Source organism: Pseudomonas sp. HMSC067G02 (assembly GCF_001813485.1).
GTDB classification, from domain to species: domain Bacteria; phylum Pseudomonadota; class Gammaproteobacteria; order Pseudomonadales; family Pseudomonadaceae; genus Pseudomonas; species Pseudomonas aeruginosa.
This window is the reverse complement of the sequence record NZ_KV812681.1, coordinates 117,013-219,485: the sequence shown is the minus strand read 5'-3', so window position 1 is coordinate 219,485 and position 102,473 is coordinate 117,013. Positions and strand designations below refer to the sequence as shown.

Sequence of the window (102,473 nt, the reverse complement as noted above, 5' to 3'; positions counted from 1 at the left end):
TCAATGCCGCCATCGAGGCCGCCCGCGCCGGCGATCAGGGTCGCGGCTTCGCCGTGGTGGCCGACGAGGTGCGGCAACTGGCGGAGCGCACCAGCAAGTCGACCAAGGAGATCGCCGACATGATCGGTCGCATCCAGACCGGCACCCGCAGCGTCATCGACGACATGCAGCACAGCCAGGAACAGGCGCGGCGCGGCGTGGAGCTGGCCAACGAGGCCGGCACGGCGATCCTCGGCATCCGCGAGAGCACGCACAAGGTGGTGGAGGCGGTGCAGCAGTTCTCGCGCACCCTCAACGCCGATCTCTAGGGCTCAGGCCAGGCTCATCTGCGTCCGCAACTGGTCGCGGAAGGCCTGGATCAGCGGCTCGCGCGAGCGGCCGCGGCGGAGGATCAGGGAGAATGGCGCCTGGTAGCCGAAGGTCGCCGGCAGCAGGGCGCGCAGACGGCCCTGCTCGACCCACGGGTGGGCGTAGTGCTCCGGCAGGTAGCCGATGTAGCCGCCGGACAGGATCAGGATCAGTTGCGCCTCCATGCTCTCCACCGTCCCCGCGCTGTGCTTGAAGCCGTGCCGGGCCAGCTCGGCCTGGCTCCAGTAGCCGCGGCCGACCATGCGTTGCTGGGTGATCAGGTCGGCGGGAATCCTCCGCCCGTCGAACAGCGGATGCCGGTCGCTGCAGTACAGCCAGTGCTGTTCGCGGTACAGCGGCTGGTAGACCAGTCCGTTCATGCGACTGGAAAAGGCGCCGATGGCCAGGTCCTGGCGGTTCTCCAGCACGCTCAGTTGCAGTTCGTAGGGGCTCTGCACCAGCAGGTGCAGGTGCACCGCCGGGTGTTCGCGGCTGAAGGCGCCGATCACCTCGGCCAGCGGCAGCGCCGGGTCGCTCACCGTAGAATCGAGCACACCGAGGTTCAGGGTGCCGCGCAGCTCGCCCTTCAACGCCAGCGCGTAGCGTCCGAAGCCTTCCAGTTCGCCGAGGATGCGCAGGGTCTCCTGGTGGAACAGCTCGCCCTTGCTGGTCAGGCTGAAGCCGCCGCGGCCACGGTGGCAGAGCACGATGCCGAGCTGGTTCTCCAGTTGGCTCATGTAGGTGCTGATCGCCGAGGTCGACAGGTTCAACTCCTGCTGGGCGGCGGCGAAGCCCTGGTGGCGCACCACCGCGGCGAAGATGCGCAACAGGCGCAGGTCGGGCAAGGCGTTGGACACGGCGACTCCGGTTTGCGGGGCGAGGATTTCGAACTGCGGGCCGAGGCAAAGGCCGCCGTCCGGGCTCGGCGGCGAAGTCTAGCCGCTTCGCCATTAGTTTAGAAATCTCTGAACTGATTATTTGTAGCCAGCGATTTGACTCGCTACCGGCTGTGAAGAGAATCCGTCCGACCCCTAAAACAACCACAACGACCGTGAGGCCACCCCGTGGACAAGAATCTCCACCAGCCCCTGGGCGGCAATGAAATGCCCCGCTTCGGCGGCATCGCCACCATGATGCGCCTGCCCCATGTCCAGTCCCCCGCCGAACTCGACGCCCTCGATGCCGCCTTCGTCGGCGTGCCCCTCGACATCGGCACCTCGCTGCGCTCCGGTACCCGCTTCGGCCCCCGCGAGATCCGCGCCGAATCGGTGATGATCCGTCCCTACAACATGGCCACCGGCGCCGCCCCCTTCGACTCGCTGAACGTGGCGGACATCGGCGACGTCGCGATCAACACCTTCAACCTGCTGGAAGCCGTGCGCATCATCGAGCAGGAATACGACCGCATCCTCGGTCACGGCATCCTCCCGCTGACCCTCGGCGGCGACCACACCATCACCCTGCCGATCCTCCGCGCGATCAAGAAGAAGCACGGCAAGGTCGGCCTGGTCCACATCGACGCCCACGCCGACGTCAACGACCACATGTTCGGCGAGAAGATCGCCCACGGCACCACCTTCCGCCGCGCGGTGGAAGAAGACCTGCTGGATTGCGACCGCGTGGTGCAGATCGGCCTGCGCGCCCAGGGCTACACCGCCGAGGACTTCAACTGGAGCCGCAAGCAGGGCTTCCGCGTGGTGCAGGCCGAGGAGTGCTGGCACAAGTCGCTGGAGCCGCTGATGGCCGAGGTCCGCGAGAAGGTCGGCGGCGGCCCCGTCTACCTGAGCTTCGACATCGACGGCATCGACCCGGCCTGGGCGCCCGGCACCGGCACCCCGGAAATCGGCGGCCTGACCACCATCCAGGCGATGGAAATCATCCGCGGCTGCCAGGGCCTGGACCTGGTCGGCTGCGACCTGGTCGAAGTCTCACCGCCCTACGACACCACCGGCAACACTTCGTTGCTGGGCGCCAACCTGCTCTATGAAATGCTCTGCGTCCTCCCGGGCGTGGTGCGTCGCTGAGCCGTAGCGCGACCATGACCGACGACCGCGTCGAACAGGTGCTGGAGGCCGCCCGCCGACTGGTGGCGGCCTTCGCCCGCAACGATGCCGAGGCCTATTTCGCCGCCTTCAGCGAGGACGCCAGCTTCATCTTCCACAACTGGCCTCAGCCGCTGCGCTCGCGCGCGGCCTACCGCGAGTTGTGGGAGCGCTGGCGACGCGAGGACGGCTTCGAAGTGCTGGCGTGCGAATCCAGCAATACCTGCGTCAGCCTGCAAGGCGACCTGGCGATCTTCAGCCACGACGTCGCCACCCGGCTGCGCCTCCAGGGAACGGAAAGCCTGAACCGGGAACGGGAAACCATCCTGTTCCGCCTAGAACAACAAGAAGGCCGTTGGCTGGCCTGCCATGAGCACTTGTCGGCGATGCCGGAGTACCTGCCATCGACTAGCTAGCTCTCCCGGGAGAACGTCATGGATAACAACAATAACCAACACGCAATCACACGCATCGAAACCTTCGGGGTCGAACAGATTCCCGACCACGAACGCAACGCCACGCCGGTCGATCTGTTCCGCATGATCTTCGGCGGCGCCAATACCTTCGCCACCGCCGTGCTCGGCAGCTTTCCGGTGCTCTTCGGGCTGTCCTTCCAGGCCGGGCTGTGGGCGATCCTGCTGGGCGTCACGCTGGGCGCGCTGATCCTCGCCCCGATGGGCCTGTTCGGCCCGCTCAACGGCACCAACAACGCGGTCTCCTCCGGCGCGCACTTCGGCGTGCACGGGCGCATCGTCGGCTCCTTCCTCTCGCTGCTGACCGCCATCGCCTTCTTCTCGCTCTCGGTATGGAGTTCCGGCGACGCCCTGGTCGGCGGCGCCCGGCGCCTGGTCGGCCTGGAAGAGAGCGAACTGAACCTGGGCCTGGCCTACGGCCTGTTCGCCGTGCTGGTGCTGACCGTATGCATCTACGGCTTCCGCTTCATGCTGCTGGTCAACAGGATCGCCGTGTGGGCCGCCAGCCTGCTGTTCCTGCTCGGCCTGTTCGCCTTCGCCGGCCCCTTCGACGCCGCCTACGCCGGCAGCGTGCAGCTCGGCCAGCCGGGCTTCTGGGCCGCCTTCATCGGCGCCACCCTGCTGGCCATGAGCAACCCGATCTCCTTCGGCGCCTTCCTGGGCGACTGGGCCCGCTACATCCCCCGCCAGACCTCGCAGGCACGGATCATGCTGGCGGTGATCGGCGCGCAGCTGGCGACCCTGGTTCCCTTCCTGTTCGGCCTCGCCACCGCGACCATCGTCGCCGTCCGCGCGCCGGACTACATCGCCGCCAACAACTACGTCGGCGGCCTGCTGGCCATCGCTCCCGGCTGGTTCTTCCTGCCGGTATGCCTGATCGCGGTGATCGGCGGCATGTCCACCGGCACCACTTCGCTGTACGGCACCGGGCTGGACATGTCCAGCGTGTTCCCGCGCCTGCTCTCGCGGGTGCAGGCCACGGTGCTGATCGGAGTCGCCTCGATCGGCTTCATCTTCGTCGGCCGCTTCGCCTTCAACCTGGTGCAGAGCGTCTCCACCTTCGCCGTGCTGATCGTCACCTGCACCACCCCGTGGATGGTGATCATGCTGATCGGCCTGCTGACCCGTCGCGGCTTCTACCGCCCGGACGACCTGCAGGTGTTCACCCGCGGCCAGCGCGGCGGCGCCTACTGGTTCGAGCACGGCTGGAACTGGCGCGGAATGGGCGCCTGGATTCCCAGCGCGGCAGCCGGCCTGGCCTTCGTCAACCTGCCGGGGCAATTCGTCGGTCCGCTCGGCGAACTGGCCGGCGGCATCGACCTCAGCCTGCCGGTCGCCCTCGGCCTGGCCGCCCTGCTCTACCTGGCACTGCTGCGCCTGTTCCCGGAACCGCCTTGCGTCTACGGCCCGCGAGGACCGCGCTGGGTACGCGCGCACGGCACGCGGAGGGCCCCTGCGATAGCCACCGCCTGAGGCGGGGTACACACACGGCGGGACGCCAGCGTCCCGCGCTTCCGGCGCCTCGCCGGATACAACAATGACAATGAGAAACTTGGGAGACCTGATATGGCCCTCGACATATTCGTCGTTCTGATCTACGCCGCGGGCATGATCGCGCTGGGCTGGTACGGCATGCGCCGCGCCAAGACCCGCGACGACTACCTGGTGGCCGGCCGCAACCTCGGCCCCGGCTTCTACCTGGGAACCATGGCCGCCACCGTCCTCGGCGGCGCCTCCACCATCGGCACCGTGCGCCTGGGCTACGTCCATGGCATCTCCGGCTTCTGGCTGTGCGGCGCGATCGGCCTCGGCATCGTCGGCCTCAGCCTGTTCCTGGCCAAGCCGCTGCTGAAGCTGAAGATCTACACCGTCACCCAGGTCCTGGAGCGTCGCTACAACCCCGCCGCGCGCCACGCCAGCGCCCTGATCATGCTGGTCTACGCACTGATGATCGGCGCCACCTCGACCATCGCCATCGGCACCGTCATGCAGGTCCTGTTCGGCCTGCCGTTCTGGGTCTCGATCCTGATCGGCGGCGGCGTCGTGGTGCTCTACTCCACCATCGGCGGCATGTGGTCGCTGACCCTGACCGACATCGTGCAGTTCCTGATCATGACCGTTGGCCTGGTGTTCCTGCTGATGCCGCTGTCGATCAACGACGCCGGCGGCTGGGACGCCCTGGTGGCCAAGCTGCCGGCCAGCTACTTCGACTTCACCGCGATCGGCTGGGACACCATCGTCACCTACTTCCTGATCTACTTCTTCGGCATCTTCATCGGCCAGGACATCTGGCAGCGGGTGTTCACCGCCCGCAGCGAGACCGTGGCCAAGGTCGCCGGCTCCGCCGCCGGTATCTACTGCGTGCTCTACGGCATGGCCGGAGCGCTGATCGGGATGGCCGCCAAGGTCCTGCTGCCGGACCTGGAGAACGTCAACAACGCCTTCGCCAGCGTGGTCGAGCACAGCCTGCCGAACGGCATCCGCGGCCTGGTCATCGCCGCCGCCCTGGCGGCGCTGATGTCCACCGCCAGCGCCGGCCTGCTGGCGGCGTCCACCACCGTCACCCAGGACCTGCTGCCGCGCCTGCGCCGCGGCCGCGGCCAGTCCGACAACGGCGACGTGCACGAGAACCGCATCGCCACCCTGCTGCTGGGCCTGGTAGTGCTCGGCATCGCCCTGGTGGTCAGCGACGTGATCAGCGCCCTGACCGTGGCCTACAACCTGCTGGTAGGTGGCATGCTGATCCCGCTGATCGGCGCGATCTACTGGAAGCGCGCCAGCACCGCCGGCGCCATCACCAGCATGACCCTGGGCTTCCTTACCGTGCTGGTGTTCATGATCAAGGACGGCCTCGACGCGAATACGCCGATCTACTACAGCCTGGCGGTCGGCCTGCTCAGCTTCGTCCTGGTCAGCCTGTTCTCGCGGCGCCCGACGGGTGTCGCCAGCGCCGCCTGAACCAGGCACAACCCCGACAGGCGAGGGACTTTCCCTCGCCTTTTCCATTCCCGAGAACATGAAAAAGGAACGGCCATGACCACCTGCGGCGAATTCCTCGTCAAGCAACTCGAAGCCTGGGGCGTCGAGACCGTCTTCGGCATCCCCGGCGTACATACCGTAGAACTCTACCGCGGCCTGCCCGGCAGCCGTATCCGCCATGTCACCCCGCGCCACGAGCAGGGCGCCGGCTTCATGGCGGACGGCTACGCACGGGTCACCGGCAAGCCCGGCGTGTGCTTCATCATCACCGGCCCGGGGATGACCAACATCCTCACCGCCATGGCCCAGGCCTACGCCGACTCGATTCCGATGCTGGTGATCTCCAGCGTCAACGAACGCGCGCGCCTGGCCCACGGCAACGGCTACCTGCACGAGCTGCCGAACCAGCGCAACCTGGTAGGCAACGTCTGCGCCTTCAGCCATACCCTGATGAGCGCCGAGGAGCTGCCGGCGGTGCTCGCCCGCGCCTTCGCCGTGTTCGACAGCGAGCGGCCGCGGCCGGTGCACATCGAGCTGCCGCTCGACGTCATCACCGCTCCCGCCGAACACCTGGCCCTGCGCCCGCGCACCGTCGCCAGCCGCCCGGCGCCGGCCCTCGCGCCCTTGCGCGAGGCCGCGGCGCGCCTGCGCAACGCGAAGAAGCCACTGCTGCTGCTCGGCGGCGGCTGCGTCGAGGCCGCCGCCGAAGCGCGTGCCCTGGCCGCCGCGCTGGACGCGCCGACTGCCCTGACGATCAACGCCAAGGGCCTGCTACCGGCCGACCACCCGCTGCTGCTGGGCAGCAACCAGTCCTGCGTGCCGGTACGCGAGCTGGCCGCCGAGGCCGACGTGGTGCTGGCCATCGGCACCGAGCTGGGCGAAACCGACTACGACGTGGTGTTCGACGGCGGCTTCGCCCTCGATGGCGAGTTGATCCGCATCGATATCGACCCACAGCAACTGATGCGCAACTACACGCCTAGCCTGGCCATCCACAGCGACGCCCGGCTGGCCATGCGCGTGCTGCTGGCCGAACTGCCGGGCGGAGAGGCCTCGCCGGACAGCCCCGGGGCCCGGCGCGCCGCCGCCGTGCGCCAGCGTCTGGCCGAAGACTTCGCCGGCTGGTCGCACTATCGCCAGCTGTTCGCCGCGATCCTCGCCGAGTGGCCGGACGCCCGCTTCGTCGGCGACTCGACCCAGACCGTCTACAGCGGCAACCACCTGGTCGATCTCGACGAGCCGCGCCGCTGGTTCAACGCCTCCACCGGCTACGGCACCCTCGGCTATGGCCTGCCCGCGGCCATCGGCGCCAAGCTCGGCGAGCCGGGACGCCCGGTGGTCAGCCTGATGGGCGACGGCGGCCTGCAGTTCACCCTGCCGGAACTGGCCAGCGCGGTGGAAGCCAAGGTCGGCATCGTCGTGCTGCTGTGGAACAACCACGGCTATGGCGAGATCAAGCGCTACATGGAGCGGCGCGAGATCACTCCGCTCGGGGTCGATATCTACACTCCGGACTTCCTCGCCATCGCCCGCGGCTTCGGCTGCGCCGCCGAACGCGCGCGCGATCTCGAGCACCTGCGCGAACTGCTGCGCGGCGCCCCGGCGGACCGTCCGCTGATCGTCGAGGTGCTGCAAGCCGCGCCCTTCCATCCCTGACCCGGAGCCCGCCATGGACGATTCCGAACTCTACCGCTCCCTCTGCGAGATCCTCGGCGCCCGTGGCGTGCGCGACAGTGCCGCGCTCGCCGGGCAGGACCCCGGCTACCATCCGCAGAACCTCGCCGGAAGCTTCCTGGTCCTGCCGGAAAGCACCGACCAGGTCGCTGCCGTGGTGCGTCTGTGCCGCCAGGCGGGACGCGCCCTGGTGCCCCAGGGCGGACTCACCGGTCTGGTCGGCGGCGGCGCCGCGCAAGCCGGCGACGTGCTGCTCTCGCTGCGCAGGCTGAACCGCATACACCGGCTGGATGCGGCCAGCCAGACCCTCGACCTCGACGCCGGCGTCACCCTCGAACAGGCCCAGGCGCTGGCCGCCGAGGCCGGACTCGACCCCGGCATCGATCTCGCCGCGCGCGGCAGCGCCAGCGTCGGCGGGCTGGTAGCGACCAACGCCGGCGGCATCCGCGCCTTCCGCTTCGGCACCATGCGCCAGCGCGTGCTCGGCCTGGAAGCGGTACTCGCCGACGGCAGCGTCTACAGCGACCTGCGCGGGCTGCTGAAGAACACCACCGGCTACGACCTCAAGCAGTTGTTCGTCGGCGCCGAAGGCACCCTCGGCATCGTCACCCGTGCGGTACTGCGCCTGGAGCCGTTGCAGCGTCCCGGCGCCACCGCCCTGCTCGGCCTGCCCGACGTCGACGCGGCGATCGCCATCGCCGCGCGCCTGCGCCGCGAGCACGCCGAACGCCTGTTCGCCTGCGAGATCCTCTGGCACGACTACCTGCAATGCACCGCCGCGCCCATGGGCGACAGCGCGCCGAGCCTGGCGCCCTGCCCTCTCTACCTGCTGGTGGAACTGGCCGAGGACCGCCACCTGGATGCCGGCGAGGCGCTCACCACCCTGCTGGAAGGCTGCTTCGAGGATGGTCTGGTGGAAGACGCCCTGCTCGCCGCCAACGAAACCCAGCGCCAGGCCATCTGGCGCCTGCGCGAAGACTCCGACGCGGCCATCCACGCCGGCGTCGACAGCCTGTCCTTCGACGTATCGCTGCCGGTGCCAGCCCTAGCCGGCTACGTCGAGCGCATCCGGCGGCGCCTGGACGACCTGGTGGAGGGCATGCGGGTCTTCCTCTTCGGCCATTTCCTCGACGGCAACCTGCACGTCATGCTCGCCGCCGACGTCCCGCTGCTGCCGCTGCACCAGGCGGTGGAGGAAATCCTCTACGGCGAGTTGGGCGAATGCGCTGGCGTGATCTCCGCCGAGCACGGCATCGGCCTGGAGAAGAAGGAAGCCCTGGGTCGCTACGCCGATCCGCTGAAGCTCGCGCTGATGGCGCAGATCAAGGAACTGCTCGACCCCAGCGGACTGTTCAACCCGGGCAAGGTCATACCCTGAACGCCTATCCTCCTGGGATAGCCTTTCCACCGACAGAGACCGCGATGAGAATCGTCAGCCGCGACCGCTGGTTCGAAACCCGGCACTTCTACAACGGTATCAGCCTGATCCACGAGCCCTACGTGCGCCCCTTCTATCGCTGCAACATGTGGCATGTCCAGGGCCGCGAGCGCGACGTGCTAGTGGACAGCGGCTCCGGTCTGGTCAGCCTGCGCGAGCAACTGCCCTGGCTCACCGCACGACCGCTGCTGGCGGTGGCCAGCCACACCCACTTCGACCATATCGCCGGCCACCACGAATTCGCCGAGCGCCTGGCGCATCCGGCCGAGGCGGAGATCCTCGCCGCGCCGGACGGCGACAACACCCTGGCGCGCGCCTATGTCGGCGACGAGATGTTCGAGGCGCATCCGGAGTGCCCGCTGTGCTACGCCGAATACCGGGTGCGAGCAGCGCCGGCGACCCGCCTGATCGACGAAGGCGACGTGCTCGATCTCGGCGACCGCGTGCTGCAGGTGCTGCACACGCCCGGGCACTCGCCGGGCGGCATCAGCCTGTGGGAAGCGGCGACACAGACGCTGTTTTCTGGCGACATCGTCTACGACGGTCCGCTGGTCGAGGACGCCTATCATTCCAACCTCGACGACTATGCCGCCAGCCTCGCGCGCCTGCTCGAGCTACCGGTGCGCACCGTGCATGGTGGGCATTTCGCGAGCTTTTCCGGGGAGCGTTTGCGGGAAATGATCGTCGCCTGGTTCAGAAACCACGATCGATAGGCCAAAACCGGGACTCTGGCCAGCGCCGCAGGCGGAGGCCAGAGCGTCGGGGAACCGGCTCAGCGACGTTGCCGCGCGGCGAGGCGCCGGCGTTGCTCGTCGTTTTCCACCGGGATGGGTTGCATGCGCGGGGGCTCGATCAGGCCAAGGGCGACACCGAGTTGCCACGCCAGGTTTTGCAGCCAGAGTTTCATGACAGGCCCCTTGTCCAAGGGAAGGAGAATCGGGCGACCTGACAAGTCAGGTCGCCCTAGGAAAGAGTAGACCGGCGTCCCACTCTCCGCACGTTCCACTCCGTCCTTGGAAACAACTTTACTGCGGGAAACCGGCCCCGGACCCTGACCTGAATCAAGCCAACGCCGATTCCCGCCCTTGCAGGAGACCGATCCAGGCCTTCAGGTTGGCGCCGACCATGCCCTTGCGCCAGACCAGCCAGGTACTCGCCCGGGCGAACGGTTCGGCCAGCGCATGCACCGCCACCGACTCCCGCCCCGGCAGGCTTTGCAGCATCGACACCGGCATCAGCGCCACCCCGCCGCCGGCCACCACGCAGGCCAGCATGCTGTGGTAGGACTCGATCTCCATCACCCGGCCCATGCTCACCCGCGCGCTGGCGAACCAGGACTCCAGCAGCAGGCGATAGGAGCAGCGCGGGCGGAAGGCGATCACCGCGCTGCCGGCCACGTCCTCGGGACCGCGCACCGGCGGGTGGCCATTCTCGGTGACCAGCACCATGCGCTCCTCGAACATCGGCAGGCCCTCCAGGCCGTCGAAGTCCAGCGGGCCGTCCACCAGCACGGCATCCAGGCGCCCGCCCAGCAGCGACTCGACCAGCTCGCCGCTGGGCGCGGTCTGCAATTGCAGGTTCACCGCCGGATAGCGCCGGTGGTATTCCGCCAGGCGCGGCGGCAGATGGATCGCCGCGGTGCTGTACATCGAGCCGAGGGCGAAATCGCCCACCGGTTCGCCCCCCTGCACCGCCGCGCGCGCCTCCTCCTGCAGGGCGAACAGCCGCGCGGCGTAGTCCAGCAGGACCTTGCCGGCCGGCGACAGTTGCAGGCGCTGGCGTTCGCGGAGGAACAGGTCGACGCCAAGCTGTTCCTCCAGTTGCCGCAGGCGCGTCGACAGGTTCGACGGCACCCGGTGCAGGCGCTCGGCGGCGCGGGCGATGGAGCCTTCCTCGGCGACCGCCTGGAAGATCCTCAACTGGCCGAACTCCACGATTAATTCTCCAAAACAGAACAAGTAATTCACGATTATTCATTTTTACAGAATTGCCGCAAGGCCTAACCTGCTGCCATTCATCCCCCGGCAGGAATCCGCACATGTCCCGTGATTTTCTTCGTTCGCCGCTGGTCGGCCTGCTCGCCTGCCTGCTGGCGCTGGTGGTCGCCATGGGGGTCGGGCGCTTCTCCCTGACCCCGCAACTGCCGCACCTGATCCGCGAAGGCCAGCTCGACCTGACCGGCGCCGGCCTGCTGGCCGCCGCCAACTACCTCGGCTACCTGGTCGGCGCGCTGGACGCGCTGTTCGCCCGCGAAGCGCGGCAGGCGCGCTTGCGCCTGCTGGTCGGGCTATGGGCCTGCTTCGGCCTGACCCTGGCCTCGGTCTGGGCCGAGGGCTTCTGGCCGCACGCGCTGCTGCGCTTCGGTCTTGGCGTGGCCAGCGCCTGGGTCCTGATCATGGTCACCGCCCTCAGCCAGCGCCTCGCCGCGGAAAGCGGTCGGGCCCGGCTGGGCGCGCTGGTGTTCGCCGGCCCCGGCATCGGGGTGATGGTCACCGGCCTGCTGGCGGCATTGGGCAACGCCCTGGGCCAGGACTCGGTGTTCATCTGGAAGCTCTTCGCCGACCTCGCGCTGGTCCTGATCCTCATGCTCCTGCCGCTGCTGCCGCGCCCGGCCGCACGCAGCGCCGGCCACGACGCGCCTGCAACGGCAAGCGAGAACGCCGGCCTCGGCCGCCTGACCTGGGCCTACGGACTGGTCGGCCTCGGCTACATCATCCCGGCCACCTTTCTCTCGCAGATGGCCGCGGCGCGTTTCCACGGGCAATGGCAGGCCGATCTGTTCTGGCCCTGCTTCGGCCTGGCCTCGGCCACCGGGGTAGTGCTGATCAGCCTGCGCCGGCAGCGCCCGGACGGGACCCGCCGCTGGCTGGTCGGCGCGCTCTGGCTACAGGCCCTCGGCGTGCTCGCCTGCCTGCTGCCGGGGATCGGCGGACTGGCCCTGGGGGTAGTGCTGACCGGCCTGCCGTTCCTCGCCGGCATGCAACTGGTGATGCAATACGCCCGCGAACTGGCGCCGCATACGCCGCAGCGCAACGCCGGCCAACTGACCACCGGTTTCGCCCTCGGCCAGTTGCTCGGCCCGCTGCTGGCGGCGCTCAGCACGCATTTCGCCGGCGGCCTGCAACCGGCGCTGGCGCTCGCCGGGCTCGGCCTGGTCTTCGCCGGCCTGCTGTTGCGCCGGCCGCACTCGCTCAGCGGCGCAGCAGGCGTCGCAGCCACTGCTCGCCGCTGACCAGGGTGATGCCGGCGAGGACCAGCGCCGCGCCGGCGACGAAGTTCAGGCTGAGCGGCTCGCCCAGCAGCAATACGCCGAAGGTGACGCCGAACAGGGGGGTCATGAAGGAGAAGATCGCCAGGTTGTTCGCCAGGTAGCGACGCAGCAGCCAGAACCAGCAGAAGTAGCTGGCGAACGACACCACCACGCCCTGGAACAGCACGCTGGCGGTGCTCACCGGGGTCCAGCGGACCTCGCCGAACTGGCCGCTGAAAAGAGCGATCAGCAATAGCCCGGCGCATGCCACGAACAATTGGTAGAACAGCGTCAGGCTTGGCGGTGCCTCGGACAGCCGGGTGCCGCGCACTGCCACCGTGGTCGCGCCCCAGGACATCCCGGCGAGCAGGCCGAAAGCGTCGCCGAGCAGCATCCGCCCATCCATTTCCGCCCACGACAGGCCTCCGCCGAAGGCCACCGCTATGCCGCCGAAGCACACCGCCACGCCCAGCCACTGCAAGGGCCGCAGGCGTTCGCTGGGAAGCAGGAAGTGCAGCCCGAGGGCAGAGAAGATCGGCGCGGTATAGAGGAACACCGACATGTGCGAAGCCGTGGTGTATTGCAGGCCGAGGGCGATGAACAGGAACTCCAGGGCGAACAGCGTGCCGGTCAGCAGGCCGGCGCCCAGGGTGCCCTGGCGCAAGCCCTCCCAGCCGCCGCGCCAGCACATCAGCAGGCCGACCAGGGTGGCGGCGATGCCGGAACGGATGGCCGCCTGCATCACCGGCGCGATGTCCGTCGCCGCCCACTTGATGGTCACCTGCTGGATGCCCCAGATCACGCAGAGCAACAGCATCGTCTGGAAGGCGAAGGCATCGGCGGACTTACGCATGGCGGACTCACAGGCAGGCATGGAAGGAAGCGGCCGCCAGCGGCGACCGTCGGGCAGCGCCATTATGGACAAGCCGGCGCGCCCGGTCGAAGCCTGGAAGCGACCTCCAGCGGGTCGTGGGCGGCGGTTCCGGCCTGCTTGCCTGGCCTGGGGGACGCTATCCGTCCTGCGAACCCGCCATCTGGCCGCGGCCGCTCACTTGCCGGTCTTGATCCTGCTCCAGGTCAGCGTGCGCAGCCGCTCCAGCTTCGGCGGCAGCATCTCCACCGAATACAGCCTGGCCTGCACTTCTTCCGGCGGGTAGACGTTCGGGTTGTCGCGCAACTCCGCCGAGATCAGGCCATCCGCCGCCTTGTTCGGGTTGGCGTAGGCCACGTAGTCGGAGATCGGCGCCACCACCTCCGGGCGCAGCAGGTAGTCGAGGAAGGCGTGCGCCTGCTCGACGTTCTTCGCGTCGCGCGGAATCGCCAGCACGTCGAACCAGGCCGCGGCGCCCTCCTTCGGAATGCGGTACTCGATGCGTATGCCGTTCTTCGCTTCCCTGGCCCGGTTGGCCGCCTGCATCGCTCCGCCGGACCAGGCGATGGCCACGCAGACGTTGCCGTTGGCCAGGTCGCTGACGAACTTCGAGGAACTGAAGTAGGTGATGTACGGGCGCAGCTTCGCCAGGTGCTCCTCGGCTCGGCGGTAGTCTTCCGGTTGGTGGCTGTTGGGCGACAGGCCGAGATAGTGCAGCACCTCGGGGATCACCTCGGTGGGCGAGTCGAGGAAGGCCACGCCGCACTGTTGCAGCTTCGCCAGGTTCTCCGGCTTGAACACCAGGTCCCAGGAGTCCAGCGGCGCATCGTCGCCGAGCACCGCGCGGACCTTGTCGAGGTTGTAGGCGATGCCGTTGGTGCCCCACATGTAGGGCATCACGTAGCGGTTGCCGGGGTCCTTGCCGGCAAGCACCTTGAGCAGGGCCGGGTTGAGGTTCTTCCAGTTCGGCAGCTTGCTCTTGTCCAGCGGCTGGAACACTTCGGCCTTCAGGTAGTTGGGCAGGAAGCTGTCGCTGGGCACCACCAGGTCGTAGCCGGAATGCCCGGACAGCAGCTTGGCCTCGAGCACCTCGTTGCTGTCGTAGACGTCGTACTTCGGCGCGATGCCGGTCTGCGCCTGGAAGTTCTTCAGGGTGTCCGGGGCGATGTAGTCGAACCAGTTGTAGATCCGTACTTCCGGCGCGGCCTGGACCAGCCCGGCGGAAACGGCCAGCGCGAGGCCGGCCAGCAGCTTGCGAGTCGATTGCATGCTTCGCTCCTCAGCGGGCCGCGCCTTCGTAGCCCTGCAGCACGTTGACCGCGTTGATGCCGATGGCTTCCACCGCATAGCCGCCTTCCATGATGAACAGGGTCGGCAGGCCCAGCCGGGCGATGCGCTCGCCCATCCGCAGGTAGTCCGGCGAATCCAGCCTGAACTGGGAGATCGGGTCTTCCTTGTAGGTGTCCACGCCGAGGGAAATCACCAGGGCATCCGGGGCGTAGCCGGCGATCCGCACGCAGGCGTCGTCGAGCGCCGCCGACCAGAGGTCCCAGCCGCTGCCATGGGCCAGCGGATAGTTGTGGTTGCAGCCCTCGCCGGCGCCTTCACCGCGCTCGTCGGCGTAGCCGAGGAAGTACGGGTATTCGACCCGCGGATCGCCATGGATCGAGGCGAACAGCACGTCGTCGCGGCGGTAGAAGATATCCTGCGTGCCGTTGCCATGGTGATAGTCGACATCAAGGATCGCCACGCGCCGGGCGCCCTGGTCGAGGAACGCCTGGGTGGCGATGGCGGCATTGTTGAGGAAGCAGTAGCCGCCCATGAAGTCGCCACCGGCGTGATGGCCCGGCGGACGGCAGAGAGCGAAGGCGCTGCGGGCGCCCTGGCGCATATGCTCCTGGGCGGTCAGCGCGACCTGGGCGGAGCTGTAGATGGCCTGCCAGGTGCCGGCGGTGATCGGCGCCTCGGTGTCGAAGCTGTAGTAGCCCAGCTCGCCCATCAGCGCCGTGGGGATCGGCCCGTCGCGGCGCAGGCGGCGGCCGGGGAAGGTGGTGGACACCAGGTCGCCGCTGTGGCCTTCGGCGGTCCAGCGGGCCCAGGCGCCCTGGAGGAAGTCCAGGTAGGCGGCGTCGTGGATGCGCAGCAGCGGCTCGCGGCCGAAATCCTTCGGCGCGATCACCTCGCCAAGGTTCTGCGACTTCACCCGGGCCAGCACGGTGTCGGCCCGGCTGGGCATTTCGAAACAGGGTTGCAGCTTGCCGTCGACCAGTTCCGACTGGCCGAAGTGCAGACGATGATCGTCGCTGTAGACGCTCAGCATGGAGAGACCTCGCAGGTTTCTTGTTCTTGGTGGAGGGATTCTGCCCAGCGCGCGGTCGCGGCAAAACGGCGGCGGCGGCCAAAAAGGGATCGATATGGCCAGAATCCATGTCCCTTTAGCGCCGCCTGGCGATTATCGACGCGGGGAATTACTCGGCGCCCGCACCGGTCCATACTGCTTGAGCCAGTCAGGATCGAAAGGGGGATTCGATGAGGCGCGCCAGCCTGCATATGTTGCTCTGCCAGTTCGCCATGGCCCTGGGCCTGCTCCTGAGCCTGGGCAGCGAGGCCTGGGCCGCCAGGCCGGCTCCGCAGGCGGCCGTCGACCTGGAAGCGCCGGCCGCCCTGGCCGAGGACGCCAGCCTCGACCAGCTCAACGCGCAACTCGACCTGATCCGCCAGCGCGTCACCGCCGACGCCAGCGACGACCTCCTCGCCGAGTTGCGCCAGAGCGCGCTGCAAGTCCAGCGCCAGGCCGACGCCCTGCTCGCGCTGCGGGTGGCCGACATCGAGCGGCTCGACGATCAGTTGAAAGTGATCGGCCCGCCGCAGCCCGACGAGGCGGAAAGCCTCGCCGCCCAGCGCCAGGCCCTGACCCGGCAGAAGAACGCCCTGCTCGATGACGAACGCCAGGCCACCCAGCTCGGCCAGTCGTCCCGCGACCTGGCGGCACAGATCGTCAACCTGCGCCGCAGCCTGTTCAACTCGCAGATCAGCAGCCGCGCGGCGACACCGTTCAGCCCGAGCTTCTGGTCGACCCTGATCCGTCCCACCGACGACGACCTGCGCCGGCTGGACAAGCTGAAGGCGGAGGCCCTGGTCGCCTTCGACAGCGCCATCGCGCCCGGACACCGCTGGGCCTTCGCCGGAACCCTGCTGGCCACCGTGCTGGTCTGGAGCTTCGGCCGCCGCCTGCTGGAGCGCATGCTTACCTGGGCGATGATCCGCTGGCTGCCGGAAGGCCGCCTGCGGCGCAGCGCCCTGGCCCTGGCGGTCGGGCTGGCGACCATCCTGACCATCGTCGGCGCGGTGTCGCTGATGCGCTGGGGCCTGGAAAGCAACGCCAGCCTGAGCCCCGACATGGCCAGCCTGACCGATCAACTGGTGAGCCTGGCGACCTTCTGCGCCTTCATCGCCGGCCTCGGCCGCGCTCTGCTGATGCTGCCGCGACCATCCTGGCGGCTGCCGGCGATCCCGGACAGGATCGCCAGCGCCCTCGGCCCGTTCCCGGCGATCCTCGCAGTGGCGCTGATGCTGGTGGCCACCGAGGAACGGATCAACAGCGTCACCGGCACCAGCCTGGCCCTGACCGTCGCCCTCAACGGCCTGACCGCGCTGGTCACCGCGCTGATCTTCGCCGCCGCCCTGCTGCGCTACCACCATGTGCGGCGCAAGCACGACCTGGAGCGGCCAGGCGGGATCGCCGGGCTGATCCCCTTCGTCGCCTCGGTATGGATCGCGGCGATCCTCCTCGCCCTGTTCACCGGCTACCTGTCGCTGGCCTACTTCCTCACCGGCAAGCTGCTGTGGATCAGCGTGATCGCGGCCACCACCTACCTGCTGATCGCTTTCTTCGGCGACATCTGCGAAACCCTGCTCTCGCCCAAGCACCCCAGCGGCCTGGCGCTGGCCAATGCGCTCGGCCTGTCGCCGCGCCACCAGGCCCAGGCCAGCACGGTGCTGGCCGGGGTCGGCCGCACCCTGCTGCTGCTCACCGCGCTGCTGCTGGCCTTCCTTCCGGTCGGCTCGAGCCCCAGCGAACTGCTGCAGGGCTTCGCCCAACTGGGCGAAAGCAGCAAGACCCTGGGCAACCTGAACATCGTCCCGCAGGACATCCTGGTCGCCCTGCTGCTGTTCGTCGGCGGCCTGTTCGCCCTGCGCATCGTCAAGCGCTGGCTGAGCGAGCGGTTGCTGCCGGAAACCAACATGGACGCCGGCATGCGCGCCTCGCTGGTGACCCTGGTCGGCTACCTCGGCTTCGTGCTCCTGGCGATGCTGGTGATGTCCACCCTGCGCATCAACCTGACCAGCCTGACCTGGGTGGTCAGCGCCCTCTCGGTAGGCATCGGCTTCGGCCTGCAGGCCATCGTGCAGAACTTCATTTCCGGCCTGATCCTGCTGACCGAGCGGCCGGTGAAAGTCGGCGACTGGGTCAGCCTGGGCGGGGTCGAGGGCGATATCCGGCGGATCAACGTGCGCGCCACCGAGATCCAGATGGGCGACCGCTCCACGGTGATCGTGCCGAACTCGCAGTTCATCTCCCAGACCGTGCGCAACGTGACCATGGGCAATGCCCTCGGGGTGGTCGGGGTGAACCTGACCCTGCCGCTGGACACCGACGCGATGAAGGTCCGCGAACTGCTCTTGCAGGCCTTCGCCGAACACCCGGCGATCCTCGACGCACCGGCGCCCTCGGTGACGTTCAAGGATCTCGCCAGCAACGGCCTGGTGCTCAACGCCAGCGGCTTCGTCAACAGCCCGCGTTCGGTGGCCGGCGCGCGCAGCGACCTGCTCTTCACCATCCTCGACCGCTTGCGCAGCGAAGGCATCGCGCTGTCCTCGCCACAGAGCCTGCTGATGATCCAGGATGGCGGCCCGGCCAGCGCCGCGCCTGCGCCCGCGACGCCCGATTGAAGCGAAGGGGCGGACTGTCCGTCACGCAACGGGTAGAATCCGCCCCTTTTTCAACGCCGAACCGTCATGAATCGCGAAGCCCTCGATACCCTCCTCCAGCACCTGCTCGCCGCGCTGTCCCCGGCGCCGGCGGAGACCCGCCGTCTGTTCCATGGTCGCGGCCGCTGCTGGCCGGGCCTGGAACAATTGACCGCGGACTGGCTGCAGGGCGTCCTGCTGGTGACTCTGTTCAAGGAGCCGCAGCCGGAGGAACTGGAGGCCTTGCGTCGGACCCTGGGGCAACTGACCACGGCGCCGGCCTGGGCTGCGAGCCAGGGCCGGCACCTGGTCCTGCAGCACCGCTACCGCCCAGACAGCGCCTGCGAATGGCTGTCGGGCGAGCCGCTGGAAACCTGGGACATCGTGGAAAACGGACTGCGCTTCCGCCTCGACCTGGGACGCAACCAGAACACCGGGCTATTCCTCGACATGCGCCTGGGCCGCCGCTGGGTGCAGGAGCAGGCCGCCGGCCGCCGCGTGCTCAACCTGTTCGCCTACACCTGCGGCTTCTCGGTGGCAGCCATTGCCGGCGGCGCCAGCCAGGTGGTCAACCTGGACATGGCCCGCGGCCCGCTCAACCGCGGCCGCGACAATCACCGTCTGAACGGCCACGACCTCGGCCGGGTGAGCTTCCTCGGCCACGAACTGTTCAAGTCCTGGGGCAAGCTGCGCAAGCTCGGCCCGTACGACCTGGTGATCGTCGATCCGCCGAGCTTCCAGAAGGGCAGCTTCGTCCTGACCCAGGACTACCGCAGGATCCTCCGCCGCCTGCCGGAACTGCTGGTGCCCGGCGGCACCCTGCTGGCCTGTATCAACGACCCGGCCATCGGCCCCGACTTCCTCCTCGAGGAAACCGCCCGCGAGGCGCCGTCGCTGCACTTCGTCGAACGCCTGGAGAATCCGCCGGAGTTCCCCGATGTCGACCCCGCGGCGGGCCTCAAGGCGCTGCTGTTCCGCAACGCAGGCTGATCGACGCGCGGGCGGCGTGTCGCTAGGCTGTCGGCATGGACATGCCCGATGGCTTCATTCCCCTGCCGCCACGCGTCGAACCGCAGGCGGCCTTTCGCCCCCTGCTCGACGACCTGCGCCGAACCCTGGCCCGGCCTCCGTTCGAGCGGGCCGTGCACAGCGTCTACCTGTACGGCAGCGTCGCCCGCGGCGAGGCCATCACGGGGCGCTCCGACCTCGACCTGACCCTGGTCCTGCGCGACCCGCCCAGCCCCGAACTGGCCGCGCAACTGGAAACCGCGCGCCTGGCATTGCAGGCGCGCCACCCGGAAGTCAGCAAGATCGATTTCGATATCGGCCACCTGGACCAGGCCCGCGATCCGACCAACCGCGATAGCTGGGGCTATTGGCTCAAGCACCGCTGCCGCTGCCTGTGGGGCGAAGACCTGGCCAGCGCCCTGCCGCCCTTGCGTCCGGCGAAAGCCATCGCCCTGGCCCTCAACGGCGACTATGCGCAGGTGCTGGAAGACTATGCGCGACGCCTGGACAGCGCGTCCTCGGAGGAGAAGCGCCGCCGCCTGCAACGGGAAGCGGCGAAGAAGCTGATCCGCTCCAGCGACATCCTTCGCGGGGAGACGGAAAGCGTCTGGCCGGAGACCCTGGAGCATTACCTGGCGCTGTTTCGCGCGCGGCACCCCGGACAGGCGCCGGCCCTGGAATATTTCAAGGCCGTGCTGGACGGCCAGGTCACCGACCCGGCGGTGTTCATCGAGCGCCTGCGCGCATTCAGCGCCTGGATGCAGCGCCAGGCGTAGCCCGCCGAGACGGTCGTCCTCAGCGTCGGGCCAACAGGGCCGTGGCGCCCTGGGCCTTGCGCGTGTACCAGAGCACCCGGCTGACGCCACGGGTGATCGCCACGTAGGCCAGGCGCAGGCTTTCGTCCTCCATGGCCTGGTCGTAACTGTTGCGGAAGAAGCCCGATGCCGCGTACAGCGCGTTGCGCAACGGATGCTTCTCGCCCGGCAGGCAGTCGTCGACGACGATCGCCACTTCGGCCTGGAGGCCCTTGGCGCGATGGATGGTCATGCCCTTCACCGGCAGCGCGCGATCCAACTCCGCCTGGATCGCCTGCAACGGCTCGTTGCGCCGGCTCAGCAACAGCACCGCGGTGCGCTCGCTGCTTTCGCGAGCGGCGGCGTGCTCGCACTGGGCGCGGATTTCCGCCAGCAGCTTCGGCAGTTGCGCACGCAGGTCGAAACGCTGCACCAGCTTCACGCCATGGTCGCCCGGCTGGATCGGGCGGAACGCGCGGCAGGTCTTGTCCTGCTTGAAACGCACCCCGGCCAGCACCTTCTCGCCGTCGCGAATGATCGGTTCGACGGAGCGGTAGTTGGTTTCCAGCACCAGCAGCGCGCTCTTGCGTCCCCGCCCACGCGAGGGGAAGTGCCGGTCGAAGTCGATGAACAGCTCCGGCGAACTGCCGCGCCAGCCGTAGATCGACTGCCAGTCGTCGCCGATGGCCATCAGGCTCGGCGCGGTGCCCTGGGTTGCCAGGCGACGGTGCAACGCCTGTAGCCAGAGGACGATCTGCGGCGAGACATCCTGGAACTCGTCGATCAGCAGATGGGTGAACGGCGCCAATGCCGTTTCCGCCAGAGCCCCGCCGGCCATCCGCTCGCCGAGCTGCTGGAACGCGGCGTCGAAGGTCATCAGGCCCTCCTCGCGCAACAGTGCCTGGAACCTCGCCCAGAACAGTGCCATGGCTTCGACGAAGATCTTCTCGCGCAACCCGCATTCCAGCTTGCCGCTGTCCAGGCGTTCGACGCGCAGGCCCAGGCTCTCGGCGAACCCGGCCTGGGCATGGAAGGCTTCGTACAGCGGCAGCGCCTGGAACTCGCCGGCCAGCTTGAACGGCTCCAGCGGCGCCTTCGGCTGCCGCCGCGCGCCCTCTTCCGGCTCCGCCGGCGGCGGCAGTTCCAGCAGTTTGTGGGTCTTGGCGCGGAACGCCGGGCTTGCCGCGTAGCACTGCTGGTAGGCCTGCTTCAGCAGGCGCTGCTGGGCCGGACGCAGGCGTCCGGCGGCAAGGGGGTTGTCCGGCTCGGCGGCGGGGTCGCGGTCGTCCAGTTGTTCGAACCAGCGCGGATTGCCGAGCACCTCGCGGGCCAGGCTGCCGAGCGCCGAATGGAAAGTGCGCACGCACTGCCGCGCCTGGGCCGCGTCGAACGGGTATTGCCAATGGGCGAGCACGCGCAGCAATTGTTCGCGCAACTGCGCGCAGGAGGCGTTGGTGAAGGAAATCACCGTCAGCCGCTGCGGCTCGACGCCCAGGTGGCAGAGCATGAACACCACCCGCAGGACCAGGGTGGTCGACTTGCCCGAGCCGGCACCGGCAAAGATCCGCGCCAGCGGCTGGCGGCAGAGGATCATCGCCCACTGTTCCTCGGACGGCGGGCTGACCACGCCGAGCGTCGCGGCCTGCGCCACCTGCTCGCGCATGGCGCGCTCCTGGGATTCGTCGACCTTCAGTGCGGCAGCCGGATAGATTCCCTGCGGCGCGCGCCGCGAGGCGGCAGCGGGCTTGCGCGGAGTCCCCCGAACGGCGCCCTTCGCAGGCTTGCCGGCGGCCTTGCCCGGGACCTTCGCGGCGTTCTTCCGGGAGCGGGCCTTGGCCGGCTGCAACAAGGCTTCGCGGGCCTCGCGCTCGGCCTGCAGGTAGGCGGTGGTACGCGGGAAACAACGCGCCAGGGCGCTGGAAAGCATCGACTTGTAGCGCCGTACGGCAGACAGCATCGGGGACCGGTCCAGACAAAGCATGTGGCTGAATCATAAGTGTTTTCCGCCCTCGGCCGACAGTCGGACGCGGACCGCCCATCGCGCCAGGGCAACCCTTGCGCGACCGCGCCGGTCTACCCTTCGGGCCGTGCCGGCCTGCCAACTCAGCGAAAACAAGGAGCCTACCCATGAGCGATTGGGCAATCACCTACAGCAAGGACGAAGCCACCGAGCGTCAAGTCCTGCCGTTCCCCCACAAGCCGAGCCCCGAAGAGGTCGCCGAGCACCTGCTGGAATGGGCCGAGGCCAACCTCAAGCCGGGCCACTACAGCACCGGCAAGCTGGAAAGCGACGAGCCGGCGGAACTGCTGCTGCGCCGCTTCGGCATCGTCGTCACCGGCATCGCCGAAGCCTGATCCCTCCCGCGACCGGCAGGCGCCGGTCGCTTCCGCCGATACACGCCTGCTCCGCCAAGCCTACGCACGCGCCAGCCGCGTACCTGGGGCCGCTGGACCAAGCGACGGTTTTGCTCCGGCCACACGGCACCTCAGCGCTCGCCAAGGGCGGCGAGATAGGCGCAGAGCATATCGGCCAGGGCCTCGGCGTAACGCTCGATCTCCGCCTCGCTGCGTGGCTGTTCGGAGAACTGCTTGCCGACCGCGCCGAGGGTGGTGGTGAGCAATTCGCCGGCCAGGCCGCGCTCGGCCTCGGCGACCTCCGGCAAGGCCTCCCGGAGAAACGCCTGGAACACCCGCGCGCCCTCCGCCTTCACCTCCCGCGCCTCGTCGGCGTCGCGATACAGCGGCGCCGCGTCGCTCAGCGCCACGCGTATCGCCGCCTCTTCGCACTCCGAGCGCACGAATGCCAGCACCAGCCGGCGCAAGCGCTCCAGCGGCGGCCGGGCGGTGTCCTCGAGGATCTCGCCGAGCAGACGCGTGGTGCGCCGCCACTCGTCGCTTTGCAGGCGGAAGAGGATCGCCGCCTTGTTCGGGAAATACTGGTACAGCGAACCGATGCTCACCCCGGCGCGCTCCGCCACCCGCGCGGTGGTGAAACGTTGCGCGCCTTCGCTGGCCAGAACCTGAACAGCCGCCTCCAGGATGCTCGCCACCAACTCGCTGGAACGGGCCTGCTGCGGCTGCTTGCGCGAGGAAATACGCGGGTTTCGCTTGTCGCTCATGGAAGGCTCCGGAATGCGAATGGCGGAATGCGATGAATCCGTCGCATTCTAGGTCCACGCACTTACGCGCTCAAACATTCCCGGAGCCATCCATGAATACCCTCACCAACGCCCCGCTCGCCGATCTCCTGCAACGCCTGTTCGCCGAAGCCGAAGCCAGCGCACCGGGCGACAGTCCCGCCCTCGCCGACCTCTCGGAGGCCGAGCTGAAGCGCCTCATGGGCAGCAAGACCGAATACCGCGAGTTCTACGGTCGCCTGAAGGACCTGGCGCTGCCCGTCTCCCGCGAAACCGGCAGCCTGCTCTACATGCTGGCGCGCAGCAGCTCGGCGCGCAGCATCGTCGAGTTCGGCACGTCCTTCGGTCTGTCCACCCTGCACCTCGCCGCAGCGCTGCGGGACAACGGCGGTGGCCGCATGATCGGCAGCGAGTTCGAACCCTCCAAGGCCGAGCGGGCACGGCGCAACCTGGCCGCCGGGGGGCTGCTCGACCTGGTGGAACTGCGCGAGGGCGATGCCCTGCAAACCCTCGCCAAGGACCTGCCGGACAGCATCGACCTGGTCCTGCTGGACGGCGCCAAGGCGCTCTACCCGGAGGTCCTCGCCCTGCTGGAAAGCCGCCTGCGCCCCGGCGCGCTGGTGATCGCCGACAACGCCGAGCATAGTCCCGAGTACCTGGCCCATGTCCGCTCGCCGGCCAACGGCTACCTGTCGACGCCCTTCGCCGAGGATGTCGAGCTGTCCATGCGCCTGGGCTGAAGCCTAGCGACTGACGGCGTCTCGCGGGTTTGCTAGGGTCTGGCCCATGTCCCCCGGACAGCTCGAAGGAAACCCGCATGACCCGTGACCGACTCACCGAGCGCTACCGCGCCTACATCGACTGCCTGAACCGCCAGGACTGGACGCGCCTGGGCGATTTCGTCCATGACCGGGTGCGCTACAACGACGTGCAGATCGGACTCGACGGCTACCTGCGGATGCTCGAAGGCGATTTCCTGGCAATCCCCGACCTGCGCTTCGAGATCGAACGCCTGCTCGTCGATCCGCCGGGCGTCGCCTGCCGTCTGCACTTCGACTGCACGCCCGGCGGCCGGCTGTTCGGCATCCCGGTCAACGGCCAGCGGGTACGCTTCGCCGAGAACGTCTTCTACGAATTCGAAGACGAGCGCATCGCCGGCGTCTGGTCGGTGATCGACAAGGCGGCGGTCGCCGCGCAGGTACAGGTGGCGTCGCCGTCGTCCTGAGGCGCCAGGGCACTGCGGGCCGACCATCTACCAGGTATCCACGAACGGCCGCTTGCGCCCCGTCCTCGGCGCCGGTTCTCCGGCGACGGCCAGGCCGCGCAGGAGCCAGTCGCGGGTCTCCGCCGGGTCGATCACCGCGTCGATCTCCAGGTAGCTGGCCATGTTCAGCGCCTTGCCGTTGCGGTAGGCCTTGTCCACCATGCCGCGGAACAGCGCCTCGCGCCGCTGGGGGTCTTCCTCGGCCGCCAGCTCCTTGGCGAAGCCCAGCCGCACCGCGCCTTCCAGGCCCATGGCGCCGAACTCGCCGCTGGGCCAGGCGACGGTGAACAGCGGCGAATGGAAGCTGCCCGCCGCCATGGCCTGGGCTCCCAGTCCGTAGCCCTTGCGCAGGACCACGGTGAAGAACGGCACCGTCAGGCTGGCGGCGCTGACGAACATCCGCGAGACGTGGCGCACCGTGGCCTGTTTTTCCGCCTCCGGGCCGACCATGAAGCCAGGGGTGTCGCAGAGCGAGACGATCGGGATGTCGAAGGCGTCGCACAACTGCATGAAGCGCGCGGCCTTGTCGCCGGCCGCGGCATCGATGGCGCCGCCGAGATGGCCAGGGTTGTTGGCGATCAGGCCGAACGCCCGGCCCTCGATGCGCAGCAGCGCGGTGACCAGGCCGGGAGCGAACTGGCGCCGCAGTTCCAGCACGCTGTCCCGGTCGGCCAGGACCTCGATCGCCTGGCGGATGTCGTAGGCACGCAGGCGGTTCTCCGGCACCAGGTGGCGCAACTCGCGCTGGTCGGCGCAACTCCAGTCGGGCAACAGGCCCTGGAAATAGCCGAGGTAGCGCCTGGCCACCGCGACCGCTTCGGCCTCGTCCTCCACCAGTACGTCGATCACTCCGTTGGGCCCCTGCACGCCCGTCGGACCGACCTCCTCGGCGGCGAAACGGCCCAGGCCGCCGCCCTCGATCATCGCCGGGCCGGCCATGCCGATGGTGGCGTCGCGGGTGGCGATGATCACATCGCAGCAGCCCAGCAACGCGGCATTGCCGGCGAAGCAGCGACCGGAGACCACTCCCACCAGCGGCACCAGCCCAGAGAGCCGGGCCATGCCGACGAAGGTATGGCAATCGAGACCGGCGACGCCGACGAAATCGGTATCGCCCGGGCGCCCGCCGCCACCCTCGGCGAACAGCACCAGCGGCAAGCGCCACTGTTCGGCCAGGCCGAGCAGGCGGTCGGTCTTCTTGTGGTTCATCACCCCCTGGGTGCCGGCGAACACCGTGTAGTCGTAGGCCAGCACCAGGCAACGTGCGGCCTGCGCGCCGAAGCTGGCGGCCCCCACCGTACCGGTGCCGGCGACCAGGCCATCGGCGGGGCTCAGCTCCAGCAACTCCTCGGCGGAGCGCCGGCGACGCTGGGCGGCCAGGGCGAAACCGCCATATTCGCTGAAGCTGCCCTCGTCCAGCAGGTCGAGCACGTTCTCCCGCGCGGTACGCTGTCCGGTCTTGCGCCGCCTGGCCAGCGCCTGCGGACGACGCTCGTCGCCCAGCGCTGCCTGGCGCTCGAGTACCTCGGCGAGATCGGCGCGGATATGCGCCAGGTCCAGCGCCTGTTCGGTCGGTGCCTGCTCGTCGTCATCCTCCGTCGGTTCGAGGAACAGCAGCGTCGCGCCCTCCTCCAGAGGCTCCCCGAGGCTCGCCGCGAGCCGCCGGACGATACCGCCGCCGGGTGCCTTGACCTCGAACTCCATCTTCATCGCTTCCAGGATCGCGACCCGCTGGCCGGCACGCACCCGTTCGCCCTCGGCCACTTCCAGGGCCACCAGCACCCCGCTGCTCGGCGCAGGCAGCGGCAGGCTGCCGAGTGGCGCCTCGACCCGCGCAGGCGCTGCGTCCTCGGCGAGCGGGCACTCGGCGCGGAGCCGCGGATGGCTCGCCGGGATAGGCGCCAGCAGTGTCTCCAGGTGGCTTTCGACGAAGCGGGTGTCGACCCGGTTGGCCTGTACCGCCGGATGCAGCAGAAGGTTGCGCAGCAGATCCAGGTTGCTCGCCACGCCCTCCAGGCAGAATTCGCAGAGCGCCCGGTAGGCCCGGCGCAACGCGGCGGGATAATCCGCACCGCGCACGACGAGCTTGGCCAGCAGCGAATCGTAGCTGGGGCTGACCCGATAGCCGGCATAGCCGTAGCCGTCCACCCGCAGGCCGGGACCGCTGGGCGGTTCGTAGGCGCCGATAGTGCCCACCGCCGGACGGGCGCTGCCGTCGGCCGCCAGGGTCTCCAGGTTGATCCGCAGTTGCACCGCGCAGCCGCCGATCGCCGGCGGTCGCTCCAGGCCGAGGGCGGCAAGCTCCATACCGGCGGCGAGACGCAACTGGGCGTGCAGCAGGTCGACCCCGGTGACTTCCTCGGTGACGGTATGCTCCACCTGGATGCGCGGATTGGCTTCCATGAAATAGAAGCGCCCGGGGCGCTCCTCGTCGACCAGGAACTCGAAGGTACCGATCCCCCGATAGCGCACCGCGCCGGCCATGCGCAGGGCGCAATCGATCAGCGCCTCGCGGGTGGCCTCCGGCAGGTCCGGGCTGGGGGCGATCTCCAGCAGTTTCTGCTGGCGCCGTTGCAGGCTGCAATCGCGCTCCCAGAGGTGGCTGACCGCACCGCTGCCGTCGCCGAGCACCTGTACCTCGATGTGCCGGGCCCGCGCCACCCGTTGCTCGACGTATAACTCGTCCCGGCCGAACGCCGCCTGCGCCTCGGCACGGCAGCGGCGGTAGGCATCGGCCAGTTGCGCGACCTCCTCCACTGCACGCATGCCACGTCCGCCGCCGCCGGCAAGAGCCTTGAGCATCACCGCGGCGCCATCGCCCAGCCCTTCCAGGAACGCTTCGGCCTCTTCGACGCTGACCGCGCGGTTGATCCCGGCCACCAGCGGCACCTCCAGGCGCTCGGCCAGGGCACGCGCGGCAGCCTTGTCGCCGAACAGGTCGAGCACTTCCGCTTGCGGCCCGACGAAGTGGATGCCCGCGCGCTGGCAGCGCCGGGCGAATTCGCCGTTCTCGGCGAGGAAACCGTAGCCCGGATGGATCGCCTCGCAGCCCTGCTCCAGGGCCAGCGCGACCAGCCGATCCATGTCGAGATAGGCCGCCACGCCACGGCCGGCCAGCGGCAGCGCGACATCGGCCTTGCGCACGTGCAGGGAAGCGGCATCGTCCTCGGCGAACACCGCCACCGAGCGGATACCCAGGTCGGCGCAGGCGCGAGCGATGCGAATGGCGATCTCGCCGCGGTTGGCGATCAGCAAGGCGTTGAAGGGAGCGGTCACGGCAGGTTCTCCGGGGAGCGGGTCAGGCGGCCGGCGAAAGGAGCTGGCCCGGCGGCGCGTTGGTCATCGTCGCAGGCATCTTAGGCAGCCGAAGGAAGCGGCAGAACTGAGGCTTATTCATCGCCATCCATGAAGCCTATGCATGGTTCTATCGGCGAGCATGCCTGCTAGGCTGGCGCCTTCCCCAGACAGGCGCGCGCAAACATGAATCAGCCACATGAATGGTCGCCCCTCAGCCGTTTCGATCTGAACCTGTTCCGGGTCTTCGAAGTGGTCTATCGAGAACGCAACCTGACCCGCGCGGCGGGCCTCCTGCATCTCAGCCAGTCGGCCGTCAGCCACGCCCTGGCGCGCCTGCGCGACCAGCTCGGCGACCCGCTGTTCGTCCGCCAGGGGCGCGGGGTTGCGCCGACGCCGCTGGCCGATCGACTGGCGCCGGGCATCCATGACGCCCTCGCCGGCCTGCACCGCAGCATGAATCGCTGCCAGACATTCGACCCTCGGCGCGACGCGCGGACCTTCCAGTTGAACATGCCGGAGCAACTGGAGCCGCTGGTGCTTCCGGCGATCCTCGACCACCTGCGCCAGGCCGCGCCGCGCATCGAGATACGCTGCAACAGCCTGCACTGGGCGGACCTGAAGGCGGAACTGGGCGCCGGACGCATCGACCTCGCCATCGAGATCGCCCGGCCCACCGACGCCGCCCTGCGCCGCCAGCACCTGCTCGACGACAGCCTGTGCGTGATGGCCGGGCCGGGCTTCGCCGGCGAACTGAGTGCGGAGGAGTACCTGGCGGCGGACCATGTCGCGGTGACCTCGCGGCGACGCGGCATCTGCATCGAAGACCTGGCCCTCGGCCACCTCGGCCTGACCCGCCAGGTGCGCCAGCGCTGCCAGCACTACCTGTCGGCGGCGTTGCTGGTGGCCCAGGGCGGCTACCTGCTGACCCTGACCCGAGGCTACGCCGAACTGATCAACCGCGGCCTGGGCAACCGCCTGCTGCCGATGCCGCTGGCCCTGCCAGCGGTGACTCTGAATCTCTACTGGTCGCGCCAGGCCGACGACGAAGCCGGCAGCCTCTGGCTGCGCGGCGAACTGGCGGAGCTGGCGACGCGCCTGCGCTGAGCGCAGGCGCTGCGACTAGGGCTTCGCCGCCTTGGCACGGGCCTTCTGCAGCCACTGCCCGGCCTTCGCCGAACACTCCGTGACATAGGTCGTATCGATCGCGCAGCGCTCCCCGGTGGCCTTGAGCAGGTAGGCGGCATCGGCTACCTCGTAGTCGGTGTGCCGGCGCGGCGTACCCTTCGCCTGGGATTCGCGTTCGTCCTCGCGGATGTCGCAGTACAGCGCATTGCTGCGGGCGAACAGTTCGAGGCACTCGGCATCCTTGCCCAGCAACGGGTTGGCGCTGTCCTCGGCGGACTTGGAGCAGCCGCCGAGCAGCAGGCAGGCGCAGGCGATCGTGGCAAGCGGGCTACGCATGTGTCCGTTTCCTTGGCCATGGAGAGAGCGCCATTAAAACAGCCCCGGCGCCTCGGCGCATCCGCGGCGTGCCCATGGTGCTACTCCGCATCCCCCTGCCCCAGCAGCGCCCGGTACTTCACCGCCGCCGCGGTCCGCGACGGCACGTCCAGCGCCCGCAGCAGCGACGACACATGGATGCGCACCGTGTAGTGGGAGATGTCCAGGGCGCGGCCGATCTCCTTGTTGCTCTTGCCTTGGGCCAGCAGGCGCAGGACATCCAGTTGGCGCTCGGTGAGCCCCTCCAGGCGCGGGCTGGGCTGCAGCGGCAGGAGGCCGGAGGGTTCGTAGCGCACCAGCACTTCCCCGGCGCGGATGGCCAGAATCGCCTGGCCGAGTTCCTCGGGCGCGATGCTCTTGCCGAGGAAGCCGTCGGCCCCTGCATTCATCACTTCGCCGATGAGCTGCGGGTCGTCGACCATCGAGACGACGATCAGGGTGGTGCGCGGAAACCGGCGGCGCAGGTCGGCGAGCATCTCGATGCGGGTCAGGCCGGGGAAACGCAGGTCGAGGATCAGCGAATCGGGCTGCTCGCCTTCGCCAGCCAGGCGCAGGACCCCGGCGAGATCGCCGGCCTCCTCGATCCTGGCCTCGGGCAGCAGGCGCTGGAGGATACTCAGCATGCCCTCGCGAAACAGCGGATGATCATCGGCGACGATGATGCGGCCAGTCATTCTTGTAGTCTCCAGGAGTCGCAGTTTCCGCCGCGCATGCTACCTTAGCCCGCTACCGCCGCGCCCACCCTTCGTCCGTCTTCGTGACGAAGGGGGCGAAACAGAGGAAAAGGCGCGCGGCGCTCCCATGCACACGGAGGTGCACATGAAGTTCGAGAAGAATACCGAGCTGGACCAGGCCAACCTGCGACTGATCGTGGCCACCTGCGCGATTCTCTACGTGGTGCTGATCGGCCTGCTGCCCGGCCTGAAGGTCGAGACCTACCTGCCGATCGTTGCCTACTACGGCCTGTTCCTGATCGCCTCCATACTGCTGCGCCAGGCCATCGTGCGCTGGCCGGGGCACTACCCGGCGCGGCGGATCTTCTGCATGCTGCACGACTACGCCGGCACCTCGTTCGGCCTGATCGTGGGCGGCGAGGCGGCGCTGCCGCTGTACGCGGTGATGGTCTGGATCAACCTGGGCAACGGCATGCGCTACGGCTCGCGCTACCTGGCCATCGCCACCGCCCTGGCGCTGCTCGCGCTACTGGTCATCTATCGCCTGACCCCGGCCTGGCAGGCTCAGCCGTTCATGGTGCTGATGCTGATGACCACCAGCACCGTCATTCCCTTCTACGCGCACCTCCTGCTGGAGCGCACGCGCAAGGCCACCGAGGAAGCGTTGCAGGCGAACCAGGAGAAATCGCGCCTGCTGGCCCAGGCCAGCCACGACCTGCGCCAGCCGATCCACTCCATCGGCCTGTTCACCGCCTGCCTGCGCGACGCCCGCCTGGGCGACGAGGAACGGCGCCTGGTGGACAACATCGACCGCTCGCTGCTCAACGTCTCGCAACTGTTCCGCTCCATCCTCGATCTCTACACCCTCGACAACGGCCGGCTCCAGCCCAAGCAGGAGAACGTCCACCTGGGCGAGTTGCTGCGCGACCTGGTCCGGCGCAACGCCGAGGCGGCGCGCTGGGCCGGGGTGGAGTTGCGCCTGCGCCCTTGCCGCCTGTGGACGCGAACCGATCCGGGGCTGCTGTCGACCATGCTGCAGAACCTGCTCTCCAATAGCCTCAAGTACGCCGCCGAGCGCCCGCTGCTGATCGGCGTGCGGCGGCGAGGCGACGGCCTGGCCGTAGCCATCTACGACCAGGGCCGGGGGATCGCGGAGGAACACCTGCCGCGGGTGTTCGAGGAGTTCTACCGGGTACGCGAGACGCGCGACCGCGACGTCGAGGGAATCGGCCTGGGGCTGTCCATCGTCCGCCGCCTGGGGCAGTTGACCGGGATCGAGGTGACGCTGCGCTCGCGGGTCGGACGCGGCACCGCGGTGACCCTGCACGGCCTGCCGGCGGTCGCCGCGCAAGCCCTGCCCCGCCGCGACGATCCCCTGCAGGCCGGCCTGCTCACCGGCTTGCGGGTGTGCCTGGTGGAAGATGATCGCAACGTCCTGCGCGCCACCTCGGCGTTGCTCGAACGCTGGGGCTGCACGGTCCAGGCGGAAACCGAGGCGGACGGCTGGCGAACCGATTGCGACATCCTGGTCGTCGACTACGACCTCGGCCCCCACGCCTCCGGCGTCGAGTGCATCGAGCGGGTACGGCGGCAACGCGGAGAGGCGATACCGGCGCTGGTGATCAGCGGCCACGACATCGAGCGTATCCAGGCCAGCGTCGAAGACACCGACATCGCCCTGCTCTCCAAGCCCGTGCGCCCCACGGAATTGCGCGCCACCCTGCGCGCCCTGCGCGAGCGCCCGGAGACCGCCAGCCACGCTTCCTGAGGCAAGGCAGGTCGAGGAGCGCAGGCCTACGGCGGGCCGTACTTCATGCCGGCGCAGCCGTGGGACAGCAGCAACTCGCCGTCGTCGGCCTCGAACTGGGTGATCCGCTTGCTCTTGTCGACGGTGACGGAAATGATGCAGCGATTGGGGTGGTTGACGGTATCCCAGTAGTTGGTGTTCACCATCACGTTGCCCTGCATCTCCGAGCTGGAGCCCACCACTTCATAGCGGGAATAGCTGGTGTCGGTGTACCACTGCATCACCACCTGCGAGCCGTCGGCGGTGCGCTCCATGTTCTGCGGCGTACCGAAGAAGGCTATCGCTTCCTCGGCGGAACGGCCCTTCCACTGGCTGCGGGCATAGACCTCGGGCAGCGTGTCCATCTGGATACAGCCGCCCAGGGAAAGCGACGCCAGTAACGGCGCGATGAATATCCGGCGCATGGGTTGACTCCGTGTCTAGGGGTTCTTCGGCGGGTTGCCAGGCAGCAGGTCGAAGGCTCGCAGGCCCGGCGCGGCGTCCTGCCCGGACGCTTGCGCGCGGTTCGCCTGCTCGCCCACGGCCATTCCGCGCGGTGCGGCGGCAGGCTTTCTCGACGCCGCCAGCGAACGCCCACCGGCAGAGAACGACTCGCGCGCCGGCTCGTCGCCGCTGCCGAAGCACCACCAATCGCTGGCCTCCGGGCCGGTGGCGAGTACGGATTGCCGAGTCATGGTTCCTTCCAAGTCGCGTGCGTCCTGCACAACCGGTTTCCGCGAAACGCGGGGATCAAGGGCGGGACTATAGCGTCGCGGCGAAGAAGGTCGAATAGCACAGAGGTACTATTTTCTCGGCTCGTCCGATCGGGAAGTCACCTGCGGTGAGTTCCGGTCGAAGCTGCGCCATTCCATCGACCAACTCTGCGCCCCGGAAAACGCTGGATGCGTTCCCCTGTTTTCTCGGTCTCCAACAGCACCCTCGCGACCGAACACTGCACGGCCATGGCTGGAAGACAAGTGAAACCAGCCACTTGCTTAAATACCTAAGGGAAAGAACATCCTACTGAAAATAAAGAAATTTCTTATACGCACTTATTTGGCGCAACGTTAACTTAACTAACTGCACAAACACGCCCTGACCGCGCATTAGAAGAAGTACCGGCCTCCAACGGAATCCAACTCCAACCTCGGGAGGTCCCCCTTCCCATGCAGTTAACCAATCCTCCAGGCAGAAACAGCGATGAACCCTCGTGAACATGGAAAACGATCGATCGATAACGAGACACGCAGTGCGCTCAAGCGCCAACGCCCAGCGGTCATCTGGCTGACCGGGTTGAGTGGCGCTGGAAAATCCACTATTGCGAATGCCCTGGAACTAGCGCTTTTCGAACAGAAGAAACATACGTTTCTCCTGGACGGCGACGATCTCCGCCTTGGCCTGTGCCGAAACCTTGGCTACAGCGACGAAGATCGCACCGAGAACATTCGAAGAATCGCGGAAGTGGCAAAGATCCTGCTGGAAGCCGGCCTTATCGTGATCGTGGCAACCATCTCGCCATTTTCGCGAGACAGGCGCCTCTCTCGGGAACTTATCGGCATCGAGCATTTCATCGAAGTCTTTGTCGACACGCCGCTCTCGGAATGCGAGAGAAGAGATCCCAAAGGCCTGTACAGGAAAGCACGCTCGGGCAAGATCGAAAACTTCACCGGGATCGACTCGATCTACGAAACGCCCGCACAGCCGGACATAACGATCGATACACTTTCAGAAGACCCCAACCTGGCGGTGAAGCGAATCATTTCCTACCTGGAGACGAACCAGCCAGCCTGACAAGATGATTAGGCCTGGAGGCACGAACCGTCCGCCGCACCACTTCCAGCTTGCGCTCAGGGACACCCCGTCTCGCTGCCGAACAGACGGGACAGGTTTCGCAAGGGTTTCGTGAAACGCCAGAAGCGACTGTCCAATATAGCCATCAAACGGGCGTGAGTATCATCGCGATCTACCTGCGTGCGCCGTAGCAAGTTGTCCGTTTCGGCGAGATTGCGCTGAGCGGAAACAAGTTCTTCGCGACACACCGACAATCGCCGAGAAAGTTCCCGCATGGCTCGTTCGTTCTGTTCGTCCCGAGCACCGGCCTCAAGCAAGCGATCTCTCAGTCCATCGTTCAGTTGCCTCTGTGCGGTACAGCTCATGGCCAGGTCAGCCACCTGCTCGCTGAACCGCGTCATGCTCTCGTTGTGGGACGAAGCCGATTGCCAGAGTTGCCTGTCCAGCTCCCCCACGTACTCCAGCAACGGCATCGCTCTGCTGAACTCCCGCTCCAGGCCCTTCCACCCTTCGATGTCGAACCGGTCCACGGCAAGCTGCTGCAGTGCCTCGTGCACCTCGAGCAGCGCCTGAAAGCTTCCCGCTGCGGCAGCCAACGCGCTCGCATCATGGGATGAATGACGCAATGCGACATCCAGGACATCACCGACGAAGCGGGCGCAAGCCGACTCGTCCACCGGCAAGGAAAGTCGATGGCCAATACGGCCCAGTTCCTGTCGCGGCAGAGCCAGCAATCGATCGTAGTCGACCACCACGGCCCCCTTGTGGAGCGCCCACTGCATCGAGCGACAGGAATGTTCGTACCAGAGCATCAGGCTCTTTTCCCGACTCAAGTGGTCACGGGCAGCAAGAGACTCCGCGACGCTAAGAGGATGGCGAGCCGCAATGACATAGTCGACCCATAGCCCCAATGCATCGAACGCGGCTTGCCAGATCGGCATCAGACGCGGCATACGCGGATCCTTGATACCCAGCAGCGCCTTGCCTGCCAGTAGCTCAGTCAAAAGCGCCACGGCCTGCTGGACGATCTCTTCGAATCGCTCGACGCCCAGCACCCGGCGACTGGACAACCCGACGTCGCCCGACGAAAACCCGCACAGGGCCAGGACTCTGTCATTGAAAGCCACCAGGCGGGCATCTTCCCAGTATCCCTTGGGGTTGTCCGGCCTGGGTGGGATCAGATTCTCGCCAAACTCGACCCCGAGCGCCTCGAGTCCGGCGGAAAGTACGCTCGTACCGGAGCGATGCATGCCGAGAATCACCACCACCCTGGGCGTCATGGATGAAACCTCCCTATTCATTCAGTGCTTCCTGATCTTTTGCCAAAGCGCCTTCGCCCCGAATGTGCGCAAGAAGAACACCCCCTTCGCGCATCGCTCCAGGAATCTTGAAAAACGGCCGTGCTTCTGGATATCCAGCCGGCAGCGCAATCCGTTTGCCAGTCGGTAGGACGCCCATTGCATGGACAGCCTGGCCGCCCCCAGGGCAGGCACCGGACTATCCGTGCAAACGCCGCATGGAGTCGAAACCGGCACGCGTTCCAGCAACTCCCGCAAACGCCGCTCGAAAAGAGACAAGGTGAATGCTTCGCGGATGCGGCGTGCGGAGTTCTGCCCCATCCGCCTCAGCATTTCCGGTTCGCGCATGAGGCTCTCGAGCCTAGCGGCGTAATCCCTGGCCTCTCGTTCGGCATCGCGCCGCGGAACAAGGAAGCCGCAGTGGGCAGGGACCAGTTCTGCGTGACCGCCGACATCGGCTGCGACTATGGCCATTCCGCACGCCATCGCCTCGTAGAGAACCAGTGCGATACCTTCGCCGGCCGATGGCAGGAAAAATATATCGGAGGCCTGGAACAACTCGCGCAACGCAGCCTCGTCCTGCCAGCCCAGCATCCGTACCCGCCCGGCCAAGCCATGGCGCCGGAGGTCGTTCCGCAGCTCCCCTGCCAGCTCGCCATCGCCCAGTACCAACGCGACGAAATCACTACCACGGCGCGCCAACTCGCCAAGGCTGGCGGCAAACAGCTCCGGTCGCTTCTGCGCGCAGAGCCGCCCCGCATAGGCGATCACTACGCACTGCGGAGCTATTCCCAGGCGCGCCCGGACCTTCGCGCGCGTCAGGCTGTCGGGTTTCCACGAGTCCACATCGGCGAACCAGTGCAACACCTCGACCTTGCTCGCCTCGACGCCACGGTCGAGCAGCCAGTGGCGCAGGTGCCCGGATACGACCCAGTGCCTGTCCAGCAAGGCAGTGCATCGAGCGGCTCTACCCGGATGGCCGCCATCGTCCCAGCCCTCCTCCATATGATTGAGGTCGACCACGGGCAAGCCCGGGTAGCGGGTCCGGACGTACCCCAGCACGTCATAGGCGAATGCAGAGTTGGAAAGCAGCATCAGGTCGGGTTGTCGACTGTCCACCAGATAAGCAAGGAAGCCGCAAGCTTTCTCGGCAGCCAGAAAGTCCGGGAGCACCCAGACATCCGCAGTGAGCGCGGTAAAACGATCCCGCCACCTATGCTCGGCCGCCAGGCTGGCGACTACCGTCAGCATCCAGCCCTCCCGGGCCAAGGCTCGAAGCATATCCAGATTGCAACGATCCGCTCCGCCTGGCTCAAGCCAGGGCGCCAGCAGCAACAGGCGCTTTCCCGGTGCCTTAGGCAAGCCCCCCGGCGCCAGCATGGCCGGCGAGCAAGGCTGCCTGCGCCCGTTCAGCCTTGCGCCAATACGACCCTCGGGCAACGACCTGCGACTGACGAAGAGGTCGCCGCGGCGCGTATCTTCGCGAAGTTCGACCCACGGCAGGGTCGGTCGGGACAGCAGGAACCAGATCGCCTCTTCCAGAGCAGTCGCCCTCAGGGCTGCCGGTGCTCGCGGCAAGTACAGTACCGCCATCCCCTCTACCGGCAGACAGTCACTGTCCACTCCTGGGCAATGAAGCCAGCGCCAGCGTTTCAGCGTCTGCGTCTCGAGAAATGCGGCGATTCGTTCGAGTTCCTCCACGCTGCAATCGCAGGCCGTGAGGATGGACAGCAACGGCACGGCATCGGCGACGGGACCTCGCGAAAGAACCTTCACCACGCCGTCCTGCCCACGGAAAACACCTTGGAGATTCCGCGGGTCCGCCTGAAGTTATCGATGAAAGCCGACCATTGCCGCTCGTGCAGCAGGTCGTCCAGCCAGTAGATGGCGCTCGCCCTCTCCAGCAGCCAGCCCGGGAGCTTCCGGCATCCACCGGCAATGACGAAAACCGTTGAGGACGCTGGCAGCTCATCGAATTGTCGACGCCATGCGTTCCAGTCCTCGGTGAGCGGTCTGTCGGCCACCACGGCTACCGCATCGGATATGACGGCGTTGTATTGGTCGGCGCGGGAGAGGTTGAGCAGAGGAGGATATGCCCAGCAGTCGTAATAGCCTTGCCGCTGCGCTCGAAGAAATGGACTCCCTCGATAGAAGCGAGGATGGCGAGTCCGCATACGCTTGTAAGAACTCAAGGCATGACGTTTGCCGGTCTCCAGTCTGGAGCCGACCTGGCGGTGATAGAACAACAGGGGTTCCCTGATCAGCCTGCCTCGCACCCCACATCCGACCAGGGCGATCCAGAAATCCCAATCCTCGAACTGTGCCTCCCTGGCTTCGTCGAAACCGCCTACCGCCAGCCAGTCATCGCGATGAAAGATCGCAGAGACACAGAACGGATTGAAGTAACGCAACAGTCCGGGATGAAAGCCGGCGGAACGATGCAGCCGATGCTCCTCTCCCACCACTTGGACCCAGCTGTACGCCAGGCGGACGCCAGAGTTTCCCTCCAGCAAGACCAGGCACTTTTCCAAATAGGTGGACGCCAGCCAGTCATCCGCATCCAGGCAGCAGATATAACGCCCCCTCGCCCGCGCCACACCGGCATTCCGCGCTGCGGATGGCCCACGATTGGGCTGGCGCAGGAGCGTCATGCCGGGCTCCTGGAGAGCCTCGAGGAGGTCCAGGGTCAAAGGGTCATCAGAACCATCGTCGACCAGAATGATCTCGAAGTCCTGGAAGCTCTGCCGGGCCAGGCTATCAAGCGCGCGCCTCAAATACCTCCCATGGTTGAAGCAGGGAATGACCACGCTCAGCAGGGGCTTCTGCGGATCCCACGGAGTGGCGTGTCCGGAAACCTGCCGGAGCGCCGAGGCCGAACCGATATCGAGGACAAGATGGACCAGGAGCCTTCCCTTCTCTCCCAGCCACGAACGAAAAGCAGGCGGTAGGGAAAATAGCAGACGTTGCAGAAAATGGGCCGACCTCACGCCCTTCACCTGGACACCGGTTCGGTTTCCATGGAGACCTCTTGCTCAGGCCGCACGCCCCCAGGCAGGTAGCCGGGTATCTTCCTGGCCGCATCCCTGAATGCGGCCCAGCCATGACGTCGCGTCAGCAACTCGCGGGCGCGTTTCACCCGTCTCGCCGTCTCCACGGGATTGCCCAGCGCACTCCTGATTGCCCTTGCGAACTCGCCGGCATCGGCGTCAGCGCCGACCAGATAGCCCGTTTCGGTATTCAGGAACTCAGCGATACCCCCGACGTCGGGGGCGACTATGGGCAGCCCTGCGGCAGTGGCTTCGAGCAGGATGTTCGGCAAGCCGTCATAGCGAGAGGTATACAGCAACATCGCATATCGCCCCTGCCGAGCCAGGGCCTGGAAGGAGTCGTAACGCCCATGAAGCCTGACATTCGGCAGGCGTCGCAGCTTCCTCTGGGTTTCTCCCCTGCAAGCAGGATCGACCTCGCCATGGACTTCGAACAGGTATTCGGGAAGCGCCAGGGCAATCTCGTAGAGCAGGCCCGGCCTTTTCTGCGGCGAGATACGGCTGGCCCAAAGAATCGTCGAGCCTGCGGTCGGAATCGCCTCTGCATGGTCGCTGGCGGGAAAGTAGAGCCCATGCATGAGCTCCGGCGGAATGCCGTCCCGCTCGTGAATCTGTTGGAGGAAGGTCCGGTTATCCGAAAGCAGGCCCGCCAGGTGCATCCAGGACCGTGGGAGGAACTCGCTGGCATAGCCGCAGCGAATCGCATTGCCGTCCAGGTCGTCGCAAAAGACGCTGGCGTAAATCCGCTTACCCTCGAACGTCAACGTCTTGCCATGCCGCTCGAGCAGTTCCCAGGCCAGTTGCGAGTTGATGATGTGGATACTCCTGGCAGGACATTGCAGCAAAAGGCGCAGCAGTACCAGCCGCCGGTCCTCCTCACCGAGCAGATTGCCCAGGCGTCCGAACTCCACCACCCGAACCTCCGCCGGAAGCCGGTTGAGCCAGGGAGACACCACATCCCGCGTGACCACTACCGTCACCTTCACGCCCATCTCGGCGCATAACCGTACATGATGCAGGATTCCCAGGTCAGCGCCACCGCGCTGCAAATGCGGGACGAGGAAGACCATATCCGGCGCATATTCGATGAAGTCCGCCAGACATCCCCGGTACAGTTGCGCCGGTCCGTTATCTATCGGAGCCTTCCAGGAAGTGAAAACGCGCAGCTTCGCCGCCGAGGGATACAGGGCAGGCTCGATCCGGGCCAACGCCTTCATTTCGTCGACTATCCATGGCGGCAGCGCCATCGGAGAGAGTGACGGTACGACGACTGCCTCCTTGAGCAACCAGCCCTTCAAACGGTCGCAGACCAGTATGAAGCGTTGTAGTTGGCGCTCGGAGAGCACCCGCCGCAACGATCCAAGAATAGGTGGATAGGCTGTGCGAGCGAAGCTGGCCGCACGAGCTTTCAGTCTGCCGTTCAGGCTCATCAGGAAAGTTCCACTTGGTAGAAGTGCTGGATGCTCGGCTCATCGATGCGGGGCTGCCGCGGCAGGCATGTGCCTCCCCGACCCCAGAGAAGCCGGCTAGTGATCGAAACACCGTCCATCGAAGAATCGTCCGGGGCGAACCACTGCGTTCAGCGCGCCCATGGCGGCCAGCATCGATGCTTCCTTGCGGCGATAGAACAGGCAGGTGCCGCTAGCCAGGGTGTGCTTCCGACCGGACGCAATCACCTCGAGATTCCAATGCCAATCTTCATAACCGAAGCCGGATTTCCCCACTCGGGTCTCCAGGTATGGAAGCTCCTGGAATACGGCTTTCTCGGCTACGGCAACGGAAACCCATGGGTGATGCTTGAAGCAACTTTCCACGGGATAGTCTTCGCTCAGTTGATCTACCGAACGCCCCAGCAAATGGCAGGCTCCATGGCTCACCGTGTACTCGGGATGGACCACGACGCCATTGCCCTTCTCGGATACCACCTGCAGGGCTTCGACCAACCAGTTCGCCGAGCAGTAGTCGTCGCCATCCAACACCCCCACCGTGGACGCATCCGCGCTATCGATCCCGGCGTTCCGGGAAAGCCCGAGATCGCCATGCTCGACCTGAAGGACCTTGTCGCCCTCGCGCAGGACCGGATGCTGCCTGACGATTCGCCGAGTCGTTTGCGAGGCGCGGTCGAGCACCGCCACCAACTGCACGGAAACCCCATGGTGCGACGCGAATTCACGCATGCGTTGAAAACCCAGCAGGCTCCAATGCGCCAGCACGTCTTCCGCATGGAAATTCATGATTAAACTGATATCCGGCATAAGGGTTCTCCCGGTTCTACAAGACGTAGTGGAATCGCTCGGCAACGTCGCAGACTATGTTGGCAACCAGCTCCTGCTCGTCCGGCGCCAGCCCCTTGCTCCATGCCACAGGCTCGTCGAAAGGCAAGGGGCGGTTGTTTCGCAGAGCGGCCAAGGTCGTTTGCGGCGCCTCGACGAAGTCCTCGCAGCGCAACAACTGGACGTAATCCCCGGCGTCCTCCAGTTGCAGTGCCAGGTAACGCCACCACAGAGCACGCCGGACAGCTAGGTGGTCGGTATCGGCAATGGCCAGTAGTGCCTTGCGCTGCCATCCCGTGAGGGCCAAGTCATCGGGACATCCGAACGGCTGGCGTTCGACGGCAGCCTGGCGCAGGTGCTCGAAGGTGTTCGCCCAGGAGTTCAGGGTGTCGTAGGGATGACGGATGGTTGCGATCAGCAACGCCGTCGGCATGACCTTGCGGATCAGGGGCAGCCGGGCGATATAGGCAAGCGTGTTCTTCGTTCCCAGGTGAAACGAAGCCCCCCGCACCTCAGCGAAATAGTCGCTGGACTGATCGTTGCCCCTGGCAGTGTCGTCGACCAGGCGGCCATTCACATGCTTGTTCGGCACGGGCCTGCCCGCCAGGATGTCGCGACGTAACTCTGCGTAGTAGCGTGGCAGTCCCCAAGGAAGAGGCGAGAGCTTCAGCGCTTCGAATACCTGAGGAGGTTCATTGAGCACCACGGTGTCGGGCTGCTGGGAGAGCAGACGGCATAGATGGCTGGTTCCGCTCCGGGGAATCCCGGTGATCACCAGGTCCTGTCCGGCCTCGACAGTGCCGGTGGAATCACCTTCCGAGAAAGCCAGCCGAGGCGCAGGAGCCAGGATTGCCTTCTTCCAGTTGGCATCCAGCGCAAGCACTTCGCGCAGCTCAGGGAAACGCTTGCCCAGTTCGTCCAGTTCGGCCCATAGCGAACGCTCGCGGACAAGTGTGTCGAGAGAATGGTAGTGGCAGAAAAAGGGCGGTAGGGACGCAGCGGATAGCGGCTTGATATGAAGCGGATAATTGAACCGTTCGCTGAGCGCTCTCGTCTTGTAGTTCAACGCGTGCAGAGCGACGGGTAGCGTCAGCTGGTCCAGCCAGGGCATCTTGTTGGTGATCAGCGGGTCCGCATGGACGCGTTCGGCGAGCCTGTACCAGACTTCGGCGAAACGCCTGGCATCACGTACCAGGATAAAGCCAGCGTTATAGTACGCAGGCATCGCTTCCCCGGAACAAGTGGTCACTACCCGATCTCCAGGCAATGCCGATCCCCCATGGGCGTATATGCGTTGCCAGTAATCGTTCTGTTTTGCCACCAATGCCATATCGGCAGGTTTGAGTGCCGCATCGAAACGACAAAGCATGTCAGCTTCGAATGCATCGACACAGATCATGTCACTGTCGAGAAACAACGTATGCCCAACAGCCGGCCCCAGCGCCAACGCCGCGAACTTGTTGCCTATTGGATACTCTGGCCCGAAAGGACTATCCATAGGCAAAAGAGGAATGCCCAAACGCTCATATAAGCGCCGGGATGCATCGCTTGGCACACCCCAGTCAGCCTTTCCCGATGGACATGCGGCAATGATATCCATGGAAAAGCCAAAGCGTTTGCGTAGAGAAGCCGCCAACACGGCAGACTTGATTTCCAGCTCGCCGGCGTGGACGACGAATACCATGGTCAAAGACGATGACTTCATTGGGTAGCCCGGGTCTCGCAGCAGAACGGAACCGGCTCGAATGCTCCATGCAGGTTCACCACTGCATCGAAGCACTTGGGCGAATTGAAGACCCTGAATATCGCCGCATTGACCTGTTTATCCATGAGTTCGCAAACGGACTCCGACAAAGAGTTCTCCAGACGAAACGTCAAGGCGTATTCGCCGGCCTGCAAGTCGCAGTCGAAGCTGATGCGTGTTCTCAAGCGCCCGTCAGGCTCGACATTCAAAGCCTTGCCCAGCAATAAATTGTTTATGCCATAGAGGTTGTAACCGCGCTGGTCACGGATAGTCAGGGTGATCTTTGGGTGCTCCGGGACGGGTAAATCAAATTGCACAAGTACCTCGACCCAGACACGTTCGCCCGAATCGAAGTAATCCCGGGCTTCGTCAAGTACACCCATGCGGATGGATAGAAACCTGCCCTGCCCATTTCCATATGCAATTACCGAGTTCCCGTGTTCGCCAGAAGCGATCAGGCTTCCTGAGCGGACTTCCGCCCGCTGTGTCTCTATACTGTCCCGCAGATAGAGTTCCGTGGCTGTTTCACAGTCGCCATCGAATATCACTCTACCTTTGGATAGATAGATCGCTCGACTACAATAACTCTTGATCAACTGTATATCGTGGGAGACCAGCAGGATGGTGATGCCTTTCAGCAGCAGTTCTTCAAGCCGGTTCAGGCATTTGAACTGAAACGCGGCGTCACCTACCGCCAGGGCCTCGTCCACGATCAGCACATCGGCATCGACATATGCCGCAATGGAGAAAGCCAAACGCACGAACATACCGCTCGAATATGTTCGAACTGGACGATCGATGAACTCACCGATATCGGCAAACTGGATTATCTCGTCGAGGCGTTCAGAAATTTCCTGCTCGCCCAGTCCAAGAAGCATGGCATTGAAGATTATGTTTGCCCTGCCGGTGTACTCCATGTTGAAACCGGCCCCCAGCTCCAACAGTGCCGCTACCCTTTCTGGGCGAACCACCTGCCCACTCGTAGGTCGCAAGGTACCCGCAAGTATCTGCAGCAAGGTGGACTTCCCGGAGCCGTTGCAGCCGATTACTCCAACCACCTCCCCAGGAAAAACCTGGAAACTCACATTCCGCAGAGCCCAGAATTCCGAATAAAACTTCTTTCTCTCACCCCAGATGGCCTGCAACATCCTTTGATGAGGAGCCCTGTAGACTCTAAAACCCTTGCTTATATCTACGGCCGCAAGTACCGGCGCATTACCATTCATACAACTCACAGCCAGATCCCTACAACGCAGAAAGCATCGTATTGTTTATCCTGAAAACGTCATAGCGCTGTTCCGCCAGCGATCTACTGGCTTCTCCCATACGTGCGATGAGCGAAGGCGACTCGATGAACTTCAACATTGCCGCGGCTAAACTCTGCGGACTCTTGATCGGTACCAGAAACCCATTGACACCATCCAGTACCGTTTCACGACATCCCGTCCAGTCAGTCGTTATCACAGGCTTCCCCAGGGACATGGCCTCCTGACTACTTCTCGGCACACCTTCTCTATAATAGGATGGCAGCACGAATACACTTGTATTGACCACCCATGCCTTGATGTCATGCACATGGCCAGGCCACTCCAACAAGCCTTCGGCTACCCACTGGTTCATTTCCTCCCGTGAAACCTTTCCTGGATTACTGTCGACGCCTCCCAAGACCAGAAAACGCGCGAGCGGACTACGTTTTCTAACGATTCTCGCGGCTTCCACAAAATCATAGATACCTTTCTCCTTGAGAAGACGAGCGACAAACACGAAAGTAATAGGCCGCAACACGGGAGAACTCGCGGCAAAATAATCAAGATCGACGCCTATACCCGGCAATATCAAGGCACGTCCCGTCTTGGCCAGCCGAGGGCTCACAAACAGGTCATAGTCATCCTGATTGAGCAGAAATACACGAGACGAGAACCGAAGGACCAACCTGATCGAACAGGTCACGACATACCTAAGCAGCTTCCGTAGAAAATGGGTATAGCCTTCTTCCGAATAGATGAAACCAGCGCCTTCGATCATCGAATAGCGTAATCTGACACCCGTCAAAAAAGCCGCGATACCACCGTAGATAACGGGCTTTATAAAGTAACTGAACACGGCATTGATCTTCAGCGCCCGCAGCTTGCAGATCAGACTCAGGAGTGCGTGCAACTCCTGAAAGGGATTCATGCCCGCACGTTTCAAGCTGTAGGAAACCGGAATTGCTCCAAGCTCCGAAACTTGACGGCTTGTCACCTCGTCATAGTCTGGAGCGAAAGCGTAGACCTTCGCTCCTCGACGTACGACCTCTCGAATGAAATCGCCACGAAAATTGTAGATTGAAAAAGCCTGATTGGAGATCAGCGCAAGGTTGCTAAAAGGCAACCCATCGACAACAGCGGCGTGATTCATGAATACCCACTCGGATTGGAAACCTGCCAGCGCCAGGCATCCGCAATCATGCATTCGAGGCCCAGCCCCGCCTTCCAGCCCAACTCTCGCTCCGCCTTGGAAACATCCGCCCAGCACTCGGCCACATCGCCTGGGCGGCGACCGGACACCGTAAAGGGAATGCGCCTGCCAGAGACTCGCTCGAAAGCTTCGATGACCTGCAAGACCGAATAGCCGGTGCCCGTCCCAAGATTCCAGACGTGGTAGCCGTGCCCCTGCCCCAGGTATTCGAGCGCCCTGGTATGTCCTGCTGCCAGGTCGCAAACATGGATGTAGTCCCGGACTCCCGTCCCGTCGATAGTCGGATAGTCGCCGCCATGTACCGTCAACCGACTCAAACGTCCGACTGCAACCTGGGCGATATAGGGCAGAAGATTGTTTGGGGTACCGCATGGGTCCTCACCAATGAGGCCGCTTTCATGAGCACCGATGGGGTTGAAGTATCTGAGCACCGCGATGGACCAACGCGCATCGGAGCGAGCCAGGTCATCGAGCATGTGCTCGGCAGTCAGTTTTGTCCGGCCATAGGGACTGGCCACGCCTCCCACTTTCGAACTCTCGGATATAGGCAAGGTGCCAGGCATCTGATAGATCGTTGCGGAAGAACTGAAGACAATCTTGAATACCCCGACCCTCTGCATGGCGCGTAGCAGCGAAATAGTTCCCTGAACGTTGCTCTCGTAATACTCCAGCGGGTCATCAACGCTTTCTCCAACAGCTTTCAACCCCGCCAGATGAATGACCGCATCAACCTTCTCATCGATCAGCAGGCGCTCAACAAGAAGACTGTCTCTAACATCTCCCAGTACGAAGCCAACCGGATGCCCGGTTATTCTTTCCACTCGCTTTAGAGATTCCGAAGAACCGTTGACAAGATTATCCAGAACCACAACCTTGGCGCCTTGGCCTAAGAGTTCGACCAACACATGAGAGCCAATGAATCCTGCACCTCCTGTGACCAATACGCGCATCTCGCCTCACCTTGATACGTACAGAGCTGGGTTTTCAGGGGTAAGAACTCCCATCGAGCCCGTCTGTAACGCACTCTCTTTCTACTTACCCAGTGGAAAAGGAGGCGATCGAGAAGATCGCCTCCTTTGGCCTGCAGCTAAAGTGACTTAGTTGCGGTTGTTACCAGCCTTGTGGTTCTCCGAGGTGGACGAGCCATCTTCGTTGAAGTTGCCTTGGGTGGTGGAGGTCATGTTGGTGATGGTGCCATTGGCAGAGCGGATCAGGCCGAGCGCCTCGCAAGTTGGGAACTCGCCTTCCAGGACCAGACGTGCGCGACCGTTGGCACCGTTCCAGTTGGTACCGTCGATACCGAAGGCCTTGGCTACTTCGGTTACGGTGTACACACCGGTTTCGTGCGCTTTCAGGGCAGTCTTCCCACTCGAGTCGGTCAGGTAGGTGCTGCCAGTCGCCGGATAACGCTTACCGTTCTGGTCGAACAGTACCCCGCGCACCTTGCCGTCCCGACCATCGTCGCTGGTGTTGGTCAGACGAATGAAGAATTGGTCGGAAACATTGGAGCCAGGCAGATTGAACAGACTGGCGACGCAACTGTTCTTCCAGAACTCGTCGAGACGGTTGCCTGCAATGGTACGGTCGACATAGCGTACGTTCTCGAAGTCGACCTTCAGATCACCCATGTCGAAACGTTGCAGCGCCTGCATCGGCACGGTGCCGGAAGCCTTCACGCAGACGTTGTAGGTCTGGTTGATATTCGAGTTGTCGAACGATACCGGCAAAGTACCGTTGCCCTGCGCATCCACTACACCTTCGATGGCGGCAGAATTCCAGAGCTTGGCGGCAGACCCCGGATTGGCGGCAAAGGCGGAGCAGTTCCCGGTGGTCAGGCCGATGTCGCTGATCCCGTTGAAGTTACCCGACAGGGTGCTGGTCACCTTGTCGCCACCGGCGAAACCAAACACGGTTCGACCCGCCTCGTTGAGCACATCCGTATTGATGCCGAGCCGTACGGCGCCCAGACGCGCATAGTTGGCACCATAATAATCGGTGTTATCGCCACCGACGGACACCGAGGTATCGAAGGAGCGATCCTGATTGTTCAGGTTCAACGGATGCAGGACGCGATTCTGCCCATACTGGTTGGTGTTGAGAACGTCCCAGTAAACCGCGGGCAGCGAAGTGAAAATGGTCAGGGGCGGTGCAGAGTCGTTATTCGCAGGGTTGCCGGCATCGGCGCCAGTGGTGGTATCGAACTGTGCGGAAACCGTGACCTGGAAACGCAATTCGTTCAACGGGTCGTTCTGCAGGCTCACTTTCGGATTCCAGGATCCAGCCACGAAGGTGGCATCGCCCTGAAGCGGAGCGCGCATGTTGGTGACCTTGGCAGGCTGGCTGTCCTGGCTGCTCGGCTCGCGGAAGTTGAAGAACACCACGTTGCCGCCGGTCGCGGTCTGCTTGATCATGTCGGCACCCGCCTGGTCGAGGCGCAGCTCAAGCGTGTTGTCGGTGGCGCCAGTGCCGCTGGTGATGACGAAGCCGCTACCCGCAGCCAGGGCGCCGATCTTGATCTGGTTGGCGGTCACGGCCTTGGCGAAGCGCACGACGGTACGACCAAGGGTCAGCTTGATGGTGTGGCCCGCAGCGGCATTTCCAGCCTTCACTGGATCGATGGTGTAGGTAACGCTGGGTAGGTCAAAGGTAGTTTCTTCGGACTTGTTGCCGAAAATCTCCTGAGCCAGGGTGATGTTGGCCGCCTTGCTGTCGAGGTTGGCACCATTTTCCACACTCTTGCCGACGACATAGTTGGCCTGTCCTGGTCCGTACTGCTCGGTTGCACCAGGCGAGTTCGCCTCCAGAGTGGGGCTTGTGGCAATAGCAACCACTCCGGCAGCGTTCGCGACTCCAGCAAACAGTGCCGAAGCTACAGCGGCGCTGAGTAGTGTTCTTTTGAGCATGAGAAAATAACTCCTTGAAGCGTTTATATTGAGCATTCCAGTCAAGTGTCCATCTTTGGACGACACGCTAATGATCATGTGTCGGTAATCAACCAACACATCGACAGGCCTGACACCATGAATACTTCCAATCATTCCGGTGACACCGATCGAATTGACGCCCAGCCACTACCTGAAGTGGCCACACAGGCACCAACGGATGGCTTTATATAATTGCCAAAGCACCTCAGCAATAGCAAAAAGTGCGTTTTCACCTCTTCCTATTTAATAAATGAATTTTCCTACGGAAGAAGGTAAAAACAAAAACCGTAAAATAGAGAAAATTCTTAAGAATATCCAAGCGATCACGGACAAACGCTTCTAAAAACTGGCTTATACCCAGAAGTAAAAGGCTACTTCTGAGCATTTAGAAAGAAGATTCGCAATAGATTTTTATGGATGGATACGGCCCGGAAAGTTCCAGGCCTATCGGGGACCACGAGGAGAGTCGTCTAGATGAGTGTTGCAGGTGACCGACCTCATTCCATACGGCAGGCGCCCGGTCTATCGGAGCAGGCCAGTGTCTTGCTCAGCATGGCGCGCAGCTTTTCCGTCACTTCCCTGGCATCGGCATCACTTTCCAGCACGTAAGGCTGGATCAACATGATGACTTCTTCACGGGTCTTCATGGCTTTCTGGCGTCCGAAGAGGAAACCGATCCCGGGAATGTCCTTCAGGAGAGGCACGCCAGCGTTGGAGTCCGTTATGTTGTCCCGAATCAGCCCCCCCATCAGCACCGACCCACCGCTTTTCAACGTAAGCGATGTTTCCAGCGACGTCCTGGAAATCTCCGGAGCGCTGATTCCTCCGCCACTGGCCTTGCCACCGCCGCCGGAAGAACCGCCACTGTCGCTCAACTCCTGGCTGACCGTAAGATCGACCCGACTATCCGAGTAGACTACGGGGGCGACATTCAAAATTGTGCCGGTAGAGCGGTAGGCAATTTCATTGCGCAGGTTGGTGCTTCCAGCAGTGGTGCTGTCGTCGTTGACCTGAGCCGTTGGGATAGGAATATCCCGACCGACATTGATGTTGGCCTGCTCGCCGCTCTTGACCAAGATACGGGGAGTGGCGAGTACCCGGACTCGTTGATTGTCCGCCATTGCCTGGATGGCTGCGGTATTGCCTCCGGCGGTGTTGATGACGTAGTTGAAGCCTCCTTTCCCGACGCTGCCCTTGCTTCCGGTCGAGGTCGCGCTATTGAAACTGCCGTTGAGCATCTCCCACTCCACGCCCAACTCCTGGGTGTCGCTGAGACTTACGCTGGCCACCGTCACCTCGATCAATACCTGGCGGGCCGGCTTGTCCATTTCCCGGAGCAAGCCCTGCATCTGCTGCCAGGTACGCGCCGCTCCTCGGAACAAGATGGCGTTTCGATTCTCGTCCTCTACTATGGTGCCGCTGCCGCTGATACCGGCCGCCAAGCCACCGAGCAAACCGTTAGCACTGTCGCCCCCCACCAACGCGGCGGCACCTGCGGCTTGCAGCAAGGGAGCGACCGCCGGTGCCGCGCCATCTTCTCCAGCGCGCCTGCCACCGCCAGATCGCTTGGAAGCGCTGCTTTGCAGTCCGGAGGTGATCCCGTAGGCACCCTCCCCAGCGAACCCCGATACCAATGCCCGCAACGACTTGGCCAGTTCGGTGACACGGGTATTGCGAGCTTCGTAGAAGAACAGCCCTTCCTTCTCCTCGCCGATACCTGCGGCAACCGCCATCGGAGCCCTGTCGACCTGCTGCGCCCACTCGCGCACCAAGTCGAGAAGCTGGCCATCGTTGGCGAAGACGATGAGGCCATTGGAACTTTCCAGCGGTACCAGCATTATGCTGCCGACCGCTTCGCCGATACCGACGCTGTAGCCTTGCGCCGCAATCACGCTCTTGAGTTGACTGGCCATGTCGGCAGCACTGACGAAGGCCGGGTCGATACGCAGGCTGTGACGTCCACGCATGAAAGGTTGATCGAGAAGGCGGACGGCTTCGGTGGCCTGGCTGACGATGGAAGACATGCCCTTGAGCATCAAGCCACTCCGCGCACCATCGGCCATCACGCTCAGGCCGGATTTTTCGTAGGCACTGTTCAACCAGGGAATCACATCCTTGGGGTCGACGCTGTGCAATGCCACGAATTGAAATACCGGCCGATAGGCAATCGGCACACTAGGCCGTGCTTCGCCACTGATGAGAATGGGCGGCTCGTCCGGGCTGAGCCCTACCTGCTTGATCTGGAAGCGATAGATATCGCCTTGGTGGAGTATCTCCACGCCGTAGTTGACGAGCACCTGGCGCGCGACTTCGTAGACCATCTGTGCAGTCTGCGGCTGTTCCAAACGAACGGTCACGCGATCAGTCTTTTCCTTCAGAGCGCTTTCGATCTCAAACGGCAAACCGAGGATGTTGCCGAATACCTCGTTGATGAATGCGGCAAGCTGTACGTCCTCCACGTTCAGACTGATGTCAGCCTTCTTGTCGTCGAGGATCGCCTTGTCCATTCGATCGACTACACCGCCTACGATCGACCGAGGCGATGTGGGCGTGCCACTGAACTCCGTCTTCGGAACAGCCAACGATGCCGGAGCTTTCTTTCCGTCGTCGCTCACCAGGGCTACGTCCTTGGTTGCCTTGGCTTTTTCCGACTTCGCGAGCAATGGTTCGGGAAACTGCAATGGGGAAGTACTGCAACCTGCCAATAGGGCCAGACAGACGACAATGGACAACGGGTGGCGCAAGAAGGCAAAGCTCGGCCTATGGCAAGGGTGCATACAGTTTCCTTTCAAAACCCTGGGTGTTCCCGTCCTGCGAGAACGAGAAGCGGATTCCTTGTTCAGTGATGCTCTCCAGACGCTCGCCGCCAGGCAGAGTGGCGCCCGCCGCAAAACGCCGCAGAGGCCCCTCGGCGCTTTTGGCAACAAGGGCGAAGATGCCGCCTTCATCGCGGACAATGCCGCGTAGCAGCCAATCGACCTTGATTAGCGCCACTCCATCCACGCCCACCGAAACCCGCTTCGATTCAGCTTCGCGCTCCTCGTCCACGGTTCTCCCCCACCACGACATTCCAGCCAACTTGCCGGCAACCGTCGTATCAACCGCAACGGACGGAACTTCCACCAGAACCCACTTCCGGGCTTCAGGAGTGGGCAAGGCGGAAAGATCGGCACTCGGAGCAAAGACAAGTCCGGCAAAGATGGAAGCGACCAGAAGCAGAAGATTCCAGCGAGCAAAGGCATGAGGCGTCATTGGGTTTGCAAATGGCAGGATGGAAAGCGATGAGTTGAAGATGCGGGAAGTGTGGCATTTATAGAAAATTGAAAATCCTGAGTTAGAAGTAAGAAAACTCCCAACTTACAAGTCGTAAAACCCAATCATTTCGAGACTCCATCGCCAGGCATGCAAGGTCCCAACCATTACGGCAGGCGGCCCGGGATGGATAGGCAAGCGGTGCGGTCGGGACAGAGGCGAAAAAAAGCCCGGCGCAAGCGCCGGGCCAAGCCAATCGGACAAGCGTTCCGAGGGATAGAACACAGGAGCGGGTATCTCGGAACGAGCCGATTCTGCATGTCTGGACAAATCCCCCGCTGCCGGGCGAGGCTGATGACCGAGTAGGAATCTTCCTCGCCTGGAGCCGGCCCTTTCCTTTCGCCATTTCTCCGCCTCGCCGCGCGACGCCGGGATGACGCGACGCGGTCCAAGGGGCATGATCCACCCATCCGCCACCGGCTTTGCTTCCCGACCCAAGGAGTCCGCGATGTCGTCCGCCCAACTGCTGACCGCGCAACAACTGGCCGCCCGCCTCAGCGAACCCGACCTGCTGGTCCTCGACTGCCGTTTCGCCCTCGAAGACCCGTCCTACGGTGCCCGCGTCTATCAGGAGAACCACATTCCCGGCGCGCATTTTGCCGACCTCGAACGGGATCTTTCCGCTCCCGTGCGCAAGGGCGTGACCGGTCGCCATCCGCTGCCGGATCCCGCCGAGCTAGCGCTCAAGCTACAAGCCTGGGGCCTGCGCCAGGATAGCCAGGTGGTGCTCTACGACGACGGCCCCGGCGCATTCGCCGCCCGCGCCTGGTGGCTGTTGCATTGGCTGGGCAAGCGCGATGGGGTCTACCTCCTCGATGGCGGCCTGGCGGCCTGGAAGGCTGCGGGGCTGGCACTGACCAATGGCGAAAGCAGTCTTCGACCCGGCGATTTCCAGGGCCAGCCCGATGCCTCGCTGTTGATCGACGCCGCCACCCTCCAGGCCCAACTGGGCCAACCCGGACTGGCGCTGCTCGATGCTCGCGCGCAGCCGCGCTTCCGTGGCGAAGTCGAGCCCATAGATCCGGTCGCCGGACACATTCCCGGTGCCCAGTGCGCCGCCTTCACCGACAACCTCGGCAGCGACGGCCGCTTCCTTCCGCCGGAACAATTGCACCAGCGGTTCTCCGCCCTGCTGCGCGGTCGCCCGGTGGACGAGCTGGTCGCCTACTGCGGCTCCGGCGTCACCGCCTGCCACAACCTGTTCGCCCTGAGCCTCGCCGGCTTCCCGCTTCCGCGCCTCTACGCCGGCTCGTGGAGCGAGTGGATCACCGACCCGCGCCGCCCGGTCGCCACCGGCGACTGACGCCATACGCTCGGACGCGGCTTACGCCGCGTCGGGCAGCTTCCTGAAGTAGTCGAGCAACTCCTTCTGCAACGCCTCGTTGCGGAACAGCCCGAAATGCCCGACCGCCCCCTCGGCCCGTCCCTTGCGACGTAACTCCAGGTGCGCCGCGGCATAGACCAGGTGAAGCTTTTCCGCCGCAGCCCAGGGCACGTAGTCGTCGTCCTCGAACAGGAAGCTGGCGACGGGGATGTCCAGCGCCTCGTAACCCTGCCGCTGCAATCCGAAGCGCGGTGCCAGGAGGTAGTCCGGCTGCCGCACCCAGCGCGCCCAGTCGCGCATGAAATGACTCGGCATATCCAGGCTGCCGAGGCCGAAGAAACGACTGGGAAAGCGTCGGAGCAGTCCGGTCAGTAGCGGCACCGCCACGCAGAACAGGCCGAACATCTGCCAGCGTTGCCTGCCTCGCCAGCGCCTCCAGTACGGAAACGAACCGGCGACGAACGCGGCGCCGCTCAATCCGCTGGCCTGTCCAGCCAGACCGAGCAACTGCGCGCCGATGCTGTGACCGACGAAATAGCGCGGTAGCTCCGGCGCGCGCGCTCGGCACCAGGCCAGCGCCGCATCGATGTCCTCGCGTCCCCAGTCGGCCAGGCGATAGCTAGCCACGGCAGGGTCGTCGCCTTCGCTGCCGCGGTAGCTGAACAACAGCACCTCGTAGCCGGAAGCCGCGGCCAGGACGGCGAAGCGCTGGTAGAAGGCGCGCCTGACGCCGAGCGCGCAGGCCACCACGATGCTCCCCTGCGCATCGCCGACGGCCGGGAAGTGGTCGCCGGCCAGGCGCACGCCGTCACGGCAGGCGATCTCCACTGCGGTACTCATTCGCGCTCTCCTTTGCCGTGCGGGTTCGAGCAGCCGGGACGGACGCAATGCTCGACGGATCGCCAGGCGTGCTAGCATGAACATACCGACGGTATGTAAGAAGGCAACAGTATGAATGTCAAGAGCAGGCAGCAGGAAAATGCCGAGGCGACCCGCGAGGCACTGCTGGAAAGCGCCCTCTCCGCCTTCATCGAACATGGCTACGGCGGCGTCTCCATCGACGCCATCGCCCGCGAGGCGCGCGTGACCAAGGGCGCGTTCTACCACCACTTCGGCAGCAAGCAGGAACTGCTCGCCGAATGCTACGAACGCCAGGTACGGACGATCGCCGAGGACCTGGACAGGGTGCCGGCGCATGTCGACAAGTGGGCGGAGGCCGCCGCGCTGGCCGAGGCCTTCATCGACAGCGTGATGGCGCGCGGCAAGCGGCAACTGTCGCTGCAGGAGGTGATCACGGTCGTCGGCTGGGAGCGATGGAAACGCATCGACTCGCGCCATACGCTGCGCTACGTCGGGCGCCTGGTGGACGAACTGGCGGCCAGTGGCGAACTCAAGGACTACCGCCGGGAAACCCTGGTCGGCCAGCTCTACGGCTTCCTTACCCAGGCCGCGATGAGTCTTCGCGATGCACGCAACAAGCGGCAAGCGGCCAATGAAGTGAAAGCCATCCTCCGCGACTTCCTCTACAGCCTGCGCAGGGGCTGAGTATGCCGCCCAGCACAAGCGAAGCAAGGACGCGCCGGTTTAATTTCCAGCGGGCATATCAGCCGTTCTCTAAAGCTGGAAACAATTTAAAAACAGTCCTTTACAGCTGACTTGTTTCACTACACTTCAAATCAAGCGGCTAAGTCCGCTATCGGCGGGGCCATCGGAATAGAAGCTGCCAAACTGCCCGGCCCCGCCGATCCACCTTGCGCGAGGCCGTCATGGGTATTTCCGCCAACGATCTTTGCCAGCACGTGATACGCCCGACCCTGGACTACCTGTCCTGCCACAGCCCCGCCGCCGAAGCGCTGCTGCTGGGCGCGGCGGCCTGCCAGTCGGCGCTGGGGAGCGCCCTCGACGACCGCCGTGGCCACGGCCTGTACCGGATCGCCAGCGAACGCCACCAGCAGCTCTGGGACCAGTACCTGGCGCTGGACCCGGAGCGCGCCAGCCGGGTCCGCGGCCTGGCCAGCCAGCATGCCTTCCTTGCCGCGCCGCACCTGGAACTGACGGTGAACCTGCGCTACAGCACGGCCATCGCCTGGTCGCTGGTGGAAGCCGCGCGACTGCCGCTGCCCGACCAGCACGATCACCTCGCCCAGGCTCGCGTGTGGCGCCAGGTATTCCAGCCGCACGGTCGCCTGCACGAGTTCATCGACGCCTGGCAACGCTGCATCGGCAGCCTCAGCCAGGTCGCCTGACGGCGAATGGAAAAATCCCGCGTCCGAAACAGACCAACCGGTCAGAAAATTTTTTACATACAGACACGAACGGTTGCGCTACCTTCGCTTCACTGGCACCGGAGCCAACCGCTCTGTTCCGCACCCTGCGGAACTTCGGAACACTGGCGCCGGTCTGGGAATCTTGGTAGTTTGCGCGCCGTTATACACAGGAGTTGCTCCAACAATGAAAACAATATGGTTTAAAACCTCTCTCGCACTGACCATTAGCGCTGTCTCCACCTACACCCTCGCCAACGGCATCGCCATCAACGAACAGAGCGCCAGCGGCGCCGGCACCGCCTACGCCGGCCGCGCCTCGTCCGCGCTCGATGCCAGCACCATCTACGGCAACCCGGCCGGCCTGTCCAAGCTGAAACGCACCGAAGTCAGCGGCGGTCTGGCCATCGTCAAGGCCAAGGACGACATCAGCCAGGCCCACAGCACCGCCCAGGGCAGCAACAAGGGCGACTCGGTACCGCTGGCCGCCGTACCGTTCGGCTACTTCTCCACGCCGATCAACGAAGATTTCACTTTCGGCCTGGGCATCTACGTGCCCTACGGCATCATCAACGATTACGAAAACGGCTTCATGGGCAGCTCCCACGGCTCCTATAGCAAGGTGCAGGTGATCACCGTGCAGCCGACCATCGCCTGGAAGATCAACGACAAGGTTTCCGTCGGCTTCGGTCCGACCTTCAACCGCATCGACGGCCAGTTGAAGAACACCCTGGCCACCAATGGCCTGCTCGGCAGCAACGGCGATACCAAGATCAACATCAAGGGCGACGACACCGCCATCGGCTACAACGTCGGCGTGATGGTCGACCTGACCGACGACACCACCTGGGGCCTGACCTACCACTCCAAGGTCAAGTACCACCTGGGCGGCAACACCGAAGTGAAGAACGCTCCGGGTGCCCTGGGCCTGAACGGCAAGTACGACGCCAAGCTGGACATCACCCTGCCGGAATCGGTGGATACCTCCATCACCCACAAGTTCGACGACAAGTGGACGGGCTACCTGGGCGCCGTCTGGACCCGCTGGAGCCGCCTGGAGAAGATCGAAGTGCGCAACAGCGGCGTACCGGCGCTCGGCCAGGCCCTGGGCTTCAACACCATCGGCGAAGACCTGAACTGGCGCGACACCTGGTCCTTCTCGGTAGGTACCTCCTACCAGGCCACCCCGGAGTGGGTGCTGCGTACCGGCTTTGCCTACGAGCCCTCGCCGACCACCAACGAGGACCGCAACGTGCGCATCCCGGTGGGCGACCGCAAGGTCTTCACCGTCGGTGCCGGCTGGTCGCCGAACCAGGACCTGACCGTCGACGTGGCCTACGCCTACCTGTGGGAAACCACCGCCGGCGTCAACCAGGAAGGCAGCGCCCTGCAGCCGGCCTACAGCGCCAAGTACGACAACAGCGCGCATGGCCTGACCGCCCAGGTCACCTATCGTTTCTGATCGCACGCGCCAACGAAAAAGCCGGGCATTGCCCGGCTTTTTCATGCCTGGCCGACCCTCAGGGCTGGCTGGCGATGGCCTTCTCGATGGCAGCCTGGAGCTGCGGATCGTCCGGGGTGGTCTTGCTGGAGAACTGCGCGACCACCCTGCCCTGGCGATCCACCACGTACTTGTAGAAATTCCAGCGCGGCGCCTGGCCGCTCTGCTCGGCCAACTGGCGGAACAGCGGGATCGCCTCGTCGCCGCGCACGTGCTGCGGCTGGGTCATGGCGAAGGTCACGCCGTAGTTGCCATAGCAGATCTTCGCGGTCTCGGCGGTATCCGCGGCTTCCTGCTTGAAGTCGTCGGAAGGTACCCCGAGCACTTCCAGGCCCTGCCCCTTGTAACGCTGGTAGAGCGCCTCGAGCCCCTTGAACTGCGGGGTGAAGCCACAGTGGCTGGCAGTGTTGACCACCACCAGCGGCTTGCCGGCGTAACGCTGGCAAAGATCGATGCTTTCCTTGGAACGCAGCTTGGTCAACTGGCCCTGCAACAGTTCCGGGCAATCGGCGGCCCAGCCGCTCAGCGGCAGCCCGGCGAGCGCCAGGACGGACAACAGCACGCGAGGTTTCATGGAATGGCTCCTTGGCGACGAATGTCCCAGCTTACCCTTCCCCGCGCCTATCGCCACCTATCAGCATGCGCCCATGCCCAGTTCCAGCAGCGCCAGTCCGCCACGCTGCCAGCCCCACCAGGCGAGTCCCAGCAGCGCCCCGGCGGCGAGCAGCCAGGCCAGCTTCACGCCGCGCCTCCGGCCACCTGCAGGCGCGCCACCGGACGCTCGCGCACCGGCCAGTTGAGCAGCGCCGCGAGCAGGCTTAGCAGGATCGACAACTGCCAGACCAGGTCGTAGCTGCCGGTGTGGTCGTAGACCACCCCGCCCAACCAGCCGCCGAGGAAGGCGCCCAACTGGTGGAAGAGGAACACGATGCCGCCGAGCATCGACAGGTTGCGCACGCCGAACAGGGTCGCCACGGTGCCGTTGGTCAGGGGCACCGTGGACAGCCACAGCAGCCCCATGGCCACGCCGAAGGCGTAGGCGCTGTAGACGCTCAGCGGCAGCCAGAGAAACAGCACGATCACTACCCCGCGCACCAGGTACAGCGCGGTCAGCAGGCGCGGCTTCGACCAGCGCCCGCCGAGCCAGCCGGCGATGTAGGTGCCGAACACGTTGAACAGCCCGACCAGCGCCAGCACCGTGGTGCCGACCTGCGCCGGCAGGTGCTGGTCGACCAGGTAGGCCGGCAGGTGTACGCCGATGAACACCACCTGGAAGCCGCAGACGAAGAAGCCCAGCGCCAGCAGCCAGAACCCGGAATGCGCGCAGGCCTCGCGCAGCGCTTCGCCGAGGCTCTGTTCGTGGCCCTGCGGCGGCAACGGGCGATCCTTCATCAGCCCGGCCAGCGGCACGATCAGCGCCACCAGCAGGCCCAGGGCGAGCAGGGCCGAGGACCAGCCCAGCCAGCCGATCAGGCCGAGGGTACCGGGCAGCATGGCGAACTGGCCGAAGGAGCCGGCCGCGCTGGAGATACCCATCGCCATGCTGCGCTGCTCCGCCGGCACTGCGCGGCCGACGGCGCCGAGGATCACCGAGAACGAGGTGCCGGAAAGGCCCAGGCCGATCAGCAGGCCGGCGCTCAGCGACAGCCCACTGGCCGACTGCGAGAGTCCCATCAGGACCAGGCCGAGGGCGTACAGCAGGCCCCCCACCAGCACCGCCCGCGCCGCGCCGTAGCGGTCGGCGAGCGCCCCGGTGAACGGCTGGGCCAGGCCCCAGACCAGGTTCTGCAAGGCGATGGCGAAGGCGAAGACTTCGCGGCCCCAGCCGAAGTCGGCGCTCATCGGCGCGAGGAACAGGCCGAAGCCATGTCGCACGCCGAGGGACAGGGCGAGGATCAGGGCTCCGGACAGCAGGATCCAGAAGGCGGCACGCGGCATGGGTCGCTCCATCTACGGGTATATACCCGCTTTATCGTGAACGAAGCGCCTCGGCGAGAGGCTTCGTCGGTTGTCAGTCCAGTCGCTCCAGTTCCGCCAGCAACGCCGCCAAGGCGCCGCTGCGCTCCTCGCCAAGGCGCCCGGCGAGACGCCGCTGCGCGTCTTCCCAGGCCGGCGTTCCGCGCTCCAGGGCATCCAGCCCGGCAGGCGTCAGCTCGACCAGGCGGTTGCGCTGGTCCTCGCCACCGGTCAGGCGCAGCAGGCCGTCGCCTTCCAGCACCCGCAGGTTGCGACCGAGGGTGCTGCGGTCGAGTCCCATGGCTTCGGCGAGTTCGGAAATGCTCGGCCGGTCCAGGCGCCGCAGGTGCCGCAGCAGGGAAAACTGCGCCACCTTGAGGCCGGTATCGGCCAGCGCCTCGTCGTAGAAGCGGGAAACGCTGCGGGCGGCGCGACGCAGTTTGGTACAGAGGCATTGGGTCGGTAGCATGGATGCGTGTATATACCCGTACCTCTCGTCGGTCAAGCGGATTGTCCGAACTGCCAACGCCGTCTGTTGCCCCTGCCAAGGCCGGACGCCGGGCGCTGGCCTATAACTCGCGCTGTCAGCGGCGACCGGGAGCACCCGGCGCCCTCCATCCATCGCCGAGGTAGCCATGCCCGTTTACAAAGCCCCGCTGCGCGACACGCGCTTCCTGCTCAACGAAGTCTTCGATTTCCCCGAGCATTACCGCAACCTGGTCAACGGAGCCGAAGCCACGCCGGACATGGTCGATGCGATCCTCGGCGAATGCGCGAAGCTCTGCGAGGAAGTGATCGCCCCGCTCTACCACAGCGGCGACGAGGAAGGCTGCCACCTGGAGAACGGCGAAGTACGGACGCCGAAGGGCTACAAGGAAGCCTACGAGGCCTATGTCGCCGGCGGCTGGCAGGGCCTCTCGCACCCGGTGGAGTACGGTGGTCAGGGCCTGCCGATGAGCCTCGGCGCGCTCAAGCAGGAGATGATGGGCACAGCCAACTGGCCGTTCTCCATGTATCCCGGCCTCTCCCTCGGCGCGATGAACACCCTGATGCAGCACGGCACCGAGGAACAGAAGCAGACCTACCTGGTTCCGCTCACCGAGGGCCGCTGGGGCGGCACCATGTGCCTCACCGAGCCGCAGTGCGGCACCGATCTCGGCCAGGTGAAGACCCGCGCCGAGGCCAACCCCGACGGTAGCTACGCCATCAGCGGGACGAAGATATTCATCTCTTCCGGCGAACACGACCTGACCGAGAACATCGTCCACATCGTCCTCGCCCGCCTGCCGGACGCACCGAAGGGCACCCGCGGCATTTCCCTGTTCATCGTGCCCAAGTTCCTTCCCGGCGAAGGCGGCGCGCTCGGCCCGCGCAACGGCGTGAGTTGCGGCGCGCTGGAGAAGAAGATGGGGATCAAGGCCTCGGCCACCTGCGTGATGAACTTCGACGGCGCCACCGGCTTCCTCATCGGACCGCCGAACAAGGGTCTGGAATGCATGTTCACCTTCATGAACAGCGCCCGCATCGGCACCGCCATCCAGGGCGTGGCCACCGCCGAGCTGGCCTACCAGGGCGCCCTCGCCTACGCCCGCGAACGCCGCTCCATGCGCGCGCTCTCCGGGACCAAGGAACCCGACCAGGTCGCCGACAGCCTGATGCACCACGGTGACGTGCGGCGCATGCTGCTGACCCAGAAAGCCATCGCCGAAGGCGGCCGGGCGCTGGTCTACCTGGCCACCCAGTACGCCGACCGGATGATCCAGGGCATCCTCAGCAAGGACGACGCCGAATACGAACGCTGGGACGACAAGCTCGGCTTCCTCACGCCGATCCTCAAGGGCTGCCTGACCGAACTCGGCCTGGAAAGCGCTAACCTCGGCATGCAGGTGTTCGGCGGCCACGGCTATATCCGCGAACACGGCATGGAGCAGATCGTCCGCGACGCGCGGATCGCCACCCTCTACGAAGGCACCACCGGCATCCAGGCCCTCGACCTGCTCGGCCGCAAGGTCCTGCTGATGACCCAGGGCAAGGCCGTGCGCGACTTCACCAGGGATGTGGCCCGGTTCGCCGTCGACCTGCTGAAGAACGAGCCGCGCATGCGCGGCCGCGCCCTGGTGCTGCTCAAGCTCTGCGCCCAATGGAACCTGCTGACCCTGCGCATTGCCCTCACCGCGCGCAAGCAACGCGATCTGGTGAGCACCGCCAGCCACGACTATCTGATGTTCTCCGGCTACGCCACGCTGGCCTATTCCTGGGCCCTCCAGGAAGCCGCTGCGCGCCGGCGACTGCGCCAGGGCGGCAGCGAGTCGGCGGACTTCTACAAGGCCAAGATCGCCACCAGCGAGTTCTACTTCGCCCGCCTGCTTCCGCGCGCCAAGGGCCACGCGGCGGCGATGGCGAAGCCGACCGGTTCGATCATGGACCTGAAGAGCGAGCACTTCGCCTTCGACTGAGGCGACCACCCGCAGCGCGCCAGCGGAGCCTCAGTCTCCGCTGGCGCCAGCCGCCGTCAGCAACAACGCACGGACGTCGTCGAGCATCGAGTCCCACTCGTCCTGGCCAATGTCCATCAGGCGGAAGTAGCGCAACATGAAGGCGCCCTCCACCGCCAGGAACGCCAGGCGCGCACGGCGCCCCTCGGGTGCGGACAGGTCCAGGCCTTCCAACCGGCTGCGATACCACTGGTTGCTGCCCTCCAGGTGCTCGGGCGTCTGGATCAGCGCCGCCATCAGCGCCGCCGCCTTGCTGCTGGACAACTCGTCCGAACGCTGGGTCGCCTCGGCATGCGCGCGAACCCGCGTCAGCGGCGTCGGCTGCTTCCCCGCCACCGCTTCGAACAGGCTGTCGTAGGCCTTGCCCCAGCGCTCGAAGATCGCGTCGATCAGCGCGTCCTTGGTACCGAAGCAGTACTGCACGCCGCCCTTGGTGATGCCCATTTCCTTCGCCACCGCATCGATGGTCAGGCCGGCCGCGCCCTCGCGGGCGATCACCGCCTCGGCGGCATCGAGCAACTGGTCGCGGTCGATCGTTCGTCGGCGTCCCATGGCTACCTCTTGAGTTTAAATCCATACGTATGTATTTATATTTTCACGCGTCCGCCCGTGGCGCGCAATTCCCGTTATCCACGGCGAGCGAAGAACCGTTCGCCACAGAGGTTATCCCATGTTCCGGCAGAACCGCTGGCTGGTCCTGGCCATCGTCTCCAGCGCCCTGTTCCTCATCATCATCGACATGACCGTGCTCTACACGGCCCTGCCGCGCCTGACCCACGACCTCGGCGCGACGGCCACGGAGAAGCTCTGGATCGTCAACGCCTATCCGCTGGTGGTCGCCGGCCTGCTGCCCGGCGCCGGTTTGCTCAGCGACCGCCTTGGCCACAAGCGGCTGTTCCTCGCCGGCCTGCCGTTGTTCGGCCTGGCCTCGCTGTGCGCCGCCTTCGCCCCCACCGCCACGGCGCTGATCGCCGCCCGCGCCGGCTTGGCGGTGGGCGCGGCGCTGATGATGCCGGCGACCCTGTCGATCGTCCGCCATGTCTTCCAGGACGAACGCGAACGCGCCCTGGCCATCGGCATCTGGGCCTCCGTCGCCTCTGCCGGCGCGGCGCTGGGGCCGGTGGTCGGCGGCGTGCTGCTGGAGTTCTTCTGGTGGGGCTCGGTGTTCCTCATCAACGTCCCGGTGGTGGCCATCGCCCTGTTGCTGGCGCTGCCGGCCATCCCCGCCTGCGGCGGCCAGTCGCGGCGACCATGGGACGCCCTCGGCTCGCTGCAGGTGATGTTCGGCCTGGTCGGGGTGGTCTATGCGATCAAGGAACTCAGTGCGCGCGCCCCGGACTTCGGGCTGGCCGTCCTGGCCGCGCTCGGCGGCATGCTCTGCCTGTACCTGTTCGTCCGCCGCCAGCGCCGCGCCCGCGAACCGATGATCGACTTCGCGCTGTTCCGCAACCGGCGCTTCGCCCGCGGCGTCGCGGTGGCCCTGGTGGCGACCATGGCGCTGGTCGGCATGGAACTGGTGTTCAGCCAGCACCTGCAACTGGTGCAGGGCCTGACGCCGCTGAAGGCCGGCCTGTTCGTCCTGCCGATCCCGCTGGCCTCGCTGGTGGTCGGGCCGCTGGCCGGCTGGCTGGTGCCGCGCTGGGGCGAGAACCGGGTGATGTGCGCCTCCCTGCTGCTCGGCAGCGCCGGATTGCTCGGCCTGGCCCTGTCCTACCAGTCCGCCACCGGAGCGCAACTGGCCAGCCTGGTGCTGCTCGGCGTCGGCTTCGGCGGCGCGATGACCGCCGCCTCCACCGCGGTGATGCTCAACGTGGACGAACAGAGTTCCGGAATGGCGGCCGCCATCGAAGACGTGTCCTACGAACTGGGCGGGGTGATCGGCGTGACCCTGCTCGGCAGCCTGATGAGTTTAGTCTACGGGATGTCGCTGAGGCTGCCCTCGGCCGAGCTGCCGGCGCGGGTCCGCGACAGCCTCGACGACGCCCTGTTGGTCGCCGAGGGCCTGGCGCCGGAGGTCGCGTCGCGGCTCGTCGAGCTTGCCCGGCAGGCTTTCGACCAGGCCTTCGTCGCCGTGCTGCTGGCCGCCGCCGCGCTGCTCTTCCTCAGCGCCATGGCGGTCCTGCGCCAGCCGCGTCCGGCTACAGAGCCAGCGCCACCAGCACCGCACACTCGGTAAGTTCGACCAACGCGCCGGCGGTGTCCCCGGTGGTGCCGCCGAGGCGCGCGAGGAAACGGCTGCGCAGCCAGGCGAAGAGCATCAGCGTCACCAGCAACGCCAGCAGGCCGGCCAGGCCGAACGCCAGGGCCAGGCCGAAACTCACCCCCAGCACCCACGGCAGGCTGCGCGCCGGCAGGTGCTCGGCGATGGCCTGGCCGAGGCCGCCGGGGCGCGCGTAGGGCGTGGTCAGGAACAGCAGCGGCAGGCTGCTGCGCGCCAGCCACGGAGCCAGCGGCAACAACCCGGCCTCGCCCTGGCCGAGCAGCGCCGCCAGGGCGGAGAACTTCAACAACAGGACCAGTACCAGGACCACCACCGCCACCGGGCCGCTGCGCGGGTCCTTCATGATCGCCAAGGTCCGCTCGCGGTCGCCCAGCCCGCCGATCCAGGCGTCCGCCATGTCGGCCAGGCCGTCTAGGTGCAGCGCGCCGCTCAGCGCTACCCACAGGCTCAGCAGCAAGGCTGCCTGCAACAGCGGCGGCGTACCGTCGAGCGACCGCGCCGCGGCGTACAGCACGACGCCGATCAGCACGCCGACCAGTGGATAGCAGAGCACCGCGCGGCCGAACTGTTCCGGCGTCGGCATCGCCGACAGGCGCACCGGCAGGCGGGTGAGGAACTGCAAGGCGACCAGCAGTGAGCGCAAGGCTTCGCGCATGGCTATTCCCCTTCCCGGCATTCGTGCCAGCGATCGTCGCCCTCTCCGGCGCGCAGGCCGAACAGTGCGCCATGACCGACGTCCACCTGCAGCAAGCGCTCGCGCGGCAAGCCACGGGCGCGAGCGAGCAACAGACGGATGACGCCGCCATGGGTCACCAGCAGCACACGACGGCCGGCGTGACGCTGGCGCAGGCGTCGCTGGGCGGCCAGCACCCGCGCCTCGAACTCGGACAGCGGCTCGCCGCCCGGCGGGGTAAAGGCGTAGGGATCGGCCCAGAAGCGGCCGAGCGCCTCGCTGTGGCCGTCCATCAGGCTGGCCGCCGAGCGCCCCTCCCAAGCGCCGAAATGCAATTCGCGCAGATCGTTTTCCAGTTCCAGCTCGATCCCCTGGCGCTGCGCCAGTTCCTCGGCGAAGGCGCGGCAACGTTGCAATGGCGAGCTGACCAGCAGGTCCCAGCGTCCGCCTTCCACCGCCGTGCGCATCTGCGCCCAGCCACGCGCGGTCAAGGCGTCGTCGAGGCTGCCGCGGAAACCGCCGCCGGACTCGGTTTCGCCATGCCGCAGGAGGTCCAGGCGCAGGCTCATGCCGGGCGGTCCGAGACCGCCGCTTCGGCGAAGGTCGCCATCCCCGCGTGCAGCGCGCAGGCCTGGCGCAGCAGCGGCACCGCCAGCGCCGCGCCGCTGCCCTCGCCCAGGCGCAGGCCGAGATCGAGCAGCGGTTGCGCCGCCAGGGCTTCGAGCACATGCCGATGGCCCGGTTCGGCACCGCTGTGGGCGAACAGCAGCCAGTCGCGGCAGGCCGGGTTCAGGCGCACCGCGCAGAGCGCCGCGACGCTGCAGATGTAGCCGTCGACCAGGGCGACCATGCCTTTCTGCGCGCAGGCCAGGTAGGCACCGGCCAGCGCGGCGATCTCCAGCCCACCGAGACGGCGGAGGGTTTCGAAGGGGTCGGCGCGATGGGCGCCGTGCAGGGCCAGGGCACGCTCGATCACCGCGGCCTTGTGCGCCACGCCGCTGGCGTCCAGCCCGGTTCCCGGCCCGACCAGCGCGCTCACCGGCGCATCCAGCAGCGCGCAGGCCATGGCCGCCGCCGCAGTGGTATTGCCGATGCCCATCTCGCCGCCGATGAACAGCTGGCTGCCGGCCTGCTCGGCGCGGCGCACGCTTTCGCGCCCGGCCTCGAGCGCCAGCAGGCACTGTTCGGCGCCCATCGCCGGGGCCTCGACGAAGTTCGCGGTACCCGCCGCCAGGCGCAGGTGGCGCACGCCGGGCAAGGCTTCCAGGGGGACGGCGGTGCCCAGGTCGACCACCTCCAGGCCGGCACCGAGTTCGCGCGCCAGCACGCTGATCGCCGCGCCGCCGCGGACGAAGTTGCGCAGCATCTCGCCGGTGACCGCCTGCGGATAGGCCGAGACGCCCTCGGCGACTACCCCGTGGTCGCCGGCGAAGACCGTCACCCAGAGCCTCTCCAGGCTCGGTCGTTCGCGCCCCTGCAACGCCGCCAGGTCGATCGCCACCTGCTCCAGGCGGCCCAGCGAGCCGCGCGGCTTGGTCAACCGGTCCTGGCGTTCGGCCGCGCGCCGGCGCATCTGCGGGTCCGCCTCGCGGCAGGTGTCGCGCCACCATTGCAGACTCATAGCGGTTCTCCTTTCAACGGCATGGGCAGGCCGGCGACGGTGAAGGTCACCCGCTCGCAGCGTTCGGCGAGGGCCTGGTGCAGCCAGCCGGCCTCGTCGACGTAGCGCCGGCTGAGTTCGCCCAGCGGCACCACGCCGAGCCCGGTTTCGTTGCTGACCAGGATGATCCGTCCCGGCAGCGCGCCGAGACATTCCAGCAGCGCCTCGCGCTCGCCGTCGAGACGCTGGGGATCGTCGCAGAGCAGCAGGTTGGTCAGCCACAGGGTCAGGCAGTCGACCAGCAGGCAGCGTCCGGCCTCGGCCTCGCTGCGCAGCGTCGCCGCCAGCGCCAGGGGCTCTTCCAGGGTTCGCCAGTGGGCCGGGCGGCGCGCGCGGTGCTCGGCGATGCGCCGGCCCATTTCGCCGTCGCCGGCCTGGGCGGTGGCGATGTAGCTCACCGCCAGCCCGCTCTCGGCGGCCAGGCGCTCGGCCAGGCGGCTCTTGCCGGAACGGGCGCCGCCAAGGATCAGGTCACGCATGGGGTTCTCCGCAGAGGGCGAGCAATCGCCCGGTATCCAGGTGGCGCTCGACCAGGTCGGCGAGCCGCTCGATGTCGCGTTCGCGCAAGGCCTGGTAGTCCACCGCCTGGACCTCGAGCAGGCCGGCCCAGCGCAGCAACGCCGAACAGGCCGCGGTGGATTCGAACAGGCCATGCAGGTAGGTGCCCATGACGTTCCCGTCGACGCTGCGGGCACCATCCGCGCGGCCATCGTCGAGCACCACCGCCGGCCGCGCCAGGGCTTCGCCACGGGTGACTCCGGCATGGATCTCGTAGCCCGACAGCGGCGCGTCCTCCAGGCTCAGGCGGCCCTGTACGTTGCGCAATTGCTTGTCCGCCTCCAGGGTCGTTTCCAACGCCAGCAGGCCGAGGCCAGCGCTGCTGCCGGCCGCGCCTTCCAGGCCGAGCGGATCGTGCAGGCGCTCGCCGAGCATCTGCAGGCCGCCGCAGATCCCCAGCAGGCGACCGCCGTAGCGCAGGTGACGGAGGATCGCCTCGTCCCAGCCACGCTCGCGCAGCGCCGCGAGGTCGGCGCGCACGCTCTTCGAGCCGGGCAGGACGATCAGGTCCGCCGACGGCAGCGCCTGGCCGGGGCCGACGAAGCTCAACTCGACCTGGGGGTGCAGGCGCAGCGGATCGAAATCGGTGTGGTTGCTGATCCTCGGCAGCACCGGCACCACCACCTTCAGGCGCGGCCCGACCTTGGCCGCCTGGCGCGTGTCGATGGCGTCCTCCGCCTCCAGGTGCAGGTCGCTGACATAGGGCAGCACGCCGAGCACCGGCTTGCCGGTGCGCGCCTCCAGCCAGTCGAGGCCGGGTTGCAGCAGGGCGATGTCGCCGCGGAAGCGATTGATGACGAAGCCTTTGACCCGCTCCCGCTCCGAGTCGGAGAGCAGTTCCAGGGTGCCGACCAGGTGGGCGAAGACCCCGCCGCGGTCGATATCGGCGACCAGGATCACCGGGCAATCCACCGCTTCGGCGAAGCCCATGTTGGCGATGTCGTTGGCGCGCAGGTTGATCTCCGCCGGCGAGCCGGCGCCCTCCACCATCACCACCCGGTAGGCGGCGGCGAGCCGCCCATGGGAAGCCAGCACCGCTTCCATCGCCACGCGCTTGTAGTCGTGGTAGGCGGCGGCGTCCATGCTGGTCACCGCGCGGCCATGGATGATCACCTGGGCGCCGATGTCGGTGTTCGGCTTGAGCAGCACCGGGTTCATGTCGGTGTGCGGCGCCAGCCGGCAGGCCTGGGCCTGGACCGCCTGGGCGCGGCCGATCTCGCCGCCGTCGGCGGTGACCGCGCTGTTCAGCGCCATGTTCTGCGGCTTGAACGGCACCACCGCGACGCCGCGCCGGGCCAGCCAGCGGCACAGCGCGGTCACCAGGGTGCTCTTGCCGGCGTCCGAGGTGGTGCCCTGGACCATCAGGGTCCGTCCGCGATCACTCATGAGCAGGCTCCTTGAAGCCGAGCAGCGCGGCATCGAGCCGGGCCCAGGCGGCCTCGTCGGCGGGCAGGCCGAGGCGCAGGCTGGCCGGCTGCTCGAATTGGCGGGTGAGGATGCCGCGCCGCGCCAGGTAGTCGTGCAACGCCGCGCAGCGTGGATCGACCAGGCGCTGGAACAGCGCGCTGCCGCCCGCCGGCGGCCAGCCGTGGCGGCGCAGCAGTTCCTCCAGGCGCTGGCTGGCGGCCAGCAGGCGCTCGCGCTGCTGGCGCTGTTGCTGGCGGTCGCGCAAGGCACTCTGGGCCACATGGCGCACCGGGCCATTGACCGTCCACGGACCGAGCTGCTCGGCCAGCGCCTGCAACAGCGGCCGTTCGCCGAGGGCGAAGCCGAGCCGCGCACCGGCCAGGCCGAAGAACTTGCCGAACGAGCGCAGCACGATCAATCCGGGCCGGTTGCTACAGGCCGCCAGGCTCGACTGCGGGGTACAGTCCATGAACGCCTCGTCGACCAGCAGCCAGCCGCCGCGACGTTGCAGGCGGGCATGCCAGGCCAGCAGCTCGGCGGGCTCGAAGACCCGCCCGGTGGGGTTGTTCGGGTTGACCACCAGCAGCACGTCGAGGCTGTCGAGATAGGGCTCGACCTCGGCCTCGCCGATCTCCCGCACCAGGTGCCCGGCCTGGCGCCAGGCGTGGGCGTGCTCGGCATAGCACGGCGACAGGACGCCGACCCGCCCGCCCCGCCGCAACCTTGGCAGGGCCTGGATCGCCGCCTGGCTGCCGGCCAGCGGCAATACCCGTTCGGCGCCGTAGTAGAGGCAGGCGGCGGCTTCCAGGCCGTCGTCGCTCTCCGGCAGGCGGGTCCAGGCCTGCTCGGGGATCGCCGGCAGCGGAAACGGCCAGGGCGCGATGCCGGTGGACAGGTCCAGCCAGTCCGCCAGCGGAATGTCGTAGCGGCGCGCCGCCTCGCGCAACCGCCCTCCGTGTTCAAGCATGCAGCCACCCCATGGCCCAGAGTCCGGCCAGCACCAGCAGCCAGAGCAGCACGCCCTGGCGCACCAGCGCCAGGGCCCGATAGATGTCGCGGCCCTGCGGCTGCGGGCCGCTGCCGAGGAGCGGCCGCTGGTGCAGCTCGCCGTGGTAGATCGCCGCGCCGCCCAGGGACACGCCCAGCGCACCGGCGCCGGCGGCCATCACCGGGCCGGCGTTGGGGCTGTCCCATTGCGGCGCCTGCTCTCGCCAGCAGCGCAGGGCCTGGCGGGTGCCGCCGAGCAGCGCGTAGGTCAGCGCCACCAGCCGCGCCGGCAGGTAGTTGAGGATGTCGTCGATCTTCGCCGCGGCCCAGCCGAAGCGCTCGAAGCGCGCGTTGCGGTAGCCCCACATCGCGTCCAGGGTATTGCTCAGGCGATACAGCACCACCCCCGGCGCGCCGGCCACGGCGAACCAGAACAGCGCGGCGTAGACCGCGTCGCTGCCGTTCTCCAGTACCGATTCGGTGGCCGCGCGGGCGACCCCGGCCTGGTCCAGCTCGCGGGTATCGCGGCTGACCAGGTAGCCGACACGTCGCCGCGCCTCGTCCAGGTCGCCGGCGCGCAAGGCCAGCGCCACCGGTTCGGCGTGCTCGCCGAGGCTGCGCAGGCCGAGCGCGGCGTACAGCGCCAGGGCCTGGACCAGCCAGCCGAGGTAGGGAAGTTCAGCGAGCGCCCAGGCCAGCAGGGTCAGCGGCAGTACCGCGAGGACCCAGGCGGTCACCCCGTGGCTGCGCCAGCCGACCCCGGGATCGCCCTCGCCGGCCAGGCGCGAGCGGTTGAAACGGCGCTCCAGGCGATCGGCCAGGCGGCCGAAGGCGACCAGCGGGTGCCAGCCCTGCGGCTCGCCGAAGCGCGCATCCAGCGCCACGCCGAGGATACCCAGCAGTGCGCTCATGCTCGCTCGCCCCAACGGTTCTGGTAGACCAGCTCGGCCAGCGGACGCGGTTCGCTCCAACCCTCCAGCGCCAGCATCGGCGCCGGGTAGAACTCCGCCACCGGGCCCAGGCAGAGCACCGCCACCGCCTCGCTGCCGGGCGGCAGGCCGAGCAACTCGCCCAGCGCGGCCGGATCGAACAGCGACACCCAGCCCATCCCCAGGCCCTCGGCGCGACTGGCCAGCCAGAGGTTCTGGATCGCGCAGGCGAGCGACGCCAGGTCCATCTGCGGCAGGGTCCGGCGACCGAACACATGGCGTTCGCGGTCGTCCATCAGGGCGGCGACCAGCAGTTCGGCGCAATCCAGCACGCCCTCGACCTTGAGCCGCATGAACTCGTCGGAGCGCTCGCCGAGGGCTTCGGCGGTGCGTCCGCGTTCCTCCTCGACCAGCCCGTGGATGGCCCGGCGCAACGCCGGCTCGGTGATACGGATGAAGCGCCAGGGTTGCATCAGGCCGACGCTGGGCGCCTGGTGTGCGGCCTCCAGCAGCCGCGCGAGCAGCTCCGGCGCCACGCTGCCGCCGCTGAAGTGGCGCATGTCGCGGCGCTCGGCGATGGCCCGGTAGACGGCGGCGCGTTCCGTGGCGCTGAAGGCGTGGGAAGAATCGGACATGTCAGTCGGCGTCTCGCGCGGGCGCCAGCAACGCAGCGGCGGCCTGCGGGTTGGAAGGCAGGTAGAAATGGATATAGGAAGCCGTCAGCCGGCCAAGACGGAACACCGCCTCCGCCGTGTTCCGGCCGTTCGGGCAGACGCCACGGGCCAGAGGCTCGACGGCGCAGTCGAGGGTCGAGTGATGGAAGGTATGCCCGCGCAGCCGCCCTTCCGGCAGCTCGACCTCCTGCAAGGCCAGGGCGGTCAGGCGCTTCTGCAGGCGCGCCCGGCCCGGCAGCAGGCCGAGCAGTTCGCCGCGCTCGCCGTCGGCGTCTTCCAGGCAGTCGAGCAGGTAGAGCATGCCGCCGCACTCGGCCAGCAGCGGCTTGCCGGCGGCATGGTGGGCTCGGATCGCCTCGGCCATGGCGCGATTGCCCTGCAGGCGCCCCAGGTGCAGTTCGGGATAGCCGCCCGGCAGGTACAGGCTGTCCACGGCGGGCAACGCCTGGTCCTGCAGCGGCGAGAAGAACGCCAGTTCGGCGCCGAGTTCGCGCAGCAGGTCGAGATTGGCCTGGTAGAGGAAGGCGAACGAGGCGTCGCGGGCCACGCCGATGCGCACGCCTTCCAGGCTACGTTGCAGCGGCGCCGGAGCGGGCACCTCGAAGGTCACCGGCTCCGGCAGGTCGGTCTCGGCGCTGGCCCGCAAGGCGTCGGCGGCGGCGTCCAGGCGCACATCGAGATCGGCCAGTTCCTCGGCCTGGACCAGGCCCAGGTGGCGGCTCGGCAATTCGAATTCGGCCGAGCGCGGCAGACCGCCGAACCAGCGCATGCCGGGCGGCAGGCAATCGCGCAGGATGTCGCTGTGGCGTTGGCTGCCGACGCGGTTGCCGAGCACTCCGGAAAACGGCAGGTCCGGCTGGAAATGCGCCAGGCCGTAGGCCAGGGCGCCGAAGGTCTGGGCCATCGCCGCGCCGTTGATCACTCCCAGCACCGGCACGCCGAAACGCCGCGCCAGGTCTGCCGCCGAGGGGTTGCCATCGAACAGGCCCATCACCCCTTCGATGAGGATCAGGTCGGCCTCGCCGGCGGCCCGCGCCAGCAGGCGTCGCGCTTCGGCCTCGCCGACCATCCACAGGTCGAGCTGGTAGACCGGCGCGCCGGAGGCGCGGGCGAGGATCATCGGGTCGAGGAAGTCCGGCCCGCACTTGAACACCCGCACCCGTCGCCCCTGACGCGCATGCAGGCGGGCCAGGGCGGCGGTGACGGTGGTCTTGCCCTGGCCGGAGGCCGGGGCGGCGATCAGCAGGGCCGGACAGCGTGCCTGGGTCATGGGCGAAGCGTCTCCGCGCACGGCGCCGGCATCAGAACTCCACTCCTTTCTGCGCCTTGATCCCGGCCTTGAACGCGTGCTTGACCAGGCTCATCTCGGTCACCGTGTCGGCGGCCTCGATCATCCCCGGCTGCGCGCCGCGGCCGGTCACCACCACATGCTGCATGGCCGGGCGCGCCTGGATGTCGGCGAGGACCCTGTCCAGTTCCAGGTAGCCGTGCTTGAGGGCGATGTTCAGTTCGTCCAGCACTACCAGGCCAACGTCCGGGTCGGCCAGCAATTGCGCGGCGACCTTCCAGGCCGCCTCGGCCTTGGCGATGTCGCGCTGGCGGTCCTGGGTCTCCCAGGTGAAGCCCTCGCCCATCACGTGATAGCTGACTTCCTCGGGGAAGCGCCGGAAGAAGGCTTCCTCGCCGGTGCTGGCGGCGCCCTTGATGAACTGCACGACACCGACCTTCATGCCATGGCCCAGGGCCCGCGCGACCATACCGAAGGCCGAGCTGCTCTTGCCCTTGCCGTTGCCGCTATGCACCAGGAGCACGCCGCGTTCGTCGCGGGCCTGGGCGATCTTCTCGTCGACCACGGCCTTCTTGCGCTCCATCCGCTCGCGGTGGCGCTGGTCCTTCTCGGGGGATTCGTTCATCGTCGATCACTCCTTGCGGCGACGCGGCCGCGCCGTCGCCTTGTTCATTCGAAATACCCGGCCTCACAGAGCCTGGTAGCGCACGCTGAGGTAGACCGCCTGGCCAGGCTGGTTGTAGCCATACGCGGTTTCGTAGTCGGCACCGAACAGGTTGGCGATCCGGCCCTGCAGGCGCCATTCGTCGTTCAGCCGGTACTCGCTGCGCAGGTCGAGGGTGGCGTAGCCGCCCAGGCGCACCTCGTTGGCCGGGTCATCATAGCGTCGGCCTTCGGCGTGCACGCTGGCGCCCAGCGAAAGACGCTCGAAGCGCCGGTCCAGTTCCAGGTTGAACATCCGCCGCGCCCGGCGCGGCAGCTCGTTGCCGTCGTTGACGCCGCCGGAACGGTTTTGCGGGTCGAGGAAGGTCGCGTTGGCGTTCCAGTCCCAGCCCAGCCACTGGCTGCCGAGGACCAGTTCGACGCCACGGATGCGCGCTTCGTCGATGTTGTTCGGCTGCCCCCAGGGGCGCCCCGGCGCCGGACGCGGATCGTTGCCGATCAGGTCGTCGACGTTGGTACGGAAGGCATTCACCGCCCAGTGCCCCCAGCCATGCGTACCGCTCAGCCCGACTTCCAGGCTGCGCGAAGTCTCGGCGTCCAGGTCGGGATTGCCGTAGTCGGGGTAGTAGAGTTCGTTGAAGGTCGGCGCCTTGAACGCCGTGCCGTAGCTGACGGTGAAGCGCAGCGCGTCGCTCAGCGCGTAGCCCCAGGCGGCGCTGCCGGTATCGTGCACGCCGAACTGCTGGTTGTCGTCGCGGCGCAGGCTCAGTTGCCAATCCTGGCGACCGTACCGGCCGAGGTACTGGGCGAACCAGCCTTTGTTCAGCCGCGAGTCGACGCTGAAGGCTTCGCTGCTGCTGATCTCGTCCTTCTGCCAGTCGTAGCCGAGGGTCAGCACATGGCCTTCGGCCAGGGTCAGGTCGTTCTGCCAGGACAGGCTGTCGCGACGGGTATCGAAGCGCGAGTAGAAACGGCCATCCTGATAGGCATCAGCCTTGTCCTCGCTGCGCCCGGCCTGGAGGGTCACCAGCCAGGGATCGAACGGAGTGAAGCGGGCACGGCCGCCGACCAGGTTCTGCTCGCCGTCGGCGTTGGCATTGAAACCGGAGTTGCCGAAGACCTGGTCATAGTCGTTGTGCGACTTGGCCCTGAGCAGGGTGCCGTCGAGTTCCAGGCCATTGTCGAAGCGATAGCCGCCGCGCAGGTTGCCGGACAGGTTGCGGTAGCCGTCGCGGTCTGGCTCATAGCCCGCAGTACCGGCGCGCTTGGTATTGATCCCCGCCGTATCGAAGCTGCTCACCCCGAGGCTGTACCAGCCGTTGCCGGCGCCGCCGCTGACCCCGGCGCTACCCTCCAGGGTCTGATGGGTGCCGTAACCGGCGGAGAAGAACGGCTTGGCGCCCTGGCCGTCGCCGCGCCGGGTGAAGATCTGGATCACCCCGCCGATGGCCTCCGAGCCGTACAGGCTGGAACGCGGCCCGCGGACCACCTCGATGCGCTCGATCAGCTCCACCGGCAAATCCTGGAACGCGGTGAGGCCGGCGCTGGCCGAGCCGACCTTGATGCCGTCGATCAGCACCAGCACATGGTCGGACTCGGTGCCGCGCAGGAACAGCGTGGTGTTCTTGCCGAAACCGCCGTTGTTCGCCAGCGACACGCCGGGTACCTGGCGCAACAGCTCCGGCACGCTGCGCGCCTGGCTGCGCTCGATATCCTCGCGGTCGATGACGCTCACCGCCGCCAGGCTCTGGGAAGCGGTCTGGGCGGTACGGGTGGCGGTCACCACCTGGTCGGCAAGGCTGACCGGTTCGGCCAGACTCAGGGAAGACGCGCCGCACAGCGCCACGGCTGCCGGGGTCAGGAAAACTCTGTTCATGCTCTGCGCTGCTCCGTCGCTCTCACCCGCGCGACCTGGGTTGAGGCAGACGGAGGACGAAGCGACGGCAGGAGACGTCCGACAGCGCCCTCCGCGATGCCGTGGGTGCGTCAGGCCGGTCTCCGGGCTCGCGAGCGAAGCGCTGGACGCTTCCAGCCGCGCCTTCCCATGCCGGAGCACAGTGGTCATCGAGCGGCTGTCTGATTCGCCTACCGTTGCGGGGGCAGCGCTGGCCTGGTTCCGACGGAACGCACCAGCTTCCCTGTTTCACCCCTTGCGGGGCACCTGTCGCAAGGCGCGCAGCTTAGTGGTTCGGGGCTTGCGCGGTCAATGTGGCCGGCCACCGCAGAACTAGCGCCCGGCTCCGGGGAGCGGGTCCGCGCGCAGCGCCGTCCCGGCCGGAGCATGGCTGCGGCACCACTGCCGCCAGGTGGCCTGCAACTGCACCAGCGCGGCGCCGGCCAGCTCGCCGCGTTCGCTGCCGGCCAGCGGGCTGGCGGCCAGGGCCTTGAGCAGGCGCGCGGTCGGCGGGTCGAGGGCGTGTTCACGCTCGGCCCGCGGGCCATCGCCCAGCAGCGCCAGGCGCAGGCGCCGCAGGTAACGGTCGCGGGCCTGCGCCAGGGACGCCGGGACCTCCTCCAGGCACTGCCGCAGGTAGAGCAGCTCGTCGCCGAAGTCGAGTCCCATCAGGCCGTCCGACCAGGGCTGGCGGCGCCCCTCCGGTAAACGGTCGTAGCGCTGCGCCAGGCGGATCAGGCGATCCGCGGTGCGCCCGCCGAACCAGGCCTCGGCCTGCGCCGGCGAGCGCAGGGTGAGCCGCGCCAGGTCGCCGAGGGTGGCCTGCAGCATGCGCCGGTAATGGCGTTCGCCCGGCCGCAGGCTGACCAGGTTGAACACCAGCACGGCGAAGGCCACCCCAAGCACCGTCGACAGGGCGTTGTTGAGGAAGTGCGCGAGGTCGTAGCTCATGCTGTTGCTCGGCGCGACGTTCTTCACGAAGAAGATGCAGAACGGCGAGGCGATCCCGGCCAGGCTCGCCCGGTTCACGCACAGCGCGGCGAAGAACAGCGGTACGCCCAGGCCCAGGCAGAGCAGCGGGAAGCCGTCCACGCCGGGCAGGTAGAACAGTGCGACGAAGCCGGCCAGCGGGATCGACAGGAGAATCCCGCGAAGGAAGTTCAGGCCGGCCTGGGCCGGGTTGTCGCGGCTGGCGAAGAGACTCAGCACCACGCCGGTGATCGACACCGCGCCCAACCCGCTCGGCCAGGCGCTGGCCAGCCAGAACGCGGCTACGCAGAGGAACGCCAGGGCGCTGCGCAGGCCGAACAGCACGCCGCGCTCGATGTCCCGGTGCCAGGCGATGGCGCCCGGCGCCTGGCGGGTGGGCGCGCCATAGACCAGCGCCTCGACGCTACGCCCGGCCGCCCTCGCCTCGCCGAGCAGGCGTTCGAGGCAGACCAGGCACAGGTGCAACTGTCCGTGCGCCGCGTCCAGCGCCAGGCGCAAGCGCTGCCGGCAGGCCTCGAACTCGGCCTGGCGGCCCTCGCGCAACAGTGCCTCGAGTTCTTCCAGCCAGGGCTGCAAGGCGTGCGCGCTGGCCGGATCGAGCAGCCTCCGCTCGCGAGCCACCTTGCGCGCCGCGCGCAGCAGGCCGAGCAGGTCGAGGCCAAGCACGCGCAAGGCCTGGGAACGGGCGCGGCCGAGCGCGCCCTCGAACCAGGCGTGGTCGCGCTGGGCGTCCGCCGCGGCGATCCGCCCCAGCGCCGCGAGCAGCTCGCCGCGTTCGTCGGCGCCGCGCAGCTCCGCCGCGGCCGCCTGCAAGCCGGCCTCCCAGGCCGCCTTGCCCTGGTTCGCCAACTGGCGTTCCAGGCGCCGCGGCCAGAGCAGCACATTCACCAGCGCCGCGCAGAGGATGCCCAGGCCGATCTCCGAGCAGCGGGCCACCGCCTGGTCGAACACCGTCGCCGGATCGGCGCTGGCCGGCAGGGCGACGATCGCCGCGGTGTAGCCGGCCAGGACGAAACCGTAGGACGCATGGTTGTGCAGCAGCGACGCGCCGGCGGTGCAGAACGCCAGCCAGAGCGCCATCAGCAGGAGGAAGGGCAGCGATGCCTGGCCATAGAGCGCGACCATGCCGATGGACACCAGCGCACCGGCGCAGGTGCCGATCAGGCGGAACATGCCCTTGGCCAGGACCATGCCGCTATAGGGCTGGCTGACCACGAACACCGTCATCAATGCCCATTGCGGCTGCTCCAGCTCCAGGCTGAAGGCCAGGTACAGGGCCAACCCGCCGGCCAGCAGGGCCTTCACGGCGAACTGCAGTTCGTGCAGGCGCGGGCACAGCAGCACCTGCACCAGGTCGGAGGAAAAGAAGGAAGGCTTGGCCATCGCGGACGCCCCGAAATACATGAGCGAGCGAATTATTAGCAAGCTAATTTTCTATTGTCCAGCCTCTCCGCGAACTTTCCGGAAGAGCGTTTCGCCCTGCGAAACATGCGCCACGGAGGCCCACTGAAGCCGACCAACACGCCTGCGCAGAAGGCGCCAACCGGCAGCGGCAGCCGCCGAACGTTCGTATACAATATCCCGCACGTTCCCAACGCCACGCAGGTTGCCCCGCTTGCCTCTCTCCATGCTCAACGCCCCTAACCTGGGCATCGCCCCCTCGGCCTCCGAGATCATCGCCAAGCACCTGCGCGAAGCGATCATCGCCGGGCATTTCGCCGAGGACGAACCGATCCGCCAGGACGACATCGCGCAACTCTTCAATGTCAGCAAGATTCCCGTCCGCGAGGCCCTCAAGCGCCTGGAGGCGGAAGGCCTGGTGCTGTTCCAGCGCAACAAGGGCGCGGTGGTGACGCGTATTTCCGAACCGGAACTGGCGCAGATGTTCGAAGTGCGGGTGCTGCTCGAGGCGCAGGCGATCCGCCTGGCGGTGCCGAACATGGACGAGACCACCTTCGCCCGCGCCGAGGCGATCTGCGCCGACTTCGTCGGCGAAGACAACGTCGGCCGCTGGGCCGAACTCAACTGGCAACTGCACGCCTGCCTCTACGAACCGGCACAGCGGCCGTTCCTGGTCAACCTGATCCGCTCCATCCACGACAAGCTGGAACGTTACCTGCGCATGCAGATGAGCCTGTCCGAAGGCAAGCAGCGCGCCGACCAGGAACACCGCGAGATCGTCGCCGCCTGTCGCGCCGGCGATGCCGAACGGGCCGCGGCACTGATCGAGGCACATATCGTCGGGGTCTGCCGGACCCTCTACGAACACCTGCCGAACCGCCCGGCCAGCACCTGAGCCGGGCCATCCCAGCTATGCCGCTTTCGTCATCCGCCTGAGCGAAAACCCTCAAGCGCCCCGCCCCGCCGAAACGCCACCCTGTGGCGCATTCCCCGGCACAGGCGAGGGCCACCATGCAACGCATCCGCATCATCGATTCGCATACCGGCGGCGAGCCCACCCGCCTGGTCATCGGCGGCTTTCCCGATCTCGGCCAGGGCGACATGGCCGAGCGCCGGCGCCTGCTCGGCGAGCGCCACGACGCCTGGCGCGCCGCCTGCATCCTCGAGCCGCGCGGCAGCGACGTACTGGTCGGCGCCCTGCTCTGCGCACCGGTCGATCCCGAAGCCTGTGCCGGAGTGATCTTCTTCAACAACAGTGGCTACCTCGGCATGTGCGGCCACGGCACCATCGGCCTGGTCGCCTCGCTGGCACACCTCGGGCGGATCGGTCCCGGCGTGCACCGCATCGAGACGCCGGTCGGCGAGGTCGAGGCGACCCTCCACGAGGACGGCTCGGTCAGCGTGCGCAACGTGCCGGCCTACCGCTACCGTCGCCAGGTCAGCGTCGAAGTGCCCGGCATCGGCCGGGTCAGCGGCGACATCGCCTGGGGCGGCAACTGGTTCTTCCTGGTCGCCGGACACGGCCAGCGCCTCGCCGGCGACAACCTCGACGCCCTCACCGCCTACACCGTCGCCGTCCAGCAGGCGCTGGACGACCAGGACATCCGCGGCGAGGACGGCGGCGCCATCGATCACATCGAACTGTTCGCCGACGACCCCCACGCCGACAGCCGCAACTTCGTGCTCTGCCCCGGCAAGGCCTACGACCGCTCGCCCTGCGGCACCGGCACCAGCGCCAAGCTGGCCTGCCTGGCCGCCGACGGCAAGCTGCTGCCCGGCCAGCCCTGGCGCCAGGCGAGCGTGATCGGCAGCCAGTTCGAGGGGCGTTACGAATGGCTCGACGGCCAGCCCGGCGGGCGTATCGTGCCGACCATCCGCGGCCGCGCCCACGTCAGCGCGGAAGCCACCCTGCTGCTGGCGGACGACGATCCGTTCGCCTGGGGCATCCGCCGGTGAACGCCGAGGTCATCGTGGTCGGCGCCGGCATCGTCGGCAGCGCCTGCGCCCATGAACTGGCGCGTCGCGGCCTCGACGTACTGGTGCTGGACAGCCGCCGCGGCGGCGCCACCGCGGTGGGCATGGGGCACCTGGTGGCGATGGACGACAACCCGGCCGAACTGGCCCTCAGCGACTACTCGATCCAGGCCTGGCGCGCCTGGGCGGCGGAGTTGCCGGAGGATTGCGCCTATCGCGGCTGCGGCACCCTCTGGCTGGCCGCCGATGCCGCCGAACTCGCCGAAGCCGAGCGCAAGCGCCAGGCCCTGCTGGCCGCCGGCGTCGCCTGCGAGATGCTCGACGCCGCGCGCCTGCGTGACCTGGAACCGGTCTTGCGGCCAGGCCTCGCCGGCGCCCTGAAGGTGCCGGGCGACGGCATCCTCTACGCGCCCAACGCGGCGCGCTGGCTGCTCGAACGAGCCGGCCCGCGCCTGCGTCGATTGCACGCCGAAGTCAGCGAAGTGGACGGCAGCCGCCTGCGCCTGGCCGACGGCCGCTGGCTGAGCGCCGAGGCGCTGGTGCTGGCCAACGGCATCCATGCCGGCGAGCTGTGCGCGGAGCTGCCGATCCGCCCGAAGAAAGGCCACCTGCTGATCACCGACCGCTATCCCGGCACCCTCCGCCATCAACTGGTGGAACTCGGCTATGTCAGCAGCGCCCACGCCAGCAGCGGTACCTCGGTAGCCTTCAACGCCCAGCCGCGCCCCACCGGGCAGATCTTCCTCGGCTCCTCGCGGCAGTTCGACACGCTCGACCCGCAGGTGGAAGGCCCGGTGCTGGCGCGCATGCTGCGGCGTGCCCTGGACTACCTGCCGGGGCTCGCCGGCCTCAATGCGATCCGTGCCTGGACCGGCTTCCGCGCCGCCACTCCGGACGGCCTGCCGCTGCTCGGCGAGCACCCGGCGCAGCCGGGCCTGTGGCTGGCGGTCGGCCACGAGGGCCTGGGCGTGACCACCGCGCCGGGCAGCGCGCGCCTGCTCGCCGCCCAGTTGTTCGGCGAAACGCCGCCGCTGGATCCCACGCCTTATCTGCCGCAACGCTTCCTCTCCAGCTCCGGGAGTGCCCGGCCATGATCGAACTGTTCATCGACCGGCGTCCGCTGCGGGTCGCCGTCGGTACCAGCGTGGCGGCCGCCCTCGCCCTCGGCGGCGACGGCTGCTCCCGCAGCGCGGTCGGCGGCGGGCGGCGCGCGCCGTTCTGCGGCATGGGCGCGTGCCAGGAATGCCGGGTATCGATCGACGGTCGGCGACGCCTGGCCTGCCAGACCGTCTGCCAACCCGGCATGCGCGTGGAGACCCAGGCATGAGCGCCGACTACGACCTGCTGATCGTCGGTGCCGGCCCCGCCGGCCTGGCCGCAGCGCTGGCCGCCGCGCCGAGCGGCGCGCGCATCGCCCTGGTCGACGACAACCCGGCCGCCGGCGGACAGATCTGGCGCGACGGCCCACGTGCCAACCTGCCGCCGCGTGCCCATCAGATGCGTCAACGCCTGGCCGGGCACACCAATGTCGAGCACTTCCCGGCGACCCGGGTGGTCGCCTGCGGTCCCGGCAGGCGCCTGTTGCTGGAAGACCCGCAACGTGGCTGGCAGGTCGGCTACCGACGCCTGGTCCTCTGCACCGGCGCCCGCGAACTGCTGCTGCCGTTTCCCGGCTGGACCCTCCCCGGCGTCACCGGCGCCGGCGGCCTGCAGGCGTTGGCCAAGGGCGGCCTGCCACTGGCCGGCCAGCGCCTGGTGGTGGCTGGCTCCGGCCCGCTGCTGCTGGCCAGCGCCGCCAGCGCCAGCCAGTGCGGGGCGCGCCTGCTGCGCGTCGCCGAACAGGCGCCGGCGAGAACCCTGGCCGCCTTCGCCGTACGCCTCCCGCGCTGGCCCGGTAAGCTGTGGCAGGCCGCCGGCCTGTTCGCCCGTAGCTACCGCGCCGACAGCTACGTGCTCGCCGCCCTCGGCGAGGAGCGCCTGGAAGCCGTGCGCCTGCGCGAAGGCGGTCGGGTCCGCGAGATCGCCTGCGAACGCCTGGCCTGCGGCTTCGGCCTGGTGCCCAACGTGCAACTCGGCCAGGCCCTCGGCTATCGCCTCGACGGCCAGGCGCTCGCCGTCGACGAATGGCAGGCCGGCAGCCTGCCCGACCACTACGCCGCCGGCGAATGCACCGGCTTCGGCGGCAGCGAACTGGCCCTGGTGGAAGGCGCCATCGCCGGCCATGCCGCCGTCGACGAGCGCGACGCGGCTCGCCGCCTGTGGCCACGACGGCGACGCTGGCAGGGCTTCGCCGACACCCTGGCGCGACACTTCGCCCTGCGTGCCGAACTGCGTGAACTGGCGGAGGCGGATACCCTGGTCTGCCGTTGCGAAGACGTCCCCTTGGCCGCGCTGGCCGGGCATGCCGGCTGGACCGAGGCCAAGCTGCACAGCCGTTGCGGCATGGGCGCCTGCCAGGGGCGGATATGCGGCAGCGCCGCGCAATTCCTGTTCGGCTGGACGCCTCCGGCGCCGCGTCCGCCGTTCAGCCCGGCGCGCCTGGAGACCCTGGCCCGCTGGCAGGGCGACGCCGGCTAGCGACGCTCGGCGCGATACAGCCAGCCGAGGCCGGCCAGCGACAGCAGCAGGCCACCCAGCAGCATGGGTGTCAGCGGCTCGGCGAACATCCAGTGCGCCCATAGCAGGGTCAGCGCCGGGCTCAGGTACAGCGCCGCGCTGCCGCCCTGTGCGGAAAGATGGCGCAGGCCCAGCCAGTACAGGCCGTAGCCGCCGAAGGTGGGCAGCAGCACCAGCCAGGCGAGCCCGAACAGGAATCCGCCAGACAGCGGCGGCCGCAGGCTACCCTCCGCCAGCGCCAGGCCGGCGAACGCCGGCAGCGCGGCGCCGATCTGCACGAACAGCACCACGGCCAGCGATCCCGGCGCATCGTCCCAGCGCTTCTGCAACAGGGTGGCCAGGGCCAGCGCCAGCATGCCCAGCAGCGGCAGGCCGTAGGCCCAGCCCGGCGCCCGCCCCAGCGCCAGCGCCGCATGCCCGGCCCAGAGCACCCCGGCGACGCCCAGGGCGATCCCCGGCCACTGCCCCGGCCGCGTTCGCTGCCCCGGCAGGACCAGCGCCAGCAAGGCCACCAGCAGCGGCAACAGGTCGGCCATCAGCGCCGCCACGCCCGGCGAGACGCCGAGTTCGATGGCCTTGGCGATCGGCGCTATGTAGCCCGCGTAGGCCAACGCCCCGATCAGCGCCTGGCGCCGCCACTGGCGCGCCGACAACCGGCGCAGCCCGGCCCAGGCGAAGGGCAGCAGCAGCGCCAGGCAGACGGCGAAACGCCAGAAGCTGGTGAGGAACACCGGCGCCTGTTCCATGGCATAGCGGTAGCCGACGAAGCCGGAACTCCAGGCCAGTACCATGCCCAGTTGCACGGCCAGCAGGCGGGTCGCCCCGGGCATCGCTCGCGGGGTGCAGGTGGTCGCGCGCATCGCTCGCCTCCGTCGGTCAGGTTCGAGTCGAGGCTAGGCGGCCTCCGCCGCTACTATCAAACGAAACTATCTGCACCAGTCATGCAGGAAATCGGAACCATGAGCGCCAACCTGGATATCGAGCTGCTGCGTACCTTCCATGCCATCCTGCGCTTCGGCCGTTTCCTCGCCGCGGCCAGCCACCTCAACCGCAGCCCCTCGGCGGTGAGCACCCACGTCCGGCGCCTGGAGGAACTGGCCGGCGGCCGGCTGTTCGAGCGCGACAACCAGTCGGTGCGGCTGACCCCGCTGGGGCAGCGGTTCCAGCGCCAGACCGCCGAGCTGCTGGAGACCCACGACCGCGTGCTCGCCGGGTTGCGCAGACGGGAAGAGCCGCTGCGGGTGCGCTTCGGCATTTCCGAGGAATACGCCGGCAAGCTGCTCGGCCGTCTCCTGCCGCGCCTCGGCGCGGAACTGCCGGCGCTGGAGCTGGAGGTGCTCACCGACGCCAGCGGCAGGCTGGCCGGACGCCTGCGGCGCGGCCAGTTGGACCTCGCCCTGCTGGTGCAAGCGCAAGACGAAACCCCGTACGACGGGCACTCCCGCGAGATCGGCGGCACCCAGCCGGTGTGGGTCGCCGGCCACGGCCTGCGGATCGACCCGCAACGCCCGCTGCCGCTGGCCCTGCACGGCCAGGGTTGTCCCTATCGGCAGGCGCTGCTGGAAGCCCTCGGCGCGACGGGCCGGCGCTGGCGCACGGTGGTCAGCAGTCCCGGCGCGGCGGCGCTGGAAGCAGCCATCGAAGGCGGCCTGGCGATCGGCGTGATCGACCGTGCGCGGGTCGGCCCGACGATGCGCGTGCTGGGGCCGGCGGAGGGCTTCGCCGAACTGCCCGCCCACCGCATTCGCCTGGCCTTCGCCCCGGGAGAGCGGCCGCCGGCGCTGGAGCGCCTCGGCGAACTGATCGCCGAGGAGTTCCGGCTCTGAGCCGCTACAGCGCCGGGCGCTAGACCCGCAGGCGGTGGCCGTCTGTCAGTCTCCGGCAGCAGTCGCTCACTGCGCGGCGATGCTTTCCCGTTCACGCCACTCGCGCAGCAACGCCTGGCGCCGGCGCCGCCCTCGATGTGCGCGCCCTGCTGTCGCAGGGTGGCGATATCGCGGTAGAGCGTGCGCAGGCTGATCCCCAGTTCGCCGGCAAGCACACGCCCGGCCACCGGGTAACGATGCCGGCGCAAAATCTGCAGCAGGTCGAGCAGGCGCTGGCTACGGGACAGGGCGCCGACTCACAGTTGCTCCAGGCAGTCGCGAGCGTGGTCGTCGAGGGGGACGAAGACCAGCAGGCGATCGCCGTTCTTCGGCGCCGACCACCAGTTGGTCTGCTGCAGTTCGAATTCGCCGCAGCGCGCATGACGGAAGCGCTTGAGCTGGTTTTCGATACCCATCACCTCATTGCGCCGCCAGATCTCGCGGAACTCCGCCGAAACCTCCAGGCAGCGCTGCAACTGCCGCTCCCACAGCGGATCGCCCATGCGCTCGACCATTGCCGCGCGGAAGAAGCCGACCATCCGCGGCAACGCCTCCTCGCGGTTGGCCATGCAGTAGCGCCAGCGCTCGTGGGTCAGCGCCAGGTAGATGCAGTTGCGGTCTTCCTCGGGGATCTCCGCCAGGTCGATGCCCACCAGCCGGCAATAGGCGCGGTTGTAGCCGCGGATGTCGAAACGGGCGTTCTGCACCATGGCCGGCAACGGGTCGAGGGCATCGAGGATGGCCTGGGTGGCGGCCGAAGGCTTCTCGCAGACCACCCGCCGCGCCGAGGTCGGCGCGGCCAGCCCGGCGAGGTTGAACAGGTGGTGGGTTTCCGTCTCGTTGCACAGCAGGGCCCGGGCGATGGCTCCGATCACCTGCTCCGAGGCGCGTACCGCGCGGCCCTGCTCCAGCCAGGTGTACCAGGTCACGCCGACCCCGGCGAGCTGCGCCACCTCCTCGCGACGCAGGCCCGGCGTGCGTCGGCGGCCGAGGCGGGAAATGCCGACCCGCTGCGGCTCGATGCTTTCCCGCCGGCGGCGCAGGAAGGCCCCCAGCTGTTCGGCGCGGGACGGCTGCGCGGGGCTTTCCGCAGCGTGGCTGGCAGGGGCGTCGAGGGGCATGGCGAAGTCCTCCGGAGGGCAGACGGGTAGCGCCAATACCAGGATAAGCAAGAACTGGTACCGGGTTAGCCAGAAGCGCATGCTGCCAGCCCACTCCCTTCCGCACAAGGACTCCGCCCATGCCCAGCACCGTCTCGTCGTCGCGGCTCGGCCTCGCCGGGCTCTGCATCCTGCTGGCGGGGCAACTGTTGCCGATGATCGATTTCTCCATCGTCAACGTCGCCCTCGACGCCCTCGCCCATTCCCTCGGCGCCAGCGAAACCGAACTGGAACTGATCGTCGCCGTCTACGGCGTGGCCTTCGCCGTGTGCCTGGCGATGGGCGGCCGGCTTGGCGACAACTACGGCCGTCGCCGCCTGTTCGATCTCGGCGTCGCCCTGTTCGCCGTCGCCTCGTTGCTTTGCGGGCTGGCCGGTTCGGTCTGGCTGCTGCTGGTGGCGCGCGCCCTGCAGGGCGTCGGCGCGGCGCTGATCGTGCCGCAGATCCTCGCCACCCTGCATGTCAGCCTCAGCGGCCACGCGCATTCCCGCGCGCTGGCCGCCTACGGCGCCATCGGCGGCCTGGCCTTCGTCGTCGGCCAGGTGCTCGGCGGCTTCCTGGTCTCCGCCGACATCGGCGGCCTCGGCTGGCGCAGCGTGTTCCTGATCAACCTGCCGATCTGCCTCGGCATTCTCCTTTGCAGCCGCCGCTGGGTACCGGAGACCCGCGCCGAGCATGCCGCCCGCGTCGACGCGTCGGGCACCCTGCTGCTCGCCGCGCTGATCCTCTGCCTGCTGCTGCCGCTGGCTCTCGGCCCATCGCTGCACTGGTCCTGGCCCTGCGCCCTGCTGCTGGCGGCGGCGGTGCCGCTGCTGGCCTGGCTGTGGCGCACCGAGCTGCGCCAGGAACGCCGCCAGGCCTGGCCGTTGCTGCCGCCGTCGCTGCTGCGCCTGCCGAGCATCCGCTTCGGCCTGTTGCTGGCGATCCTGTTCTTCGCCTGCTGGAGCGGCTTCATGTTCGCCCTTGCCCTGGCCCTGCAGGCCGGCGCCGGTCTCTCGCCGGTGCAGGCCGGCAATGCCTTCATCGCCCTCGGCGCCTCCTACTTCGTCTCGGCGCTGCTCACCGCCCGGGTGGCGGCGCGGATCGGCCCGGTACGCCTGCTGCTGCTCGGCTGCGTCATCCAGATGTGCGGCCTGCTCGGCCTGATGCTGACCCTGCAACGGGTCTGGCCGCAGCCGGGCATCCTCAACCTGGCGCCGGCGACCCTGGTGATCGGCTTCGGCCAGGCGTTCATCGTCAGCAGCTTCTTCCGCATCGGCCTCTCGGAGGTGCCGACCGCCCAGGCCGGCGCCGGCAGCGCCATGCTCGCCACCGTCCAGCAGGCCTCCCTCGGCCTCGGCTCGGCGCTGCTCGGCGCGGTGTTCGCGCACAGGCTGGAGCGCCATGGCGACTACCTGGAAGCGACGCAGACGACCCTGGCCGTCGAGTTCGTCCTGATGACGCTGCTGCTCGGCGCCACCTGCCTCTTCTACCTGCGCCGCGTGCGCACGGTGCCATTGCGCTGCGACTCGCCGGGCAACTGAGGCGCGCGGCCGGGCCCTGTTCCCGGCCGCCGGCGCCCCGTATGCTGGCGCGGTCCCCCAGCCAGGCCTTCGCCCCGATGCACGACCTGCTCGCCGCCCCGCCCCCCGCCGACCTCGCCAGCCTGCTGGCCAGCCTGCGCCAGGTCGAGGCGCTGCTCGACGCCATGCCCGGCGTGGTGTTCTTCGTCAAGGACGAGCGCGCCCGCTACGTCCTGGTCAACCGCACCCTGGCACGCCGCTGCGGCGTGAAGGACAAGGCCGAACTGCTCGGCCGCAGCGCCGACGAGGTCTTCCCTTCCAGCCTCGGTCCGCTCTATGCCGAGCAGGATCGGCGCGTGCTGCGCGGCGGCGCGACGCTGGAGAACCAGTTGGAGCTGCACCTCTATCCCGGTCGCCAGCCGGGCTGGTGCCTGACCCACAAGCAGGCGCTGCGCGATGCCGACGGGGCGATCATCGGCATGGCCGGCATCTCCCACGACCTGCCGGCGGCGCAGTCGGCGCACCCGGCCTACGGCCGGCTGGCGGCGGTGGACGCGCATATCCGCGAGCACTACGACCAGCCGCTCAGCCTCGCCGATCTCACCGCCATCGCCGGGCTCTCGGTGGCGCAACTGGAGCGTCACTGCAAGCGCATCTTCCAGCTCACCCCACGGCAGATGATCCACAAGGCGCGGCTCGGCGCCGCCTCGCAACTGCTCGCCGGCGACGCGCCGATCACCGAGATCGCCCTGCGCTGCGGCTACACCGACCACAGCGCCTTCAGCCGCCAGTTCAAGGCGCTCACCGGACTCTCGCCGAGCCAATACCGCGAGACCCATCGCCAGCCCCGAAAAGCGTAACGCCTCGCCCCGCCAGGGGGCGGCGGTAGCAATCCTGCTCCCTTTTGTAACACCGCCGGCCGCGTCCGAGCGGGGCGCAGTCCGGCGCGGCATGGCACAGCGACGCGCCAGCCAAAGCGGTCGCGCTCCAGCGAAAGATTTTTTATCGGCGTCGGACGAGGTTCTGGCACAGCCATTGCTCGCTTAAAATATCGTATACGAAATCACAAATACGAGATGTGCCGCCCTTCCGCTCAACCGCATCGCCAGAGGCCCCCATGAATACCAAGAAGACCCTTGCCCTAGCCCTCACCGCTGCCCTGGGCTGTTCCCTCGCCGGTCTCGCCCAGGCCGACAAGCTCGACGACATCATCGAGTCCGGCAAGCTGCGCTGCGCCGTCACCCTGGACTTTCCGCCGATGGGCTCGCGCGATGCGCAGAACAACCCGGTGGGCTTCGACGTCGATTACTGCAACGACCTGGCGAAGGCCCTGGACGTCAAGGCGGAGATCGTCGAGACGCCCTTTCCCGACCGCATCCCGGCACTGGTATCGGGTCGCGCCGACGTGATCGTCGCGTCCACCTCGGACACCCTGGAGCGGGCCAAGACCATCGGCATGAGCATCCCCTACTTCGCCTTCGTCAAGGTGGTACTGACCCGCGAGGACACCGGCATCGCCAGCTACGAGGACCTCAAGGGCCGCCCGGTCGGCGGCACCGCCGGCACCTTCGAGGCGCTGGCCCTGGAGAAGGACAGCAAGGCCTGGGGCGACGCCAAGGGCAGCTTCCGCGCCTACCAGTCCGAGGCCGACACCGCCCTGGCGATCAGCCAGGGGCATATCGACGCCACGGTCGTCTCTTCCACCGTCGCCGCCTCGTGGATCAAGTCGGGCAAGTACAAGGGCCTGAAGATCGCCGGTGACGCGCCCTATGACATCGACTACGTGGCCCTCGGCGCCAAGCGCAACGAATACGGCCTGCTCAACTACCTGAACCTGTTCATCAACCAGCAGGTGCGCACCGGCCGCTACGCCGAGCTGGCGCAGAAATGGGTCGGCGGCACGGCGCCGGAGCTGACCACCAGCGCGGTCTACCGCTGAAGCCGAGGGCGCGGTCCGCCGCCGGACCGCGCCGTTCCCCCCCGTCCTGGATGCGCCGATGAAGCACGCACACCTCATCGTTCCCCGTACCCTGGTCGCCGGCAGCGCGTCCGGCGAACTGCTGTACGCCCCGACCGGCCTGAGCTTCTGGGGCGGCGTCGACCCGCGCAGCGCGGAAGTGATCGACCGCCACCACCCGCTCAGCGGCCGCCATCTACACGGCAGGCTGCTGGCGATTCCCGGCGGGCGCGGCTCCTGCACCGGCAGCAGCGTACTGCTGGAACTGATCCTCGGCGGATGCGCGCCGGCGGCGATCCTCCTGCGCGAACCGGACGAAATCCTCGCCCTCGGCGCGATCGTCGCCGAGGAACTGTTCGGCCGCTCGCTACCCATCGCCTGTCTCGGCGAGCGCTTCGACGAACTCGCCGCCTATCCCTGGGCGCGCCTGGCCGACGGTCGCCTGGAACTCCACCGCGATGCCCCGCCGCCGCTGGAGGCCCGGCCCGCCGAAGCGCTGGCGACCGATGCCGGCCCGCGACTGGACGCCTTCGACCAGGCCCTGCTCGCCGGCGAACACGGCGAAGCCGCGCGCCTGGCGATGCGCATCGTCCTGCGCATGGCGGCGTTGCAGGGCGCGCAACGGCTGGTCGAGATCCAGCGCGCGCACATCGACGCTTGCATCTACACCGGCCCGGCCGGCCTGCGCTTCGCCGAGACCCTGCGCGACCTCGGTGCCCGGGTGCGGGTACCGACCACCCTCAACGCCATCTCCGTGGACCAGCGCCGCTGGCGCGAACAGGGCGTACCCGCCGCCCTCGGCGAGCCAGCCGCGGCCCTGGCCCAGGCCTATCTCGACATGGGCGCGCAGCCCAGCTTCACCTGCGCGCCCTACCTGCTCGACGACAGCGCGCGTGCCGGCGAACAGATCGTCTGGGCCGAGTCCAACGCGGTGCTCTTCGCCAACAGCGTGCTCGGCGCACGCACCAACAAGTACGCCGACTTCATGGATATCTGCTGCGCCCTCACCGGTCGCGCGCCGCTGGCCGGCTGCCACCTCGACGAGCAGCGCCAGGCGCGGGTACTGATCGAAGTGGAAGACCTCGGCAGCGTCGACGATGCCTTCTACCCTACCCTCGGCTACCTCTGCGGCCTGCTCTGCGACGGACAGATCCCGGCGATCGACGGCCTGCGGCAGCGGCAGCCGGACCGCGACGCGCTCAAGGCCTTCGGCGCGGCGCTGGGCACCAGTTCCTCGGTGCCGATGTTCCACGTCATCGGCGTCACCCCGGAAGCCCCTGACCTGGCCAGCGCCTTCGGCGGCCGCGCGCCGCGGCGGACCCTGCGGGTCGGACGCGAGCGCCTGCGCGACGCCTGGCGCGAGCTGGACAGCGCCGGCGAGACGCGGATCGACCTGGTGGCGCTGGGCAACCCGCACTTCTCCGCCAGCGAATTCGCCCAGCTCGCCGCGCTCTGCCACGGCCGCCGCAGACACCCGGAGGTAGCGCTGGTGATCACCAGCAGCCGGCAGGTCGTCGCCCAGGCCGAAGCGGCCGGGCACCTGGCGACGCTGCAGGCGTTCGGCGCGCGGCTGGTCACCGACACCTGCTGGTGCATGCTCGACGAACCGCTGGTACCGCCGGGCGCGCGCACCCTGATGACCAACTCCGCCAAGTATGCCCACTACGCCCCCGGACTGGTCAGCCGCCAGGTGCGCTTCGCCGGCCTCGCCGGCTGCGTCGAGGCCGCCGTCGGCGGACGGGCCCCCGCCGGGCTGCCCGCCTGGCTGAGCGAGGACTGCTGATGTTCGACTACACCTTCCACTGGCGCTCGGCGTTCAACGCCCTGCCGGAGATGCTCGCCGGCAGCCTGGTGACGCTCCAGGTCACCGCGCTGTCGATGCTCTTCGGCATCCTCATCGCCCTGCTCCTGGCCTTCGCCCGGCTCGGCGGCAACCGCCCGCTGCGCGCCGCCGCCGGGGCCTGGATCTCCATCGCGCGGAATACCCCGGCGCTGTTCCAGATCTACATCCTCTACTTCGGCCTGGGCTCCTTCGGCCTGCACGTCAGTTCCTGGTTCGCCCTGCTCGCCGGGGTCACCTTCAACAACGCCGGCTACCTCGCCGAGACCTTCCGCGGCGGCCTCCAGGCGGTGCCCGAGACCCAGTTGCGGGCGGCCCGCTCGCTGGGCATGAGCGCGCCGCAGGCCTATCGCCTGGTGGTGATCCCGCAGCTGCTGCGAGTGGTGTTCTACCCGCTGACCAACCAGTTGGTCTGGGCCATGCTGATGACCTCCCTCGGCGTGGTGGTGGGCCTGACCAACGACCTCACCGGCGTCACCCAGGCGCTCAACGTCAAGACCTTCCGCACCTTCGAATACTTCGCCCTGGCCGCCGTCCTCTACTTCGCCATGGCCAAGCTGCTGGTGCTGGCCGCCCGCCTGCTGGGCTGGCGCCTGTTCCGTTACTGAGGGGAATGCCGTGTTCACCACCAGCCTCACCGCCAACGACCTGCTGTTCCTCCTGCAAGGCGCCTGGACCACCCTCGCCATCACCGCCATGGCGATGCTGATCGGCACCCTGCTGGGCGTCGTCTTCGGCCTGCTCCGCGCCCTGCTGCCACGCGCCAGCCTGCCACTGGCGGCTCTGCTCGACGTATTCCGCAGCGTGCCGCTGCTGATCCAGTTCGTCCTGCTCAATTCCTTCAAGAGCATCCTCGGCCTCGACTGGAGCGCCTTCGCCGTGGCCTGCCTGGTGCTCGGCGTGTACGCCGCCGCCTACTGCACCGAGGTGGTCCGCGGCGGCGTCCTCTCGGTGCCGCCGAGCGTGCGCCGGGCCGCGCGTTCGCTGGGCCTGAGCTACCGCCAGGACCTGTTCCACATCGTCCTGCCGATGGCCGCCCGGGTGGCCTTCCCCGGCTGGGTCAACCTGACCCTGTCGGTGATGAAGGACACCTCGCTGGTGCTCTGGATCGGCATCGTCGAACTGCTGCGCGCCTCGCAGACCATCGTCACGCGCATCCAGGAACCGCTCTTCGTGCTCTGCATCGCGGGGCTCGTCTATTACCTCATGAGCTGGGTGGTCGCGCGACTCGGCGCCCGGCTGGAACGGAGATGGCAGCAATGATCGAGATCAGCGGCGTGCACAAGGCCTACGGCCAGTTCGAGGTGGTCAAGGGCGTCGACCTGAGGGTGGACAAGGGCGAGGTGCTGTCGATCATCGGCGGCTCCGGTTCCGGCAAGTCGACCCTGCTGATGTGCATCAACGGCCTGGAGCCGATCCAGCGCGGCAGCATCCGCGTCGACGGCATCGACGTGCATGCCCGCGGCACCGACCTCAACCGCCTGCGGCGGAAGATCGGCATCGTCTTCCAGCAGTGGAACGCCTTCCCCCACCTGACCGTGCTGGAAAACGTCATGCTCGCGCCGCGCAAGGTGCTCGGCAAGAGCCGCGCCGAAGCCGAGGCGATGGCGCTGAAGCAACTTACCCACGTCGGTCTCGGCGACAAGCTCAAGGTCTTCCCCCAGCGCCTTTCCGGCGGCCAGCAACAGCGCATGGCGATCGCCCGGGCGCTGGCGATGTCGCCGGACTACATGCTGTTCGACGAAGCCACCTCGGCGCTCGACCCGCAGTTGGTCGGCGAGGTGCTGGACACCATGCGCCTGCTCGCCGAGGAAGGCATGACCATGGTCCTGGTCACCCATGAGATCCGCTTCGCCCGCGACGTGTCCGACCGGGTGGCGTTCTTCCGCAATGGCCTGGTCCACGAGATCGGCACCCCCGACCAGGTGATCGGCAACCCGCAGCGGCCGGAGACGGTGGAATTCCTCCGCTCGGTGCTCTGAGCCCGCCCCCGCACAGGAGATAGCCATGCGTTCGCAGCGGATCGTCCACATCGTCAGTTGCCATGCCGAAGGCGAGGTCGGCGACGTGATCGTCGGCGGCGTCGCCGCGCCGCCCGGCGCCACCCTCTGGGAACAGTCGCGCTGGATCGCCAGAGACCAGGACCTGCGCAACTTCGTCCTCAACGAACCGCGCGGCGGAGTGTTCCGCCACGCCAATCTGCTGGTGCCGGCCAAGGACCCGCGCGCGCAGATGGGCTGGATCATCATGGAACCGGCCGACACCCCGCCGATGTCCGGTTCCAATTCGCTGTGCGTGGCCACCGTACTGCTCGACAGCGGCATCCTGCCGATGCGCGAACCGCTGACCCGGCTGCTGCTGGAAGCGCCGGGCGGGCTGATTGAGGCCCGCGCGGAATGCCGCGACGGCAAGGCCGAGCGGGTGGAAATCCGCAACGTGCCGTCGTTCGCCGACCGCCTCGACGCCTGGATCGAAGTCGAGGGCCTCGGCTCGCTACAGGTCGACACCGCCTACGGCGGCGACAGCTTCGTCATCGCCGACGCCCGGCGCCTGGGCTTCGCCCTGCGCGCCGACGAGGCCGCCGAGCTGGTCGCCACCGGCTTGAAGATCACCCACGCGGCCAACGAACAACTGGGCTTCCGCCACCCGACCAACCCGGACTGGGACCATCTGTCCTTCTGCCAGCTGGCCGCGCCGCCGGAGCGCCGCGACGGTGTCCTCGGCGCGAGCAACGCGGTGGTCATCCGCCCCGGCAAGATCGACCGCTCGCCCTGCGGCACCGGCTGCTCGGCGCGGATGGCGGTGCTCCAGGCGAAAGGCCAGCTGCGGGTCGGCGAACGCTTCGTCGGGCGCTCCATCATCGGTTCGGAATTCCACTGCCACATCGAGTCGCTGACCGAACTCGGCGGCCGTCCGGCGATCCTCCCGTGCCTGTCCGGGCGCGCCTGGATCACCGGCATCCACCAGTACCTGCTCGACCCGGACGATCCCTGGCCGCAAGGCTATCGGCTGTCCGACACCTGGCCCGGCGGCCACTGCTGACCACCCCGCCCGACCGCAGACAGCGGCCGGGCGGAAACCGATCCGGCGCGTACCGGATCGCCCACGACGGCGAACGCTGCCGTCGCCCTGTGACTCGGACCGCAGCGGTCCGACTGAATTCGTATACGAAATACGAAGAAAGGAGAAACCATGAGCAAGCACGTCAACTGGAGCGGCGTATTCCCCGCGGTCACCACCCAATTCAACGCCGATTTCTCGGTGAACCTGGAGGAAACCCACACGGTCATTTCCAACCTGGTGCGCGACGGCGTGTCCGGGCTGGTGGTATGCGGCAGCGTCGGCGAGAACACCTCGCTGACCATCGAGGAGAAGATGGCCGTCACCGAGGTCGCCAAGGATGCCTCCGGCGGCCGCGTGCCGGTGATCTGCGGGATCGCCGAGTTCACCAGCGCCGGCGCGGCGAAGGTGGCCAAGGCGGTGGAGCGGGTCGGCGTCGACGGCATCATGGTGATGCCGGCACTGGTCTATTCCTCCAAGCCGCACGAGACCGCCGAGCATTTCCGCAGCGTGGCCAGCGGCACCGACCTGCCGGTGATGGTCTACAACAACCCGCCGATCTACCGGAACGACGTCACCCCGGACATCCTGGTTTCCCTGGCCGACTGCGAGAACATCGTCTGCTTCAAGGACAGCTCCGGCGACACCCGCCGCTTCATCGACGTACGCAACCAGGTGGGCGAGCGCTTCATCCTCTTCGCCGGCCTCGACGACGTGGTCCTGGAAAGCGTGGCGGTGGGTGCCCAGGGCTGGATCTCGGGAATGTCCAACGTGTTCCCGAAGGAAGGCGAGACCATCTTCCGCCTGGCCAGGGCCGGGCGCTTCGCCGAGGCGATGCCGATCTACGAGTGGCTGATGCCGATCCTCCATCTCGACGCCCGTCCCGACCTGGTGCAGTGCATCAAGCTCTGCGAGGAACTCGCCGGTCGCGGCAGCGTCCTCACCCGTCCACCGCGCCTGGCCCTGCGCGGCGCCGATCGCGAGCACGTGGAGCGGATCATGGCCAAGGCCCTGGCCAGCCGGCCGGCGCTGCCGGACGTCGGCTTGTAGCCGGCGCCGCGCCCTCGCCGCCTCGCTCCCCAGGGAGCGGCCGGCGAGAGCCAGCGGCAGAGCATTCCGTCCACCGTCCCCAGGGAGGCCCCATGCCCAGCATCCTCGGTCACAATTACGTCGGCGGCGCTCGCAGCGCCGCCGGCAACCTCATCCTGCGCAGCCTCGACGCCGACAGCGGCGAAGCGCTGCCCTACGCCTTCGTCCAGGCCACCGCGGCGGAGGTCGACGCCGCCGCCCGCGCCGCCGAACGCGCCTATCCACACTACCGGCAACTGTCCGCCGCGCGCCGCGCCGGATTCCTCGAGGCGATCGCCTCGCGCCTCGACGCCCTGGGCGACGACTTCGTCGCCCTGGTCCGTCGCGAGACCGCGCTGCCCGCCGTACGCATCCAGGGCGAACGGACACGTACCGCCAACCAGTTGCGGCTGTTCGCCGAAGTCCTGCGGCGTGGCGACTTCCACGGCGCGCGCATCGATCGCGGACAACCCGGGCGTACCCCGCCGCGCCCCGACCTGCGCCAGTGGCGAATCGGTCTCGGCCCGGTGGCGGTGTTCGGTGCCAGCAACTTCCCGCTGGCCTTTTCCACCGCCGGCGGCGACAGCGCCGCCGCCCTGGCCGCCGGCTGCCCGGTGGTGGTCAAGGCCCACGGCGGACACATGGCCACCGCCGAATGCGTGGCCGACGCGATCCTCCAGGCGGCGGCCGACAGCGGCATGCCGGACGGGGTATTCAACATGGTCTACGGCAGCGGCGTCGGCGAGGCGCTGGTGCGCCATCCGGCCATCCGCGCGGTCGGCTTCACCGGTTCGCTCAAGGGCGGGCGCGCACTGTGCGACCTGGCAGCGGCGCGGCCGCAGCCGATCCCGGTGTTCGCCGAGATGAGCAGCATCAATCCGCTGGTGGTGCTCCCCGAAGCCCTGCGCCGGCGCGGCCGCCAGGTGGCGGAGGAGCTGGCCGCCTCGGTGACGCTCGGCTGCGGCCAGTTCTGCACCAAGCCGGGCCTGGTGCTTGGCCTGCGCTCCCCCGGCTTCGACGCCTTCGTCGCGGCCCTGGGCGAGGCACTGGCCGCCAGGCCGGCACAGAGCATGCTCAACGCCGGTACCTTGCGCAGCTATATCGAAGGACTGCAACGCCTGGAGCGCCATCCCGGCATCCGGCGCCTGGCCGGCGCGCCACAGGAAGGGCGGCAGGCCCATCCGCAGTTGTTCAAGGCCGACGTGGGCCTGTTGCTGGAAGGCGACGCACTGCTCCAGGATGAGGTGTTCGGCCCGGCCACCGTGGTCGTCGAGGCAGCCGACGAGGAACAGCTTGCCCGCGCGCTGGACAACCTGCACGGCCAGTTGACGGCGACCCTGATCGGCGAAGCGGACGATCTCGCGGCGTTCGCCGGGCTGGTCCCGCTGCTCGAACGCAAGGCCGGGCGCCTGCTATTCAACGGCTATCCGACCGGCGTCGAGGTGTGCGACGCCATGGTCCACGGCGGCCCCTACCCGGCCACCTCCGACGCTCGCGGCACCTCGGTGGGAACCCTGGCCATCGAACGCTTCCTGCGCCCGCTGTGCTACCAGGACTACCCCGACAGCCTGCTCCCGGACGCCCTGAAGAACGCCAACCCGCTGGGCCTGCTGCGCCTGGTCGATGGCCGGAGCACGCGCGAGGCCCTGGATTGAGCACGCCTGGAAGCCTGGATGGCGGATAACTCCGTTGGCGCTATCCGCCCTACGCAGTCGTCCTCGTTGCGCCACGCTGTCCGGTCCGCCCCTCGCCTTGCGCTCACTCCAGCAACGCCAGCAGCTCCCGGTGCAACGCCTCGGGAATCGTCACGCCGTCCCTGGCGCTGCGTTCGCGCGCTTCGAAGCGTCGCTGCGAGGGCAAGCGCGCGCCCTGTTCGACGATGCCTTCGAACAGCGTCTCGGCGCGCGCCAGGTGCTCCTCCGCCGAGGCGCCGAGCATGCGCCGCGGATCGATGGCGATCAGCAGTTCGCCACCGTAGGGAGAAGAACGGCTGCCCTCGTCGTAGGCCAGCGACTCGGCACTGGTCAGGTCGCCGATCAGCGGACCGGCGAGCAGTTCGACCATCGCCGCCAGGGCCGAGCCCTTGTGCCCGCCGAAAGTGAGCATGGCGCCTCGCAACGCGGCGCTGGCATCGGTGGTCGGCTCACCCTGCTCGTCCACCCCCCAGCCCAGCGGGATCGGCTTGCCGGCGCGTTCGTGCAACTGGATCTCGCCACGCGCCACGGCGCTGGTGGCGAAGTCGAAGACGAACGGCGGGCCGTCCGGACGCGGCCAGCCAAAGGCGATCGGGTTGGTGCCGAAGATCGGCTTGCGTCCGCCCGCCGGCGCCACCCAGGCATGACTCGGCGTGGTCGCCAGGGCCACCAGGCCCGCCTCGGTGAGTGCCTCGACCTCAACCCATAGCGCGGAGAAATGCACACAGCGGTTCACCGCCATCGCCGCGATACCCTGGCTGCGGGCCTTCTCCAGCAGATGCGGCAGCCCCAGCCGGAATGCGCACTGGGAGAACCCGCCATGGGCGTCGACCCGCAGCAGGCCGGGAGCGATGTCGTGCAGTTCCGGCTCGGCGTCGGCGGATACCTTGCCGGCCTTCAGGGTGGCGATGCAGCCGAGCAACCGCCAGATACCGTGGGACGCGCATTCGTCGCGCTCCCCCGCCACCAGGGTATCGGCCACCGCCTGTACATGGGCTTCGCTGAAAGCGTGCCGGCGCAGGATGCGCACGGCCAGCTCGCGGACCTCGTCCAGCGTCATTCGGATCACGGGCTTCTCCTTGTTCGACCAATCCCTAGGGTGGCCTGCCGCGACAGCCTTCTCTTGACCTCAATCGACCCTGAGCATGCCGAAAACGGCACAACCGGCTCGAGCACATCGAAAACTTACAGAAAATTCCTATCAATCATGTAAGGCAATTCCAAATAGCCCCGCAGCCCCTCAAGAAACCCCTCCGCGCCCCGCTACAGGGCCAAGCACCTTCCCACAGCCCGGTCGGAGACCACCCCATGCTTCTTCGTCGTATCGCCATCACCCCACGCGCCGTCATCGGCTTCGCCATCCTCGCCTCGCTGCTGGTGGCGCTCGGCCTCTTCGCGCACAACCGCATGGGTTCGCTGAACCGCGCCGCCAGGGATATCGGCGAAGTCTGGCTGCCCAGCGTCGAAGCCTCGGCCCAGCTCAGCGGCCTGATGAGCGAACTGCGCCTCGGCGAGATGAACCACGTGCTGCTGCACGACGCCACGCGCATGCGCCAGCAGGAACAACGGATGGACGAGGTCATCGCTACCCTCGCCAGGGTGGAAAGGGAATACCGCCCCTTGCTGGTCCTGGACGAGGAGCGCGCGTTGCTCGACCAGTTCGTCCAGCGCCAGCAGGAATACCTCGAAGGACACGCCGCCCTGCTCGCGCTGTCCCGTGACAACCGTACCGACGAAGCCAGCGTGCTGATGGGCGGGGCCCAGTTGCAGCGCTACGAGCAGGTGCAGCGGACCCTGAAGCAACTCATCGCCCTCGACCGCGAGGCCGCCCGCGCCTCCACCGCCGAAGCCGCCGATGTCTACTCCCGGGCCTCCACCGCGATCCTCGCGGTGCTGCTGGTGGCCCTGGCGGCCAGCGTGACGATCGCCTGGCTGCTGACCCGCAGCATCGTCGTGCCGATCCGCCAGGCGGTGTCCTGCGCCGACCGCATCGCGGCCCGCGACCTGACCGGCGAGATCGCCAGCGACGGCGACGACGAGCCGGCGCAACTGATGAAGGCCATGCGCAGCATGCAGGCCAGCCTGCACGACACCATCGAGCAGATCGGCGATTCCGCCGCGCTGCTGGCCGCCGCTGCCGAGCAACTGAACGCGGTGACCGAGGAAGGCAACCGGTCGCTGGCCCGGCAGAACGATGAGATCGAGATGGCCGCCACCGCGGTCAACGAAATGAGCGCGGCGGTCGAGGAGGTCGCGCGCAACGCCAGCTCCACCGCCGAGGCCTCCAGTCTCTCGGAACGGGCCGCCGGCAACGGCCGCGCACGGGTCGGACAGACCGTCCGCTCGATCCGCCAGATGAACACCGAGATCGGCCAGACTGCGCGCCTGGTGGAGGGCCTGGCCAGCCAGGCGCAGGACATCGGCAAGGTGCTCGACGTGATCCGCGCCATCGCCGAGCAGACCAACCTCCTCGCCCTCAATGCCGCCATCGAGGCCGCCCGCGCCGGCGAGCAGGGCCGCGGATTCGCGGTGGTCGCCGACGAAGTGCGCGCCCTCGCCCACCGCACCCAGCAATCGACCCATGAGATCGAAGGCATGATCGCCAGCGTCCGCGAGGGCACCGACACCGCGGTGTCCGCGATGCGCGAGAACGACCAGCGCGCCCGGCAGATGCTCGACGAGGCCGAGGCCGCCGACCACGCCCTGGGCGAGATCGCCGAGCACGCCACGCGGATCAACGAGCGCACCCTGGTGATCGCCAGCGCTGCCGAGGAGCAGGCCCACGTCGCCCGCGAGGTCGATCGCAACCTGGTGAACATCCGCGACGTTGCCGTGCAGACCACCCAGGGCGCCGAGCAGACCCGCGGCGCCAGCCACGAGCTGTCGCGCCTGGCCAACGACCTCAAGGGCATGATCGGTCGCTTCGTGGTCTGACCCGCAGGCGAGCTAGGGCGTCGCGCGGCGCAGCACCAACTGCCCGCCGTCGCCCTTCTGCACCCGGTAGTCGCCCTCGCCCTGGCGACCGAGGAGCATCAGGGTCAGGCCGCCGCGTTCGAGCAGCGCGATCCCGGCCGGGGTAGGCCTCCAGGCGCGCGGCTCGCTGGGCAGCCAGCGCGTGAGGCAGGCGGTATCGCCGCCCAGGTCGTAGCCACTGGCTTCCGCCACTTCGCTGTCGCGCAGCTCCAGGTGGCAGATCGCGGGCGCCTCGTCCTGCTGCAGGGTCCATTGCCCGGCGAGATCGGAAGCGCTGAGAAGAATCAGACTGCTGGCCATACTGATACCTGTGCTGAAAAAACCGCAGAGCAAGCAAACCATCCTGGAGAGCTTCGCGCTTGCCGACATCGAGAGATCTCCTTCAAGCCTGGAACATCGGATAACACGGCGAACGCCGCCCGCCATCCTCGCTTCGAACGCCAGCGCGCGCCAGGCGCCGCGGGCCTCCGTTCGTCCGCCGGGTCGCCGGCCCACGGGCGCGCCACAGTTCACAACTTCGCTCCTGTGGAAGACACCTATCAATTCGAACAGTGCCCGGCCGGCCGAAGGGCCGCGGTTCGTACCGCCGCACCGAACCGCGCCCGTGTCAGCGCGTCAGACGACGATGTCGGCCTGGGTCGCCTGGCCGATCAGATTGATCGCGAAATCGGCATGGGCATCCCCGCTGAAGTCGATCGCCAGGCTGCCGGCCTTGCTCGCCGCGTCGTAGGACAGGATCGCCTGGCCGGCCTTGCCGGCGAAGGCGTCGACGTATTGCAGCACCAGCCCGCCGTTGACGAAGGCGTCCAGCCCGGACAGGTCGATCTTGTCCTGGCCGCTGACGAAGTCGCGCAGGGTATCCGCCGCCGCCGCGGAGGACTCGGCGATATCGCCGTAGACGAAGGTGTCGGCTCCCGCGCCACCCCACAGCTGGTCCGCGCCGAGGCCGCCGTAGAGGATGTCGTTGCCGGCGCCGCCCTTGAGCACGTTGGCCACGTCGTTGCCGATCAACAGGTCGCTACCCGAGCCGCCGATGGCGTTTTCCACGGTGACCCCGGCAGCGATCGACACATTGCCCTTCAACCCGCCGACATCGGACAGCGCCTTCTCGTTGAGGTTGATCTTCTGGTTCTGGCTGAAGCCGGAGAAGTCCAGGGTGTCGTTGCCGCCGGCGTCCCACACCGAGAACACCAGCTTGGAACTGGACGAGGTGGCGCTGTAGAAGTCGCGCTCGGTGTTGGAGTTGAAGCCGTACACCGTGTCGCCGGTGCGGGTGGTCAGGTTGGCCCCGTAGAGCTTCTGGATCGCCGCGATGTCGTCCAGCAGCGGTGCCGAGGAATAGGCGCCCTTGAAGTCCTGGCCGGTGTTCTGCTCTTCCCAGTAGCTCATCACCGAATAGGCGCGGGTGTCCTCGGCGTAGGTAGCGTCGGCGTAGGTGGGATCGCCCTCGCCGGCGTTGTAGTCGCCGGGGTGGCTCAGGCCCAGGGTATGGCCGATCTCGTGGGTCAGCGTCTGGCGTCCGTAGTTGCCGTTGGCCGGATTGACGTTGGCGCTGTAGCTGCTGTTGATCAGGTACCAGGATTGCCCCTTGAGCGCATCCGGTACATCCGGCAGGAAGGCGAACGCCGCACCGCCGACACTACTGCTGAAGTTGCCGAAGGTCAGGTCGCCCTGATCGCCCTGGCCGGCGTCGACGAAGTGGATATTGGTGACGTCCGCCCAGGATTGCAGCGACAACTTGGCCTGGGCCTGCTGCTGCGCGGAGAAGGCGCTGAACTTGCCCAGCGAGTAGATATCGCTGACATACTTCCACGGCGTATTGAAGAAGTCGTTCGGCTTGGTCAGGAACGAATAGGACAGGGTCAGCACCGAGTCGCCCGGCGCTTTCTGCCAAGACGCCTGTTCGCGGAGGATCTGCTCCGCCGCCTGGTCGACGGTATAGGACGGATGGCCATTGACCAATTCGTCCCCGCCCCGCGCATAGGCATGCAGGAAGTTGTCTACCTGGGTATACGCATCGCTACGACCTTTCAATGCAAGAGAATTGCTGGACATTGTCATATCCCTTTAAGTTGTAAAGGAAATAACTCGGATACAATTATCGGATGGATAATTGCAGTTATCGGCCAGATCAGGCCGAAGTCCAAACTGACACAGCTCATTTTCCAATGTCCACAGGTTTCACGAAAAAAATTAAGCTGCACTTAAAGCATATGCACGAACGAATTCCGCATATATGAAATCATGCAGGAAAGATAAACTACCGAAGACACTGGAATATTATAAAAACCGTTTCATATAAATAGCGCCTTATTGAAAAAACAATTCCATGCGTATTGTTCGACCTCTGTCGACCCGCCCGGGACATCGACTTCACGCCAGGCGAACAATTGCCTGCACGTCCTTCGCGGTCTCAATTGAGCGCGCCCCGGTTTTCCTCCGTATCGGTCTTCGACAGGGTGTGCAACGGCGCCGGGCAATCCGTCGTCGCGCAGTCGCGGCGGCGCGCCGGCGTCTCGCCGGAAACGAAGTTCGCCGCCACCAGTTCCAGGTCGGCTTCGTCCAGCACCCCGGCGTAGAAACGCAGGCGTGCCCAGGCCGTGAGGTAGTCGTACTTGGCCTTGGACAGCTCGTTCATCGCGCTGTACAGCGCCTGCTCGGCGTTCAGCAGGTCGAGGTTGACCCGCACCCCGGCGGCGATGCTCTTGCGCGTAGCCATCACCAGCGTCCGCGCCGAATCCACGGTCATCTCGTAGGCGCGGATCTTCGCCGCGCTGCTGCTGCTCTGGTTGTACATCTTGCGCACCTGGTTGAGGGTCTCGCGGACCTTGTCGTCCAGGTCGTAATGGCTCTTCTCCATGCGATGCGTGGCCTGGCGCGTCGCCGCCAGGGTCTCGCCGCCGGAGAACAGCGGAACGCTCAACTGGATGCCGACGCTGTCGGTCTCGTAGCGCTGGTTGTAGGTGTTCTCCGAACCGGACTTGGACTTGCCGGTGCTGGCGTACAGGCCCAGGCGCGGCAGGAAGTCGGCGCGGTTCTGCTCGACCTCGTAGCGGGCCACGTCCACCGCGTGGCGCAGCGAGGCCAGCTCGGGATTCTCGGCCAGCGCCAGGTCGCGCCAGGCGGTGTAGCTGGCGGGGCTCAGCGGGCGCACCTGGAAGCGTTCGCCGAGCGGCGCCAGGTCGGCGATCTCCAGCGGCGCCCCGACCAGCCGCTCCAGCTCGCGCAGGGCGGCATCCTGGCTGTCCCGCGCCTCGATTTCCTGGGCCTGGGCCAGGTTGAAGCGGGCCTGGGTCTCCAGGGTGTCGGTGCGGGTGCCGTTGCCGCGCTCGAACTGGCGCTGGTTGAGCTGGAACTGCTCGCGGTAGGAGCGTTTCTGCGCCCGCGCCAGTTCGATCTGGTCCTGGGCCAGCAGCGCGCCGGTATAGGCTTCCAGGACCCGGACCAGCAGTTCCTGGCTCTGGCTGCGGAAGCGCTCGTCGGACAGCAGCGCCTGGGCCACGCCCTTGCGGTAGCGGCTGAAGGCCTCGTAGTCGAACAACGGCTGTTGCAGGCTGAGGGTGGAGACGTAGCTGTCGTAGTCGCGGTCTTCCTTGAAATCGCCGCGGGTGGTGGCCTGGGTCACATCGGACCAACTGCGCCCACGGTTGTAGCTGTACACCAGGCGCGGCAGCAGCGCCGCGCGGCCGAGCGCACGGTATTGCCTGCCGGCCTCGTGCTCCTGGATCGCGGCCTGGAACTGCGGGTCGTTCTCCAGGGCCAGGTGATAGCCGTCCAGCAGGCCGAGGGCGAAGGCATCCTCGCGCAGCAGCAACAGGAAGGCGCCGAACAGCCAGGTCATCAGGCGGCGCATGGTCATCGGTCAGTTCTCCGCCAGCGCCACGTGGGCGCGGTCGAACAGGGGCTTGAACAGGTAGTTGAGCAGCGAGCGCTCGCCGGTGCGGACGAACACCTGCACCGCCATTCCCGGGCGGATCTGCAGGCCCTTCAGCTTGCCCATCGCGGCCGCGTCGACCTGGGCGCGCAGCGCGTAGTAGGGCTGCTTGTTCTGCTCGTCGAGCAGGCGGTCGGCGCTGACCATGGTCACCTCGCCGGTGACCCGCGGGGTCTTGCTCTGGTTGAAGGCGGTGAACAGCATCTCCACCGGCAACCCGCTGTGGATCCGGTCGACCAGGTTCACCGCGAGCTGGCCCTCCACTTCCAGGCTGTCGCTGTTGGGCACGATGTACATCAGCAATTCGCCGGGGCCGATCACCCCGCCATCGGTGAACACCTTCAAGCCGGCCACGTAGCCGCTGACCGGCGCGCGGATCTCGGCGTGCCGCAGTTCGTAGCGCGCCGAGGACAGCTCCTCCCAGAGTGTCCGCGCATTGACCTGGGTTTCCGCCAGTTGCCCGTTGACTTCCTTGCGGTACTCCTCCTCGCGTTGGGCGATGCGCATCTGCGCCTCGGCGATGCTCTGGCGGATCTGCCCGAAGCGACCGCTGCTCTCCGATAGCCGGGCGTTCACCTCGGCCAGTTGGCGCTCCTGTTCGAGCAACTGGTTGCGCGGCATGTAGCCTTCTTCGGCGAGGTCGCGCGCGCCGCTCAACTGGCTGTTCAACAGGCGTTGTTGCAGGCGCTGGTTGCCCTCGGTCTGGCGCAACCCTTCGAGCTGGGCGCGCAGCCCCTCGATGTTCGCCCGCAATGCGGAGAGTTCGTTGGCCAGCGCGGTCTGGCGGCTGCGCAGCAATTGCCGCTGCAACTCCAGGCGCTCGCCGAGGGTCGGCAGCGGGGCCTGCTCGGCCAGCCCCGCGGGCATCTCCAGGGTCCGCCGGCCGTCGTATTCGGCCTGCAGGCGCGCCTGGTTGAGCCGCGCGTTGGCGTACCGGTTGAGCAGCGAATCGACGTTGGCCCGGGCCTGGGTCGGTTCCATGCGGATCAGCGGCTCGCCCGCCTCCACATGCTGGCCGTCGCGCACCAGGATGTGCTTGACCACCCCGCCCAGCGGATGCTGCACCGACTTGCGCTGGCCGGAGATGATCACCGTGGCCGGCACCGCCACGCCCTGGTCGAGCGGCGCGAAGGCGGCCCAGAGCAGCGCACCGCCGAAGCCGAACAGGACCAGCAGCCAACCCAGTCGCGCATAGGCGTTCTCGTCGCGTTTCACCGTGCGGGTCATTCCACACCTCCCTGGCGCGGCGCGGCCACCACCTGCGGCGCGCCGTAGCCGGCCACCCGGTAGTCCGCGCGCTGCTGCGACGCCGACGCGGCGCGCTGGTTGTTCAAGGCGGCGAGCACCTGGTCACGCTCGCCGTACAGGTGCAACTGGCCGGCGTTCAGCGCCAGCAGGCGGTCGGCGCAACCCAGCACGCCGGCCCGGTGGGTGATCAGCAGCACCGTGCAGCCACGCGCCTTGAGCGCTTGGATCGCCGCCAGCAGCGCCTGCTCGCCGCTGTCGTCGAGGTTCGAGTTGGGTTCGTCGAGCACCACCAGGGTCGGCGCACCGTACAGCGCCCGGGCCAGGGCGATGCGCTGGCGCTGGCCG

General features: G+C 67.3%; 90 protein-coding genes, 1 pseudogene and 1 riboswitch. Of the genes and pseudogenes, 41 read left to right on the top strand and 50 right to left on the bottom strand.

Going from position 1 to position 102,473, the window contains the following annotated elements; translation table 11 throughout:
- Positions 1-308 (top strand): methyl-accepting chemotaxis protein (locus HMPREF2914_RS15780; RefSeq protein ID WP_049315271.1); only part of this gene is annotated, 308 nt, incomplete at its 5' end.
- 3 nt (positions 309-311) lie between these two features.
- On the opposite strand, the gene HMPREF2914_RS15775 is transcribed toward HMPREF2914_RS15780, so the two are convergent.
- Positions 312-1,205, bottom strand: coding sequence for a LysR family transcriptional regulator (locus HMPREF2914_RS15775; RefSeq protein ID WP_003087025.1), 894 nt, complete (start codon positions 1,203-1,205; stop codon positions 312-314).
- Positions 1,206-1,412: 207 nt separating this feature from the next.
- On the opposite strand from HMPREF2914_RS15775, the gene speB reads away from it, so the two are divergent.
- The 7 genes from speB to HMPREF2914_RS15740 all read left to right on the top strand — a co-directional run bounded on the left by speB (position 1,413) and on the right by HMPREF2914_RS15740 (position 9,667).
- A complete protein-coding gene (speB, locus tag HMPREF2914_RS15770) occupies positions 1,413-2,372 on the top strand; it encodes an agmatinase (protein ID WP_003087022.1) in 960 nt (319 codons plus the stop codon).
- A gap of 14 nt (positions 2,373-2,386) precedes the next feature.
- Positions 2,387-2,806, top strand: a complete 420-nt coding sequence (locus HMPREF2914_RS15765; protein WP_003109911.1) for a YybH family protein — start codon at positions 2,387-2,389, stop codon at positions 2,804-2,806.
- A gap of 18 nt (positions 2,807-2,824) precedes the next feature.
- Positions 2,825-4,336, top strand: coding sequence for a purine-cytosine permease family protein (locus HMPREF2914_RS15760; RefSeq protein WP_003112429.1), 1,512 nt, complete (start codon positions 2,825-2,827; stop codon positions 4,334-4,336).
- A 93-nt stretch (positions 4,337-4,429) separates the two neighbouring features.
- On the top strand, positions 4,430-5,821 hold the full coding sequence (locus HMPREF2914_RS15755) for a sodium:solute symporter family protein (protein WP_003087011.1): 1,392 nt from the start codon (positions 4,430-4,432) through the stop codon (positions 5,819-5,821).
- Between the two features lie 75 nt (positions 5,822-5,896).
- Positions 5,897-7,498, top strand: a complete 1,602-nt coding sequence (locus HMPREF2914_RS15750) for a 5-guanidino-2-oxopentanoate decarboxylase (protein ID WP_003122953.1) — start codon at positions 5,897-5,899, stop codon at positions 7,496-7,498.
- Positions 7,499-7,511: 13 nt separating this feature from the next.
- Positions 7,512-8,894, top strand: coding sequence for an FAD-binding oxidoreductase (locus HMPREF2914_RS15745; protein ID WP_003109564.1), 1,383 nt, complete (start codon positions 7,512-7,514; stop codon positions 8,892-8,894).
- 44 nt (positions 8,895-8,938) lie between these two features.
- The gene (locus HMPREF2914_RS15740; protein ID WP_012614344.1) at positions 8,939-9,667 is read left to right on the top strand and encodes an MBL fold metallo-hydrolase; all 729 of its coding nucleotides are present in this window, start codon (positions 8,939-8,941) and stop codon (positions 9,665-9,667) included.
- Positions 9,668-9,726: 59 nt separating this feature from the next.
- Here the strand turns inward: HMPREF2914_RS15740 and HMPREF2914_RS32985 are convergent, their stop codons facing one another.
- Both HMPREF2914_RS32985 and HMPREF2914_RS15735 read right to left on the bottom strand, forming a co-directional pair.
- Positions 9,727-9,861 (bottom strand): PA1414 family protein, encoded by a 135-nt coding sequence (locus HMPREF2914_RS32985; RefSeq protein WP_003087006.1) that lies wholly within the window; start codon positions 9,859-9,861, stop codon positions 9,727-9,729.
- Positions 9,862-10,015: 154 nt separating this feature from the next.
- A complete protein-coding gene (locus tag HMPREF2914_RS15735) occupies positions 10,016-10,888 on the bottom strand; it encodes a putrescine utilization regulator PtrR (protein ID WP_003087005.1) in 873 nt (290 codons plus the stop codon).
- Between the two features lie 104 nt (positions 10,889-10,992).
- On the opposite strand from HMPREF2914_RS15735, the gene HMPREF2914_RS15730 reads away from it, so the two are divergent.
- A complete protein-coding gene (locus tag HMPREF2914_RS15730) occupies positions 10,993-12,186 on the top strand; it encodes an MFS transporter (RefSeq protein WP_023092041.1) in 1,194 nt (397 codons plus the stop codon).
- Here HMPREF2914_RS15730 and HMPREF2914_RS15725 read toward each other — a convergent pair.
- The 3 genes from HMPREF2914_RS15725 to aphA form a co-directional block, all read right to left on the bottom strand.
- Positions 12,146-13,057 carry a DMT family transporter gene (locus HMPREF2914_RS15725; protein WP_023092042.1) on the bottom strand — a complete coding sequence of 304 codons (912 nt, stop codon included), beginning with the start codon at positions 13,055-13,057 and terminating at the stop codon, positions 12,146-12,148. The two genes, HMPREF2914_RS15730 and HMPREF2914_RS15725, sit on opposite strands and share 41 nt — an antisense overlap.
- A 195-nt stretch (positions 13,058-13,252) precedes the next feature.
- Positions 13,253-14,344 (bottom strand): extracellular solute-binding protein, encoded by a 1,092-nt coding sequence (locus tag HMPREF2914_RS15720; RefSeq protein ID WP_023980802.1) that lies wholly within the window; start codon positions 14,342-14,344, stop codon positions 13,253-13,255.
- 10 nt (positions 14,345-14,354) lie between these two features.
- A complete protein-coding gene (aphA, locus tag HMPREF2914_RS15715; RefSeq protein ID WP_003105417.1) occupies positions 14,355-15,395 on the bottom strand; it encodes an acetylpolyamine amidohydrolase AphA in 1,041 nt (346 codons plus the stop codon).
- Positions 15,396-15,604: 209 nt separating this feature from the next.
- Between aphA and HMPREF2914_RS15710 the strand changes: the two genes are divergently transcribed.
- The 3 genes from HMPREF2914_RS15710 (at position 15,605) to HMPREF2914_RS15700 (ending at position 19,830) form a co-directional block, all read left to right on the top strand.
- Positions 15,605-18,028, top strand: coding sequence for a DUF3772 domain-containing protein (locus HMPREF2914_RS15710; RefSeq protein ID WP_003124946.1), 2,424 nt, complete (start codon positions 15,605-15,607; stop codon positions 18,026-18,028).
- Positions 18,029-18,094: 66 nt separating this feature from the next.
- Positions 18,095-19,036, top strand: a complete 942-nt coding sequence (locus HMPREF2914_RS15705; protein WP_003086994.1) for a class I SAM-dependent methyltransferase — start codon at positions 18,095-18,097, stop codon at positions 19,034-19,036.
- 35 nt (positions 19,037-19,071) lie between these two features.
- Positions 19,072-19,830 (top strand): nucleotidyltransferase domain-containing protein, encoded by a 759-nt coding sequence (locus tag HMPREF2914_RS15700; RefSeq protein WP_023092043.1) that lies wholly within the window; start codon positions 19,072-19,074, stop codon positions 19,828-19,830.
- 19 nt (positions 19,831-19,849) lie between these two features.
- Here the strand turns inward: HMPREF2914_RS15700 and HMPREF2914_RS15695 are convergent, their stop codons facing one another.
- Positions 19,850-21,805, bottom strand: a complete 1,956-nt coding sequence (locus HMPREF2914_RS15695) for a UvrD-helicase domain-containing protein (RefSeq protein ID WP_023092044.1) — start codon at positions 21,803-21,805, stop codon at positions 19,850-19,852.
- Between the two features lie 170 nt (positions 21,806-21,975).
- Here HMPREF2914_RS15695 and HMPREF2914_RS15690 point away from each other — a divergent pair, with 170 nt between their 5' ends.
- Positions 21,976-22,203, top strand: coding sequence for a hypothetical protein (locus HMPREF2914_RS15690; protein WP_003082927.1), 228 nt, complete (start codon positions 21,976-21,978; stop codon positions 22,201-22,203).
- A gap of 131 nt (positions 22,204-22,334) precedes the next feature.
- Here HMPREF2914_RS15690 and HMPREF2914_RS15685 read toward each other — a convergent pair whose 3' ends face one another.
- Entirely contained in the window at positions 22,335-22,967 is a 633-nt protein-coding gene (locus tag HMPREF2914_RS15685; protein ID WP_003109573.1) for a TetR/AcrR family transcriptional regulator, read from the bottom strand.
- A gap of 92 nt (positions 22,968-23,059) precedes the next feature.
- Here HMPREF2914_RS15685 and HMPREF2914_RS15680 point away from each other — a divergent pair, with 92 nt between their 5' ends.
- Together HMPREF2914_RS15680 and HMPREF2914_RS15675 are read left to right on the top strand one after the other, a co-directional pair.
- The gene (locus HMPREF2914_RS15680; protein ID WP_023092045.1) at positions 23,060-23,725 is read left to right on the top strand and encodes an O-methyltransferase; all 666 of its coding nucleotides are present in this window, start codon (positions 23,060-23,062) and stop codon (positions 23,723-23,725) included.
- 77 nt (positions 23,726-23,802) lie between these two features.
- Entirely contained in the window at positions 23,803-24,210 is a 408-nt protein-coding gene (locus HMPREF2914_RS15675) for an ester cyclase (RefSeq protein WP_023092046.1), read from the top strand.
- Between the two features lie 27 nt (positions 24,211-24,237).
- Here HMPREF2914_RS15675 and HMPREF2914_RS15670 read toward each other — a convergent pair whose 3' ends face one another.
- Positions 24,238-27,525: an acetyl-CoA carboxylase family protein gene (locus tag HMPREF2914_RS15670; RefSeq protein ID WP_023092047.1), complete on the bottom strand. Its 3,288-nt coding sequence runs from the start codon at positions 27,523-27,525 to the stop codon at positions 24,238-24,240.
- Positions 27,526-27,729: 204 nt separating this feature from the next.
- Here HMPREF2914_RS15670 and HMPREF2914_RS15665 point away from each other — a divergent pair, with 204 nt between their 5' ends.
- Entirely contained in the window at positions 27,730-28,650 is a 921-nt protein-coding gene (locus HMPREF2914_RS15665; RefSeq protein ID WP_003133284.1) for a LysR family transcriptional regulator, read from the top strand.
- Between the two features lie 15 nt (positions 28,651-28,665).
- On the opposite strand, the gene HMPREF2914_RS15660 is transcribed toward HMPREF2914_RS15665, so the two are convergent.
- Entirely contained in the window at positions 28,666-29,007 is a 342-nt protein-coding gene (locus HMPREF2914_RS15660) for a hypothetical protein (RefSeq protein WP_003086981.1), read from the bottom strand.
- 80 nt (positions 29,008-29,087) lie between these two features.
- On the bottom strand, positions 29,088-29,720 hold the full coding sequence (locus HMPREF2914_RS15655) for a response regulator (RefSeq protein ID WP_003086978.1): 633 nt from the start codon (positions 29,718-29,720) through the stop codon (positions 29,088-29,090).
- A gap of 145 nt (positions 29,721-29,865) precedes the next feature.
- Here HMPREF2914_RS15655 and HMPREF2914_RS15650 point away from each other — a divergent pair, with 145 nt between their 5' ends.
- Positions 29,866-31,488 (top strand): two-component system sensor histidine kinase, encoded by a 1,623-nt coding sequence (locus tag HMPREF2914_RS15650; protein WP_016253649.1) that lies wholly within the window; start codon positions 29,866-29,868, stop codon positions 31,486-31,488.
- A gap of 26 nt (positions 31,489-31,514) precedes the next feature.
- Here the strand turns inward: HMPREF2914_RS15650 and HMPREF2914_RS15645 are convergent, their stop codons facing one another.
- Both HMPREF2914_RS15645 and HMPREF2914_RS15640 read right to left on the bottom strand, forming a co-directional pair.
- Positions 31,515-31,931: a hypothetical protein gene (locus HMPREF2914_RS15645; protein ID WP_003086969.1), complete on the bottom strand. Its 417-nt coding sequence runs from the start codon at positions 31,929-31,931 to the stop codon at positions 31,515-31,517.
- Positions 31,932-31,946: 15 nt separating this feature from the next.
- Positions 31,947-32,201: a hypothetical protein gene (locus HMPREF2914_RS15640; RefSeq protein ID WP_003140317.1), complete on the bottom strand. Its 255-nt coding sequence runs from the start codon at positions 32,199-32,201 to the stop codon at positions 31,947-31,949.
- 505 nt (positions 32,202-32,706) lie between these two features.
- Between HMPREF2914_RS15640 and cysC the strand changes: the two genes are divergently transcribed.
- Positions 32,707-33,297: an adenylyl-sulfate kinase gene (cysC, locus tag HMPREF2914_RS15635; RefSeq protein WP_023092048.1), complete on the top strand. Its 591-nt coding sequence runs from the start codon at positions 32,707-32,709 to the stop codon at positions 33,295-33,297.
- A 56-nt stretch (positions 33,298-33,353) separates the two neighbouring features.
- Here cysC and HMPREF2914_RS15630 read toward each other — a convergent pair whose 3' ends face one another.
- The 12 genes from HMPREF2914_RS15630 to HMPREF2914_RS15575 form a co-directional block, all read right to left on the bottom strand.
- A complete protein-coding gene (locus HMPREF2914_RS15630) occupies positions 33,354-34,598 on the bottom strand; it encodes a sulfotransferase family protein (protein WP_023875580.1) in 1,245 nt (414 codons plus the stop codon).
- Positions 34,599-36,371: a glycosyltransferase family 4 protein gene (locus tag HMPREF2914_RS15625; protein ID WP_031277960.1), complete on the bottom strand. Its 1,773-nt coding sequence runs from the start codon at positions 36,369-36,371 to the stop codon at positions 34,599-34,601.
- Entirely contained in the window at positions 36,368-37,582 is a 1,215-nt protein-coding gene (locus tag HMPREF2914_RS15620) for a glycosyltransferase family 2 protein (RefSeq protein WP_023094122.1), read from the bottom strand. The genes HMPREF2914_RS15625 and HMPREF2914_RS15620 overlap by 4 nt, the downstream gene beginning before the upstream one ends.
- 5 nt (positions 37,583-37,587) lie before the next feature.
- Positions 37,588-39,072 (bottom strand): glycosyltransferase family 4 protein, encoded by a 1,485-nt coding sequence (locus tag HMPREF2914_RS15615; RefSeq protein ID WP_023097853.1) that lies wholly within the window; start codon positions 39,070-39,072, stop codon positions 37,588-37,590.
- Between the two features lie 96 nt (positions 39,073-39,168).
- Positions 39,169-39,897, bottom strand: a complete 729-nt coding sequence (locus tag HMPREF2914_RS15610; protein WP_023092053.1) for a glycosyltransferase family A protein — start codon at positions 39,895-39,897, stop codon at positions 39,169-39,171.
- 16 nt (positions 39,898-39,913) lie between these two features.
- Positions 39,914-41,470 (bottom strand): sulfotransferase, encoded by a 1,557-nt coding sequence (locus tag HMPREF2914_RS15605; RefSeq protein ID WP_031635378.1) that lies wholly within the window; start codon positions 41,468-41,470, stop codon positions 39,914-39,916.
- Between the two features lie 146 nt (positions 41,471-41,616).
- Positions 41,617-42,885, bottom strand: a complete 1,269-nt coding sequence (locus tag HMPREF2914_RS15600; protein WP_023980799.1) for an ABC transporter ATP-binding protein — start codon at positions 42,883-42,885, stop codon at positions 41,617-41,619.
- 19 nt (positions 42,886-42,904) lie between these two features.
- The gene (locus tag HMPREF2914_RS15595; RefSeq protein WP_031687624.1) at positions 42,905-44,029 is read right to left on the bottom strand and encodes a glycosyltransferase family 4 protein; all 1,125 of its coding nucleotides are present in this window, start codon (positions 44,027-44,029) and stop codon (positions 42,905-42,907) included.
- A 23-nt stretch (positions 44,030-44,052) separates the two neighbouring features.
- The gene (gene galE, locus HMPREF2914_RS15590) at positions 44,053-45,066 is read right to left on the bottom strand and encodes a UDP-glucose 4-epimerase GalE (RefSeq protein WP_023092057.1); all 1,014 of its coding nucleotides are present in this window, start codon (positions 45,064-45,066) and stop codon (positions 44,053-44,055) included.
- Between the two features lie 147 nt (positions 45,067-45,213).
- Positions 45,214-47,019, bottom strand: a complete 1,806-nt coding sequence (locus HMPREF2914_RS15585) for a hypothetical protein (RefSeq protein ID WP_023092058.1) — start codon at positions 47,017-47,019, stop codon at positions 45,214-45,216.
- A 518-nt stretch (positions 47,020-47,537) separates the two neighbouring features.
- Entirely contained in the window at positions 47,538-49,817 is a 2,280-nt protein-coding gene (locus tag HMPREF2914_RS15580) for a type II secretion system protein GspD (RefSeq protein WP_031277949.1), read from the bottom strand.
- The gene (locus tag HMPREF2914_RS15575; protein ID WP_023980797.1) at positions 49,801-50,292 is read right to left on the bottom strand and encodes a hypothetical protein; all 492 of its coding nucleotides are present in this window, start codon (positions 50,290-50,292) and stop codon (positions 49,801-49,803) included. Before HMPREF2914_RS15575 ends, HMPREF2914_RS15580 begins: the two co-directional genes overlap by 17 nt.
- Before the next feature lie 508 nt (positions 50,293-50,800).
- On the opposite strand from HMPREF2914_RS15575, the gene HMPREF2914_RS15570 reads away from it, so the two are divergent.
- Positions 50,801-51,655: a sulfurtransferase gene (locus tag HMPREF2914_RS15570; RefSeq protein ID WP_003109274.1), complete on the top strand. Its 855-nt coding sequence runs from the start codon at positions 50,801-50,803 to the stop codon at positions 51,653-51,655.
- 21 nt (positions 51,656-51,676) lie between these two features.
- Here the strand turns inward: HMPREF2914_RS15570 and HMPREF2914_RS15565 are convergent, their stop codons facing one another.
- Positions 51,677-52,516 (bottom strand): alpha/beta hydrolase family protein, encoded by an 840-nt coding sequence (locus tag HMPREF2914_RS15565; RefSeq protein ID WP_019484325.1) that lies wholly within the window; start codon positions 52,514-52,516, stop codon positions 51,677-51,679.
- Between the two features lie 111 nt (positions 52,517-52,627).
- On the opposite strand from HMPREF2914_RS15565, the gene HMPREF2914_RS15560 reads away from it, so the two are divergent.
- The 3 genes from HMPREF2914_RS15560 (at position 52,628) to HMPREF2914_RS15550 (ending at position 55,402) form a co-directional block, all read left to right on the top strand.
- Positions 52,628-53,221: a TetR family transcriptional regulator gene (locus HMPREF2914_RS15560; protein WP_023092061.1), complete on the top strand. Its 594-nt coding sequence runs from the start codon at positions 52,628-52,630 to the stop codon at positions 53,219-53,221.
- Between the two features lie 221 nt (positions 53,222-53,442).
- Positions 53,443-53,922 (top strand): hypothetical protein, encoded by a 480-nt coding sequence (locus tag HMPREF2914_RS15555; RefSeq protein ID WP_003082640.1) that lies wholly within the window; start codon positions 53,443-53,445, stop codon positions 53,920-53,922.
- A gap of 205 nt (positions 53,923-54,127) precedes the next feature.
- Positions 54,128-55,402 carry an outer membrane protein transport protein gene (locus tag HMPREF2914_RS15550; RefSeq protein WP_003133490.1) on the top strand — a complete coding sequence of 425 codons (1,275 nt, stop codon included), beginning with the start codon at positions 54,128-54,130 and terminating at the stop codon, positions 55,400-55,402.
- Between the two features lie 58 nt (positions 55,403-55,460).
- Here HMPREF2914_RS15550 and HMPREF2914_RS15545 read toward each other — a convergent pair whose 3' ends face one another.
- The 3 genes from HMPREF2914_RS15545 to HMPREF2914_RS15535 form a co-directional block, all read right to left on the bottom strand.
- Positions 55,461-56,015: a glutathione peroxidase gene (locus HMPREF2914_RS15545; RefSeq protein ID WP_003082631.1), complete on the bottom strand. Its 555-nt coding sequence runs from the start codon at positions 56,013-56,015 to the stop codon at positions 55,461-55,463.
- 164 nt (positions 56,016-56,179) lie between these two features.
- Positions 56,180-57,379: an MFS transporter gene (locus tag HMPREF2914_RS15540; RefSeq protein WP_023092062.1), complete on the bottom strand. Its 1,200-nt coding sequence runs from the start codon at positions 57,377-57,379 to the stop codon at positions 56,180-56,182.
- A gap of 73 nt (positions 57,380-57,452) precedes the next feature.
- On the bottom strand, positions 57,453-57,902 hold the full coding sequence (locus HMPREF2914_RS15535; RefSeq protein ID WP_010895547.1) for a MarR family winged helix-turn-helix transcriptional regulator: 450 nt from the start codon (positions 57,900-57,902) through the stop codon (positions 57,453-57,455).
- A 130-nt stretch (positions 57,903-58,032) separates the two neighbouring features.
- Here HMPREF2914_RS15535 and HMPREF2914_RS15530 point away from each other — a divergent pair, with 130 nt between their 5' ends.
- Positions 58,033-59,853 carry an acyl-CoA dehydrogenase C-terminal domain-containing protein gene (locus tag HMPREF2914_RS15530; RefSeq protein ID WP_023092063.1) on the top strand — a complete coding sequence of 607 codons (1,821 nt, stop codon included), beginning with the start codon at positions 58,033-58,035 and terminating at the stop codon, positions 59,851-59,853.
- A 30-nt stretch (positions 59,854-59,883) separates the two neighbouring features.
- Here the strand turns inward: HMPREF2914_RS15530 and HMPREF2914_RS15525 are convergent, their stop codons facing one another.
- Positions 59,884-60,444 carry a TetR/AcrR family transcriptional regulator gene (locus tag HMPREF2914_RS15525; protein ID WP_003109279.1) on the bottom strand — a complete coding sequence of 187 codons (561 nt, stop codon included), beginning with the start codon at positions 60,442-60,444 and terminating at the stop codon, positions 59,884-59,886.
- 118 nt (positions 60,445-60,562) lie between these two features.
- Here HMPREF2914_RS15525 and HMPREF2914_RS15520 point away from each other — a divergent pair, with 118 nt between their 5' ends.
- Positions 60,563-62,068 carry an MFS transporter gene (locus tag HMPREF2914_RS15520; RefSeq protein ID WP_023092064.1) on the top strand — a complete coding sequence of 502 codons (1,506 nt, stop codon included), beginning with the start codon at positions 60,563-60,565 and terminating at the stop codon, positions 62,066-62,068.
- Here the strand turns inward: HMPREF2914_RS15520 and HMPREF2914_RS15515 are convergent.
- The 12 genes from HMPREF2914_RS15515 to HMPREF2914_RS15460 form a co-directional block, all read right to left on the bottom strand.
- A complete protein-coding gene (locus HMPREF2914_RS15515; RefSeq protein ID WP_003082605.1) occupies positions 62,031-62,768 on the bottom strand; it encodes an adenosylcobinamide-GDP ribazoletransferase in 738 nt (245 codons plus the stop codon). The two genes, HMPREF2914_RS15520 and HMPREF2914_RS15515, sit on opposite strands and share 38 nt — an antisense overlap.
- Positions 62,769-62,770: 2 nt before the next feature.
- Entirely contained in the window at positions 62,771-63,355 is a 585-nt protein-coding gene (gene cobC / locus HMPREF2914_RS15510) for an alpha-ribazole phosphatase family protein (protein WP_003133498.1), read from the bottom strand.
- On the bottom strand, positions 63,352-64,407 hold the full coding sequence (cobT, locus tag HMPREF2914_RS15505; protein ID WP_023092065.1) for a nicotinate-nucleotide--dimethylbenzimidazole phosphoribosyltransferase: 1,056 nt from the start codon (positions 64,405-64,407) through the stop codon (positions 63,352-63,354). The genes cobC and cobT overlap by 4 nt, the downstream gene beginning before the upstream one ends.
- A complete protein-coding gene (gene cobU, locus HMPREF2914_RS15500; protein WP_023092066.1) occupies positions 64,404-64,925 on the bottom strand; it encodes a bifunctional adenosylcobinamide kinase/adenosylcobinamide-phosphate guanylyltransferase in 522 nt (173 codons plus the stop codon). The genes cobT and cobU overlap by 4 nt, the downstream gene beginning before the upstream one ends.
- The gene (locus tag HMPREF2914_RS15495) at positions 64,918-66,390 is read right to left on the bottom strand and encodes a cobyric acid synthase (RefSeq protein WP_023092067.1); all 1,473 of its coding nucleotides are present in this window, start codon (positions 66,388-66,390) and stop codon (positions 64,918-64,920) included. The genes cobU and HMPREF2914_RS15495 overlap by 8 nt, the downstream gene beginning before the upstream one ends.
- Positions 66,383-67,378, bottom strand: coding sequence for a threonine-phosphate decarboxylase CobD (gene cobD / locus HMPREF2914_RS15490; RefSeq protein ID WP_003133501.1), 996 nt, complete (start codon positions 67,376-67,378; stop codon positions 66,383-66,385). Before cobD ends, HMPREF2914_RS15495 begins: the two co-directional genes overlap by 8 nt.
- The gene (cbiB, locus tag HMPREF2914_RS15485) at positions 67,371-68,309 is read right to left on the bottom strand and encodes an adenosylcobinamide-phosphate synthase CbiB (protein ID WP_003111871.1); all 939 of its coding nucleotides are present in this window, start codon (positions 68,307-68,309) and stop codon (positions 67,371-67,373) included. Before cbiB ends, cobD begins: the two co-directional genes overlap by 8 nt.
- Complete coding sequence (bluB, locus tag HMPREF2914_RS15480; protein ID WP_003082592.1) at positions 68,306-68,962, bottom strand: 5,6-dimethylbenzimidazole synthase; 657 nt, start codon at positions 68,960-68,962, stop codon at positions 68,306-68,308. Before bluB ends, cbiB begins: the two co-directional genes overlap by 4 nt.
- A 1-nt stretch (position 68,963) precedes the next feature.
- Complete coding sequence (locus HMPREF2914_RS15475) at positions 68,964-70,271, bottom strand: cobyrinic acid a,c-diamide synthase CobB (protein ID WP_003086772.1); 1,308 nt, start codon at positions 70,269-70,271, stop codon at positions 68,964-68,966.
- A gap of 31 nt (positions 70,272-70,302) precedes the next feature.
- Positions 70,303-70,914 (bottom strand): cob(I)yrinic acid a,c-diamide adenosyltransferase, encoded by a 612-nt coding sequence (cobO, locus tag HMPREF2914_RS15470; RefSeq protein ID WP_003086769.1) that lies wholly within the window; start codon positions 70,912-70,914, stop codon positions 70,303-70,305.
- A 63-nt stretch (positions 70,915-70,977) separates the two neighbouring features.
- The gene (btuB, locus tag HMPREF2914_RS15465; protein WP_023092068.1) at positions 70,978-72,828 is read right to left on the bottom strand and encodes a TonB-dependent vitamin B12 receptor; all 1,851 of its coding nucleotides are present in this window, start codon (positions 72,826-72,828) and stop codon (positions 70,978-70,980) included.
- Between the two features lie 95 nt (positions 72,829-72,923).
- Positions 72,924-73,132: riboswitch (cobalamin riboswitch) on the bottom strand.
- Positions 73,133-73,179: 47 nt separating this feature from the next.
- Complete coding sequence (locus HMPREF2914_RS15460) at positions 73,180-75,219, bottom strand: FUSC family protein (RefSeq protein WP_003123102.1); 2,040 nt, start codon at positions 75,217-75,219, stop codon at positions 73,180-73,182.
- A 244-nt stretch (positions 75,220-75,463) separates the two neighbouring features.
- On the opposite strand from HMPREF2914_RS15460, the gene HMPREF2914_RS15455 reads away from it, so the two are divergent.
- The 5 genes from HMPREF2914_RS15455 (at position 75,464) to HMPREF2914_RS15435 (ending at position 79,788) form a co-directional block, all read left to right on the top strand.
- Positions 75,464-76,132: a GntR family transcriptional regulator gene (locus tag HMPREF2914_RS15455; protein WP_003086767.1), complete on the top strand. Its 669-nt coding sequence runs from the start codon at positions 75,464-75,466 to the stop codon at positions 76,130-76,132.
- Positions 76,133-76,248: 116 nt separating this feature from the next.
- Entirely contained in the window at positions 76,249-77,193 is a 945-nt protein-coding gene (locus HMPREF2914_RS15450; RefSeq protein ID WP_003107552.1) for a 4-hydroxyproline epimerase, read from the top strand.
- Positions 77,190-78,305, top strand: coding sequence for a D-hydroxyproline dehydrogenase subunit beta LhpB (gene lhpB / locus HMPREF2914_RS15445; RefSeq protein ID WP_023092069.1), 1,116 nt, complete (start codon positions 77,190-77,192; stop codon positions 78,303-78,305). The genes HMPREF2914_RS15450 and lhpB overlap by 4 nt, the downstream gene beginning before the upstream one ends.
- Positions 78,302-78,538, top strand: coding sequence for a (2Fe-2S)-binding protein (locus HMPREF2914_RS15440; RefSeq protein ID WP_023092070.1), 237 nt, complete (start codon positions 78,302-78,304; stop codon positions 78,536-78,538). The genes lhpB and HMPREF2914_RS15440 overlap by 4 nt, the downstream gene beginning before the upstream one ends.
- On the top strand, positions 78,535-79,788 hold the full coding sequence (locus HMPREF2914_RS15435; RefSeq protein ID WP_023092071.1) for an NAD(P)/FAD-dependent oxidoreductase: 1,254 nt from the start codon (positions 78,535-78,537) through the stop codon (positions 79,786-79,788). The genes HMPREF2914_RS15440 and HMPREF2914_RS15435 overlap by 4 nt, the downstream gene beginning before the upstream one ends.
- Here HMPREF2914_RS15435 and HMPREF2914_RS15430 read toward each other — a convergent pair.
- A complete protein-coding gene (locus HMPREF2914_RS15430) occupies positions 79,785-80,687 on the bottom strand; it encodes a DMT family transporter (protein ID WP_003114958.1) in 903 nt (300 codons plus the stop codon). The genes HMPREF2914_RS15435 and HMPREF2914_RS15430 overlap by 4 nt on opposite strands.
- A 99-nt stretch (positions 80,688-80,786) precedes the next feature.
- On the opposite strand from HMPREF2914_RS15430, the gene HMPREF2914_RS15425 reads away from it, so the two are divergent.
- Positions 80,787-81,653, top strand: coding sequence for a LysR family transcriptional regulator (locus tag HMPREF2914_RS15425; protein ID WP_003082572.1), 867 nt, complete (start codon positions 80,787-80,789; stop codon positions 81,651-81,653).
- Positions 81,654-81,949: 296 nt separating this feature from the next.
- Here the strand turns inward: HMPREF2914_RS15425 and HMPREF2914_RS15420 are convergent, their stop codons facing one another.
- Positions 81,950-82,894, bottom strand: a complete 945-nt coding sequence (locus HMPREF2914_RS15420) for a helix-turn-helix transcriptional regulator (RefSeq protein ID WP_003133531.1) — start codon at positions 82,892-82,894, stop codon at positions 81,950-81,952.
- A 38-nt stretch (positions 82,895-82,932) separates the two neighbouring features.
- On the opposite strand from HMPREF2914_RS15420, the gene HMPREF2914_RS15415 reads away from it, so the two are divergent.
- The 10 genes from HMPREF2914_RS15415 (at position 82,933) to HMPREF2914_RS15370 (ending at position 93,934) form a co-directional block, all read left to right on the top strand.
- The gene (locus HMPREF2914_RS15415) at positions 82,933-84,375 is read left to right on the top strand and encodes an MFS transporter (RefSeq protein ID WP_023092072.1); all 1,443 of its coding nucleotides are present in this window, start codon (positions 82,933-82,935) and stop codon (positions 84,373-84,375) included.
- A 41-nt stretch (positions 84,376-84,416) separates the two neighbouring features.
- Positions 84,417-85,214 (top strand): AraC family transcriptional regulator, encoded by a 798-nt coding sequence (locus HMPREF2914_RS15410; protein WP_003110834.1) that lies wholly within the window; start codon positions 84,417-84,419, stop codon positions 85,212-85,214.
- Between the two features lie 257 nt (positions 85,215-85,471).
- Positions 85,472-86,293 carry an ABC transporter substrate-binding protein gene (locus HMPREF2914_RS15405; protein ID WP_003082561.1) on the top strand — a complete coding sequence of 274 codons (822 nt, stop codon included), beginning with the start codon at positions 85,472-85,474 and terminating at the stop codon, positions 86,291-86,293.
- 58 nt (positions 86,294-86,351) lie between these two features.
- A complete protein-coding gene (locus HMPREF2914_RS15400) occupies positions 86,352-88,094 on the top strand; it encodes a cis-3-hydroxy-L-proline dehydratase (protein ID WP_023092073.1) in 1,743 nt (580 codons plus the stop codon).
- The gene (locus HMPREF2914_RS15395; RefSeq protein ID WP_003086750.1) at positions 88,094-88,759 is read left to right on the top strand and encodes an amino acid ABC transporter permease; all 666 of its coding nucleotides are present in this window, start codon (positions 88,094-88,096) and stop codon (positions 88,757-88,759) included. Before HMPREF2914_RS15400 ends, HMPREF2914_RS15395 begins: the two co-directional genes overlap by 1 nt.
- 10 nt (positions 88,760-88,769) lie before the next feature.
- Entirely contained in the window at positions 88,770-89,414 is a 645-nt protein-coding gene (locus HMPREF2914_RS15390; protein WP_003082557.1) for an amino acid ABC transporter permease, read from the top strand.
- Positions 89,411-90,133 (top strand): amino acid ABC transporter ATP-binding protein, encoded by a 723-nt coding sequence (locus HMPREF2914_RS15385; protein ID WP_003086746.1) that lies wholly within the window; start codon positions 89,411-89,413, stop codon positions 90,131-90,133. Before HMPREF2914_RS15390 ends, HMPREF2914_RS15385 begins: the two co-directional genes overlap by 4 nt.
- A gap of 25 nt (positions 90,134-90,158) precedes the next feature.
- Positions 90,159-91,193 (top strand): trans-3-hydroxy-L-proline dehydratase, encoded by a 1,035-nt coding sequence (locus HMPREF2914_RS15380; protein ID WP_003082552.1) that lies wholly within the window; start codon positions 90,159-90,161, stop codon positions 91,191-91,193.
- A gap of 150 nt (positions 91,194-91,343) precedes the next feature.
- Positions 91,344-92,261, top strand: a complete 918-nt coding sequence (locus HMPREF2914_RS15375; RefSeq protein WP_023092074.1) for a dihydrodipicolinate synthase family protein — start codon at positions 91,344-91,346, stop codon at positions 92,259-92,261.
- A gap of 92 nt (positions 92,262-92,353) precedes the next feature.
- The gene (locus HMPREF2914_RS15370) at positions 92,354-93,934 is read left to right on the top strand and encodes an aldehyde dehydrogenase (NADP(+)) (protein WP_023092075.1); all 1,581 of its coding nucleotides are present in this window, start codon (positions 92,354-92,356) and stop codon (positions 93,932-93,934) included.
- Positions 93,935-94,037: 103 nt separating this feature from the next.
- Here HMPREF2914_RS15370 and lhpD read toward each other — a convergent pair whose 3' ends face one another.
- Positions 94,038-95,042, bottom strand: coding sequence for a bifunctional delta(1)-pyrroline-2-carboxylate/delta(1)-piperideine-2-carboxylate reductase (gene lhpD, locus HMPREF2914_RS15365; protein WP_003082545.1), 1,005 nt, complete (start codon positions 95,040-95,042; stop codon positions 94,038-94,040).
- Positions 95,043-95,281: 239 nt separating this feature from the next.
- Between lhpD and HMPREF2914_RS15360 the strand changes: the two genes are divergently transcribed.
- Positions 95,282-96,907: a methyl-accepting chemotaxis protein gene (locus HMPREF2914_RS15360; protein WP_021264476.1), complete on the top strand. Its 1,626-nt coding sequence runs from the start codon at positions 95,282-95,284 to the stop codon at positions 96,905-96,907.
- Positions 96,908-96,919: 12 nt separating this feature from the next.
- Here the strand turns inward: HMPREF2914_RS15360 and aprI are convergent, their stop codons facing one another.
- From aprI to HMPREF2914_RS15335, 5 genes and pseudogenes are all read right to left on the bottom strand, one after another.
- Positions 96,920-97,315 carry an alkaline proteinase inhibitor AprI gene (gene aprI, locus HMPREF2914_RS15355; RefSeq protein WP_003082543.1) on the bottom strand — a complete coding sequence of 132 codons (396 nt, stop codon included), beginning with the start codon at positions 97,313-97,315 and terminating at the stop codon, positions 96,920-96,922.
- Between the two features lie 246 nt (positions 97,316-97,561).
- Entirely contained in the window at positions 97,562-99,001 is a 1,440-nt protein-coding gene (aprA, locus tag HMPREF2914_RS15350; protein ID WP_023092076.1) for a serralysin family metalloprotease AprA, read from the bottom strand.
- Between the two features lie 358 nt (positions 99,002-99,359).
- Complete coding sequence (gene aprF / locus HMPREF2914_RS15345) at positions 99,360-100,805, bottom strand: alkaline protease secretion protein AprF (RefSeq protein ID WP_023092077.1); 1,446 nt, start codon at positions 100,803-100,805, stop codon at positions 99,360-99,362.
- Between the two features lie 3 nt (positions 100,806-100,808).
- On the bottom strand, positions 100,809-102,107 hold the full coding sequence (gene aprE, locus HMPREF2914_RS15340; protein ID WP_023092078.1) for an alkaline protease secretion protein AprE: 1,299 nt from the start codon (positions 102,105-102,107) through the stop codon (positions 100,809-100,811).
- A pseudogene (locus HMPREF2914_RS15335) lies at positions 102,104-102,473 on the bottom strand (ATP-binding cassette domain-containing protein); the annotation flags it as partial. The pseudogene HMPREF2914_RS15335 and the gene aprE, both read right to left, overlap by 4 nt.

Bases quoted from the DNA above. Each gene is read 5' to 3' on its own strand.
- btuB (WP_023092068.1), bottom strand. From the start codon at position 72,828: ATGAACAGAGTTTTCCTGACCCCGGCAGCCGTGGCGCTGTGCGGCGCG.
- cobC (WP_003133498.1), bottom strand. From the start codon at position 63,355: ATGAGCCTGCGCCTGGACCTCCTGCGGCATGGCGAAACCGAGTCCGGC.
- cobT (WP_023092065.1), bottom strand. From the start codon at position 64,407: ATGAGTCTGCAATGGTGGCGCGACACCTGCCGCGAGGCGGACCCGCAG.
- HMPREF2914_RS15540 (WP_023092062.1), bottom strand. From the start codon at position 57,379: ATGCCGCGTGCCGCCTTCTGGATCCTGCTGTCCGGAGCCCTGATCCTC.
- cbiB (WP_003111871.1), bottom strand. From the start codon at position 68,309: ATGAGCGCACTGCTGGGTATCCTCGGCGTGGCGCTGGATGCGCGCTTC.
- HMPREF2914_RS15685 (WP_003109573.1), bottom strand. From the start codon at position 22,967: ATGAGCGACAAGCGAAACCCGCGTATTTCCTCGCGCAAGCAGCCGCAG.
- HMPREF2914_RS15525 (WP_003109279.1), bottom strand. From the start codon at position 60,444: ATGGGACGCCGACGAACGATCGACCGCGACCAGTTGCTCGATGCCGCC.
- HMPREF2914_RS15730 (WP_023092041.1), top strand. From the start codon at position 10,993: ATGTCCCGTGATTTTCTTCGTTCGCCGCTGGTCGGCCTGCTCGCCTGC.
- HMPREF2914_RS15740 (WP_012614344.1), top strand. From the start codon at position 8,939: ATGAGAATCGTCAGCCGCGACCGCTGGTTCGAAACCCGGCACTTCTAC.
- HMPREF2914_RS15460 (WP_003123102.1), bottom strand. From the start codon at position 75,219: ATGGCCAAGCCTTCCTTCTTTTCCTCCGACCTGGTGCAGGTGCTGCTG.
- HMPREF2914_RS15475 (WP_003086772.1), bottom strand. From the start codon at position 70,271: ATGACCCAGGCACGCTGTCCGGCCCTGCTGATCGCCGCCCCGGCCTCC.
- HMPREF2914_RS15560 (WP_023092061.1), top strand. From the start codon at position 52,628: ATGAATGTCAAGAGCAGGCAGCAGGAAAATGCCGAGGCGACCCGCGAG.
- HMPREF2914_RS15640 (WP_003140317.1), bottom strand. From the start codon at position 32,201: ATGACTCGGCAATCCGTACTCGCCACCGGCCCGGAGGCCAGCGATTGG.
- HMPREF2914_RS15710 (WP_003124946.1), top strand. From the start codon at position 15,605: ATGAGGCGCGCCAGCCTGCATATGTTGCTCTGCCAGTTCGCCATGGCC.
- HMPREF2914_RS15555 (WP_003082640.1), top strand. From the start codon at position 53,443: ATGGGTATTTCCGCCAACGATCTTTGCCAGCACGTGATACGCCCGACC.
- HMPREF2914_RS32985 (WP_003087006.1), bottom strand. From the start codon at position 9,861: ATGAAACTCTGGCTGCAAAACCTGGCGTGGCAACTCGGTGTCGCCCTT.
- cysC (WP_023092048.1), top strand. From the start codon at position 32,707: ATGAACCCTCGTGAACATGGAAAACGATCGATCGATAACGAGACACGC.
- aprF (WP_023092077.1), bottom strand. From the start codon at position 100,805: ATGACCATGCGCCGCCTGATGACCTGGCTGTTCGGCGCCTTCCTGTTG.
- HMPREF2914_RS15615 (WP_023097853.1), bottom strand. From the start codon at position 39,072: ATGAGCCTGAACGGCAGACTGAAAGCTCGTGCGGCCAGCTTCGCTCGC.
- HMPREF2914_RS15600 (WP_023980799.1), bottom strand. From the start codon at position 42,885: ATGAATGGTAATGCGCCGGTACTTGCGGCCGTAGATATAAGCAAGGGT.
- HMPREF2914_RS15435 (WP_023092071.1), top strand. From the start codon at position 78,535: ATGAGCGCCGACTACGACCTGCTGATCGTCGGTGCCGGCCCCGCCGGC.
- HMPREF2914_RS15695 (WP_023092044.1), bottom strand. From the start codon at position 21,805: ATGCTGTCTGCCGTACGGCGCTACAAGTCGATGCTTTCCAGCGCCCTG.
- HMPREF2914_RS15585 (WP_023092058.1), bottom strand. From the start codon at position 47,019: ATGCTCAAAAGAACACTACTCAGCGCCGCTGTAGCTTCGGCACTGTTT.
- HMPREF2914_RS15425 (WP_003082572.1), top strand. From the start codon at position 80,787: ATGAGCGCCAACCTGGATATCGAGCTGCTGCGTACCTTCCATGCCATC.
- HMPREF2914_RS15630 (WP_023875580.1), bottom strand. From the start codon at position 34,598: ATGAATAGGGAGGTTTCATCCATGACGCCCAGGGTGGTGGTGATTCTC.
- HMPREF2914_RS15755 (WP_003087011.1), top strand. From the start codon at position 4,430: ATGGCCCTCGACATATTCGTCGTTCTGATCTACGCCGCGGGCATGATC.
- bluB (WP_003082592.1), bottom strand. From the start codon at position 68,962: ATGTCCGATTCTTCCCACGCCTTCAGCGCCACGGAACGCGCCGCCGTC.
- HMPREF2914_RS15495 (WP_023092067.1), bottom strand. From the start codon at position 66,390: ATGAGTGATCGCGGACGGACCCTGATGGTCCAGGGCACCACCTCGGAC.
- cobU (WP_023092066.1), bottom strand. From the start codon at position 64,925: ATGCGTGACCTGATCCTTGGCGGCGCCCGTTCCGGCAAGAGCCGCCTG.
- HMPREF2914_RS15660 (WP_003086981.1), bottom strand. From the start codon at position 29,007: ATGCGTAGCCCGCTTGCCACGATCGCCTGCGCCTGCCTGCTGCTCGGC.
- HMPREF2914_RS15455 (WP_003086767.1), top strand. From the start codon at position 75,464: ATGCTCAACGCCCCTAACCTGGGCATCGCCCCCTCGGCCTCCGAGATC.
- HMPREF2914_RS15380 (WP_003082552.1), top strand. From the start codon at position 90,159: ATGCGTTCGCAGCGGATCGTCCACATCGTCAGTTGCCATGCCGAAGGC.
- HMPREF2914_RS15665 (WP_003133284.1), top strand. From the start codon at position 27,730: ATGAATCAGCCACATGAATGGTCGCCCCTCAGCCGTTTCGATCTGAAC.
- HMPREF2914_RS15515 (WP_003082605.1), bottom strand. From the start codon at position 62,768: ATGCGCGAAGCCTTGCGCTCACTGCTGGTCGCCTTGCAGTTCCTCACC.
- HMPREF2914_RS15430 (WP_003114958.1), bottom strand. From the start codon at position 80,687: ATGCGCGCGACCACCTGCACCCCGCGAGCGATGCCCGGGGCGACCCGC.
- HMPREF2914_RS15385 (WP_003086746.1), top strand. From the start codon at position 89,411: ATGATCGAGATCAGCGGCGTGCACAAGGCCTACGGCCAGTTCGAGGTG.
- HMPREF2914_RS15570 (WP_003109274.1), top strand. From the start codon at position 50,801: ATGTCGTCCGCCCAACTGCTGACCGCGCAACAACTGGCCGCCCGCCTC.
- HMPREF2914_RS15545 (WP_003082631.1), bottom strand. From the start codon at position 56,015: ATGAAACCTCGCGTGCTGTTGTCCGTCCTGGCGCTCGCCGGGCTGCCG.
- HMPREF2914_RS15645 (WP_003086969.1), bottom strand. From the start codon at position 31,931: ATGCGCCGGATATTCATCGCGCCGTTACTGGCGTCGCTTTCCCTGGGC.
- HMPREF2914_RS15700 (WP_023092043.1), top strand. From the start codon at position 19,072: ATGGACATGCCCGATGGCTTCATTCCCCTGCCGCCACGCGTCGAACCG.
- HMPREF2914_RS15440 (WP_023092070.1), top strand. From the start codon at position 78,302: ATGATCGAACTGTTCATCGACCGGCGTCCGCTGCGGGTCGCCGTCGGT.
- HMPREF2914_RS15415 (WP_023092072.1), top strand. From the start codon at position 82,933: ATGCCCAGCACCGTCTCGTCGTCGCGGCTCGGCCTCGCCGGGCTCTGC.
- HMPREF2914_RS15610 (WP_023092053.1), bottom strand. From the start codon at position 39,897: ATGCCGGATATCAGTTTAATCATGAATTTCCATGCGGAAGACGTGCTG.
- HMPREF2914_RS15360 (WP_021264476.1), top strand. From the start codon at position 95,282: ATGCTTCTTCGTCGTATCGCCATCACCCCACGCGCCGTCATCGGCTTC.
- aprI (WP_003082543.1), bottom strand. From the start codon at position 97,315: ATGTCGGCAAGCGCGAAGCTCTCCAGGATGGTTTGCTTGCTCTGCGGT.
- HMPREF2914_RS15650 (WP_016253649.1), top strand. From the start codon at position 29,866: ATGAAGTTCGAGAAGAATACCGAGCTGGACCAGGCCAACCTGCGACTG.
- galE (WP_023092057.1), bottom strand. From the start codon at position 45,066: ATGCGCGTATTGGTCACAGGAGGTGCAGGATTCATTGGCTCTCATGTG.
- cobD (WP_003133501.1), bottom strand. From the start codon at position 67,378: ATGCTTGAACACGGAGGGCGGTTGCGCGAGGCGGCGCGCCGCTACGAC.
- HMPREF2914_RS15745 (WP_003109564.1), top strand. From the start codon at position 7,512: ATGGACGATTCCGAACTCTACCGCTCCCTCTGCGAGATCCTCGGCGCC.
- aprA (WP_023092076.1), bottom strand. From the start codon at position 99,001: ATGTCCAGCAATTCTCTTGCATTGAAAGGTCGTAGCGATGCGTATACC.
- HMPREF2914_RS15725 (WP_023092042.1), bottom strand. From the start codon at position 13,057: ATGCGTAAGTCCGCCGATGCCTTCGCCTTCCAGACGATGCTGTTGCTC.
- aprE (WP_023092078.1), bottom strand. From the start codon at position 102,107: ATGACCCGCACGGTGAAACGCGACGAGAACGCCTATGCGCGACTGGGT.
- aphA (WP_003105417.1), bottom strand. From the start codon at position 15,395: ATGCTGAGCGTCTACAGCGACGATCATCGTCTGCACTTCGGCCAGTCG.
- HMPREF2914_RS15550 (WP_003133490.1), top strand. From the start codon at position 54,128: ATGAAAACAATATGGTTTAAAACCTCTCTCGCACTGACCATTAGCGCT.
- HMPREF2914_RS15675 (WP_023092046.1), top strand. From the start codon at position 23,803: ATGACCCGTGACCGACTCACCGAGCGCTACCGCGCCTACATCGACTGC.
- HMPREF2914_RS15450 (WP_003107552.1), top strand. From the start codon at position 76,249: ATGCAACGCATCCGCATCATCGATTCGCATACCGGCGGCGAGCCCACC.
- HMPREF2914_RS15520 (WP_023092064.1), top strand. From the start codon at position 60,563: ATGTTCCGGCAGAACCGCTGGCTGGTCCTGGCCATCGTCTCCAGCGCC.
- HMPREF2914_RS15420 (WP_003133531.1), bottom strand. From the start codon at position 82,894: ATGCGCTTCTGGCTAACCCGGTACCAGTTCTTGCTTATCCTGGTATTG.
- HMPREF2914_RS15580 (WP_031277949.1), bottom strand. From the start codon at position 49,817: ATGCACCCTTGCCATAGGCCGAGCTTTGCCTTCTTGCGCCACCCGTTG.
- HMPREF2914_RS15565 (WP_019484325.1), bottom strand. From the start codon at position 52,516: ATGAGTACCGCAGTGGAGATCGCCTGCCGTGACGGCGTGCGCCTGGCC.
- HMPREF2914_RS15530 (WP_023092063.1), top strand. From the start codon at position 58,033: ATGCCCGTTTACAAAGCCCCGCTGCGCGACACGCGCTTCCTGCTCAAC.
- HMPREF2914_RS15690 (WP_003082927.1), top strand. From the start codon at position 21,976: ATGAGCGATTGGGCAATCACCTACAGCAAGGACGAAGCCACCGAGCGT.
- HMPREF2914_RS15405 (WP_003082561.1), top strand. From the start codon at position 85,472: ATGAATACCAAGAAGACCCTTGCCCTAGCCCTCACCGCTGCCCTGGGC.
- HMPREF2914_RS15705 (WP_003086994.1), top strand. From the start codon at position 18,095: ATGAATCGCGAAGCCCTCGATACCCTCCTCCAGCACCTGCTCGCCGCG.
- HMPREF2914_RS15765 (WP_003109911.1), top strand. From the start codon at position 2,387: ATGACCGACGACCGCGTCGAACAGGTGCTGGAGGCCGCCCGCCGACTG.
- HMPREF2914_RS15575 (WP_023980797.1), bottom strand. From the start codon at position 50,292: ATGACGCCTCATGCCTTTGCTCGCTGGAATCTTCTGCTTCTGGTCGCT.
- HMPREF2914_RS15750 (WP_003122953.1), top strand. From the start codon at position 5,897: ATGACCACCTGCGGCGAATTCCTCGTCAAGCAACTCGAAGCCTGGGGC.
- HMPREF2914_RS15370 (WP_023092075.1), top strand. From the start codon at position 92,354: ATGCCCAGCATCCTCGGTCACAATTACGTCGGCGGCGCTCGCAGCGCC.
- HMPREF2914_RS15400 (WP_023092073.1), top strand. From the start codon at position 86,352: ATGAAGCACGCACACCTCATCGTTCCCCGTACCCTGGTCGCCGGCAGC.
- HMPREF2914_RS15760 (WP_003112429.1), top strand. From the start codon at position 2,825: ATGGATAACAACAATAACCAACACGCAATCACACGCATCGAAACCTTC.
- HMPREF2914_RS15680 (WP_023092045.1), top strand. From the start codon at position 23,060: ATGAATACCCTCACCAACGCCCCGCTCGCCGATCTCCTGCAACGCCTG.
- HMPREF2914_RS15395 (WP_003086750.1), top strand. From the start codon at position 88,094: ATGTTCGACTACACCTTCCACTGGCGCTCGGCGTTCAACGCCCTGCCG.
- HMPREF2914_RS15720 (WP_023980802.1), bottom strand. From the start codon at position 14,344: ATGCAATCGACTCGCAAGCTGCTGGCCGGCCTCGCGCTGGCCGTTTCC.
- HMPREF2914_RS15375 (WP_023092074.1), top strand. From the start codon at position 91,344: ATGAGCAAGCACGTCAACTGGAGCGGCGTATTCCCCGCGGTCACCACC.
- cobO (WP_003086769.1), bottom strand. From the start codon at position 70,914: ATGAACGAATCCCCCGAGAAGGACCAGCGCCACCGCGAGCGGATGGAG.
- HMPREF2914_RS15410 (WP_003110834.1), top strand. From the start codon at position 84,417: ATGCTGGCGCGGTCCCCCAGCCAGGCCTTCGCCCCGATGCACGACCTG.
- HMPREF2914_RS15655 (WP_003086978.1), bottom strand. From the start codon at position 29,720: ATGACTGGCCGCATCATCGTCGCCGATGATCATCCGCTGTTTCGCGAG.